Origin of the sequence: Novosphingopyxis baekryungensis DSM 16222 (genome assembly GCF_000420305.1) — a bacterium.
GTDB lineage: Bacteria > Pseudomonadota > Alphaproteobacteria > Sphingomonadales > Sphingomonadaceae > Novosphingopyxis > Novosphingopyxis baekryungensis.
The window spans coordinates 1-104,516 of sequence record NZ_ATUR01000009.1; the positions used below are offsets into that span (position 1 = coordinate 1).

Here is a 104,516-nt window from a genome sequence, read left to right on the forward strand (position 1 = left end):
AAGGCTTCGATGCTCTGGTGGATGATGACCTACCGACGGCTCGCGTGTTCTTGGCTGACCGGGGCTACGACAGCGACCATATCCGAAGCACCATTGCGCTACGTGGCGGAACGCCGGTGATCCCGGCCAAGGCCAACCGCAAAGAGCCAATACCCCACGACACCGTCACCTACGCGTTGCGAAACCGCATCGAACGGTGCTTCGCGAAGCTCAAATGCTCACGCCGTCTCGCAACCCGATACGACAAAACATCAGCAAGCTACCTCGGCTTCATACATATCGCCGCCGCTCGCCTCTGGACCAATCAGTTTGTCAACAGAGCCTAGGCCATCTGATGACCAGCGATCTCTTAGTTTCAAATATAAAAGAACCCGAGCTATGCGTGCTCCCACACGCCGGAGAACTTACAGTTCGCACGGGAGTACCAGTTTTGATCCTGGGGGAACAAAAAAATGAGCGAGAATTCCAGCGCATATTGGTCGCCTGGAAAGATACCGCTCAGGCTCGCCGAGCCCTGCATTTGGCGCTCCCAATACTGGCTTTGGCGGAGGAGATCACCGTAGTTGGTGTCGGTGATGAGGTTTCCTCCGAGAGCCTGTCCAAGGTCGTCAGATATCTCCAGAACCATGGCGTACGTGCTCGCGACAAGCATATGCCACTTCCCTCGCACGATGTTTGTGCGGAATTGCTTACTCTCGCGAGGCACGAAGATGCCGACTTAATCGTTGCCGGCATACGCACGGGCGAAAATTTCGTCGAGCGTTTGTTCGGCGGGACAACTCAGAATATTTTGAAAGACACATCCATGTCGTGGTTTCTATCAAACTGACTTCCGACGTAAAATGATCGACCCTCGTCTTGAGAGGCGCGTCACTCGATGAGCCGCATTTCGGGCTGAGGATTGTGGGCTTACATCTTGCCCGTCCTTTGACAATTACTCACGGCGGTATCTTATTCGGTCTGGGTAAAACCGAGCGTCAATACATCGACAACACGGCATTCCGCGACTGTGCCTTGTTTACAGCTTTCGACCATGCGCGAGAGCTCATCGCGTAGTCCCTTCAGATCGATTAGCTTGGCCTCAACCTCTGCAAGCTGCGCGCTGGCAATAGTGTCGACGGCTTCGCAGGATCGCGAAGGCTCGTCCGTCAGATCGAGCAATTGACGGACTTGCACCATTGAGAAACCGAGCTGCCTAGCGCGCCGTATGAAGCGCAACCTCGCCACATCATCGGGGCTGTAGTCACGATATCCCGATGAGGTCCGTGGCGGAGGCGCCAGGAGCCCTTCATGTTCGTAGTATCGGATAGTCTCCGTTTTCGTGCCGGTCGCGCGTCCGAGCTCGCCAATCTTCACCATACTCTCCCCAAATCTCGATAGTCGGCACATACTGCCTTGACCTTGTAGTAACTACAAGGTGCATAGGCTTGCGTCATGAAACGACTCACATACATTGAACCGGACACGTGCTCGGCCAAATCCAATTCGATTGGAGTGGACACAAACGCCCCGCCACCTCGCCAGGGCCGCGGCAAATGAAGCAGGATAAGGCCTACCGCCTTCGACTCGTGGATGAGGAACGCGCGACGTTTTGTCGGGCGCGTGCATCCGGCAACGCTGAAGCAGCCTGGTTGGCGCTGGAGCGTGAACACATCTTGGCGCAACCCTATTTGTGGCCGCATATCCGCTCGCACACCGCAATGCTTGGCTTCGCGATCATACAGCGCGATCGGAAAGAGGCTGGAGGCCAACTAATCCGCCTCGCTCTCGCCCCGCTCGGCAATATTTCCGGTCGTCTCCCTCACGGAAACACGGGACGCGCCGATGTCAGCGCCTTTGCACCGATGCCGATACTCCCGGACCTTGCCGCAAAGATCGCGCAACGCGGCTCAGACGGCGGGAGTCGCTAACGTGGGAGTACTTACAAAAGACGCCGCAGAGCGCCTGTATGATCGCATCGCAGGGGTCTACGACTGGCTCCTTATGCTCTTCCGTGTCGTCGGTTCTGAGCGCTGGCGCGCAAAGCTAATCGAAAATTTGAAGTTGCAAAAAGGCGACCATGTTGTCGACCTATGCGGTGGAACCGGCATCAACCTTCCTCTCTTGTACCGCGCCGTTGGAGCGTCAGGTAAGATCACGATCGTCGATCTGTCGGAGAATATGCTGGCTAGGGCTCGAGAATACGCTGCCGAAGAAGGGATCAATAATGTCGCGTTCGTTCAAGCCGATGTCGTCGAGTTCATCTTTGCCGAAGGGGCGGATGCCGTCATCAGCACGTTCGGACTGGAGATGGTACCTGAATACGCAACCGTAATCGAAAAGGCGAGCGACGCGCTTTCGGCCAGCGGCAGGATAGGTCTGATGGGTCTGAAACATCCCGAAGACTGGCCTGATTGGCTAATTAGTGTCGGTATCTTCCTCACCAAGCCATTCGCCGTTTCACGCGATTATGAGGATTTTCGGCCATGGATTGCGGCTCGCTCGTTTATGGATGAGCAATGGTTCAAACAGCATCTGGCTGGCGCTGCCTACAGCTTTGTCGGCCAGAAGAAGGCGGTTAAAGCGCGAACGATTCACCAATCGGCTCTTGCCAAAACGCACTCTTCAAGCCAATAGAGCGCCGTTCATGTCACGTTTGCCACTCTTTTTTGTGCTTTTGGCCTCACTGCTCTTCAGTGGGTTGTCGCTTGCGCCTGACGCTCATGCGGGCGAGAATGGCGCCATGACGCACGTTGGCGATCATATTGCGGCGCACGGCATGGAGCACTTCGCCGATACTGGCGACACCGAAGAGAGTCAGGATTCCGACCATCCTCCGGCTCAACATCACAATTGCAGTGTCGATCTTCCGCGCGCCATGAAAGAAAATACGGCGGACCGTACGTTCGGCGCCAATCTGTTCGCCCCTTTGAAAGACGCTTTGCTTCTCTCCGGCGCGCTCAAAGTCCTGATTGAACCTCCGATAGCCTGACGATCGCCGTTTGCGGGTCGTTTCGACCTGCGTCTGCTTTATCGTCAGGAGCTTTTCCATGTCATTTCGACATTTGGCTTTGGTCGCTGCGACCTTTGCCATTCCCGTGCCCGCATTTGGGCAAACTACACTTACACTGGATGAGGCTCTGCGCCTTGCCGATGTCAGCGAACAATCCGAGACTGCCACCGTTGAACAAAATCCGCGCCTGGTAGGTCCTCGCGCGGACGCCGACGCGGCGCGTTCGCTGGTGGGTCAGGCGCGTTTGCGTCCAAACCCAGATATTTCCTTCGAGGTCGAGAACATTGCAGGAAGCGGCGCCTTCTCGGGCTTGCGCGCTACCGAATATACTCTTGCCGTCGGTCAGCGGATCGAAATCGGTGGCAAGCGCAGAGCGAGAGTTGATGCGGCTCAGTCTTTGGCGCAGCTGGCAAACCTGAGGGCAGATCTGGCCGACGCCGAACTCGGCTTCCTTGTCCGTGAGCGCTATGTCGCGGCGGCGGCGGCATCCTCGCGTGTCGAACTTGCGCGGGATGTGGTTGAGCGGAACGAAGAGCTTGCCCGCATAGCTGGCGTGTTGGTCGAGGTTGGCCGGGAACCTCCACTTCGCGCGCTTCGTGCCGAAGCCGCTCTGGCGGAAGCGCAAGCCGAGCTCCAAGCGGCGGAAGCGACAAGTCTTGCAGCCCGCACGGCCCTCGCCTCGCTGTGGGGCGATCAGGGGGCACCCCCGCTTGTTCCGAGCAATTTCCCGGGAATCGAACCACCGGGTGTTGTGATGGCTTCAGGATATGGCTTGCAACTGCAGGTGGCGCGAGCGGAAAGCACGGCGGCGGCCGCCGAGATTGACCGGGAGCGCAGCTTACGCATTCCAGACCCGGTCATTTCGGCCGGTGTTCGGCGGTTCGAGGAAAGCAATGACAATGCCTTCCTGGTGGGCGTCTCGATCCCGCTACCGTTCAGCAATCGCAACCAGGGCAATATCGCTGCTGCCGAGGCAAGGCTGCGCGCCGCCAATGCCCGCGAGGCAGTCGCGCTAGCCGACTTCGAACAGGAAGTGGCCCGCGCGCGGGCGCAATATCTCGCCGCCGAAGCGCGTGTCGAGACCCTTTCAACGACATCTCTCCCCCAGGCCGACGAAGCTCTGCGGCTCGTCCGCATCGGCTATCGCAATGGCCGCTTTCCGCTGATCGAAGTGTTGAGTGCAGCCGAGGCGCGCGACGGCATTCGTGAGGCGCTGATCGCCGCGCAGCAAGACCGGGGACAGGCCGCCGCCGAACTGATCAGGCTGGCCGCACAATGAGGAATATTTCAATGAACCGCAAAAGACTGGCGATCATCGCCGGAATTGTCATTCTCGTTTCGGCCCTGATGCTGATGTTCTGGCCTGACAGCCAGGTCGACACCCGCGCGGACGAAGAGGTCGCAGAGACAGAACTGCCCGAGGGGCTCGTGCTGATCGAGCAAGAGCAGATCCGCACCGCCGAGATCGAGGTCGCAGCCGTGCAGACGGGTGCCGCCGTCGAACTCGTATTTCCTGCAACGGTTGCGGCAAGCCCGACCGCCAGCGCACGCATCGACGCACGGGCTTCCGGTGTCGTGCGCAGCGTTGGCAAGACGCTTGGCGACTATGTCCGCCAGGGCGAGACCGTTGCACGGATCGAAAGCGCCGATGCGGCGGCACTCGCTTCTCAGCTTAGTGCCGCCCGCGCCCGCGTAACCGAGCTTTCAGCGGCCTATGACCGCGAGCGCCGGCTATTCGAGGCCAATGTGACAGCGCGCCAGGATCTCGAAGCGGCCCGTGCCAATCTTGACGTTGCCCGTTCCGAACTGAACCGGTCGCAGGCTGCCGTCGCCGCGGCAGGCGTGAGCGGCGATGGACGCTCGCTCGCTGTCACCAGTCCGCTTTCAGGCCGTGTGACCGCCGCTCCAATCGTGCTCGGCTCGTTCGTCGACGCCGGGGAGGAGCTTTACAGCGTGGTCAATCCCAGCGGCTTGCAGATCGAGGTTGCGCTGCCTTCCGAAGATGCTTCACGCATCCAGCCTGGCGACGAGGCTGCGTTGATCCTCGGCGATGGAAGGGAGATCGGCGCTCGCGTCCGGTCGGTAACGCCTTCGCTCGATGCCGAGAGCCGTAGCGCGACAGCGGTTCTTACCTTGACGCGCGCCGTTCCCGGTCTGCAGCCTGGCTCGTTCCTTCAGGCGCGTATTCGCCCCTCGGGCGAATTGGACCAGAGCCGTATCGCGGTACCCGAAGATGCGGTGCAGGTGCTCGAAGGACGCGATGTTGTCTTCGTGCGGACACGACGCGGATTTCAGGCTCGTGAGGTCGAGACCGGCAGCCGATCTGCCGGGATGGTCACGATCCTCTCCGGGCTCGAGCCCGGTCAGCGGATCGCGACTGCCAATGCCTTCCTGTTGAAGTCCGAGCTCGAAAAGGAGGGCGCAGAACATGGCCATTGATCAAACCACGGCATCTTCTCCCATGTCTTCGGACGAAGGTAGCCACCGTCACGGCCCGATCGGAGTCATCCTCGATGTCGCCGTCCGGTTCCGCTGGGCGATCATCGTCCTGACCGTCTTCGCGGCGATCTACGGAGCGTTCAATCTGGTGCGCCTGCCGATCGACGCGGTTCCCGACATCACCAACACGCAGGTCCAGATCAACACCAGCGCTGCTGCGCTCTCACCTTCGCAGGTCGAGACGCAGGTGACCTTCCCTATCGAAACCGGACTTGCCGGGATCGAAGGCCTGGAGATGACACGATCGATTTCGCGCAACGGCTTCAGCCAGGTCACCGCGATTTTCGAGGAGGGCACCGACCTCTACTTCGCCCGGCAACAGGTGAACGAACGGCTCGCGCCGATTGGTGCTTCATTGCCCGAAGGAGCGGAGCCTACCATGGGGCCGATCTCCACCGGCCTTGGCGAAGTGCTGATGTATACGATCGAGTATGAGCATCCCGGTGGCAAGGGTGCGACCACTGGCGGCCGCACAGGCTGGCAGTCCGATGGCAGCTTCATCACCGAACGCGGCGACCGGCTCGAGAGCGAGGTTGCCAAAGCGGCTTATCTTCGCACCGTGCAGGACTGGGTGGTCGCGCCGCTGATGCGCTCGATCGATGGTGTGGCCGGCGTGGATTCGATCGGCGGGTTCGAAAAGCAGTTTCTGGTTCAGCCCGATCCTGCGCGTTTGACCGGCTACGGCCTGTCGTTCGATTCGTTGATCGACGCGCTTGAGGCAGCCAATCTGGCGGCCGGGGCAAACTTCGTGGACCGCGCCGATGAAGCCCTGCTCGTCCGCGTCGATGCGAGGCTGGGCAGCATTGCCGACATCGAAGAAGCCGTCATTGCGACCCGCGAGGGTGTGCCCATCCGCATCGGCGATGTGGCCGATGTGGAGATCGGCGGCGACCTGCGAACCGGTGCTGCTTCACTGAACGGTGAAGAGGCGGTGGTGGGAACCGTGTTGATGCGCGCTGGCGAGAACAGCCGCACCGTCGCAGCCGGTGCTGCCGAACGGCTCGACGAGGTCCGTGCATCGCTCCCCGACGGCGTTGTGGCCGAGATCGTTTATAACCGGTCCTCGCTGGTCGATGCGACGATCTCCACCGTCGAGAAGAACCTGCTCGAAGGCGCATTGCTGGTGATCGCCGTCCTGTTCCTTTTGCTCGGCAATATCCGCGCCGCCATAATCACCGCACTGGTCATTCCCGTTTCGATGCTGATGGCAGCGGTGGGGATGAACCGGCTTGGTGTCTCGGGTAATCTGATGAGTTTGGGGGCGCTCGACTTTGGCCTGATCGTCGATGGTGCGGTCATCATTGTCGAGAACAGCGTCGCGCGGCTTGCTGCGCGGCAGCACCGCGAGGGCCGCTTGCTCACCTTGGGCGAGCGGCTGACCGAGACGCGTCTGGCAGCACAGGAGATGATCAAACCTACCGTTTACGGTCAGGCCATCGTCTTCCTCGTCTTCGCCCCGCTGCTCACTTTTACCGGGGTCGAGGGCAAGACGTTCTCGCCCATGGCGATCACGATGATGCTCGCGCTGGCTTCGGCCTTCGTTCTTTCATTGACCTTCGTGCCGGCGATGATCGCGGTGCTGCTCAACAAGAAGCTGACCGAAAAGGAGGTGAAGCCCATTCGCTGGACCAAAGAGCGCTACGGTCCCGCCGTGCGCAAGGCCATTGCGCGGCCTTGGCCGATGATTGGTGCCGGGGTTGGTATCTTCACAGCAGCGGTTTTTGTGTTCGGGTTTCTGGGCAGCGAGTTTACGCCGCAGCTCGATGAACGCGACATCGCGGTGCAATCTTTGCGGATCCCCTCGACATCGCTCGAACGCTCGCTGGCGATGCAGCGGCGGGTCGAAGACCGGCTCGAAGAGTTTCCCCAAGTTGATCTTGTGTTCTCACGGACGGGCACGGCCGAAGTCGCCAGCGATCCAATGCCGCCCAATGCTTCGGACGCCTATGTCATTCTGAAGCCTCGTGACGAATGGCCCGATCCGGATTTGTCGAAGGATGAGCTGGTAGAGGAGATGGAAACTGCGCTCGGCGGCCTGATCGGCAATCTCTACGAATTCAGCCAGCCAATCGAGCTACGTTTTAACGAGCTGATCGCCGGTGTGCGCGGCGATGTCGCGGTCAAGCTCTACGGTGACGACCTTACCGCATTGACCGAAACGGCGGGCGAGGTCGCGGGTGTGCTGCGCGGAGTCGAAGGCGCAGCCGATGTGAAGGTGCAGCAGGTGACGGGCTTTCCGACGCTCGACATCGCCTTCGATCGCCCGACTATTGCGCGATATGGTTTGACCGTCGAAGAGGTGGCTCAGTCGGTCGCCATCGCGCTCGGCGGACGGCCTGCGGGTCTGGTGTTCGAGGGCGATCGCCGCTTCGAAGTGGTCGTGCGCCTCGAAGATGCGACGCGTGACGACTTTGACCAGCTCGGTGCTCTCCCCATCGTGCTTGATAACGGTGTCACGGTTCCACTGCGAACATTGGCCGATTTCCAAGTTGTCGATGGCCTTGCCGAGGTTCGGCGAGAGCAGGGCCGAAGGCTTGTGATCGTCTCGGCCAACGTTCGCGAGCGCGATCTCGGCTCCTTTGTCGAGGAAGCGCAGGAAGGTGTCTCGGCCGAGGTCGATCTACCACCAGCATCCTTCATCGAGTGGGGCGGCCAATATCAGAACCTGCAAGCGGCTCAGGCACGCCTCGCAATCGTCGTGCCGGTCTGCTTCGCGCTTGTCCTGCTGTTGCTGTTCATGGCGCTGGGAGGATGGGTTCCAGCCTTGGCGGTGTTCAGCGCCATCCCAATGGCCTTGGCCGGGGGCGTGTTCGCGCTCGCGCTGCGCGGCTTGCCATTCTCGGTGTCTGCAGCGGTCGGTTTTATCGCGCTTTCCGGCGTGGCGGTGCTCAACGGTCTCGTCATGATGACCGCGATCCGGCAGCGCCTCGAGAACGGGATGCCGCTCGACGAGGCGATTGCCGATGGCGCGCTCGCGCGCCTGCGACCGGTACTGATGACCGCGCTGGTGGCCTCGCTCGGCTTCGTGCCCATGGCGATCGCCACTGGAACAGGCGCAGAGGTACAGCGTCCTTTGGCTACGGTGGTCATCGGCGGACTGATCACCGCAACGGCGCTGACTCTGTTCGTTCTGCCCGCGATCGCCCGCCTCGTGCTGCACCGCTCTGATGATGAGCGCAGCTGGCGCGAAAAATGGTGGGACCGCCTGCGCCGCAACGTCACGCGCGATGAGCAGCGCGAGCTGGGCGAAATTACATGAAGGGAAAACCGATGAGGAAGCTTGCGAAATTGCTTGTCCTGCCGCTGATCGCGTTTGGACTGGCTGGGCCTGCCTATGCCCAGCAATCCGATCCGATTGCTGGCGTCTGGAGCCTTGGCGATCAGCCCTCGTGTAATACAGGCCCAGCCAAGGTGTTCTTCGCGGACGGGTTCTATGCGGAAGTTGAGTTGCCCGATGGACAGCCATCCGCAGTCGGCATCTGGCGGAATGAAGGCGAAGCGATTGCCTACACCCATGCGCATATGCCCTTCGAAGGGCATGCCAGTGCGATGTCCGTGCGTCACCTGACTGTCGAGAGACGCACGGCCGGGCGGTTGGATATGAGGAACTACCGCGGTGTGGCTCGAGTCTTTCACCGGTGTCCGGCTGATGCTCTGAAGGCACCTTCCGGGCCAAGCCAACATTGATAAAGTATGCATCAAATCTTCCCGAAAAGAACAGCTGCACTGTTTCAAGGTCGTTGGTCTTGGACCCCGACCGTACGTCCGTCGTTGTTTGACTGAGGAAAGGAGTCGAACTTGCTTAGGATAGAAGAACGGGCCGGCCCGATAACCATCACTGCCGGAGGCACACTTGAATCTGCCGACTATGATCGGTTCGTGCCGATTTTTGAGCGGATCGCGGCGCAGAAAGCCGGAACGGTTCCAATGTTGATTGTCCTTATGTCGGACTTTTCGGGTTGGGATCTCAGCGGTCTCTGGCGCGACCTCAAGTTCGACGTGAAGCACAAGGACAGCTTCGGCAGGATCGCGATCGTGGGCGACCGCAAGTGGGAAGAGTGGGGTACGAAGCTTTTCGATCCGCTCTTTCGCGCCAAGATGAAGTTCTTCACAACCGCTGAGCGCGGTGCTGCCGAAAGCTGGGTACGTGAAGACGGAGATGTATCATGAGCGGCGAAGGAGAACTCAATCTCGATTCGGCCGAAAAGCGCCGCACTCTATGGATCGTTTTCTGGCTCAATGTGGCGATTGCGATAGGGTTTTTCATAACCGGGGTAATCGGCGATTCCAACGCGCTGATTGCCAATGGGCTCGACAATTCGTCGGACGCGATCGTTTATGCATTGAGCCTGCTTGCCCTCACCCGCTCCCGGGTCTGGAAGCGCGGAGCCGCGCGTTTTTCCGGGGTCATGTTGCTTGTGTTCGCAGGCGGTGTGATTCTCGATGCCATCCGGCGCTTCATGGAGGGTTCGGATCCGATCGGCGGCGTCATGATGGTGATGGCGCTGGTTGCCGGTGCGGTGAACCTTTGGTGTCTTTTTCTGCTGAAACGTTTGCAGAACAAAGATGTCAATTTACGTGCGGCCACCACGTTCAGCCTGAATGATTTCGTTTCGAACGGCGGAATTATCATAGCGGGTATCATAGTGTTTTTCACCGGATCGAACTGGCCCGATCTCGTCGTCGGTATCGGTGTGGCCTGCATAGCGATCTACGGCGGCATCGAGATACTTCGCGACGCGCATATGGACTCCCATGACGAAAAGGACACCGTTCACGGTGAAGGGAGCGATTGACATTAATGGATCTCATTACGGCTTCGCAAGGTAGAACTCATGTCCTGTTGCTGGTGATCGGGGTAAACGTAGCGCTGTTTGTTGGCGGCTTGCTTGCGGAGTTCAGGGATGCTGGCTTCCGCCCTCTTCGTTTCGCTCTACTTGCTTCATCGGGCCTGCTGATCGCGGTCGTTGCCACCGAACTCATACCTCGTGCGCGCGAAGGGTTGGACATGTGGTCGTTGACATCCGCGCTTGCTGGAGGAAGTGGGATCTATCTGGTGATCTTTGCGCTGGGCCGATGGAGGAGGCAGCAGCAAGCCGAGCAAATAACCGGTAATCGCGACGATGTGAAAGGTAATCGTTCTAGCCGCTATGTGGCTACCACCTCTGCGGCGGCACGGCAATTGAGCTTCGGTTTCGTCATCGGTTCGGTTGCGCCAGTATCGTGGGCGCTGGCCTCCTTTCTTGCTGTGGTGTTGGCATTTGCAAACCTCCCCGAAGGATACCGGATAACAGCTGAAAGCCGAGAGAATGGCTTGTCCCGCATGAGCCGCATTGCCTATCTTCTGGCGCTCACGCTGCCTGCGATCCTCGGTGCGTTAGTAGCCTATATCTTGCTTCGAAATACTGTAAGCATTTTTGCTCCGGCAATATTGGCAATGAATGCTGGACTGCTGCTTGCCATGGCCGTGCGGACCATAAGTGCTGATTCTCATGACGCAATTAGAAATGGGACTGCAGCCCTGATTGCTGTCATTAGCGGTTTCATTGGTGCGTGCTTCCTTATTGCAGGGTTGGAAGCGGCTTTCGATTCCACCGAAGCTGACATTAGGCTGCGGCAGCATGTCGTAGGCCCAGCCTCAAATGATGCGAAGCGCGCGTCAAGAGGAGAAGAGTAATGGGAGCAGATTCCGAGCATGCGGGCCACAGCCATGGAGGACATAGTCACGGCGAGGAAAATCTAAGCGATCGCCAGCTTATCTTTGCGGTGGCGATTAACGTCCTGCTAACGGTCGCGCAGATCATTGGTGGTATCGTTTCGGGGTCGCTCGCGCTGATTGCTGACGCGCTGCATAATTTCAGCGATGCAGCTGCGCTCGGTCTGGCTTGGTTTGCTCGACGGATCGGTCGTCGGCCCGCCGACAAGCTGATGACCTTTGGGTATGCGCAGGGGGAGGTTGTCGCAGCGCTAATAAATCTCACGACACTGTTGATCATCGGTTTCTACCTGTTGGTCGAAGCAATCAACCGGTTTGCCGAACCCCAACCGATCGAAGGGTGGACCGTGATCTGGGTGGCCGGCATCGCCTTGGTGATCGATCTTGTCACTGCTTTCATTGTTTATCGGGGATCGCATGACAGTATCAACATGAAGGCCGCCTTCCTGCACAATGTCTCCGATGCTTTGGCATCGGTGGGTGTGATCGTCGCTGGCGTTCTGATCCTGTTGTATGATTTCTACATCGCCGACCTCGTAATCACCCTGATCATCGCGGGTTATGTAATCTGGCAGGGAATAACCCTGATGCCCCGAACTGTCCGGCTGCTGATGGGCGCCGTGCCCGACGATGTCGAATTCGACCGGATCGTCAAAGCGCTGGAGGAGCAGGATGGTGTGAGGAGCGTTCATCATCTCCATGTCTGGAATCTGGGCGAACATGCTCGCGCCCTTGAAGCTCACCTTGTTCTCGAGGCGGACACTTTGGCGGCATTCGAGAACCTGAAGAGCCGCGTGAAGGAACAGCTCGCCGCTGATTTCCATATTCAGCACGCAACCTTGGAGCCTTGTCAGGAGACCGAGTGCGAACCGGGTCTGATAGCGGATCATAGGGCAACTCGCGCCCCGCACGCAGGAGCGCGGCATGAGCACTGAGCCGGGTCTGCCCTACAAACCTCACCAGATGTCGATCAAGCGGCACAGCAAAATTCGGACCGGGGCTCGGAACTCGGTTCGGCGGCACAATAGTAACGAAACGCACTCAAGAAAGGACGATCCTTGACCGATAGGTATGATGTCATCGTGATTGGCGCAGGCACAGGCGGCTACCCGGCTGCAATGAGGGCTGCGCAATTGGGAATGAAGGTCGCCTGTATTGAGCGACGGTCCACTCTTGGAGGAACCTGCCTCAACGTGGGTTGCATACCTTCAAAAGCCATGCTGCAATCAACGAATCTGCTGGCCGAAGCCCGTTCGGGCTTTGAAGAGCACGGTATTGAAATCGGCGACGTCTCGCTCAAACTGGACAAGATGCTCGCCCGAAAATCGGACGTTGTCGAAAAGCTGACCAAAGGCGTTCAATATCTGCTCAAGAAAAATGGCGTGGAGCGGATTGAGGGAAGTGCCAAATTCGAGGCAAACGATACCGTCCGCGTTGACCTGGCCGCTGGTGGCACGCAATTGCTGACTGCAAAGCGCGCGATTATCATCGCGACAGGTTCGGAAGTCGCTGGGCTGCCGGGCGTGGACATCGATGAAGAGCGGATCCTTTCTTCTACCGGTGCCCTGGAACTGCAGGAAGTGCCCGAGCATCTTGTCGTCGTGGGAGCCGGATACATCGGCTTGGAGCTTGGCTCGGTGTGGCGGCGGCTTGGAGCCAAGGTCACAGTCATCGAATATGCTGAAGGAATAGTCCCTTCAATGGACCGCGAAATCGCGCGAGAGTTTGAGAAACTCTTGCGCCAGCAAGGGCTGGAATTCCGTTTCGGCACAAAGGTCACGGGCGCCGAGCGCGCGCGTAAGAAGGTCAAGATAAGTTGCGAAACCGTTGACGGCGGTGATGTCGATCAGATCACCGCCGATGCTCTTCTCGTTTCCATTGGACGTCAGGCCTACACAGCTGGCTTGGGTCTTGATGTCGTTGGTGTTGAACTTGACGAGCGGGGAAGGATTCCGGTCGGGCCAAGGTTCGAGACCAATGTCGCAAACATCTTCGCGGTTGGTGATGTCATTCCGGGACCGATGCTGGCGCACAAGTCGACCCTTGATGGTGTGCGATGCGCGGAAGGCCTTGCGGGCCAATATCCGGGAGTGGACTACAATACAGTCCCTTCGGTGATTTACACCTCTCCGGAGGTCGCGAGCGTTGGAAAGACTGAAGAAGAGCTTCAGGCGCAAGGCATCGCTTACAAAAGCGGTACATTTCCATTTTCTGCTAACAGCAGAGCTCGCTGCAATGGCGACACTCGCGGCCTCACAAAAATTCTCGCTGACGCCAACAGCGACCGGCTGCTCGGTATTCATATCGTGGGTCCTGAGGCGGGGAGTATAATTCACGAGGCTGTGGTGGCGATGGAGTTCGGCGGTTCCAGCGAAGATCTGGCGCTCACAGTACATGCGCACCCGACTTTACCGGAATCGATCAAGGAAGCCGCTTTGGTCCTGCTAGGCCAGGGAATGCATATCTAACGACAATCATTGGAAACGAAGTTGAACGACAAAACATCAGGCCCACCGAATGGTGCCGCTCACGAACATGCCCATGGCGGAATCTTCGGGGAACGCACCGAGCTCATATTTGCTTTGCTATCCGGTGCCTTCCTCGCGGTTGGCTTTACCATTGAAAAGCTGGTCGAGAGCGGTCCAGACTGGGCCCCGCTAGCTTGTTACGTAGCTGCCTATTTCTTCGGGGGTTTCTATACCCTCAAGGAAGCGATCGACAACGCGCGGGCACGCAAGTTCAAGATCGACTCCCTGATGCTGGTCGCTGCGACCGGCGCAGCGATCCTAGGGGAATTCGCCGAAGGCGCTCTGCTGCTGTTCTTGTTCAGTATCGGTCATGCGCTCGAAAATTATGCGATGGGCCGCGCCAAGCGTGCCATCGATGCGCTGGCGGAGCTTGCTCCCGACACGGCCACGCTGCTGCGCGCTGGCGAACAAGTTACTGTGTCGGTGGAGGAAATGGTGGTCGGAGATGTGGTGCTTGTGAGGCCTAACGAGCGCCTTGCGGCTGACGGTTTTGTTATCGATGGCCAATCTGCGATCAATCAGGCACCGGTCACCGGTGAAAGTATACCCGTGGACAAGCGACCGGTTTCTGATCGGGCAATAGCTCGACAAAACACCACGGCGATCGCAGCCCAATCGCAAGTGTTCGCAGGCACGATCAATGGTAGCGGCGCGCTTGAGATCGAAGTCACGCGCAAAGCGAGCGAGAGCACGCTCAGCAAGGTTGCCGAGCTGGTGGCGACGGCGGAGACCGAGCGCTCTCCCACACAGCGGATGACCGATAAGTTCGAACGAATATTCGTGCCGCTGGTGCTGGCGCTGGCTGTATTGCTGCTCTTCGCCCCGTTCGTGATTGACGAGCCATTCAGTGAGAGTTTCTATCGCTCCATGGCTGTTCTCGTGGCAGCCAGCCCATGCGCATTGGCCATTGCCACACCGAGCGCGGTCCTTTCCGGCATTGGGCGCGCTGCACGCGGCGGAGTGCTCATAAAGGGCGGTGCAGCGCTCGAGGATCTCGGCACGCTGAAGGCTATGGCTTTCGACAAGACCGGGACGCTTACCGAGGGCGAGCCCCGCATCACGGATGTGATCCCCATCGGCGCGGCATCTGAAGAGCAATTGCTCTCGGTCGCTGTTGCTGTCGAACGCTTGAGCGATCATCCTTTGGCGCAGGCCGTTGTCCGCGACGGCTTGGATCGGCTAAAAGGGCAGGATTTAGCGAAAGCTTCTGATCTGAAAAGCCTTACAGGTCGAGGCGTGATCGCCCAGCTGAACGGCGAAACCGCGTGGATCGGTAAGGCCGAGATGTTCGGAGCTGAGGGGATCGAGCCACTAGACCTTGCGGCGGCAGATGCAATTGCCCGGCTGCGCGAGCAAGGCCGAACAACGATGGCGGTGCGTCTCGGTGATCGCGACCTAGGCGTTATCGGTTTGATGGATACGGCGCGTGAAGGTGCAAGCGAGGCGCTTGCAGAGCTGCGCTCATTGGGGATCGAGCGGATGCTGATGATTTCCGGCGATCACACCAAAGTGGCGGAGGCAATCGGCCGAGAGGTTGGTCTCGACGAAGCCCGCGGCGATCTGATGCCGCAGGACAAGGTCGATACGATCGACGCGCTCAGCCGCGAAGCAAAAGTTGCAATGGTCGGCGATGGTGTAAACGATGCGCCAGCGATGGCTAAGGCTACCGTTGGCATCGCAATGGGGGCGGCAGGATCGGACGTCGCGCTTGAAACAGCCGATGTCGCCCTGATGGCTGACGATCTTCGCCACCTTCCGTTTGCTGTCGGGCTCTCGCGCCAATCGCGAGCGATAATCAGGCAGAACGTTTATGTCAGTTTAGGCATCGTAGCGATCCTCGTTCCGGCGACGATCTTCGGCCTGGGTATCGGCCCGGCAGTCATAGCACATGAGGGATCGACTTTGCTGGTCGTGTTCAATGCTCTGCGATTGCTTGCATACAAGGACGGGTAGACCCGGCCGATGCGCTTGAGATGGTCAAGCGCAGGAGAGCGGCCAATAGCTCCACAAAATCCATTCCGCAGATAGCTGCCTACTTACACTGCAAAACCGCAAATTTACCCGCTACGGAAAACCTCGAAAAGGTCTTTTTGCTCTTGCGAGTCATTTGCAACAAAGGTAGGGATCGGTCTCCAAACCCGGAGAACAGGAAGTCTTTATGTATCGTGCCGCCGTCTCGTCCTTGGCGATCGCCCTATCCACCCCTGCGTTGGCCCAGGAACATACCGGGCCTGAGAGCGAAAAGAGCGGAGCCGAGCAAATTGCGGCCGACCGCGAAGATAATACGAGCGGGTCTATCATCGTGATCGGCGGCCATATTGATCCCTATCGCATCGCGGGCTCGGCCGATCTGATCGACACCGAGGATTTGCGCCGGTTCGATCACGGCGACGTAAACCGCGTCCTGCGGCAGGTTCCCGGCGTTAATACGCAGGAAGAAGATGGGTTCGGCCTGTTCCCGAACATCGGTCTGCGCGGCAGTCCGGTCGAACGCTCAAGCAATATTACTCTGATGGAAGACGGCGTTCTGATTGCGCCTGCTCCCTATGCTGCTCCGGCCGCTTACTATTTCCCGGCCATCGGACGTATGCAAGCGGTCGAGGTTACGAAAGGCGCTGCTGCTATTCGCTATGGCCCCCGTACGATTGGCGGAGCGGTCAACCTCCGGTCGACCGATATTCCGACCGACGAATTGGCAGGCTACGCATCAGGCCAATACGGTTCGCGCGGCTACTATCAGGGGCAGGCCTGGATCGGCGGTGACACCGACTATGTCGGAGCGCTGATCGAAACCTATCAGCAGGGCGGCGACGGCTTCAAAACGATTGATGGGTTTCCAGACGCGGACACTGGCTTCGAGCGACAGGATTACCGTGGGCGTTTTGCTGTTCACACCGCACCGGACGCGCCTGTCGAAGCGCGACTGGAGTTTGTCTATGGTCGATCGGACCTTGAGGCCAGTGAGACCTATCTTGGGCTGGCCGATGCCGACTTCGCGGCAGATCCCTATCGCCGCTACGCCGCTAGCCAGCGCGACGCGTTCACCGGAGAGCATGACCAATATCGCGTCATTGGCAGGCTATCGTTTGCCGACGAAACGAGAATAACCGCCACGCTGTATCGCAATGACTTCAGTCGCACCTGGTCAAAACTTCAGGATATCGACTTCGATGGAGACGGTAGCTTCGATTCGATTCAATCGGTGTTCGATAACCCCGATGACAATGCCGAGGCACTCGGCATTCTGCGCGGAGCCGACACTGCGAGCGGTGCAGTCCGCATCCGCAACAACAATCGCGTCTATCGTAGCGAAGGCGCTCAGATCTCACTGGAACGGCCGTTCGAGACTGGCGCATTACGCCACAACCTTGCGGTGTCGATCCGCTATCACGAGGATGAGGAGGATAGGCTGCAAAACGAGGAATTCTACTCCCAGATCGGTGGCGAGCTGGTCTTTGAGCGTCAGACCGATATCGGCCAGCAGGCCAACCGGGAGGCGAAAGCGACGGCGATCGCCTTCTACGTAGAAGACCGGATCGAGATTGGCGCGCTCACGCTGACACCCGGCTTGAGGTATGAAGGGATCGATTTGACCCGGTTGGACTACGCCGGATCGGACCCGGATCGATCCACCGGTCCTACCCGCGTTCGCCGGACCAATATCGACCAGTGGCTACCTGCTCTGGGCGCTACTTACGAAATGGGCGATGCAATCCTGCTGGCAGGAGTGTCGCGCGGCTTCTCCCCTCCCGGACCGGGCAATCCCGACGCGCGCGCCGAGAAAAGCTGGAATTACGAGGCGGGGGTCCGCTATCGGACCGACGAAATCCAGGTTTCTGCCATCGGCTTCTACAACGACTATTCCAATCTGCTTGGCAACTGCACCCAATCCGTGGGCTGCACCACCGGTGATATCGGCGATCAGTTTAATGGCGGTGCGGTAACGGTTCAGGGCCTGGAATTCTCGATAGCGACCGAGCCACGCGCCTCCGACACAATCTCGTTCCCCATGTCTCTCGCCTATACATTCACGGACGCAAAATTCGACAGCAGCTTCGAAAGCGACTTTTTCGGCAATGTGAACGAAGGCGATGCCCTTCCCTATATCGCTCGGCATCAAGTTTATTTCGAAGCCGGCGTAAGCGTAGGACGCGCCGCAGCCACCCTGGGCGCCAACTATGTTTCGGATCTGCGGGATGATCCCGGAAGCGGTGCTATCGGGGTAGTCGATGTAGTGGATGAGCGGATCATCTTTGATCTTGCGGGGAATTTCGCTCTGACAGACAGGATCGCCCTGTTTGCGCGGGTCGATAACCTATTCGATGACCAATACGCAGTCAGTCGGCGCCCCCTCGGTCTGCGTCCCGGGGTGCCACAGCGGTTCGTCGGTGGTGCGAGGGTCAGCTTTTAGAATGCCGCATAAGGCTTGTCGCGTTGATATTCGCACCCGTCTTCCTTTTGCGTGCTTGCAGGCGTGAACTAAGTTGAAAGCCTATTTTAGCCGTAAATCAAATGCAGCAATGGTTCGGCAGAGAGGGAAGGTCCGCAGCGAGGCTGTTGCGCCCCCCCCTTTGCAGAACTCGATTTCTATCCTTCGGCTGAAACCGTTGCAGCTTAGCTCGTATTGCTCATGCTCGTGATCGGATTTCGGGCAGGCCATCGCTCGCGTGGCCCTGCGTCGAGAGAAGCTGCCCGCTAGCGAGCATTGGCTCAGACCCCTCGTGTTAACTAGGTCCGACGCCGATTCTGCGCGCAAGCCACAAGCTCGCGGAAGGAACAATAATCCACATGATGATGGGGACCAGACCGATGTTGGTTCCAGGGACAAGCGGCATGACAGAGCTGTACGTCCAACCCCAGTCGGCTCCCACGGCGAGTATCTCGACGATTGAGGTGATGGCCAGGCCGATGCCCAGGTAGACCAGAAAGCGGGAGATCGGCCATTCGACGATCCAGGGGGTTCGACCGTTTCCGAGCGACGCGCCCAGATAGGAAGCGACCATGATACCGGAATCACCGAACGATGCGAGACCGCACCGATAGGCCACTTCCGCGGGGCTGAGCTCCCCGGTCCCGTAGAACGGCAGCTGAAGCATCTCCCAGGCAAAGGCAATCAACGCCCCGAAGATCGCGACCCACAGGACGGGATGCGCACCGCGCCAGATGCGCCGGCCCTCTCCATACGAAGTCTGGTGTAAGTTCATTGTCGTTCATTCAGCACTTTGTATCTCATTTGCTTGGTAGCCTCTTTGTCATGCTTGGAAGCGGGGAAGAGTAACGGCCCGCAGTCTCAATGCATTTCCGATTACCGAGACCGATGACAGGCTCATCGCGGCAGCGGCAATCATCGGACTGAGAAGTAGCCCGAACCACGGATAGAGAACCCCAGCTGCGATCGGTATGCCGATCGCATTGTATCCGAAGGCGAAGAACAGATTCTGTCTGATATTGCGCATCGTTGCGCGAGACAAGACAATGGCTTGTACCACGCCCACGAGATCGCCGCGGACAAGAGTTACTCCGGCGCTCTCAATGGCAACGTCGGTGCCTGTTCCCATAGCAATCCCGACATGCGCTGCGGCAAGGGCCGGTGCATCGTTGATACCGTCGCCGGCCATTGCGACGCGTCGACCGGCGTTCTTCAGCTCCTCGACCTTGCTGTGCTTCTCCTCGGGAGAGACATTTGCATGAACCTCATCGATATCGACCTGCTCAGCGACCGCTTGCGCAGTCGCTCGGCTGTCCCCGGTAAGCATGACGACGCGTATTCCTCGGGCGTGGAGCTCTGCAATTGCGGTACGACTAGTCTCCTTGATCGGATCGGCGACCGCAATAAGGCCTGCCGGCTTTCCATCAACCGCAACAAACATGACGGTGTGGCCAAGCTGCCTGCCTTTCTCGGCGGACGAACGCCATTCCTCGTTAAGGGCACCGATGCGCTGCATCAGCTTGTCATTGCCAATGGCAACCTTTCGATCATTGACGAAGCCCTGGATACCTTCTCCGGTCACGGAATCGATCTCGGAGGCGTCCTGAACTGGCGCACCTCGCTTCTTCGCGCCTTCGACAATCGCATGCGCGAGCGGGTGTTCGCTTCCTCTTTCTACTGCGGCGACCAACCCAAGCATCTCGGTTTCGTCGTAACCCGGCTGCACGATGACGCTGACAAGGTCCGGCTTGCCCAGTGTAAGCGTACCGGTCTTGTCCACGACCAGCGTGTCGATCTTCTCCAGAGTTTCGAGGGCCTCGGCGTTCTTGATCAGAATACCGTGCTGCGCCCCCTTGCCGGTGCCCGTCATGATCGACATCGGCGTGGCGAGCCCCAGGGCACACGGACAGGCGATGATCAGGACTGCGATAGCGTTGATCAGTGCATAGGCGAGCGCCGGAGCGGGCCCCCATATAGCCCACACGATGAAGGCAATCACTGCGACCACAACGACGACCGGCACGAACCATGAGGTTACCTGGTCGGCCAGGCGCTGGATCGGCGCCCGGCTGCGCTGTGCCTCTGCAACCATCTGGACAATCTTTGACAGCATGGTGTCCGCGCCAACCCGGGTTGCGCGCATGGTGAAGCTGCCCGTCTGGTTGACGGTACCGCCGATGACCGTGTCACCTGCGCCCTTCCTGACGGGAAGAGGTTCGCCGCTGATCATTGATTCGTCGACCGCGCTGCTACCGTCTTCGATTGTGCCGTCCACGGGGACCTTGTCGCCGGGCCGGACGCGTAGAAGGTCATTCGATGACAACTGATCGAGCGGCACTTCGCGCTCGTCACCCCTTCCGAAGATCTTCATCGCGGTTGGAGGCGCCAGTTCGAGAAGCGCTCGCAGCGCGCTCGAGGTGGAGCCGCGCGCCTTCAATTCGAGCACCTGTCCCAGCAAGACGAGCGTCGTGATCACCGCCGCAGCCTCGAAATATACAGCGACCCGGCCTCCCTCGTCCCGGAAGGCATCGGGAAAGATACCGGGGACCAGCGTAGCCACCACACTGAAGAAATAGGCGATCGCAACACCGAAGCCGATCAGCGTGAACATATTAAGGTTCATCGTCCGCACCGACTGGATCGCTCGCACGAAGAACGGCCAGCCTCCCCAAAGGACGACTGGCGTTGCGAGCAGAAGTTGGATCCATTGTGCCCAGGCAGGCTCGATCAGGCTGTCGAACGGCCTGGAGGGAATGAGATCGCCCATGGCATAGGCAAATAACGGGACGGTAAAGAGCGTGCTCCACCAGAATCGGCGACGCATGTCCACAAGCTCGGGATCGGGCCCTTCATTGAGGGTAACCGTCTCGGGTTCAAGCGCCATTCCGCAGATCGGACAGGAGCCCGGACCCGGCTGGCGGATTTCAGGGTGCATTGGGCAGGTGTAGATTGCGCCTTCCGGAACATCTTCGACCGCATCGAGGTGCGCGTTCGAAAGATAGAGCTCTGGATCGGCCCGAAATTTGTCAAGGCAGCGCGAAGAGCAGAAATAATGCTGTGAGTTTTCGTGCTCGTGGACGAAGCTGGCACCCTCGATTGCTACGCTCATGCCGCAGACCGGATCGACGGCAGTTCCGCTGGGGACCGGCTTGTCAGCCGCGTCGGAAAAAGTCTCGGTCATTTGTTATTCCCTATTAAGAGCGCGTCGTTTGAATACTCTGTCGGAGCACCAGGTCTTCGACAATGGCCGAATAGCTGAGCCCGCCAAAGGTTTGCCCGTAGACACACGAGGTCCGCTCATGACTTGAGATATTTTATGAATGCGAAGATCCCGAGTGTTATTAATCCCAGCAAACCAATCCAGACCACACCCATTGCAAGCATCATCACGGGGTTTTGCATCATTCCATCGCAGTTCATCATCATCTTTCGTATCGATAACTGCCTCATGCTCAAGAAGCTCCGGAGCCTGCGCCGCGCCAACTTCCGGTGCAGCGCAGGCCACCCATTACTGCTTGGAGATCGCGGTCAGTTCGCCGCCGCTTTCTGTGGTTCGAAATTCAAAGGTGACGCGATCGCCGACTGCGACCTTGTCGATGGTGGCCTCGTCTGCGGAGAAGGCCATTGTCATCGCTGGCCAGCCAACCGCAGCGATCGGACCGTGGTCGATCGTAACCTTGCCATCGGCTTCGTCGATTTCCGTAACCGAGCCTTCGCCGCTTCCCGCTTGACCCGCTTCGGCGGGATCCATCATCGCCATGTCATCCCCCATCGGCATGCTGTCGGCATCCGCCATGCCCTCGGACATCATCGTTTCGGACGGCTCGGCTGTTTCGCTGGCATTGTCGCAGGCAGCAAGGGCCAGCGGAGCAGCCAATAGAGTCAGGTAAGTTGTGGTACGCATTCTTCTTCTCCTTGGGGATTGACCGGTTTTTCCGGACGGGGCCGCCGCAACAACAAATATGCGGCGGGAAGTACGAACATGGACAGGAGCGGCGCGGTAATCATACCGCCGATCATCGGTGCCGCGATCCGGCTCATCACCTCCGAGCCAGCTCCGGTTCCGATCAAGATCGGGAACAGACCCGCAAGGATAACCGCTACGGTCATCGCCTTGGGTCGGACACGCAAGAGCGCCCCTTCGCGGATCGCCTGATCCACTTCCTCGGCGCTCATATCGCCACTTCGTCTCTCGAGGGCTGCCTTGAGATAGATCAGCATGATCACGCCGAACTCTGCCGATACACCGGCCAGCGCAATGAACCCGACGGCAGTGGCTACAGACTGGTTGTAGCCCATCAGGTAAAGGAGCCAGTAGCCACCTGACAGGGCGAATGGCAGCGTACCCATAATGAGCATTGCCTCGTCCCATCTTCTGAAGATCAGATAGAGCAGCAGGAAGATAATCACGAGTGTGGCGGGTACGACAATCTGCAACCGCTCGTACGCCCGGGTGAGATATTCGAATTGACCCGCGTAGGACAGACTGACGCCGGCCGGGAGATTGACGCCCGCGGCAACGGCTTCCTGGAGGTCGGCAACCACCGATGTAAGATCGCGGTCGCGCACATCCACATAGATGTAGCTGGTCAAGCGCCCCTGCTCGCTCTTGAGCATGGGGGGGCCATCGCTGACGCCGATCCGTGCGACCGTGCCGAGTGTAATCTGTTGTCCCGACGGGGTCAGCAGGGGCAAGGTTCGCAATTCGTCGACGCTGTCGCGAATTTCACGGGGGTAGCGCACATTGATCGGATAGCGCGCCAGGCCTTCAACCGTTCGGCCAATATTGGCCCCGCCAATGGCGCCCGAGACGATCTGCTGGATGTCGGTGATCTTGAGGCCGTATCTTGCCGCCGCAGAACGATTGATATCAACATCAACGTAGCGTCCGCCCGAAAGCCTCTCGGCTAGTGCCGAACTGACGCCGGGAATTGTTTTGGCAACACCCTCTACCTCGAGCGCTACACGTTCGATCTCGGCAAGATCCTCGCCCGACACCTTGACCCCGATCGGGCTCTTGATCCCGGTCGCAAGCATATCGATGCGGTTACGGATCGGTGGTACCCAGACGTTGGCGAGACCGGGCACCTGTACAATTCTGTCGAGTTCTTCGATCAGCAGGTCCGAGGTCATGCCTTCGCGCCATTCCTCACGCGGCCGGAACCGGATTGTGGTTTCGAACATGGTAAGCGGTGCCGGATCGGTGGCCGTATCCGCGCGACCGGCCTTGCCGAAAACTGTCTCAACCTCCGGCACCGACTTGATAAGCCTGTCGGTACGCTGCAGCAGCGCTGAGGCCTCGCCCGGTGAAAGACCGGGAAGGGCGCTGGGCATGTAAAGCAGATCGCCCTCGTCGAGCGGCGGGAGAAACTCCCCGCCGAGCTGCGAGAAGGGAATCAGCGTGGTGAGGAAGATAGCGCCTGCAATCGCGAGCGTGGCTTTGGGCCAGCGCATGACCCAATTAAGACCCGGTCGGTAAATCTTGGTCAATCCGCGATTGAGGAAGTTGGAATCCTCTGACGGGATTTTACCCCTGATCAGCCAACCCATCATCACCGGAACCAGCGTTATCGAGAGCAGAGCAGCGGCCGCCATGGCATAGGTCTTTGTGAAGGCAAGCGGAGCAAAGAGGCGACCTTCCTGAGCTTGCAGAGTGAACACAGGCAGGAAGGACAAGGTTATGATCAGAAGGCTGAAAAACAGCGCGGGTCCGACCTCCTTCGAAGCATCAGCAATGATGCGCCAGCGCTCCTTGACCGAAAGCACTGTGCCGGGGTTTTCATGCTCCCACCGCTCGAGATGCTTGTGCGCGTTTTCGATCATCACAACGGCGGCATCGACCATGGCGCCGACCGCAATCGCGATCCCGCCCAGCGACATGATATTGGCATTCACCCCCTGGAAACGCATCACGATGAACGCCGCCAGCACGCCCAGGGGAAGGGTTATGATCGCGACCAGCGCCGAGCGCGCGTGCCACAGGAAAAGCGCGCATACGAGCGCGACGACGATGAACTCCTCGATCAGCTTGGTCGTCAAATTCTCCACCGAGGCGTCGATAAGTTGCGAACGGTCGTAGGTCGTGACGATTTCGACACCTTCGGGAAGGCTCGCCTGCAACTCGTCCAGTTTTTCCTCGACAGCCTGAATTGCACTGCGAGCGTCCGCGCCCTGTCTGAGAACGATAATGCCGCCGGCAACCTCTCCTTCCCCATTGAGCTCGGCAATGCCGCGACGCAGTTCTGGTCCGACCTGGATTGTGGCGACATCTCCCACAGTGACAGGCACGCCTCCTGCTGCGGCCCTGAGGGGGATCTGCCGGAAGTCGTCCAGCGTCGTCAGATAGCCTGATGCGCGGACCATGTATTCGGCCTCGCCCATTTCGACGATCGAACCACCGGCTTCTTGATTGGATGACTGGATGGCGTTCACTATTTCGGCATGGGTGACGCCAAACGAAGCCATCCGGTAAGGATCGAGCACGACCTGGTACTGCTTGACCATGCCTCCGACACTCGCCACTTCCGCGATGCCGGGAATGGTCTTGAGCTCGTATCGCAGGAACCAGTCCTGAATGCTTCTCAGGCCCGCCAGATCATGTCCGCCGGTGCGGTCGACAAGGGCATATTCGTAAATCCATCCCACGCCCGTCGCATCCGGACCGAGCGTGCTCGTAACACCCTCGGGCAAGCGATTCTGGACCTGGTTGAGGTATTCGAGCACACGCGACCGCGCCCAGTAAAGGTCGGTACCATCCTCAAAAATGATGTAGACGTAGCTGTCACCGAACATCGAGTAGCCGCGTACGGTCTTTGCTCCGGGCACCGACAGCATGGTCGTCGCCATCGGGTAGGTCACCTGGTCCTCGACTATCCGGGGCGCCTGGCCCGGATAGTTGGATCGGACGACAACCTGGACATCGGACAGATCGGGCAAAGCATCGACCGGAGTTGTGCGGACGGCCCATAACCCGCCAAGTGTCACAGCTATGGCGGCGAGGACGATGAAAAGTCGATTGGCGATCGAGGCATCGATAATGCGCGCGATCATTGCCCGGCACTCCTGATGGTCTCGATACGGGGGCCGGCGTCCTGCTGCGTGAAGGTAAAGCGCACTCTGTCGCCCTTCTCGAATCCGCTGATCTGCGCTGCATTCTTCGTGCGGAAGGTCATCGTCATGGCAGGCCAGTCTAGCCGCGGGACGGGCCCGTGCCGCAGCGTGACGGAGGCATCGGCAATCTTCTCAATCGTGCCTATGGCACTGAATGTCGCTGGCTCGTCTTCACCGTCCTGGTCCTGGCCTGTCTGTTCGATCGTACGAACATCGAGTCCTGCCAGGCTTGCTTCGGAATCGAGCAGGAACTGGCCCGAGGTCACGACTTCTTCGCCTTGCGAAAGGCCGGCCAGTACTTCGGTCCTGCCGCCAGCTTCGCGGCCGATCCGGACTTCGGCAGGCATGAACCCGCCCTCGTCCTGTTTGATCATCACGATGGTCCGGCGTCCGGTCCGGATCACCGCTTCGGAAGGCACCAGCAGAGCGCGCCTGGTGTCAGGGGTCAACGAGACCTGCGCGAACATGCCCGGCTTGAGCCGCCCGGAAGGATTGGGCAATTGTGCGCGGACGGTGATTGTCCGGCTCGCATCCTGTGCACTCGGCAAGATCGCGATGATCGGTCCCGAAAATCTCTCATCGGGAAATGCGGTCAGAGTTGCGCTGACCGGTTGGCCGACCCGGATGTTCGCTGCTTGTGTCTCGGGCACCGATGCCTCGAGCCAGATCGGCGAGAATCCGGTTATTTCCGCCAGGGTCTGGCCGGCCATCACGGTCATGCCGGGACGCACGCCGAGCATGGTGATGGCCCCGCCTGTCGGCGCAGTGACAGTGATCGTCGCCTGGGCGCGACCGGTCCGGCCCACCGAGGAAATCTGCCCATTCGACATGCCGAGCAGCCGCATGCGCTCGCGCATGGCTTGCGCAAGCTGTTCGTCGCCGCTGTTCAGGACAGCCAGATATTCCTGTTGCGCCCCACCCCATTCCGGCACGAGAATATCGGCTAGCGGCGCGCCCCGACTCACCACATCATCTGGAGCGCGGCCATAGGTGCGTTGGACAAAGCCACCAGCCCTTGGCTGGACAATCGCAACGTCCCGCCCATTATAGGCGAGAATACCGGTAACAGACACTTCCGGCTCAAGTACGCCGTATTCGACTTCGGCGGTCCGGATGCCGAAATTCTGGACAAGTCCTGCGTCGATCTGAACCCCGGAGGTGGCCTCCTCGCCGGCGCATTTAGGAACAAGTTCCATATCCATGAACGGCGATTTTCCAGGCTCGTCGAAACGTTGTGCTGGCACCATCGGATCGTACCAGTAAAGCACGTCATCACATTCGGCGCTGGATGATCCCCCGTTGCCATTTGTCTGACTTCCGCTCTCACCAAGCTGCGACACACCGTATCCGGCCGTCACACTAATCAGTGCGACCGTTGCTGCCATCGTCCAGGACTTCTGGCGTTGCGACAGCCCGTCCCACGCGGCTCCCATTTTAGCTCTCATGGCTGGTACTCCGTATAGGTCAGTCTCAAGGTTGTGGCGGTTTCGACTGTCGTTTCCTCGCGTTCGAGGATCTCGATTTGTAGGAGCGCCAAGGCCTTGATCGCTTCGATTACATCGAGCAGTTCGGCGCGGCTTGCGGCGAAGCTGGCCCGTTCGAGATCAGCCCGGCTTTGGGCGAGGGGCAGCAGCTCCTCCGTGGCACGCTGCCACTGGCGGTATGCGCTGCGCCAGGCTGCAAGGTCGGCCTCGAATTGCGCTTGCAGTTCGCGCAAGCGATCAAGCTGGATCGATTGCGCTGCGGTCGCTTCGGCTTCAGCAGCGGCAATCCTTGGATCCTGCCGCCTGCCCGCGAAAATCGGGAGCGTAATCGAGCCCATGACCGAGACGACATCACCGAACATCGGATCGCGCCTGCCATAACTGACATTGATCCCGAAATCTGGCCGCTTTTCCGATCGGGCGAGATCGATCCTCGCCTCGGCTTGGCGCACCTGTGCGACAGCGAGAATAATTTCAGGATTATATTCCAGGCTCGCCCGAAGTTGTTCAACATCGACATCGGGGGCCGGAATGCTTCCAGTCGCCGTTGCGTTTTGCACGGCAATATATCGCGCGAGCATGGCCTGCGCCGCCTCACGGTCAGCGTCGATGCGCGTCCGCATATCCTCGACTTCCAGAACGGCACGGCGAATCTCGAGGCTTTCACCCGGCCTGGCCGACCCCGCGGCAACGGCGCTACGCGCCAGTGGCACCAGCCTTTCGATCTGCGCAAGTGCGTCATCGGCAACATTCAGGGCTTGCTGGGTGTAAGCGAGCGAAATCCATGCTTCCCCCGCGCCAAGACGCGTCATATGGCGCGTATGGGCGAGTTGCGCTGTGGCAATGTCGATATCGGATGCTGCCATTCCGGCTCGTGCACGACGTTTCGCAAGATTTGGGATTTCCTGCTCGACCCCCACCTGAATCTGCGTGGGAAGCTGTCGATCCAGCTCGAATGCGGCCGGGCCGCTGATCGGCAGGTTCTGAACGCCTGCGCGCAGTCTCGGATCGGGAAGCTCGTCGGCAGCATCTGCGACTTGTCGGCGAGCATCGAGTTGTAGTTCTCGCGCTCTCACCTGCGGCTGGTCGGCCACGGCGGCTCTCAACGTTTCTTCATACCCAATCGATTGGGCGTAGCTAACCGGCGCAATAGCCAGCAGAACCGGGAGTGCGGTCCAACGTAGTCTTTTCATGAATCTCATTCCGCTAGAGGGCGCGACCGGTACGCGTTCAAGACAATTCGCCAGCGACTTTAGTGCAAGCAGAATGTCCAGCCAAAACTTGCAGGTTTTCCCCTGCATCGATTTCAGGCCCCAGCTTGCGGAGGCGGCGGTTCCGGTCCGACTCCAGCCTCGCCTGGTGTAGAGCTGCCGAAGTCGGCGAATCGCAGGCGTGTGGCCGGAAGGGCGCGTACCTCTGACACATCGTTGCCCATCGCCAGCGGCGGAATACAGCCCAGCGCAACAAGGCAATCAATACCTAGCTCATCGCAAGGCGATTTATCATTTCGATCTTGAGGCACAGACGTGAGCATTTCATCGCAGTGGCCCTCGACCATTGTAGGCTCTTGCGGAAGTGCCGACGCATGAGCTGCCGATTGGACAAAAAGTCCAAACCCAATCAGAATGAGGCCAAGAGCGCGAAGCATTCCGATCACCCGCCACTAGGGCGGCGCGGCGAGGCTGGGAAGCGCAAGTCAAGACGCCTCAGCCAAGGGAAAATCGTTGTTTTCGGGCTAACTGATAGCATGAAATTAGCTGGCTTTTATGAGCAAAAGGGTCCTGCCCCGCAGGCTAATGCGGGGCAGGTGGGGGGTGTCGAAGCGTTCGACAAAGATTGACAACCGGTTTTAACCTTCTTCGCCCTGCGACATCTGCTCCTGCTTTTTCTTCATCATTTCGTTGCAGTTGCGCATCATTTCCATCATTTCGGCGCGCATTTCGGGATCATTCATCATGGCCATCATGCCCGACATTTCCATTCCGGACATATCACCCTGCATCTGGCCTCGCATCTCGCCGCGCTCCTGTTGTTGCGCGCTTTGCGCTCTGTTGGGCTGATGATCGACCTTGGGCTGCGCTATGGCCGCTGATGCGAGACCAATCGTTGCGAGAGCTCCGAGCGCAGTGATTTTGAAGTTGTTCATGGTGTTTTCCTTTCAGTTATCAGATAGCGCGCTGCACAAACCTCCGGGTCATCGTGCGAGCGGCCATGCAAATCGTATCGACATCACGTCTCGGTCGATGTTCCGTTCTTGCGCATGCACATCGCAAGCATAGCCAGGCACGGCAGCACATAGAGAAACGGAAGAATCGCTGCGAAGCCGAACCACATGGATCCGAGCGCAAGCGCAGCGAGTGCCAAAACAGCGCTCGCTGCGAGCAGCCATTTGCGCCGTTGGCCCAAGCCACCAGAACAAGATCCCCCTGCTTCCTTATGCAAAGGATCGGCGGTGGCGGGGACCGGCACCAGGGCGCGGGACGACGGGATGTTCATTTCTTCTCCTTAATCGAATCAACCGATACGAAGAGGATAGGGCTTCCCATCATTGGAAGGTCAAGGGTTTTCGGCAAGATTTATTGATCGCGAGCCAAATATCTTGCATTCCCACCATTGGAAGGTTAGGTCGTTCTTATGAAACACATACACACGATCGGCGAGGCTGCCGCTGCAAGCGGCGTCTCGGCCAAGATGATCCGCCATTACGAAAAAATCGGATTAATCGCGGCGGCGGAGCGGACAGATTCCGGTTACCGGCTCTACACGCCCGCCGATATTCACACTTTGCGCTTCATTCGCCGCGCGCGGAATCTGGGCTTCTCTGTGGACGATATTTCCGAGCTTCTGGATTTATGGAGGAACGACTCGCGCACGAGCAAGGACGTTCGGCGAGTGGCCGATGGCCACCTCGGCGCTTTGCGCGCAAAGGCAGCAGAAATCCATTCCATGATCGATGCTCTCGAACAACTATTCGATGGTTGCACGAATGACGAACGCCCGGATTGTCCAATTCTTGACGACCTAGCGGACGCCGCCAAACCCGCCCGACCCAAGCAGGTCGGGCACAAGTTTGGTTTCGAGCGCGTCTGCTAGGCTCGCGGATCTCTCTTAGTAGCGCGCGTAGACACTCGTCGCGCCATCCGCAGCGACACCCGTGATCGTCCAGGTGCCTGTCTTTGCGCCGCCCATTCCCGGCGAACCCGCCGGCATCCCGGGCAGCGTAATGCCGGAAATCCGGGGGCGCTCCTGGAGCAGGCGATTGACGCTGTCGACCGGCACATGACCGTCCACGAAATAGCCACCGATGAGCATCGTGTGACACCCTTCGAGGCCGGCGGGCACACCTTGTCGCTCTTTGATCAGCGCGAGATCATGCGTCGCGACCATTTTGACCTCATATCCGCTGGCTTCAAGATAATCGCCGTAGCTCTCGCAGCAGCTACACTGCGGATTCTTGAAGATTGTCGCAAATGGTCTTGCTTCCTGGGCCACCGCAACCGATGGCATCATGGCTAGCGCCGCAAATGACAACGCGACTTTCTGTAAGAAACGCATCAGGTTTTCCTTTCTTTTCAGTTCACTCGAATCGTGGCCATCATTCCCGCAGCTTGGTGCTCGAGAATATGGCAATGAAACATCCAGTCGCCGGGATTGTCCGCGACGAACGCGATTTCGACGCGTTCCTGCGGCGCCATGAGCACGGTATCCTGCCATTCGCGATATCGTGTGGGCCGTCCATTGCGAGACAGCACCCGGAAGCTGTGTCCGTGCAGGTGGATTGGATGCCACCAGGCGGTATCGTTCGACATATCGAGGAGAAGTGTCTCTCCACGCGCGGCGGTAATAATCGGATCGTGCACATGACCGGTCGCCGTAACGCCATTTACCGTCCAGCCCATCAAGGGGTGATGTAATCCTTCCCCTCATGGGAAGGTCAACCCCGCCCGATGGAAATCGGCAATCAAGAGCACGAAAGATCCCGGAACTCGTCTACATGGAGGACGCGCACGCACGTGCAGAACAATTTTCCTTCACGACGAAACTTCGCGCGTATCGTTCACCAAGTTCTGCGCCGCCGATATCGGGCCCGCCGTTATCTGCGGATATGCGGTTCTCTTGATATGCGAATTCAGAGTTGCCGCTCGGTTACCGCCGCCGTCAGGTTCGTGGCTGCTGCGATTTCTTGGCCAGCTCTTTCCAACGGCCGGGGCTTGGCAGCAGCATCGGAACCCTACGCATATAAGCGCGATATTCGTCACCAAATTTACGGATCATTTCGCGTTCTTCCTTGCGCGCGAGAAGATAGTAGGCAAGCACGATGACCGGGAACAGAGCGGCCGAAAAAATTGTCGGCCAATGAATGACACCTTCTCCGAACAGAGCGAGAAACAATCCGGTATACGCGGGTGCCGTACGAAACGGTATAGTCCATCGGTGACAAGCCGGTTGTCGTGGCGTGCCTTATAGACTGCGCGCCATCCGTGAATGAACATTCCTACGCCGATTATCGCTAGCGAGTAGCCCACCAGCATCGAGACAAACATTCCGGTTTCGCCTAGACCCACGAGGGTAGACCACAGATTGGCGCTGACATACTCCCGGTCAATGCCGAAGGTCCTGATGAGGACATAGACTGTCAGCGGAAAGCCGAACATTTCAGCGTAAAGGGCGATGATGAAAGCCTGGACGAGGCCGGCGCCGGTCCATTCGCGCCATCCGCGCGGGGCGAAGTACCGGTAGAAGATCCACGACACGATAACGATCATTACTACCGCGAAACCCCAGCCCATCAATCATTCCCTTCTGCTGCCAGTCGACGACAGGGTTACCTGCCTTACCCTCTGCGGCCCGCAGCCGCACCCGCCCAGCATCGCGGCAAGCCGCCAATACGCTGCGTTCAGTTCCGTAGCGCCAAAGCAAGCAACCTATGAAGATCCGCTCACTGGGCCTTGGCACAATGATGCTGCTTGCCATCATTGGAAGGTCAAGAGATATATTTGCCTCCAGCTCGAATGGATGGCTCGATTGAGACAAACCCTCGCTGAGTCTTTTCAGCCTTGGGGATGGAAACCGACCTTGCGGCAAGGTGTGGGAAGATGGGATTCTCGCAATCCGGCCTTGACCTTCCAACGATGGCAAGCACTAAGTTTGCTGTATCCGACGATTCGATGCGGCGGTCACGTCCCCCCAAGTTCCTTAGGCGGAGATGGCTTCCCATCGAGCGGAACGCCAAACCTATGGAGAGAGAGATGAAAACCAGCGAGATAATGACTAGCGATCCGGCATGCTGCAAGGAAGACCAAAGCCTTCAGGACGCTGCCAGGCTCATGGTCGACAATGATTGTGGGCAAATTCCGGTCGTCGACGATGACGGTGGTCTTGTTGGTGTGATCACCGATCGCGACGTGTGTTGCCGGGCCGTGGCCGAGGGAATGTCGGCGGAGACACGCGTCGGAGACGTGATGACCCGGTCGGTCGTGAGCGTTACCCCCGATACCTCGCTGGAAGACTGTCTGGCGTCCATGGAAAAAAACCAGGTTCGCCGTGTTCCGGTTATCGATGATGACGGGAAATGCTGCGGCATGGTTTCGCAGGCCGATGTCGCCCGCACAGGAAGCGATGCGAATACGGCCGATCTCGTGCAGGAAGTTTCCCAATCACGCGAAGATGGGAAATCCTCTGGCTGTTGTTAGAACGACGAGAACCAGCAGCCGCCTTTTGAAAGGGGCGGCTGCTATTTGCTCCCTATCGAAGTGGATCATTTTCCGGCTACGAACTCGAAGGCACTCCCATGGACAAGCGTATCGTTCTGATTACTGGCGCGAGCGGATATATTGGCCGCGCGCTGACGCAGCGCCTCGGCGGGACTTATCGCGTGATTGGTCTCGACCGGTCTTCCGTCGAGGATAATCCCGATCTCGAGGCCTCATACGCTATTGACCTGGCAGACGAAGCATCGGTTGTCGACGCCTTGGCCAAAGTGCGCGCCGCGCACGGCAAAACGATTGCCGCGTGTATTCACTTAGCTGCCTATTTCGACATTACGGGGGAACCAAATCCGCTTTACAACGACGTCAACGTTGAAGGGTCACGCAGGCTGATCAAGGCGCTTCAGGACTTCGACGTCGAACAGTTCGTCTATGCCAGCTCGATGCTGGTCCACGAACCCAAACCTCTGCCCGACGAACGTATTGATGAATTCACCCCGATCGGCCCGACCTGGCCATACCCCCAGTCGAAAGCCGACGCGGAACAGGTACTGCGCAAGAACCGTGGCGACATCCCTGTTGTGTTCCTGCGGTTTGCCGGGGTCTACGATGACGAGGGGCACTCCGCCTTTCTCGCCGAACAGATTGCCGGCGTCTATGAGCACCGCATGTCGGCACATCTGTATCCCGGCATGTTGTGCGCTGCGCAATCGGCACTGCATCTTGAAGATCTGACCAAGGCGGTCGAGCAGACAATCGCGCATCGGGCTAATCTCGAGGGCGAGACGCCGATACTTATCGGAGAGTCCGAGACGCTGGGTTATGCGGAAATTCAAGACATTGTTCATTGTCAGATCCATGGAGAAGAATGGACGACTGTCCGCATTCCAAAGAGCGTGGCGAAACTGGGCACGTGGATCGAGGAAGAAGTCCTTGGCCATGACGGGTTCGTCAAGCAATGGATGGTCGATGACGCCAACGCTCACTACGTCCTTGATATCTCCCGCGCCCGGAAACTGCTGGGATGGGAGCCAGAGCATTCGCTCCGCGAAACGCTTCCGACCATCATCGACGCGCTGAAAGCCGACCCGCAGGACTGGTACGAGACGAACAAGCTGAACACGTCCCGCGTGGCCTGGCATCCAAAGCGTTCGGACCCAAAGGAGACCGAGCCAGCGACGACTTCGTCGCATGACGCCGATATGTCGCACGACAACGATAAATCGCGTAACGGGCATCAGATGGCCGGCGAAATGCACGATATGGACGGGCCTCAACGCGGAACCCGCTGGACGCATTTTGCCGTCATAGGGCTCGGTCTGTGGCTCGCTGCAAGTCCGGGTGTCTATGACGTTGTATCGGCCGAGACCGCGCGTGCCTCTGTGGTCGCGGTGAGCATCGAGCGGGGATTGCCGTCGATCGAATGGCGGGCCAACGCTCTTGCCCTAAGCGATATGCTGAGCGGGATCGCGTTGATGATTTTCGGCGCCATGTCGCTTTCGAAGCGTACCGCCTGGCTTGGGCAGTGGGCGACAGCCTTTATCGGCATCTGGCTGCTTTTCGCGCCCTTGTTCTTCTGGAGTCCAAGCGCAGCACAATATCTGACCAATCTGCTTGTCGGTACATTGGTGATCGCATTCGCGGTCCTTGTACCGATGATGCCCGGCATGAGCATGGAAGGCATGATGGACAAGAAGTCCATCCCGCCCGGGTGGACCTACAGTCCCTCGACAGATGCCCAGCGATTTCCGATTGTTGCGATGGGCATAATCGGCCTTTTGATTTCGCGCATGCTCACCTCCTACCAGCTTGGCCATATCGATGTGGCGTGGGAGCCGTTTTTCTCCGGATCGCTTGCCGACCCCAAGAACGGTACCGAGGAAATTATCACTTCTGATGTATCCAAGGCCTGGCCGATCCCCGATGCCGGGCTTGGAGCGGTCAGCTATGTGCTTGAAATTCTGATGGCGGTCATGGGAACCCGCGCGCGCTGGCGCACCATGCCGTGGATGGTCACCTTCTTCGGCATTCTGGTGATTCCGCTGGGTGTGATCAGTATCTATTTCGTGATCATTCAGCCGATCGTGATCGGCACGTGGAGTACACCGGCGCTGATCGCTGCCCTCGCGATGCTGATTATGATCCCGTTCTCGCTCGATGAAGTCATCGCCATGGGGCAGTATCTCTACTGGTCGAAAAAGGAAGGCAAACCGCTTGTCCGTACCTTCTTCAAGGGCGGCGCTGCATCACGCGGCGAAATCGACGATACCGACTATATGACCGATGCTGGCTCCATATGGGCCAACACGGTGCGCGGCGTGACCTTCCCGTGGACCTTGATAGCGAGCACAGCTCTGGGTGCTTGGTTGATGCTAAGCAGAATTACGCTTGGCAACGAGGGGGCGATGGCGAACAGCGATCACGTGGTAGGTGCATTGGTGATTACGGTGGCCATTATCGCGACTGCGGAAGTCGCGCGCGCCCTGCGCTTCATCAACGTTGCATTCGGCGCCTGGCTTGTCGCAGCACCATTCATCCTTGCGGGGGCTTCGTCTGCCGGAACGGTGGCATCGGTTGGGGTCGGACTGCTCTTGATCGGACTGAGCCTGCCTCGCGGCAAGCGTAGCGGTGAGCATTATGCTGGCTGGGATCGGTTTGTTGTATGACCGGCTGACCCGAGCAAAGCGGATCTGGCGCTCGTCGTTGACGAACAGGACGAGGACGAGATCTAACCCACATTTTTCTCAGAGCATTGCTAGCAACGTGCCCTGAGTTCCCACAAGATAAATAGGAGTATCTACATGACCCTTTCGATTGGCTCGACAGCCCCCGACTTCATCGCTGAGACCACACAAGGCAGCGTTAACTTCCATGATTGGGTGGGTGACAGCTGGGCAATCCTCTTTTCTCATCCCAAGGCTTTCACTCCGGTTTGCACGACCGAGCTTGGTTACATGGCCGGGCTCGGCGAGGAATTTGCCAAGCGCGACACCAAGATTCTCGGCCTGTCGGTCGACAGCAGTCAGGATAATCGCGATTGGCTCCCCGATATCGAGGAGGTGAGCGGAAATAAGGTTGACTATCCCGTGGTGGGCGACAGCGACCTCAAGGTCGCCAAGCTCTACAATATGTTGCCCGCCGACGAAACGGGCAGTGCCAAGGGCCGAACCGCAGCCGACAATGCCACCGTCCGCGCTGTCTATATCATTGGCCCGGATAAGAAAATTCGTGCCATGCTGCTTTACCCGATGAGCAGCGGGCGAAATTTCGATGAAGTGCTCCGGCTGCTGGATTCGGTGCAGCTCACCGAACGCAAGGGCGTCGCGACGCCGGTCAATTGGCAAAAAGGTGATGACGTGATCATTCCGCCTTCCTTGTCGGACGAGGATGCAAAGGCGAAATATCCTGCTGGCTGGGACGAAAAAAAACCATACTTGCGCGTGGTTCCTGAACCTATCGACTGAATCATCGAGCATGTTTGCGGCGATTGGGTGTCGGCGAGAATACTGTATGCTCATGCTACGTTTTGAGTTCGTCGGCGCATCTCTGAATGAACCAATTCGTTCGATATATCGATCTTCAAGAAACGTGACCGCTCAGGTGCATTGAATAACCAAACCCAATCCCCGGCTGGTTGTCTCTTCATTAATCGAATGGCGGCCCCGTCTCCCCTCGAGCCCTGCGGGTCGCAGGTGTCCCGGGGCCGCTCAGGAACCTCGCGCTTGACCCAACCCTGGGCGCGGGGTTCCGTCTTTCTGGTACAATGGGTCTTGAGCGCAGGTATGTTGGCGAAAGGACAGCGGTGTCGAGCGAGCTTGGGCGCCCCTGTATCTGCAACGAGGTTTGGTCATAACTACGAGAAAGAAAGACAGCGCGCTTTCCAGGTGGGAAGACGAAGGCCGAGCGCTGCCATGCGCCCCCAGCTACCGCTCGACGCCGTTTGCGACGAAGGAAATATTCCTGCACTTTCGGGCTTGAGGTCAGGCCTTCCCGATTTTTACCGATTGTCGCGGTTGTCACGCCTTTTCTTGAGCGTGAAGCTAGTCTGTTCTCACCGTGGCCGCTTAGGTCCTGACCGACGCCGCGCGCAGTTAACCGAGCACCGGGGCTGCGCAATGCAGGTGTGAAGAGCTTCAAGAAAAGCGGGATGCAGTTTTCCATCGACCTTCAATTCGTTGAAGGCTACGCTACAACTGCGGAATACGAAAAACTCTCACTTGGGAAGCCTCTGGTCGAAAGAGTACTATGGCAGATCTATTCAAAGATCACATGTGGTTAAGAGCCGCCCGTGGCGGCTAGTCGTTTCATGGCTAAACAGATTAATGCTGTCGAGCCATTTCCTTTGAATGAAGGCAAGACCACCTTTGTGAGTGTCATAAGCAGCTCGGCTGCTGTTTTGGCAGCTTGCTCTTGCTGCATTCTGCCGTTGGTGCTGGCCGCTGCCGGGTTAAGTGCGGGTTTGAGCAGTATTTTGACGCCTCTGGGCTCGCTTCACTGGCCAATGACCGCGCTTTCGATGATTACGGTGGCGGCTAGTTGGCTCATTGTTCTACGGAAATATCGGCGCAAATGTCATTGCGATCCACAAGTCGCACATAAATGGTTCTTGAACCCTCAGATAATTATGCTCCTGGTTGCAACTGCGTTGAGCTTCATCGCTGCCGCTTGGGGCTTGTTCGAGCCAACTCTTATGAAAGCATTTATGTAGTCTCATGCTCTGAGAGAACGCCACTCGCATGTATGCTCCGTTTGATGCGATGGCTGAAGCCAGCGTAGAGATACGATGGGCCATTGCTCAACGATGGTTCCAGACGCTTTTCGGCCTGCCATGTCATGCAGGCTGATGCTGCCTGGCAAGGTTTGAGGGGAAGCGTTTCTGTTATCGAGCGGATCCAAAGCGATCTTGATTTCGACGGATTTGGAAAAACTCCTCGATCCCGAAGCATACCAGTTCGATTTGCCATCCAGATATGGTTCTGGTGATAGTCCCCTAGTTCGATCAAATGATGGGGGCGTGCGCACAGTTCGTGATAACCGGCGCAGGCTTCCGCATTATCTATGGCAGGACAACCCATCCCTGCGGCGACTTCCCGCCGATCTCATGCATGTGCCCGACAGCTTCTTCGACGCAATCACCGCACTTTAAATTGGCAGGCACGGCAACGCCGATTTTATTAGGATAGGGCAGGTCGAGTTCGGCCATGATCCTCTGAAACTCGGAAAGCGAGATGCCGTCGTTCAATCGAGGATTGCGTGTGCGCTCCTGCAGGATCGTTGATACCTGGCGGCCCGAGTAGTCATGTGCAGGATAGACCAGCGTGTCTTCCGGGAGGGCGAACAGCTTTTCGCGGACTAATTTGTAGAGAGTGGCGGAAACGCCGCTCTGGAAATCGGTGCGACCGCACCCATCGATCAGGAGCGCGTCGCCAGTGAACACCTGCGTATGGCCGCCCTGCTCTATCAGGTAGCAGTGATGTTTGTCGGTATGGCCGGGTGTAAACAGCGCGCGGATGGTCAGCTCGCCTACTGCTAGGGGCTCCTCTTCGCTCACTTCCACATCCGCACATGAGATATTGTCATCGGCAGGGTAAGCGACCTTGCACCCTGTCAGACTGCGCAGTCTGCGTCTGGACATATGACGCCGAATGGCGGCGATCACAACAAATCCGTCGTCACCCATTCACCGGTGACGAACACACCGGCAAGGATCACGACTGCAGAGAAGATGTATGTTAGCGTCCGCTTGCGTGCCGCGAGGCTGTGCGAGGCCCGGGTTCCCAGCCAGCCCCCCATCGCGCCTCCGCCAATGAAGAACCCGGCAATCGGCCAATTGATCAGCCCGTCCAATGCGTAATTGGCGGCCGTGGTGGCGCCGAAAGCCGTTACGGAGACCAGCGATGAGCCGATCGCATTGAGGATCGGCATGGCCGTCGCGGCAACCAGGCCCGGCACCACCAGAAACCCGCCGCCGATACCGAAAAAGCCGGACAGTGCGCCGACAATAAACCCACCGGCCGCCAGCCGCGGGGTCAACCGCAATGCGGTCGCTGCGGTAAGGCGGACATCCGGGTCGGACCCGCCCGATTTTTCGCGTAACATGGACAGGCCGACAATGATCATCACCAAGCCGAACAGGCCCAGCAGGAGATCGCCCTGTGTCATCTTCCCCAAAGTCGATCCCGCCGCTGCACCGATTATACCGAATGCCGCGAAAAGACTTGCGCAACGCCATTTCACACTTCCGCCACGGGCATGTAACAGCAGATTGGCCAAGGCGCTCGCGGCCACGGCGGCAGCGGATGTGGCGATTGCGACATGTGTGTCGTGAACGCCAACAACATAGATCAATAGCGGCACGGCGAGGATCGATCCCCCGCCGCCGATTAAACCCAGCGAGAACCCCACGAGGAGCCCTGAGGCTAGCGACAATGACGCCTGGACAAGACCGATGTCCATCAGGCGGGCGCAGCCGTCATTAACTTGTCTCGCCGGGCCTGCTGCCGGCTTCGCCGTTCGGACTGCAATAGATGGCGTAAAGCGTTTCCAGCACCCGCCGCGTCGCATCGCCGGACAGTGAATAGTGGATCGAGCGGCCGTCTCGCCGCGCCGCGACCAGACCGTCCTTGCGCATCAGCGAAAGATGCTGCGAGACGACGGTTTCACCGATCTCCAGTAAATCGGCCAGCTCGCCCACGCTGCGCTCGCCCTCCACAAGCTGGCAGGCGATCATCAGGCGGTTGTGGCTGCCCAATGCCTTGAGCAGGGCCACCGCCTTTTCGGCTTGCTCGCGAATATCTTCAGCTTTCATACTTGCATATATGCGAAGGTGTGCATATAAAGTCAATCACAATTTGCCGCCGCGCCAATGCGGGCCGGGAGCTTTGAACCAGATCCAGGATGATGCCTTATGACCCACATCAAGACCCTCAACGACAGTTTCGCCGTCTCGACTGCTCCGCCTTCCGAGGGCGACCTGCGCGCGTTGGCGGAGGATGGCTACAAAGCCGTCGTCAACCTGCGCTGCCAGGATGAGGCGGATCAGCCAATCGCGCCGGACCTGGAAGGTGAAGTTGCTGCATCGCTTGGCCTCGAATATCGTCACCTGCCGGTGGCGGGCAGCGCCATGTCGGATGAACTCGTCGATGAATTCAGGGCCAGCGTCGAAGCGCTCCCGAAGCCGGTGCTGATCCATTGCGCCTCGGGCAAGCGCGCAGGGGCCTTCACCATGATGCATCTGGCGGCGCAGCAGGGAATGGGCGGCGACGCGACCCTGCAGCAGGCGGCAGATATGGGCTTCGTGTGCGACGAACCGGGGCTGGAAAATTTTGTCCGTAATTACGTCGACCGGGCGCAGGACTGAGTCACTCCGAGCCGCCTTCAACCAGCATACAAAAAGAGCTTTCGATGAAACCCGACGTAGACGCATTTTTCGACACAAATACCAATACGGTTACCTATGTCGTGTCCGATCCCGCGGCCAAGGTGTGCGCGGTGATCGACCCGGTGCTCGATTTCGATGCCGCAGCGGCACGAACCGCGACAAAGTCCGCCGATAAGGTGCTCGATTTCGTCCGGCAGAAGGGGTTCAAGTGTGAGTGGATACTGGAAACCCATGTTCATGCCGATCACCTGTCCGCCGCACCTTACATTCGCAGCGCGCTCGGCGGTAAACTCGCTATCGGAAGCCAGATCACCGTCACGCAGAATACCTTTGGTCCGATCTTCAATGCCGGGGCGGACCTGCCGCGCGATGGACGCCAGTTCAACCATTTGTTTGCCGATAACGACAGCTTCGACCTGGGCGCCATATCGGCTCGGGCACTGCATACGCCGGGACATACGCCCGCGTGCATGACTTATGTTATCGGCGACGCCGCCTTTGTCGGCGATACGCTGTTCATGCCCGATTACGGCACGGCGCGCGCCGACTTTCCCGGCGGCGATGCACGTACGCTCTATCGCTCTATTCGCCGGATCTTCGAGCTACCAGGCGAGACGCGGCTGTTTATGTGTCACGACTACCTGCCGGAAGGCCGCTCGGAGCATCGGTGGGAAACTACGGTACAAGACCAAAAGCACAGCAACATCCATGTCCACGCCGGGATCGGCGAGGATGCATTTGTGGCCATGCGAGAGGAGCGCGACGAACAGCTGGGTATGCCACGTCTCATCCTGCCATCAATCCAGATCAACATTCGCGGTGGAAATATGCCTGGCGCAGAAGAAAATGGAACGATCTATCTGAAACTGCCGGTCAACGTTTTGGGTGAACCGCAAACACCGCCCGAAGCAACAGGCCCACGCACCCAGTAAGTTTGCTGTCGACGCATCAACCAGAGGGTGGAAGGTACGTTATGATCCGGAATGTCGAAAACAACCTGGCGACATGGGCCGCAAAAGTCCGATTGATCGATCCGGTCTTCCGCCTCTCTATGAGCCTCATATTCATCATAGGCGGATTGGGTCATTTTTTTGCGCATGAATATATGCTCGGGCGGATGGCATCGTCGCCATGGAAAGATCATGTTGCTTTATTTGGTGATGCGTCCATCCTTTTGTGGCTGTCTGGCTTGGTGTTCATCGGTGCAGGCATATCCCTGGCCTTGGGGTGGATGACTCGGCTCTCATGCGCCGCGCTATTTCTCACTCTCGTTCCGATAACTTTCGCGGTCCATATCGCCCCTGGCCACACAGGCCCTCTGCTCAAGAATATCGCTATCCTGGGGGCGCTGGCATTTCTCTTCGTTCGCGGACCAGGAAGTCATTCAATGGATATGGCGCTTGGTCGCGCAGCTAGTTGAACGAAGAGCACGCTGACCTGCCACATACGAGCAAAATCTCGCAGAAGATTCTGGCGTGCTTTGCAAGAGTTTTGCGCTTCAAGCTGGGCGCTTCAGCCGGACGCGTTCTTCCACGCCCCCATGGAACCAAGATAGATGTCGAGGTGCTCGAAACCCTTGCTGGCCAGCCAGCCCGCAGCAACGCTCGCGCGCATTCCGCTGGCGCACATCAGCGTGTAGTGATGATCCTGCTTTAGCTCTTTCCAGCGGGTGTTGAGTTCGCCAACGTAGATATGCTCTGAGCCATCGATACTGGCCTGTTGTCGCTCTTCCAGATCGCGCACGTCGAGCAAAGTCCACCCATTGGTGTCCTGGTCGAGCCTGCGCGCGACTTCGTCCGTCCCGATCATGGGAACGCTGCGCATCGCAGCGCCCTGTGCCGCTGCAGGAACGACGCCCACGTAACCGCCAACGATGTTGTCAAAACCGATGCGCACCAGATGCGCCATCGCCTTGGCAAGCTGGTCTTCTTCAGAGGCGACCAGCGCTATCGTCTCGCCCTCTCCGATGAACCACCCGGCAAAGGCCGGAATCATTCCCACCGGAAGGCACATCGCGCCCGGCAGGTGGCCGCCGGCATAGCCAAGCGGTTCACGAACGTCGATCAGGTGATCAGCGCCGCTCCTCGTAATTTCCTCTAGCCCCATGCGGCGGGGCCGCATGATGCGCGGCGCAGCATCGGCGCCTTCCAGATTGAGCCGCTCCATCAACCGGAAATAGGGCGGCTGGTAATGGTGCTCTGCTATTTTTGCCTGAATGAATTCGTCGCGATCAGAGATACGCAGGCGCGAATTGTTGCGGCGTTCGTGGCCGACCGTGGAGAATTCGCGGTCCGCCATACCCGATCCGCAGACCGAACCCGCGCCATGCGCCGGGTAAATGATTGCCTGGTCTCCGAGGCGGCAAATCTTTTGCAGGGAATCGTACAGCAGTCCGGCAACTTCCTCCTTGCGCTCGGGATAGAAATCGGTTCGCCCGACATCGCCGACAAACAGCGCATCGCCGGTGAAGACGCCAACCGGTCCTTCGGAATATTCGATGTCATGGATAACGAAAGCGAGATGGTCGTCAGTGTGACCGGGCGTTTCAAGCACTTCGATTTTCAGTTGACCCAGTTCAAAGCAATCGCCTTCGCGCGCAGTCTCGGCAAACACGACTTCGCCCGCTGGATTGGGCCCGTGATAGACCCTCGCGCCGGTCATTTCGGAAAGGATCGGCGATCCGCTGATGAGGTCCTCATTGCGGTGGGTCTCGAAGATGTGGGTAATCTCCAGTCCTTCGGCGCGGGCCTTCTCCACATAGATTTCGCAGTCTCGGCGCGGATCTATGACCGCAGCCTGCCCGGCGGCACCGATAATGTAGGAGAGTTGCGAAAGACCCGGGGTTTTGATCGTCTCGAAATACATGTGGCTTCCTTGTGTCTTACTCGTAATTTGTGATGTTCAGGCCGATTGAGCCTCAATCAATGGTATGGGGCTCAATCGATCCCCAGTTCGGCTTTGATGGCGGCAGGGCTCTCTAAGCTCTCGTTTTCGGGCCGGCCGATGGCAGGCTTCGCGTTGATCCAGGTGTCTTCGAGTACGAACTCGAGAAGGCTCGCTGCAAGATCCGCGTGACGGCATCTAAAGCAACCATCTGCCAGACGTTCGTCGGTAATCACCGCTTCGCCGGTATAGGGTTCGTCAAGCAACCAGCCGGGCCGCGCGGCAGTCCATCTGACACCCGGAGCGTCACTCAGCATCGCCTCCATTGCACGCATCTGTTCCAGGATGTTGAACAGTGCAGGCTTGGCCGTCAGCTCAAACCAGGCAGGAACGCTCGACTGGTGTTCGACGAAGGCCGCGGAGATCACGGCAATTCGGTCTATATCGGTTTGCTGCATCGCTTCGAGCAGATTTCGCGTTCCTTCGGTATAAAGCGGTGGCGGATCGATGGCATTGCTCGGACCAAACCCGACACCGAGCGTCGAGATGACGGCGCGGCAACCGTCGAGTTGGCGCGCGAAATCATCCGACAGAACATCGCAGTCGATATATTCGAACTCGCCTATCCGCTCGCTCGGCTCGGGCAGATTGTGTTCAAAGGCGCGGATCGGTACGTCGCGGTCAAAGGCATGCTTCAAAAGCGCGGTGCCTGTTTTACCGCCGGCGCCGAAGACGGCAATCGGCCTGGTATCGGGCATGGGATCGCTCCTTTTCAAAAATAATGTCTGCAAGCAAAACCAGCCAGAGCGGGCGCATGGGCGAGCGATCGCTCGCCCGTGCGTCCTGCTTTCATCAGGCTCCGCCGCCGGAACAGGTGGTATAGCCCCAGAAGCCAAATTCATCCTTGGCTCTTGGCGCAGCCACGATCATCTCCTGCATCTGCAGGCCCGCATCGCCTTCATCATCCAGCATGCGCGTCCTGATGCGAAGCTCGCCGTTCGAATAGCTGTCCGGGCCATCGGCAGTGACCGGAATGAGGGTACCGTTGATCTTGATGACGCCCTTTCCGCTATCGTCATAGACGAAGGACGGGAAGGCAATTTCGGTCAGCCGGAATTGACAGGAATTCTGCGCGCCCAGCGCAGCGATATCTGCGCTATTCATGGTCTCGGGAAGCATCAGGCCGGGGCTGACATTCGCCAGAGCAGTGGCGGCATCCTCAATGGGGGCTGCGGTTGCGGGCGGATCTAGCTGTGCCTCGCGGTCATTGCCCGGGGCGGTGTTGGAATTGCAGGCGGCGAGCGGCAATGCGATGGCCGCTATAAGCGCGAAGTTTTTCATTGCTGCATCTCCCCTGGCAGGCGTTCTTCGGTTCGCGGTCCGTTCTGCTCGATGTCGTCGATCAAATATTTCATCTCGGCGATTTCGCGGCGCTGGGCGACGATGATGGCCTGTGCGAGCTCGCGCACTCTTGGATCCTTCAGGCTTGCGCGTTCGCTGGTCATGATCGCGATCGAGTGATGCGGGATCATCGCGGCCATATATTCGGTATCGTCGACGGTGGTTTGACTGCGCACCAGCCACAGGGCGAGGGCGAACACGACGGCACCGACGCCAAGAATGATAAAGTTCTTGGTCCGGTCCTTGTACATGCCCCACATGAAAAGGAGCATCACGATCATCATCATTCCGCCCATGACGAACATCATCCAGAAGCGGGTTTCGCTCCAGAAGATATCGTCAACGGTGAACGTGTTGGCATACATCAGGAAGAACATGATCACGGTTGAGGTCGAGACCATGGCCATGAACCGCCAGTAGCTCCCTCCCCCTCCTTTGTCCGAGTGGTTCGTCTTTTCGGTCATGCTTTTTCTCCTTCATGCATCATGGTCCAGAATAGCTGCGCCGAGCAGCTGATGAGTGCGAAGCCTGTCAGGGCTTCGACGCCGGCGAGCACCCTCAGGTGGTCGGTCGGATAGATGTCGCCCAGACCAAGCGTGGTCACATTGATGAGCGAGAAATAAAAGTAGTCCATCCAGTCCATCGCCGGGGCCTTGTCGAACCCTCCAAGATCCCATTCCGCACCTAGCCAGAAGCCGACCGCGAACAGGATTGCGACCAGAAAATGCGACCCAAGGACGAGCAGCGAGACGCCAAGTTTGGCCAGCGTGTCTCGCCTGCGACCAAGGAGGCGGTGGCCGACACCAAGGATCGCGAGGTGTGAAGCGACAGCCAGGAGGAACAGAGCGACGGCAAGAATGAGCGCAATGATCATAGGAAGGCCTTTGCGCCCATCCACAGACCCATGCCCATCATGAACAGGTTCTCGGTCAATGAGACGAAGCCAAGCGGAACATTACTGCTACCCCCGACGCAGGCGCATTTGAGCTCGCGCTTATCGATGTAGACCGCCTTGAATACGCTGACGGCGCCAATAGTCCCGATAAACAGCGCCAAGGGAGCCGAGAGCCAGGTCAGCGCGCCAGCGGTCATGAGAATACCCGCGGCGGCTTCGCCGAACGGATATACGAATCCATACGGCACCCAGCGTTTGGCCAGCAGATCGTAGTTCAGGAACATCGTCGAGAAGCTGCGCACGTCTTGCAGCTTCTGGACAGCCAGCAAAGTCATCGACAGGCTCACGAACCATTCTGCCGCGCGCACGGTAAAAAGGTTGTCGAAGAACGCCCAGCTCAGCCCGAGCGCGAGCAGCAGAGCCACCGCGAAAATCGCGATGACGGGCTGATAGCTGGTTTCGCCTTCCTTGGGCTGCGAGCGCCTCTTGCCGAAGAATTCGCGAACGTCGTCGTAACCACCGATGCGCTTGTCTTCGATAAAGGTCTGGGGCGTGGTTTCAACGTCGTGCTTGTCTTTAAACGCGTCGGTTTCTTCCCTGCTTGTCAGGTGATTATCGTCGACCTCAAAGCCTTGCCGCTTGAGGAGATCGATCGTCTTGAGACCATAGGGACAGACATGATCCTCCATCACCATGCGGTAAACCGTCGCTGTTCGGGTCGTCATAAATCGCTCCATTGGGTCTGTCTGGCTGTTCTTTTGGGAAACGCCGAGAATCGGGTGTGGTTTCGAAACGAATTCGCTTCGAGAGCTTCACAATCGAGAAGGAAAAGCCTGTTCATCCCGTTTCTTCCGACTGATCTTTCTCGGGTGATGCAGGAGCATCGGGATTGCGCGAGAGGAAGATCCATTGGCCCAAGAATACGATAGCGATCCCGATGATCGCATAGGCTACAATCGCAGGATCGCTGCGCAATTTGGCTGCGGTGAAGGCTGCGAGGACCACGCCATCTGCCGCCAACGCGGCAAGAAGTACCGTTGCGCTTGCACCAACTTCTTTGCGCAGATGGCGCAAGACGCCCCAGTGCACCAACATGTCCATCACGAGGTAGAAAAACGCGCCCAGCGAAGCGATCCGCGACAAATCGAACAGGGCGGCGAGCGTGCCGGCAATGACCACGGTATAAACCAGCATGTGGCTGCGTATCCCGCCGCTCATGCCGAAATGGCTGTGCGGGATCATCTTCATTTCCGTCAACATGGCCAACATGCGTGAGGCAGCAAAAACACTCGCGATCACACCCGAAATGGTAGCGGTGAGAGCAATAGCGACAGTGAAATAGAAACCCATCTGCCCGAAAGCCGGCCGCGCCGCTGCTGCCAGCGAATAGTCGCGCGCCTGTACGATCTGTGAGATGCTGAGACTGGAGCCGACGGCTAGTGCGACAAGCAGATAAATCACGATGCAAACTGCAATCGAGATCATAATCGTGCGACCGATATTTTTGTGCGGGTCAACCATCTCAGCGCCGCTGTTGGTGATCGTGGTGAAACCCTTGAAGGCCAGGATCGAGAAGGCGACCGAGGCAAGCAAAGCATCGGCATTTGATAGCTCTACCGGCTCTGAAAATGCGCCGCCCCACAGTCCGCTGGCCCAGATCGCGGCAATCGCGAAAATCGCGATCCCGCCGATCTTGATGCTTGACATGATAACCGAAAGGCCGCTGACTGATTTGTTACCCGCCGCATTGACCAGATAGGCAAAGACGATAGCGGCGAGCGCCGCGGCGGACACAAGCCAGCCGGTGCTTTCCAGACCAAAGGGCCGCAGAGCGTAGGTTGCGAAGGTTCGTGCGACAAGGCTTTCGTTGATAATCATCGATAGCGTCATCATCAGCGCGGCTGCTGAGGCAACGACTCCCGGCCCGTATGCCTTTTGCAAGATCATCGCGATACCGCCAGAGGACGGCCATTTGTTCGACATCTTGATGTAACTGTAGGCCGCCAGCGAGGTTACCAGCGCGCCAGCAATAAAGGACAGCGGGAAAAGCGGACCGGCAAGTTCGGCGATCTGCCCGGTAAGCGCGAATATTCCTGCGCCGATCATGACGCCGGTTCCCATCGCAACACCGCCCAACAGTGTTATGGATCCGGCAGTACTGCCCGTTCGATCGCGACTATGTCCTTGCAACACATTCCCCTATGGATGTCCTCTCGTCGGAAAAACATCATTGCCGAAAAGTACGTTTGGCAGGGCTTCACCCCTCAAAAAAGAATCTGTGAGAATCCAGGCGTCTGCGTGCGACCGGGTTAAAGTTATATCGGCCCGGCTTCTCTTCGTTGAAGGTGCGCCTGAGCTTCGCGAACATCCAGCTCCCGGGTACTGTTTCCGGTGCGCAGCATGAGATGAGCGACACCCCCGTCGGTGTAGTAAACTGGATGTACGCTCTTCTCGACGATCACCCTGCAAACGGTCAGCCCGCCAAGGATATGAAAACGACTATGGACCAGGGCACAAGCATGCCCGCCTAGGGCGTCTCTTGTAGTATCCATCAAAAGTCGTTCGAATCCATCTTGGTTAGCGTGCTTGAGCGTTCGCATATCCGCTTCAATGCCCGCAACAGCCCCGTCGTCTTCCACGCCGATCAAGAGCGTGCCACCTTCATGGTTGAGAAAACCCGCTATTGTCTTCACGACAACCTGCTGCAGGCGCCGGTTTACGCGCTCTTCGCGTCTGTCCCAACGCATAGACGACTTGAACTCGACATGCTCTCCTTCGCCCCGGGCAATGAGCAAAGGTAGTTCTTCTTCGAGCTCGCGTTCAAGGAAACGAACTTTCGAGCGTTCATCCAAAAGGCGGCTGTGATAAATACCAAATCCGAGCCCAATCGCAGCGCCCAAGACTGCATAAACAGCGCTCATCGTCATCATTTCGAACGCGAATGCCGAAGACAGGCGGTCAAGCAGAAAAGCGAGCGCGTTGCTATCGGCGGCAGTATTCGAAGCGCCGAATTCATACCAATAGACAAGTGTTGTCGCCGGATGAAGGATCGCGAAACCCATGATCGCGCCTATGACGGTGTGCAGAAGGAGACCATGTCTATCGTCGCTGGATCGATATCGCGAAATTGTTCGTCTCCTGTTGACGGGTCATTCTAATTGGCGCCGCTAGCCTGCTTTTATCGCATCCGACATCTGCGCCGGATCGAGTGCTCGATCCGATCGATAGAGCGCCGTTTCAAGCCAGTCTGATTTCCTCGAGCGTTATCTGAAGTACCGGTACAAAGGCACCACGATCACAGCAATGTACCACCCATATAAGAAGCTGCCGATTGCGCCTGCAAGGAATCCGGACAGCGTCAACCACTCGAAGCCAGGAAGCAGCGGCTCCCAGGCTTCATGCATATGGAACCGTTCGGGCGCGAGCAGGCCGAAAGCTATGCAGATCAAGTAGCTGAGGAGCAGAAACAGGCTGAGTGTCCAGCCCCAGGCGAGGATCGACGATTTGAGCGAGCGGTCTTGCATGAGCGATCTCCTCTTGAATTGCGATTATACGGGTCGGGTGGCGGTTACGGATAGGATGCAAAGACTTTGTGGCCGCTCGGACCAAAAGCGATGACCTCATAGGGCTGCACTCGGTCGCCCATTTCCATGCCGGGGGAGCCTATCGGCATTCCGGGAACGGCGAGGCCGGTTACTCCCTCGGGCCTTTCGCGCAGGAGCCGCGCGATCGCTTCGGCGGGTACGTGACCTTCGATGATGTAGCCATCGACTTCCATTGTGTGGCACGACCACAGATCCTGCGGTACGCCCCTGGCTGCCTTGAGCGCACTCATATCGTCAGTATCGACCGAAGCCACTTCTGCTTCCATGCCGCCCTCGACATGTCCTGCCCAGCTCAGGCAGCAACCACATCCCGGATCCCGGAACATGGTGTAGGTTGCGGCCTGTGCGGCATTCGAGCACGCCGCCAGCGTGAGAAGAACCGATGCCGTCAGCGAACGCCGCAGCGGCTTCGATGGGTTGTCTTTGATCATCTTACATTTCCTTTCTTGGTGCCGCGCCAGAGCGAAATGGTTCCGGTTGCGGTATGGATTTGAGCGAGCAGCTCTGCGTTTGCAAAAATTTCATCCAGCAATTTTTCGACTGCTCCGTCAGCGCTCGGCTGAGTATCCTCGACGCCGTCGAGAAATTGCACGGTTGTCCGGAACAGTGCGCGCATCAGCGGGCGGTCCTGCCGCATATAGTCAGCGATAAGTGCTACACCGTCCGCAGAGAGCAACCTCTCGATCTCGTCAAGAATCGCGCGTTTTTCCGGCAACGGAACCTGGTGCAAAACGAGGCTACTGACTATTATGTTGGGCCGCCAATCATCGGCAAGCACGAGGCTGTCGAGAAAGCCGTTGTGCCACCGTACCAGATCGGCACCCTGTCCGAACTTTTTGCGGGCTATGGCCAGCGCGGCAGGGTCGGGTTCGACGCCGACCAAGCCCGCTTCGGGACAGTCTGCCATCAACGCCCGCAGTAACGTCCCCGTGCCGCACCCGACATCGATGACGCGGTCGCCAGGTTCAAGCCGAGCCTGTCTGACGGTCTCCCGGCGCCATTTCGCCTCACGGGTGAATATACCAATTGCACGATCATAGAACGGTGTAAGCCAGCTCCTGCCAAGCAGGGGAGTGAACTCCCGTTGCGCTTCTGTGAGGCGTGCATTTTTCACCATATGATTCCCGGTCTGTTCAGACAAACTTCGCTATTGTCCGTTGCACGTTCTGATACGCACAGCGGGGCCGCAGCCCTCAAAAAAGAAATTTAAGGGTTCGGGAATTCTATCGCGTATAGGAAGCAGGCAACCGACAGGAGCAATGGATGCGTGACAATCAGACACTCGATGCGATGCTTGGTACGCTGGGCGCACAGGACTCCTTCGAAGTCCCGGACGATTTCATGACCGGCGTGTGGCAACGGGCTGGCCAGCTTGGCGAAATCGTTGAACGACGCCGCAGGATGGCCTTGTTCGCGGGCCTGTTCGTAGTCGGCCTGGGAGCCGGCGCAGGCACCAGCGGGTGGCCTGCACAATTTGCTGGTTCGCAAGCAAGCATAGCAGATAGTATCATTGTAGGAGAGCGGCTCTCGCCCTCCGCGCTGCTGCACGTGGAGCGCTAGACATTGAAGAAATTGCATATTGCCCTCGCTGTGCTGCTCGCGGCACTCGCCGGTAGTCTCGGTGCGCTCGGCGCGGATCGCTGGGCCAATCACGATGCTGATACGGGCCTGCACGCGTTCGTGCATGACGAACTCACGTTAACCAACGAGCAGAAGCAACGCCTTGAAGCACTCGAAGCGCGCTTCGCTGTGGAACGGGCCAGGCTCGACGCCTCTGCGCGCGCTGCCAACGCCCAACTCGCGCAGGCGATGGAAGCCGAGCACAAATACGGACCCGAGGTGGGGGCGGCCATCGATGAGGTTCATGCCCGCATGGGCGATCTACAAAAATCAACGGTCCGTCATGTCTTCGACATGCGTGAAATTCTCGACCCCGATCAGCAAAGACGATTTGACCAGCAAGTGTCCAAGGCTCTTACCGACAGCCCGCGCAGCTGATCCCGCATGCCGGCAAAAAGGGGCAATTCAGAACAAATATTTGTCGCGCAGGTAGTGGCCGGCAGCGGGCAGGCGTTTTCGTCTCTCGTCGAGGCCCACGTCGCCCGGCTGATTGCGCTTGCGACGCGTATGCTGGGGTCCTCCTCGTCCGCTCAGGACGTGGTCCAGGACAGCCTCGCTTCGGTATGGATCACCCGGCATCGCCTCGATGCCGCCAAGCCCATCGGCCCCTATCTGACGACGATTGTACTGAACCGGTGTCGCGACCGACTTCGCCGAAGGAAGGTCGTCGGTTTCTTCGGTTTTCCGAGTTCTGACGAGATACAGGCGGTGGCCGACGACACGCCCGATCCCGAAAACCTTGCAGCGAGCCGTGAGCAACTCAGGTTCGTCGAGGCGGAGATCGGGCGGTTGCCCATACGCCTGCGCGAAGCGCTTGTGCTCGTAAGTGTCGAAGGCCGAAGCCAGGCCGAAGCCGCCGCGTTGCTCGGCACGACCGAGAAGGCGATCGAGACGCGCATATATCGTGCGCGCAACCGGCTGAGAGAACGGGTCAAAAACTTTGAGGGGTACAGCTGACAGGCGCGTAAGGGTGGGTGTATGTCACATCAGGAGCCGCATTCAATGATTTCCGTAAATCGACGCAAATTCCTTGGTACGGGAGCAGGCGGGATGGGCCTGCTTGGCCTTGCCGGAGCAATGCCGGCCTGGGCGCGCGGCGGTGACCTCCTGGCGGGAAATGCCCGTAAGGGACTGGACGAGGTGGCGGGGCCGAATATCGACCTCACCGTAGCCCGGTCCGCCTTCGCAAGCGGCAACAGGCGCGGCGGCGCGATCGCTGTCAATGGCAGTATTCCAGGACCTCTCCTGCGCCTGCAGGAAGGAACGACGGTCCGGCTAAACGTGCATAACCAGCTTGAGGAAGATACGTCCATTCACTGGCACGGGCTTCTCGTACCATTTGAGCTCGATGGCGTTCCGGGAGTGAGCTTCCCCGGGGTCAAGCCGGGTGAGACCTTCACCGCCGAATTTCCCGTGCGGCAATCGGGAACTTACTGGTGGCATTCGCACAGCGGCCTTCAGGAACAGGCGGGCCACTATGGCGCGATCGTGGTCGATCCCGCAGGTCCCGATCCGGTGCAGGCCGACCGCGAATATATCGTGGTGCTGAGCGAATTCAGCGACATGTCGCCCCACACGATCTTCGACAAACTCAAGAAGGGCGAGGGTTACTTCAACTACAACCAGAATACCTGGACCGACGATTACCCGCTCTCGGGTGAAGACCGCCGGATGTGGGCGAAGATGCGCATGATGCCGACTGACATCCTCGACGTATCGAGCGCGGCCTATACCTATCTTCTGAATGGCCATGGCCCGCTGGACAATCTGGAGTATCTGTTCCGACCGGGTGAGCGGGTGCGCCTGCGCTTTGTCAATGCCGGCGCGATGACCTTCTTCAACATCCGCATCCCCGGCCTACCCATGACAGTGGTTCAGGCTGATGGACAGAATGTCGAACCGGTCGAGGTCGATGAGCTGCAGATCGGTGTCGCCGAAACCTACGACGTTGTCGTCACCCCGCGCGAGGAACCGGCCTACACGCTGGTGGCGGAGTCGATGGACCGCTCTGGCATGGGCATCGCGACGCTGGCGAGCAGGCCCGGCGCGCGCGCAGCAATACCTCCGCTGCGCGACCCGCCCCTTCTGACCATGGCAGACATGGGGATGAGCGGAATGGACCACGGTGCAGGCAGTGGTGGTGACATGTCTGGTATGGACCACGGAAACGATGGTGCCATGGCGGGCATGGATCATGGCTCGAGCGGAACGCCGGACGGCGACGCAATGGCGGGGATGGCAGGCATGTCGGGCATGCAGATGCGCGATACGTCGCTTTTGCCTCCGGACGTCGAGGTTGGCCCCGGCCTCGACATGGTGTCGATGAATCCGGTGGATCGCATGGGCGATCCCGGAATCGGTCTTGCCGATGTGCCCCATCGCACGCTCGATTATCGCAAGCTTCGCGCGCTGACGCCCCACCAGGAGGGCAGAACGCCGTCCCGGCGGATGGAAATCCATCTGACCGGCAATATGGAGCGCTACATGTGGTCGTTCGACGGCAAGAAGTTTTCCGCTGTCTCCGACGAACCGATCCGCTTCGCCTACGACGAGCGGGTCCGGGTCAAGCTCATCAACGACACGATGATGGCGCATCCGATCCATCTCCACGGTCATTTCTTCGAACTGGTCAATGGTGCCCCTGCGGATCGCCAGCCTTTGAAGCACACGGTAATCCTGCAGCCAGGCGGCAGCGCCCAATTCGACCTGACAGCCGATGAGCCCGGTGACTGGGCCTTTCACTGTCATCTTCTATACCACATGCATGCCGGAATGTTTCAGATCGTCACGGTCGCCAGTCCGGACGGGAGCGAAGCATGAAGACTTTTGTAGCAAGCCTGCTTGCCTCGCTCGCAGCCGGAACGATGCTGTCGGCACCGGCTTCGGCACAGCATGCCGGGCATGACACCAGTCAACCCCAGCCCGGGGCTGGGCTGGTCACGGGCCAGGATGCTGCGGACAGGTGCGCGCAGGAAGCGCAGCGCCATCGGGACATGGGCCATGCCGTTGCGGACGGCGCCTGCGAGCCGACCGCCAGCGACCAACCGGCGATGGATCACGGAACTATGGATCATTCGCAGATGAACCATGGGGCGATGGCCGAAGGTGAAGAACGTTCGGGCATGGAGATGCCCATGGCGCAGTCCGGTCAGGAATCCATGGAAATGGATCACAGCCAGATGAATCATGGCGATATGCCTCAAGGCCAGGCGAGCCAGGGCGAGATGGACCACAGTCAGATGGGCCAGCTTTCCGCGCCGTCACCAGCCATGCAGGGAATGGATCATTCCGCAATGCAAGGGTCTGCCGACGATATGATCCCGCTCCTCCCGCCTCCGCCCGAAGCTGGCAGCGGCCCCGCGCGCGCCGGTATTGCAATTTGGGGCGAGGAAGCCATGAACGAAGCCCGGCAGGAGCTGGTCCGCGAAACCGATGGCGGCATGCGGCTATGGATACAGGGCGACCGCGTGGAATACAGGGCACGCGAAGGCGCGGACGGCTATCTCTGGGACGTCCAGGGTTATTACGGCGGCGATATCAACAAGTTCTGGTTTAAATCCGAAGGTGAAGGCAGCTTCGGCGAACCGATCGAAGGGGCCGAGGTCCAAGCTCTGTGGAGCCGGGCCATCGCACCCTTTTTCGACTTCCAGGCAGGTGTCCGACAAGACCTGACCGGACCTGAACGCACCCATGCGGTAATCGGTATCCAGGGCATTGCTCCTTACAAGTTTGAAATGGATGCAGCGGCATTTATTTCCAATAAGGGCGACGTGACGGCCCGCATTGAGGGGGAGATCGACCAGCGCATCACCCAGCGCCTGATCCTACAGCCACGTGCCGAACTTGCACTTTCAGCGCAGGACATTCCGGAGCTGGGAGTTGGCGCGGGGATCGATCGGATCGAAGCCGGTTTGCGCCTGCGCTATGAATTCGCGCGCGAATTTGCGCCATATATCGGCATCTCCCAGGAATGGCGGATTGGCGGCAGCGCCGATTATGTCCGCGCTGAGGGCGAAGATCCCAGCGTGACGAACTACGTCGTCGGCGTCCGGTTCTGGTTCTAGAGAAAGGAAAGACTAATGAAAAATTCGATGATTATTCAAGGTTTGATGGCTTCGGCCCTCGCAATTTCCGCAGTACCGGCGATGGCGCAAACCATGGATCATTCGGCGCATCAGGAACAAACTGAGGCGATGGAGATGGACCATTCGGCGCAAGGCATGAACCATGCCGATCACATGGCGGCCATGAACGACGATGTCGCCGGTGCAGAAGCGGCTCTGGTTGCCTACCGTGAGGCATTGGTTGCCCGCGACGCTGACGCAATGGATGCCCTTTTTGCCGACGAATCCTTCGTTTACGAGAATGGAAAAGCCGAAGGCAGCTTCACGCATTACATGGAGCATCACCTGGGACCTGAACTCGATGCGATCACCAGTTTCACCTTCGGCGATCCAACCGTCGCGGTTACTCGTATGGGCCACCTGGCATATGGGCGAGAGACCTACACTTATCGGATCGAACTGGCGGATGGACGCGTGATCGATCGCGAAGGAGTGGCGACGTCGGTTCTCGCTCATGATGCTTCCGGGTGGAAGATCGTGCAATACCATTCCTCGTCTCGCGCGCCGCGGAACCCCTGATCAGTCCGGGAGGGGGCAACCGAGTGGCGAAACGCTCGTTTAAGCTGCGCCTGCATGTGCTGGGCAGCAAGCTGCACAAATGGCTGGCGATTTTCGTCGGCGCTCAGGTGCTTCTGTGGATGGCCACCGGAGCTTTGATGTCCTTTCTCGATCTGGAGGAAGTACGATCCGAGCACGTCATCTCGCGCGCAGCGCAAACACTTCCGCCCGATGCAGCTATCCCGCAATGGCTGTCCGACCGCGATGGCATTGCCGCGATCACGTCGCGGGCTCTTGATGGCATGGCTGTTACCGAAGTGCGGCGAGCCGATGGCATGGTGAGCCTGCATGATCCACAAAGCGGGCGGATGTTATCTCCCATTCCCGCAGCCACCGCACGTTCAATTGCGCGCCGCGCCTGGGTGGGTCCGCAAACATCCATCCGCGCGGCGCGCCTTGTCGACGAAAGCGTCGGCACCGAATTCAGAGGCCCGTTTCCTGCATGGCAAATCACCTACAATGACGAGGCAACCACGCGGGTCTATATCGATGCATCGAGCGGAGCGGTCCTTTCCGCCCGTAGCGACACGTGGCGGTTCTTCGATTTCATCTGGGGGCTGCACATCATGGACTGGACGCAGCGCGACCGCATCAACAGCTGGTGGCTTTTGCTGTTCGGCATCGGCGGGACAATTATCGCGATCTCGGGCTTCGTCTTGTTGGCCAACAGGTTTCCGAGGATCAAGCGCTGGGCGAGCCTTGGCGAAGTCGTTCCCTGAAGCTGTTCGCAGTTCAGTTGCGCTCGGTTTGAGCAAACCGAACCAGAAGGATCGTCAGCAGAGGCACGATCGTCCACATTGCGATCGGGATCAGAGCCATGCCGGTCAATGGATCATGGGGCATGAGATCGCTATAGCGCCAGCTCAGCATGCTGTCTGACGGTAGCGACGTCGCTATAATTTCGACAGCGATTGCAACGACAAGCCCGAAACCAAAGTATATTGCATGAGGTATCTTGGCGCCTCGCCGAAACCAGGCGCGCCCACCCTTCATGGCTGCGAGGGTGTACGCTGCGAGCAGGACAAGTCCATCGCCCAAACTCGCAATGCCGCAGCGAATGGTCTGTTCATAGGGTTCGAGATTGCCGGAAACGAAAAACGGCATCTGGTAAATTTCCCAGACGAACGCGATCAAGCTGCCGCAAATATAGACTAGCCAATAGGTTCTGGTCACGTTGCCAAGATACCGCAGATCTGTGCATCAGGAAGCCGCGCGCGGCCTGCATTTTCGGTCCTCGATTGCGCCTGCATTGCCAGATTACTCAGCCCCTCCATCATCCGCATTGTCGGCAAGCCGAGCAGCGCGGTCAAGAAATTTGCGCATGTCGTTCGCTGCCAGTTCGGTGAGGGGGTGCCTGCTCGCATCGGGACGGGGCTCAATCATGTCCGCGCGCTTTCTGATCTGTTCGATCTGCTCACTGTTCGCTCCGGACAGCAGGCCAAGAACGATGTTTTCGAGCGTTATGAGACGAATGCGCATCTGCACCAGCTCGGCGTGATCCGGTTCCGGGACTTCCCAGCTGCCGTCTTCGTTGACCGCGCTCATTGCAGCATTCCCGGCGTCTTTTCCGATACCATGACGTCACCTCTCTTTTTTCTCCCGGCTTCTGCCGAAAACGTGGCTGAAAATCAGTAATGCTGCAACCGGCTTGGCTGTTGGCCTACCCTTCGCCGCCACCATCTTTTGCGTGATTGTTTGAGGGGGAGCGACGTTCGCTGCGTAAAGGTGATGAATGCACAAGGCATCCACCACATGACCCAAAAGGGAATTTGACAATGAACCGCACAGCCCTAGCTCTCTTGCTGGCCACTGGCCTGACAGCCTCCCCGGCAATGGCACAGCAGCAGCATGACCACGTAAATCAAGCTGCAGCACAGCAGCAGGAACACGCTGGCCACATGATGCAGGATCCCGAGGCCATAACGGCCCATCGTGAAAAGATGGGTGAAATGCGCGCGCTGATGCAGCAAGCCCGCGCCGCGAGCGATCCAGCCGAACGCCAAAGACTGATGGCCGAGCACCGCGAAAAGATGCAGGAGCACATGGCGGGCATGATGCAGGGGGACAACGCCGGCATGATGGCGGCCTGTCACCAGCGCATGACGATGATGGACGATATGATGGAGCAGATGGCTGCGCAGCAGGGCATGGCGCAGAACGATTAGGAACCGGTGGCCCGGGTGGGTGCTAACGCCCCCCCCCCGGGCTCCGCTCGCTGCCATGGATCGCAATTTGGCTAAACGTTCAATTGCCCGAGCACGCGAAATTCGAATGCATCCCGCGCTAGCGTACCCTCAATAAATTGTTCTGAGGGGTGAGAGCTCCAGATGCGTAGCAATCTGCATATTCAGCGGTAAGTCGCCATGAAAGGGTACCCGTCATTATGAAGCCATTCCAACTGTTAGCGCTCGTCTTCGCAAGTCTTCTTTGGGTCAGCCCGGTGCACGCGCATGGCGACGAAGCGCATGGCGGGGCCGCGAATGCAGCTGCGCCTGCGACAGCCAGTCCAGCGAACAATTCCGGTGAAGCCCAGGAGCTATCGAATGGCGCTTCGGGTGACGCTCATGCTTCAGGCGGGCACGACGAGGCATCGGGAGAGACCGCCGATGTCAACGAGGAAGGCATCGTCGGTGTGCTCAAGAAATTGCATCCTGCCACGATACATTTCCCGATTGCCCTGTTTCTGATGGCCGCGCTGACCGAGCTCTTCATCGGTAAGCGTAGAGAAGCCGGGCTGGAGCCCGCCGTACGCGTGCTCATTTACGGCGGTGCGGGCGGCGCCGTCATTGCTGCCATATTCGGGTGGATACACACCGGACTGTGGTTTGGCGGTGATACGGCTATGCAGCTCCATCGCTGGAACGGCATGCTCATTGCCGTTTTGGGTCTTGTGCTCGCCGCGCTAGCCCACCGCCGCCCGGAGAGCCGGACCGCGCTGCGCATTGCGCTTTTTTCGATGGCTGTGCTCATTTTGGCCCAAGGATTTCTCGGCGGCGAACTTGCGCACGGCCCTGACCACCTTGGTATTTCCTGGCTTTGAAGGATAGAATTATGCGTCAATTAAAATGGAAGAAGATCGTTGGGCCCATCTCTATGGGAGTGCTGGCTCTGGGGCTTGCTGCCTGCGATCAGGGATCGCCAACACCTGAAGAAGTAGATGTCTCATCGACGATTGCGGATCCAACCGCCTCCCCGGCGGCTGCGGCACTGCCGGAGGAAAATGGAACCGCAGCCGATGTTCAAGATCAACAAGCGGACGCGTCCCGTGAGAATTTGACTGGAGACCCTGCGGCAGCGCCTGCCAGGCCGCAGCCTTCTCGCCCGTCATCCGAACCCGTCGCATCACCCACGCCGGAAATCACGCGTCCAGAACCAAAAGGGGAGTCGACGCAAGCTCCCGACCCACATGCCGGTCACGATATGCAGTCCATGACTGGTCACGATATGGAAGGAATGTAACGGCAGCAAAGGTGGCTAGGGGATTGTTCGGGCGAAGTTTTAGATAAGGCGCGGCGAGAAGGCTGCGACCCATAGAGCGACAGGACCGGCGTGACGATACTTGGTGATCGAGGGAGGCCGCGGATAAAAATGTCTCGCACGGATTTTCCGCCACTCCTCTCTGCATCAACTGAAAAGCGGCCCCTCCCCCCCAAGCCCTGCGGGTCGCAGGTGCACTGGGGTCGCTCAGGAACCCCGCGCGCCTCCAACCCCTGCGCGGGGTTCCGTTTTTTGGTAGGGGTCTGGATCGCGGTAAAGGTTGGTCCGCAGCCCGAATTTGCGCGGATCAATGGTCCGGATGGCCAGCTTGGAGAGGAGAGCCATCAATGGTCCATAAGAAGAAATATATCGCAGTATCGCGGTGGGAAGATGAAGGTAGAACACTGCCCTGCGGCCCCGAGGAAGCGCGTGCGGCCATCTGCGACGAGTGGGGTATTCCCGCGCTGTCGGATGCGGAACTTATCCAGCTGCGCATCCGGGTCATTGCTCTGGAAAATATCGTCTTAAGTCCTCTCGTTTCGTTTGGGCGTGATTGAGCGCTAATACATCGACACATTCTATCGTGAGCTCAAGCTCCTGACAGTTTATGCCTTTGAATCAACATGGTTATTCTACCCAAACGGACTAGAAATGGAATATGGGGAAAACCGCCAGTCCCACCGCATTCATTGACTGGAAAGGATTTTGGTGCTTAAACAGGAGCAAGGAAAGATATAACCATGCCTCAAGTCAACCGATACAATCCAATGGAGCGCCAGCGCGAAAAACAACGCGCCCGGGTGCAGGATGATCGTGACTTGAACGCTGGCAACATATCACCTGAAGCGCTGAATCGCCAGAACGGCTTTTTCTCGTCACTTGATCTGTCAAACGCATCGGTGCGTCGCCGCCGAGCCTGATCTGGTACCCGAACAGCTAGCTCCCGAGACCGTACTTTCTATCGCTTCTCACATTGTGCTGGAAGATGGGGCGTTTGTTATCGGCGGGCAGGCGCTCAATCTGTGGGCCGAGCTTTATTCTGATCTCGAAGAGCTGAAACTTTATCGGCCTTACACATCCAAGGATATTGACTACTACGGCTTGCAGGACGCAGCCGAGAAGCTGGCAGCAGCCCTCGGCGGAAAAGTTCTGATTCCTGAAATCGACAATCAGACGCCGCAAACCGCCATTGTAGAAGCGCTGGTTGACGGGAAAGAGCTCAAAATCGACTTTCTCGGCCACGTCCTCGGCGTGCGGCCCGACCATCTCAATGATTTTGTCGCCGAAATTATTGTTCCATATACTCAGAACGGTGAGACCAAGCATCTCGCGATTCCAGTCATGCATCCGTTACACTGTCTGCAAAGCCGCATCAGCAATCTTGCCGTTTTGCACAGAGAGGATGACACCGCCAAACGTCAGGCAGAAGCGGCTCCGTTGGTGTTGCGGGAATATATCAATCGCGCCCTCGAGGATGGTGATGTGAAAGAAGCCATCAAAACGCTTCAGCGGCTGTTTGACTTCTTGTCGAAAGACATCACCGGAAAACAATCTCACCGGCACATAAACCGAGATCCGATCGAGGTTATACAAGCGTTTGTCGATGATGAACGCCTCGATGAAAGATTTCGAATAATTACGCTGAAAAACATGATCCAGAAAATCGAGCGACAGCGAAGCGCTCTGGGCCGCATATGGGAAGTTTTGTCCTTGCAGAAATTGCGCAAGGGCGAACGGCTCTATGGCAAAAGCTGATGAATGTACCTTGCAACGCGTCGCTTGTTCAGCAGGTTAGATGATGAGAAGCAAACCGAGCGCGCCGAGCAAAACTGATGAAAATCCAAAAATCGTCTTCGCAACGGACGTCTTGCGCGCTTTGCCACCTTTTTGAACCTGCTTTTTGACCCGGTCGATGCCGGTCTTCAATCCCGCTGTTCCGTCCCAAACGTCGATCAGCCCCCACATAAGCAATGCGCTGGCAACGACTGCCGCGAACTCGCTTGGTGTTAATCCGCCCAGTCCGAACGATATGGTGGCACCGGTCACGATTGGCAGCATAAGAACCTTTGCAATATCCAGCGCACTTAAAATCGCCAGATGATCGCGTTTGAATATCGATGGCATGAGAAAAAGGGGCCGATCACATTGATCGCAAGCCTTGGCAGGATACCGCGAGCGCCATCCTGTCATAAACTGCCTGCAGAACGGGCACTTTGCCTGTCGTTCGTTCATTGTGCCGGCCCCCAATTCCCTATGCATCACGTTGTTTTCGAGCACTGCCCGCTGTCGCAATCGGCACCAACTTCGCAATCGTCGCATTCCATGCAGTCAGTGCAATTGGCAGCAACTTTCACTTGCCTACAATCGCTGCATTTGACAGCGTCGTTCAGTGCCGAATTGCGCGCTGTTTTGCCCGCGGTGGCGGCCATATATGCTTTCATCTTCTTTGCCTGGACGATGCGGTACTCCGCGCTGCGCTCGGCGCCTTTCGAAGGTGTTTTTGCATCGCCCTGATCGGCCGCAATAGCACGCTCAAGGTCAGCTGCGGTGTGCATGTGGGAAGGATCGATCCCTTTGCAGCACTCACTGGCCATTGCGGGACTGGCGATCATGGCACTTGCCAAAGCGGCGGCTGCGATCAGTTTCTTCATCATGTTACATTTCCTTTTCTTGTAGCCGGTATTGACCGGCGGTTGGTGGCCCGCGTTCAAGTCGCGGTTCTTCGACGTGATCGAGGATTATTTGCGAAGGCAGAGCCTCCGAAATTCATTGAAATTGCAGTGAGGTGAGGAGGACTTTTCATCGCCAGAAACCGTCTTTTCGCTGGCCGTGACGGTTGTCGTAATCTTCCTTCTTGTCGTAATTGCTCTTCCGGATGCCGACTTCGACCCGGTCACCGCCGACGCTTCGAATATGCAGATCACGCAAGTCGACCCTGTTTCGATGCGCCCAATTCTTTGCTTCGCGTTCGCTACCGAACGTCCCTGCGTCTTCGTAATCAAATGCCATCTTGGCCTCCTTTCAGGCGTTCGTTCTCGATGTTTGGGATTTTGCCGGGAGAGGCGGCAGCGCTTCTTCAATGTCCAGCGCGTCGCCGATCAGACTGGCGATGCTTTGTTGCGTCGGCCGTCTGCCTGCAGAAATGCGGACTGTCTGAAAGCCAGCGCGCCGCGTCAGCTCGTCCCGGTCGCGGTCGCGGTCGCCTCGCGAATTGTGGGTTCGGTCATCCAGCTCAACGAGAAGGATAACGGCGCCGGTTTCAGGATCTTCGACAACAAAATCGATCCGCTTGGAACTGAACTTGTTGAATGTCGTCCACCATTCCGACTTGGTGAGACCTTTCGCGGGGTTCATGATCGCGCCCATCGATACCTGCGAATGTACTCGCGCTCCTGGCAAAGCACGTTCGATCATGAAGCAGACCCTGCGTTCAGCCTGCGTCATGAGCGGCTTCGGGCGGACCTTGAGCCGGGACAGATAGCCTGGCGCTGCAAAACGAAGAAAGATGACCAGAAGGAATGCGGCGGCCGCAGCCATGAGAAGCAAAGTTTCGGCTTTCATGGCTGACTTCCCGCGATGAGGTCGAATCTTGCCAGATGCGGCGACCGTTCAGATCTTTGTCTTGTCATGTGATAGGTTCCTTCAGGTGACGCCGCGCCTCACCAGGACGCGGAAAAATGGCGTAGATGCGGTGTTTTCCGAGCGGAGCGGCCATTTTGGTAGCGAGGTGGACGAATGCGACAGCAAGGGAGCCGACGATCACTGCAGCGAATATCGCCAGACCCAGCGCGATGAGTTCGGCCGCGAAATGATGTTCCATCACTTCGTTGCGGAGATCTGCACAACCCTGGACCCCGTACAGATCCAAATCGCACACAAAACTTCTCTCCCCCTCCAGCTCCTTTGCTAATCCTTCAAGCCCGGCGGCCTTTGAAAAATTGTGCATGGAGGGGTCTTGAGCCAGTATCTGTGCGAGGCTCTGGTGAGTGGTATCGGCACCGGCTAATGTGTTGGGTTTCGCTTGCATGATGGTTCCTATCTGCTCCGCTCGATGTTCCGTTCTGGAAGGTCGATTTGCGGAACAGCGCGAAGGCTTTCCCGGTCGACATTTGGCAAAGGCGGGAGCTTGTCGCCATTGCCGCGTAGGTGGTCTGGAATCTTGGGATTGAAGTCCGCGTGGACCTTCGTTTCCCGTATTTCCTCGATCTGTTTGATCCCAAGCGTCTCCAGCGCGCTGGTTTTGTCGCCGGGATTGCGGCCGATCTGGCTCAGGAGCCGTTCGCGGTCGTTGGTCACTATGGTGATGTCGTCACGGACGCGGGTCATCATGACGAGTGCAAGGCGCTGGTTGGACAGGTGGCGCGCAGACGAGTGCATCTCGCCAATCGCCATGTCGCGCGTGTCACCCTGAGCCTGGTGCATATTGAGGGCGTAGGCGAGCCCCATGCGCTCCAGCATCTTGTCGTTCTGCTTGAGCTCGACGGTTTCTCCAAGCTTGTTTTCTATGGTGACAACACCGCCTTTAATGCCGAGGACTTTCGCCTCTTCAGACTTCATGAGCCTGCGAGCGTCGTCCTTTTCGGTCCACCTGATCTTGTCGCCTTCATAGATCTTCTCATAATGTTTTTCGGAAAGCCGCAAGGCATCGCGCCGATCAGCGGGATCGATCTTGGACGGGTCCAGCGTAGTCTTCCGGCCATTTTCGTCGGTCAGCCGAACGCGGTCTTTGCTATCGATGCCTTGGACCTGGTAGCGGCCCCTCTGAAGCCCGTCCGGCGCGTTGCGGCGCACCACATCCAGAACCTGCCCTTTCTGATATGTTGCCGTGTAGCGGAGTTCTTCTCGTGTCGCGTGCGCAGGAAGAAGGGTGGTAAGCGGCTTTCCCTCGCCCGTTAGTTTGCCTTCGGCTCGCAGGCCGTCCTGAACCATTCGGTTAAGCGAGGCCCGCGCATCGCGTCCCGACGAATAGATGGCTGTCCGGCCGCGGTCCCCGTCCGGCAGGGCAAGCCAGGTTTTGGCCGCAGTTTCGAGATGATCTTTGCCAGCTTCAATGACGCGCGCGCCCAGCGACTGAAAACTCTCCTTGAAATTGCCGGAGCGCGCCAGACCAGCGGCGACTTTCATATGATCGGTGCGCTGCCGCAGGCTCGTATCGAGCCGCGCCATTGCAGGATTGTCGCTCTGGATCAGCGAGAACGCTTTACCTGCTTCGATGGAGAGGAGCTGCGCCTTGTCGCCAACCATGACGAGCTTTTCGACACCTAGCCGGTTAGCCACCATCAACAGGTCATTCATCGGCTTGTTAGCCACGAGTGACGCTTCGTCCAGCACGAGGATCTTGTCCTTGAGTGCTGCCTTGGACGCTTCGAAGTTTGCTCCCTTTCCCGATATCGCTCCGCGCAGATGCTGATTGAGAAACGACGAAACCGTTTTGGCTTCTATGCCCCCTTGGATGAGCTCGCCGCCCGGCGCACGGATCTCGGTATCGCCCCGAAGATCGTTGACCATCTTGTTGGCGAAGGAGAGGCCGATCACCTCCTTGCCTTCCTGGTGCGCGACGCTGGCGATCGCGGAAATAAGAGTGGTTTTGCCAGCGCCAGCAACGCCTTGAATGACGACTGTGCGATCGTCACTCGACAAGGCCATGGTGCCGGCCGCGATTTGCTCAGCGTTCAGGGCATGATCTCCCGACACCTCGCTCAAGCGTCCTGGCGCATCGCCAGCTGCAACCAAGCCTGGACTGGCATCTTTGCCGCTTGCCAGATTGTCACGGATCGCGTTTTCGATGTCGCGATGTTCCGGGGTCGTGAAGTTCTCGACCGTCTTATCGAGCCGGTCTGTTTTGCCTTCGAGCATCTGGCCGCTGCTGACCAGCTGCCCCATTCGCTGTTCGACACCGCCGGCGGTCACACCTTTGATCCCAAGATCGAGAGCGGTCTTTATCAGCTCTCCTTTGGTCCATGATGTCTCCCGCTCTCCGACGACCCGGATTGCTGACGCGGTAGCAATTTCCGTCCGCAGTTCGGTTGGTGTGAGAAGCGTCCGTGCAAATCCGTTCGTTGCGAGATCATCTGCCGGGCGGGTATAGATCTTGACGGTATCTCGGATGGTCTTGAGCAGGTCCTGAACCTGCGCAGGTGTTCCGAGCTTCTGCTCTTTGTCATCAGTGGTCCTGGCCCTCGCCTGTTCGACCATGGCCTTGGCGTCGAATCCAAGCTTTGCAGCGCGGCCGTGCCACTCTGCGCGAAGCTCAATTTTATTGTCTGGATTGAGTTTGGGATCGCGCGTCCTCTTGGTGATTTCGCGAAGGGATTCTGTTTCGTTGGCGCCCCTCCCCAGCTTCGCGGCAGTCTCCAAGATCTCCTGTCTTCGCTGGCTGAAAGCATCGATGACATCACGGTCGACGCCCTTGATCTCGAATTGCCCGTGCTTGCCGGTAATCTCGGTTTGATAGCCTAGCTTTTCAAATTCCGTCCGGAGAGACGCATTGTAAATCGAGCCCAGGACGGAATTATTTTTCCAGATTTCGCCGTTCCAGAGCGCCTTCCAGTTGCCATCCTTGTCCTGCGTTATTGGCGCAATGACAGCATGTGTATGGTTTTGAGGGTCCAGCTTCCGGCTCGTATCATGCTGGAAGAGGGCATAGACCAGGTTGCCCGTCTTCACGCCCTCGCCGCTCGAAGAGCGCGAATAGTCACGCTTCTCGGCCATGTTTTGCTCGAGATAGCCCATTACCGATTTAACGGCATTTTCCTGCGCTGTGAGAAGGCGCTTGTCGTCGCCTAGCTGGATCATGAGACTGCCGGACTTCGGCATCGAAAAGGTGAGGTCTATGCCAGCGCGGCGGTTTTCGTTGCTATTGACGAGCGTGCCATCGGGAAGCTTGCTATCGAGAATTTTCTCGAAGTCTTCTTTTGAAACTTCGCCGGAAAGCCCAAGGACTTCGGCTCCTTTACCGCCCCACTCGCTCAATTCACCAACATTGGTGCCATCTCCGACATAATAGTCATCTTTGGCAAAATAGGTTGCAGCGCCGCCGGCGGATACGACTGATGCGACTGACAGCATATCAGGCTCCCCTCGCCCGCTGTTTGCTGCTCACTGGTAGCTTTGCCGAACCCATCAGAAGCCAACCGGCATCGATCTGAAAGTCATTGCAGATCTGGGCGAGAAGCCCGCTGGGAGGATCAGTTTGCCCTGTCTCGTAGGAGATGAGGGTCTGGCGGGCGATATCGAGCCTGGCGGCCATCTCAGCCTGCGCAAGGGACACTGCCGTGCGCGCGGCGCGAAGTCGTCGTCCCAGGCTGATTAAGAAAGCTGGTTCACGGCAAGGGATGGAGGCTTTGCTCACCGGCCCATCTCCATGTCGTCGTCAACACTGTGATGGTTGCGGTCTTTCTCGTCGATGACAGCCATGCCGCGCCGTTCTTCGCGCATGATTTCGCTTTCCTGGTCGTCGGGACGCCCCTTGGCGGTTTGATGCCCTCCTCGGTGGTCTTTTGCAGCTATACCGCGCTCTTGACCGCTCCGGATCGTTGACCGGGTCCGTTCAGTGTTCTTCTCGGCATCCCGTTGGTTCGCGCCATAGCCAAGCTTGGCCAACGCATTTGCCTGATCTGCATTGGGGCCCTTCGAGGTTTGCTGAGCGTCACGCTCCAGTGTCCGCTCAGCATTCAAGGCAAGTCCTGCGGTCCTGCCTTCCATTTCCTCGCGCAAACGATCTGCTTCATGTTCTGCCGCTGACTTTTCGACATCACCCAGATCCAGCTGCTCTACCGGCTTGCTCTCAGGTGCCTCCCCTTCCCGCCCGTCGACACCCATTTCCGCGGCTTCTTCATCGCTAGGAACATATTCAGCGGCGCGCATGGTGGTCACGCGCTCGAAACCTTCAGCGCGCTGCGGATAGTCTTGCCATGTCAGCTTGATGCGTGCCGCCGGAAACCCGTCAGGGAATTTGACGTATCCATGCAAGCTGGGAAGATTGGTGATATCGTCCGGCATGACGAGCTCTTCGACCTGCTTGCGCGGCGTGATCGTCGAAGCATCGCGGCTGTTATTATAGCCATAGGAATAGGCTTCATCCATTTGCCGAACCTCGCGGCTGCCGATGAAGTCGGAGCAGCGTTTCGCAGTTTCGATATCTGCGGTCGCAAGGATCAGTTTCGTTCGGGCGAGCGAAGCCAGATTGATCGCCCCGTTCTCTCCGTAGGTTTCTTCCAGTTTGTCGAATGAGTGCATCCCGAGGATGAAGGCGCCGCCAACGGCCCTTGCGGTTTGCAGACCATGTTCAATGGCAGGCAGACGGTGCAGCGCATGAACCTCGTCGAGCAGGAACCATGTGCGCAGATTGCGGGTGCGGCCCATACGAAAGAGCGCGTTGACGGCTAGGTCCATCCAGAGAGTCAGCAAGGGACGGTTGAGAACCAAATCCGGATGTGTGGAGGTGATGAACAGGATCGAGCCGTCCTTGATGTCCTCGGTCATCCATTTGTTGATTGAAAATGGAGGCCGTCCTTCACCGGGTTCGGGAAGAAACCGCAGCACGTTTGCGTGTGTATTGAATGTCGCACGGATCGACTCTGCCATCTTGGCGGCCTGCGGTGCCATGAGCGGACCAGCGAGCGTTCCTTCCAACTGTTTGCTGATCGTCTTGAGATCGGACTGCATCAGGAAATAGGCGAGGCCGCCATTGGAACGCACTTCCATCTTGAGCATCTTCATGCACATTTCCGTGAAGAGCGTCCGCGCTGCTTTCTGCCAGAAATCATCTTCAGCATTATGGCCGCTTGGAACGAGCGCGGTGGCTGCACTCATGAACTCCGCATAGCTTTCGCAATCGTTGAATATCGACCACGCTTCGCAGCGTTTATCCATCGGGTTCAGGACAACGTCCGTGTTCTCATCGTAGAAGCTTTCAACGAAGCTGCCCGTGAGATCGAATATGACGCAGCGGTGGCCCCTCGCCCGCGCTTGCGTGACGATCTTTTTGAGCTCGGTCGTCTTACCTGCGCCGGTCGTACCGATGAACATGGAATGGCTTTGTTCCAGACGCCACGGCACAGGCACGCCGGCAAGCCGGTAAGGTGCATGGAACCCGTCTTTGACGCGGTCCTTCAATCGTGTGTTCAAAATGGCTTTCGGATCGACACTCGGAGTGCGATCGCTGCACTCCTTTGCGTGTTCATCCCAGTTGTGCCGATCAACAGCTTCTCTAAGCATGTCGCGGTCCACAAGCACCGCGCCGCGTTCATGCCTTTCGGTAAGAATGTCAGAGCCGCGCCTGCGTGAAAAGTCGACAAACCAGATTGTCAGCGGCACGCAAATGAATGATGCGCCAAGCACTGATGACACAGTGATCTGAATCATCTTGGCCCAGGCCGCTTCGACCGCCGGATGATACGGGATCATTTGCATCGTACCGGCAACGACATTGCCTGAGGGCAGTGTTAGATTGACTGCCTTCAAGGGGTTGAGGGACATCCATTCCCAAAGCGTCGCCAGACAACGCATGAGGACCAGATGAACCTCATGGTTCTTGAATGTGAAAAACCCGAGACTGGATAGCAAAACAATGAAGGTCGCGAGCCACACATAGAGGGGCAATTTCGCGCCCGCCCAGGTCATCAACACTTCATGATGAAAGAGCTGCGAGCCGCGCGTGAAATTGTTGGCATTGCGCTTCACTTTTCCGCGTGCGGAATCGTGCGTTAGCGTTTGCGCCTTTTTGCTGAAGCGAATGTCTTCAGCCATGATATTCGCGCACGTTGTTCAGCGCCATATTGACGAGCTGCGGGACATCGTCCGGATATTGGCGTTCAACCAGCAGAGACAGCGCAAGCTGGGTATGCTCGAGAATGGTGAGGGCGCGTTCGGCATTGAGTGCAATGCCAAGATTTAGGAGCGGTAGACCGATATCGACCGATATACGGATCGCTTCTGATCGAGAGACGCCGCGAAGCTTCGCGAGCTCGTCGATCTTCTCGATCACCTGGGGGTTAAGCGTGACCCCGACACTTTGTAATCTGTTCACCAAGCAAACCTTTCGGCTCGCGTGGCTCGGATATCGCATGGCCAGTATAGCCAAAAAAATCTCAAGATAAAGGGTTTTGCAGCCTGCAGCCGGCTGCAGCCGTAACATCCTGTAATTACCTGCGAAACGCGAATGTGGCGAAAAGCTGCAGCCGACTGCAGTTCGGTATATGGAGGCCGGCCGCAAGCTAAACATCTGATATAGAGCGGCAATCTTGCTGCAGGAAGCTACGGTGCAGCCGTGTTCGGTGTGCCAGAATTAGGGACTTGGAGGGATATGGACCTGGGAGCTTCTTGGGGAATCGTTTGAGGCATGTGTTTTCCCGAGGGGATCGCCGGCCAAAGGCCGAGATGATCCCTGGAGGAAGCATGGCAGACGGCGTCTTGCCAGCGGTATGAATCCAGTCATTCGCGAAGCCGCGAGACGCGAAGACCGCGTAGCAGTCTTCGACGGATCAGGCGGCTGCGAGAGAAGCCTCCTAGCCAAGCCAGAAGGCGAACAAGCTCAGGCGAAGCGGAACGGACAACAAGAAGCGCAAAAGCAGATTGCATAAAAATAGTCTCGAAATGAGAGACAGAATGGTTCATCATTCTGGCCATCATCGGAGACGAAAGGAAAGCTTGTCATGGTATCGAAAGTCGAACGCGAACGCGCTGCACTAAAAGCTGCCGAAACTGATCTGGCGGAGCGCAAGAAGAAGCTCGCCGCGATGGAAAAGGAAGAGGCAAAAAAGCAACTCGATAAATTGTCAAAGCGCGTCGGCGTTGAACGCACGATAAGACTGCTCGAACTGGCTTTGAAGGTGAAGCCGAAAACGGCAATCGAGGCGCTGGAAAAGATCGAAACGCCAGCGCCTCAAAGCGCTTCTGCAACCTGAATTGTCGAAGCACTTGGGCGCGCCGGAACGCGCCCGTGCTCCTTCAGTATTCGTCGCTCATTTTTCCCTGAGCGGTATAGATGATATCGTCTATCAGATGTGTAGGAAGTTCGCCGTAATCCGCTTCTTCAAAGAGGCTGTAAGAGCCGTCATCCTTTGCAATCACGTGGACATCGAAGAAGCTGTGGAATGAACGCTGCTCGGCTTGCAGGATCTTGTCATCCATGGCCATGGCCTGGGCTGCTTCGGCGGTCGTTACCAGTTGCACCATGGTTGAAATTTCTGTGTCGTGAAACATTTTAGCCTCCTGTGTTGGCGGCTCGTCCGCCATGCCATGAAGAAGCACTTTGGAGCTGCGCGGGTCACCGGAGCGAAGCGGAGGCTTGACCGCTAATTTTTCGAGTGGTGCGGAAGTTGCGCAGCAACTTCACGGTCGGGAAATTAGTGGTTGAACCGTGCATGGCCAAAGTGCTCATGGCGATGGTGGTGGACGTGCCGTTGGCGGGAGGCTTTGAGCGTCACAGCGCCCTCTCGGCATGAGCGATAATGACCGCCGGTTGCCCGAATTCGAAAGCATGAAAAGAGGGTATGCACGGTCGTTGGACTGCGCACACCCTCTGGATTTTCCAGGCAGATCGGAGGCTAATCCTCTGCCCGGAACGGTGATCGAAATCGCTGCCTTGTCGACCTTTCACGCGCTGCAATGATTGCAGGGTAGAGCAGGCCGTGTGGTCATGAAGACCATTCGAGCATCGGCCGCTGGTCGCCGCAATCGGTCAGCGCCAATTTCGAAAAGCTGTCATACACAGGAGTAATGTTTGCCCGCACAAAAGCCTCATGGATCCGATGATCTTGAGGCAGCCCCTGAAGGTCATCCAGCTTCAGTTCGCCGGGTTCATCACTGTCACGGCCAAGGCAATAGAGTGCTTTTGCTGCAAGTTCTGGACCCATTATCATTTCGCGTCCGAGCGCGATATGTTCCGAGACTTTCATTGTGATCGGGGCGCGCATATTGGGATGCTCGATCCGCAATGTTCGTCCAAGGAATTGCGCCTCTTCGACGATCGCGATGATCTCTACGCGATGCCCAAAACATGTTGTAAACTCAGCCATCGATAGCACATTTGCGTTCACTTCGAAGTTGAGCGGCGCCGCTTCTAGCTGGTCGGGATCGACATCGAGGTCGGCCTTGTTGATATGCAGTTTCTGCATCAGGCTGGCGAGTTCTCGGAATGAAATTTCAGCCGGCTTTGAGTGAAGCATTGTGACCGTATCTTTGATCCGGAAGGTGACGAGCATCTTAGCCTCCTATGGTGCTACAACCCTCCCTCCCCCTCCCCTTTATGGGTCCAGACCAATCCTGACCGGGGCGAAGGGGTTCGATGCCCCTGAGCCCCGCAGCATCGCAGAAGAAAAAAGGGAAGCTCCGGCATGAGCCGGAGCCTCCCGAGTGGCACTATGCTGATGCGTATTGCCGGTTCCCGCCACTGGCCGGTCGCTGATCGTCCAGACGGCGGATGTGAAGCGGGACGCCCGCCTGACGGAGCCGCTGTGCAAGGTTGGCCTGAATGCCCGTACCCTCGCCGACGATCGCTTCGACTGGTCCAAGCTTGACCATGCTTTCGTTACGCAAGAACGGAGCCCGCTTGCCGTGACGGCCATCTGGTGCAAACGTGATCGTATTGACCCCGTTCTTTTGCGCCCAGCTGCTCGCCATGGCGTCGAAACCTTTGCGCAACCCGGTCGTTGCCAGAACCATGCTTGGAATGCGGCCCTTGATATCGTCCAGGATATCCCAGATCATCTCGTAGTCGTGCCATCCCGTATGTCCGCCCGACACGACGACCATTGGTCCCTCGGGTTGGAATTGCGCGCGGCGGTCTTTTGCGCGTGCTGCGAGGAAGTCCCGCGACTGGATCTGGCTTGCGGTAACGCCGTTCTTGCTGACCTGCGATCCCCTGCTTGCCTGAAAGACGCGGCCCGTTTCGACGCGGTAGACGTCGGACGCATGGCCGCGCATCGCTTCCAGCGCTTCACGGCATCCCTGCAGCGTCTGGCACTGTATTTGCGTTTCTTCGAGCTCGGTCTGATAAATCTCCGACGGGTCGAAGTGCCGCGAGAGGTCACCCAGCTTCTTGGCAGCGTCGTCTTCGCGATTTTCGACCAGACGTGCGGTCATGTGGAAGGAGTTGACCATCCCCCACGCTAGCTGCTGCGCGAATTCTTCCATCCTCGTATCCTTCAGGACATCGAAGATTGTCCCAATGGCCATCTCGACCGCGCAGCGCGCCATGTCGGGATCGGGCATGTCGGCACTGATCGGTGCATCAACGACGGAGAGCTTCGCCATATCCGTATGTTCGAGGAAGGCCCCATCATAGGATGACGTCGTGTCTTCACGTGCATCCGCTTTCTGAATGCGTGCCTTTGCGAGATCGGCGAAAGTGTTGAAAGTCTGCATTGTAAGCCTCCATTGGTATCGCTCCCACCATGGGAACTGCCCCAAACCCATCGGCCCAGAGGCGTGCAGTCAGGGACGGCAGGACGCGTCAGCGGACGCCGCCGCCATGCGGGCGCGGGGGAACCGATTTTCTAAAGCGACAGCTTGCTGACGCTGTGAAAATTGGGGGGACCGCGATCCTTTACGAAACGCCGGAGGCCGATATGTTTTGGCAGGTGTTCCTGTGTGTGTGAGTGTGAGGTTCCCGCCCCGAAGCAAGAGAGGCGGGAGTGAGCGGAACAGCCCCGCTGATCCGCCCGACCGGCCCGCGAACGGGTTAACAGCGGGAACACCGCCTGACTCTGCCAACTGACTCCGCCAACACAAGAACGGGCTCCCGCAGGAGCCGTGGCCAGACAGGGCGAGCGCGTCACAGGCCGAGACGCCGGCATGTGTCGGCGGCCGTGCTTGTGGCCGGTAGGCCGCGAACGGCGGGACCGAGAGCCTGCGGGGCCAATCACTTATGCGCAAGGCCCGGCCACCGGCCGAGACGATGCCCCTGCCCCGCTCATTCTGCTGCAGCGCGAAAGCGCGACCCGCAGCTATCCGCCAGGCGAAGCGAACGATCGTCACCCGAATGGGCCGAGACGCCATAGGTGGCTCGGTGGAGCTTGCTGACGAAGCGGGCCCGGCAAAGCCAGGGCCGCGAGGAGGCTAGCGCAATAGAGCGCGGTCCTGATCGAAGATCTGGAGGCGGCACCACGATTTCAGAGCAACTATGCCTCTCAAGCAACCAAATATTTTGCGTGTTGCGCGGCGGTACTCAGAAGCTATTGCAGCGAGCATGGACCGGTCGTTAATCGTCGATGTGAAACACAAGACATGGCCCGGCCCGGGCCAGATCCCTGCGTTCCCATCTGCCTTTCACGCGGGACGTGCCACCCACCAGATCAATATGCCGTCTGTCTTGCTGATGATCGGCTATTTGACCACACCGACATCATCGACGGGTGTTTCGCTGAGCGAATTCTGGGCATGGGTGCGCTATTTGGCTGCGGTCGCAGGAGATCCGGACCTCCGCCTGACGAGGAGCTTTGCGGATCTTGATGCGCACCAGAAAACCATTTTGAGCGATGATTTCGGTATGGGTGTGCCAATGGTCTGGCTCAGCCAGCGTCTGCCGCTCAGCCGGATCGTCGATGGCCGCTATTTTATGAACCGGATTGCAGCCTCGGTGGGCGCCTCGCAGCGCCGTACAGCGAAGCGCGGTCCCAACAAATCGCCAGATTTTGTAGCGCAGGACACATCAGGGGTCTGGCATATCGTGGAGTGCAAGGGCACGCAGTCTGGAACGCAATATAGCAAAGACCAGCTGGGTCTGGCGGGACCGCCGCCGACCGGCGGGATTGCCCAGAAACGCTCGATCGAATTCCCGCCAGGTCACACCGGTCAGCGTCTGGTCAGCGGACTTTCAATTGGCGTGGAGGATGGAGATCGCAGCCGCCTGACCATCATCGATCCTGAGCCTGACGACCCGTTTCGTCTGGACGAAGCGCAGATCTACCTGGCGGAAGATGCGGCAGCCAGAGGGGTAGTTTCCAAAGCGCTACGGCTGTCCGGGTTCGAAACGACGGCAGAAGCAACCGCCGCGCCGCTTGGCATGTACCCATGGACCATGCGGTCGCGGATGCGCCGCCAGGAGGAGGCGCGCAGCGATTATGTCGACATGCGCAATGCGCGCGCGCAGGAAGAGCTCGAACGAGCCGAACGGCCCGGCATGTTCTCTGAGAACGGATATCGCGGACGCGAACAGCACATCACCCTGCCCCGGCCCGTGATGCTCGATGATAGCGAAGTCACCCGCGTGGTCCTGCGCCAAGGTATAAACGAGGATATTTTGGCCCAGCTGCGCGAAAATCCCACATCGCCTGATCCGGACTTCGGCAGTTTCGCGGCAAGCGCAGGCACCGAGACCAGGAGCACTGCGAAGGGTGATGCGCGCAGCGCAAGCCTGAGGATCGGCGACCTTTTCCGCTCGGAGATTTTTCTCGACTAGCGCCGCTGGGCGTCAGGATTTCCAAAGAGCGGCACCATTCGCAAAGCCTGTCATCAGACGAGGAGCGCGTGGAGCCAGGTCAAACCTGCGTCGATGACAATGTCGAGCCCGGGCACAATCGATCCCAGGACCAGCCCCCCAAGAACAATGGCCCCTCGTGCTGCGTTCTTGCCCAGTGCCTTGGCGAATTCGTCGGCAGCAAGATCTGCCTTGGGCGCGAGCCATGCCCGCAAGCGCTGCAGGTTCGATGTGGCCGCTACAACGGCCTGGACATCAGGGGTTTCTGCCTCAAACTCAGCCGCAATGGCGACGGCGCTCTTGCGCAGGTCGTCTTCGAACCCGTCCGGGAGCGGATTGCCCGCATCGTCAAGCGCGGGTCCATTATGTCCCATCCCGCCATGGACCGGTTGCCGCGCATCGAGCGCGGCAATGAGCGCTTCGGCGGAGCGTTTGAGCTCGGCGGCCGCCTCGGCGGCAGCAGGCGAACTGAAATCGAGCTTCACCCCGCTCTTTAAGGCCGCCTCGATGTCTGCCAGCGTGGGCTCGCGCAAGCTCTCGTAATAGTCTTCGGCCGCTTGTAACTGATCGGGGTGCTGCGGCGAGGGAGCCCAGTCGGTAATGCCGTCCGCTTCAATCTCTTCGGTGGCAGCAGCAATGATGCCCTCGTCGATGATGCCGGCGAATTTGTCCTCCAGTTCGGACTGCGCATCATAGGGTCCGCCCCAGACATATTGGTAGCCGCCTTCGCGCCCGTTATACGGCGTTTCCTGCGCCGGATCCCAAAATTGCGAGTGGAACCACACGGCGAGGTGCTCCTGCTGCTCTTCGGGCGTGAGGGCAGTCAGCTGCTCTTCAGTCAGTTCAACTGTCTGTTCGGGGCCGGATCCGTCATCCCAGTCATCGTCCTCGCCAAAATCGCTATCGAAGCTGAAATTGCTGACCAGCGTATGGCCGTTCATTGCGCTGTCGGCATCGTTGAACATACCAACCGGATATTCCGAGGCCGTCCATGACAATTCGCCAAGCACAGGGTGCGTGATGTCGCCGCGGTAGTGAACCTCAAGCCCCATATTCCGGTCATCACTGCCGACCTGGTCCCAGTCGATTTCGCGCGCGGCGATAGTATAGACCTGACCATCGTCTTTACTGCGCACCTGCGCCTGCCCGGTAAGTTGTATTGGCATTGTCGTAATCTCGTCTGTCAGTCGATAGCCGGCAAAGCCGAATGAAACCTGCCTGATCTATGGCAACACTTTCGTGTGAAAGGAAGCGGGCGGCGCCGCAGCGCCGCCCGAGGGGCCGGGTCAGATGAACTCCACGTTGTCGGCGATGATCTCGCAGCCGTAGCGGTCGTTGCCTTCGGCATCCTGCCAGCGCGTATAGTGGATCCGCCCGGTGACAGCGAGTTTGTCGCCTTTCGCCTTATGCTCGCGCACGGGAACACCCATGCCGCTGAAGACGGTGACGGTGTGAAACTCAGCGTCGGTCTCGGTATAGCCGGTCTCGGGATTCTTCTGGACCTTGCCATCGCGGATGCGCGGGCGTTCCGTAACCAGAAGCAGCTGAGTGATTTTGGTCTTTGCGGTATCGCGGGCTTCGGGGTCTTTGGCCAGACGGCCGATGAGGGTGACGATATTCATGTTGTATGCCTCCAGATGTTCCGACGGCTTGTCCGCCGGTGCCCTTAACGAGCCCTGCCGGAAGGGATGGGACACCGCGCACCCGTGCGCGGGGAACCCAAAAAACCGAGGTGGTGCGGGCGCGAGCGCAGCGAGCAACACGGCTCGGAATTTTTGGGTTGGCCCTAATCCCGACCAGAAGGGCATGGGCACTGGGCGGCGGACATGCGCGTGGACACGCATGCGACGGCTCACACAGTTATCGGCATCTCGGCTGCGCTAAAGACCGGTCGCACATTGGCAGACCATTTTGTCCCTCATGCTGCGGGGCAGCCCGGCGTCATCATTGGCAGGCAAGCCGCGTGGCTGTGCTTTATGTACCGGGAAAGGCCTGGCTCTCAGCGGTCAGCCGCTGGGAGGCTCGGTCAGCTGTTGAGGGCCCTGTAGGCGACACCAATCCGACCGGGTGCGGTGCTGCGCCGGGCAAGAACAGCACGGACCAGGCGGACTGCGCGCGCTTCATCTGGCACCGATAGACATCTGCGCCGCTCGCGGCACCCTGCTCTGCCCCAGCAAAGTTCGACGATATGATGTCCGAAAAGATCCACGCTGCGCTCGATCCGGTACCGGCGATCGCAATTGCGGTCGGGATCAATTGCTGCAAGCAGGATCGTAGGACATTCAGCGAGATCGGTAAGCGACATGCCACAGAGTATGGCATCCGCTGCTCTTCACGCTAAACGCATTTTCTGAATCACCCACGTGTCAGTGATTCAGTCAGGCGATCAAACGACTTTTAGAGCCTTGTTTGGAAAGTCAACTTCTGGGGCCGGTTGCGGACTGTCTGTTCTTGGGCGGGTCCGCTGCGGAAGCGGTGGCGGCGCGGATCTAATATTAGCTCTCAAATATTTGATGTCTCCTTTTTGGCAGCCCTAAAACGTTTCGCGAGCCTGTAGAATTCTATCCGGCCCGAGAACCGGCATAATGAGGGCAACGATAGCCGAAAAAATCCCTTAGATACAGTATATACAAGCGGCATAAAAACCGGCATAAAAACCGGCATGGATGTTTCGGCGATGGAGCCTATGCTGCCCGAGGAGGCGGTCCGAGATCTGGAGGACGGTGCTGTCGCTCTGGTGGGCGAGGCGAACCGGCTCGCCGGGAGAGTACATCCGATCCTACAGGCTTCCGTTGGCGACCTCGTCCGCTCAATGAATTGCTACTACTCCAATCTAATCGAAGGTCACAACACTCACCCCCGCGATATCGAACGGGCCTTGGCCGACAACTTCTCTGACGAGCCCAAAAAACGCGACCTCCAGCAAGAGGCTGTCGCGCATATCCATGTGCAGCGATTGATCGATGAAGGTCGAGATCCTGATATTTGGCCCGCTACGTCAGCTTATGCCAGATGGCTCCACAAAGAGTTTTGCGAGCGTCTTCCGGAGGACATGCTCTACGTGGATCATCCCGATACAGGCGAGAAAGTAGCAGTCGTCCCAGGTGAACTAAGGCGGCGCGACGTCGTGGTCGGACGTCATATAGCCCCTCCTTTTCAGGAAGTGCCCAAATTCTTGGCGCGGTTTGACAAGGCATATGCCTCTCCGCCGCTCTCAAAGCTTCGGCAGATCCAGTCCGTTGGGGCAGTTCACCATCGCCTGCTCTGGATACACCCGTTCATCGATGGCAACGGTCGAGTGGCAAGGCTCATGAGCCACGCATTGCTCAAGCGGCTCGGGATTGGCACGAGTTTGTGGTCGGTCGCGCGCGGTCTGGCCCGCGAGCAGCAGCGTTATAAAGCACTGCTGATGAACGCAGATGCACCGCGACAAGGCGACCGCGATGGCCGAGGTAATTTGACCCAGACTGGCCTGGTTGTATTCAGTCAGTTCTTTCTTGATCGGGCCCTCGATCAGGTCCGATTCATGGCTGAGTTGCTAGAGCCAGAAGAGCTCCTTAGGCGCATGGAAATCCATCTTGAGGAAGAGATCCGAGCGAAGCGGCTGCCAAAAGGTAGCTTCATGGTACTCCGAGAGGCAGCGCTTGCTGGTGAGGTCGAGCGCAGCAAGGTGCCAATGTTGACGGGGTACGAGGAACGTGCGGCGAGAAAGGTGACATCCGAGCTCGTCAAGAGTGGCATGCTGAAAGCTGCGTCCACGCGAGCTCCTCTGCGCCTGGCTTTTCCGGCCTCGATAGCGGAACGATGGTTCCCGCGCCTCTATCCTCCCGTAGCAGGAGGAGACGAATGACAACCCGCGGACCAGTTCCACTGGTGCGGTATTTCTCACCACTTGCGCATGATGAGAACGCACGAGACGAGGATGAGGTGCTTTCTCTTCTGGATGAGCGGCGCCGGAAGAGTTGGCCTAACATTGATGAGGGGTACCGGACCGTCATCCTTGCCGAAGCGGGCGCGGGGAAAACCTACGAGATGGACGCCCGGGCACGCTACGCGGCCGCAAACGGACGTTTCGCATTCTTCATCCGAATAGAGGATATCAACCAGGACTTCGAAAATTCATTCGAAGTTGGAAGCGCTAACGAGTTTAAGCGGTGGCTGGAATCTGAGCAACCAGCATGGTTTTACCTAGACTCGATCGATGAAGCTCGTTTGGAAAACCCGCGAGCTTTCGAAAAAGCGATCAGACGTTTTGCTGGCCGGATTCAGGACGCCAAAGCGCGGACTCATATCTGCATATCAAGTCGGCCCTATGCTTGGCGGTCCGTTTCAGATCGAGCGCTCATCATGCAGTATCTTCTTCACACCAGAGAAAAAGCAGAACAGAAGGGCGAGGAAACACAACGCGTTGACGAACCGGAATTAGACGCTGGACCCAGTGTTTTTGTCCTACGCCCGCTAGACCGCGATGATATACGCATGTTTGCGGCGCATCGCGCCGTCCCAGATGTTGACCGTCTGATTGAGCAGCTAGACCGGCGCGATCTAAAGGATCTCGCCGGCAGGCCGTTCGACCTTGAAGGAATTCTCGTTGGCTGGAGCGAGGACCAGGAACTGGGTAGTCGCCGGGACCTCCTGCGTCGGAGTATCGACATCAGGCTCGGCGAGTTTGATGCCGACCGCGAGCGTCGCCAACCACTTTCAGCTGAGAAGGCGCGCGAGGGTGCACAGCGGCTTGCGGCGGCGGTGGTCCTTACAGGAGAAATTGGCATTCTAGTGCCCGGGGGCGATCCTCATCGGCAAGGCATTGATGCCTTTCAGTTGCTTGATGGCTGGGGAAGCATCGAGGAGATAAATACACTCCTTGAGCGGGCAATTTTCAATGACGTTCTGTATGGATCTGTGCGATTCCGTCACCGTGAAGTTCGGGAATTGTTGGCTGCAGAATGGTTCGCCCGCCAGCTCAAGGATGGAGATTCGCGAAGTTCAGTCGAAGACCTCATTGTCCGCCGTCAATACGGGCAGGAGATAATCGCACCTCGTCTCCGGCCTATACTCCCGTGGCTCATTTTGGAGGATGCGGGGATCAGGTCGCGCGTGCTTGCTATCAAACCGGAGATTGCCGTTGAGGGAGGCGATCCTGCCGTTCTGCCACTATCCGAACGAAGACAAATTCTCGCAGATATCGTGCACCGCATCGTCACTGATGACGATGATCGCGGTGCGCGTGACAACAGCGCTATCGCTCGCATCGCGCAGCCTGACCTCGAAGACGATGTACTCGAATTGATAAAGCGGTTTGGCGCCGATGATGATGCGATATTCTTCCTAGGTCGCTTGGTTTGGCAGGGAGAAATGTCGCGCTGTGTGGCTCCCCTGCTAAAAATCGCAGCCGACCCGTCGAGGGGAAAGTATGCGAGAATTGCGAGCACACGAGCTGTCATGATCTGCGGATCTGAAGAGCAAAAGATCTCGCTTTGGAGGGCACTCAATGGAGACGCTTGAGCGAGAAAAGATGACTTTGCCGCGCGAACTTTTGGCGGAGGTTTTGCAGTCGGCGCCGGCCGACAATCAGAGTGTGAAACTGTTGCTAGCGTCTATCGATCGATTGCCACCCTACGAGCGGTTCAAGGCTACGGGGCTGACGGCTGCATTGCATAATTTCATCGACCGGATTCCAACACCTCGAAAAGCGGATGCCGAAGATCCGCTGGCCGATCTCATCTCTGGGTTCAACGATGTCCTGGATCGAGAGCCGCATATCGAGCGGCGCGACTGCAAAGTGTCAGAAGAATTCAAGTGGCTTTTAGCGCCCGCGATGCACGCCGTCGAGCGACTGGTTGCGGCCAAGTCCGACATTGCCCTGTCGGAGAGCGCCATTGCTATTCTCTACAAAGTACCGCTGGCGCGGTTTTGGCGAGATAGTGACATCGATGAATACAAGAACCGACTGCAGGAGCTGGTACCGCAATGGTCGGAGTTGAACGACCGTCTTTACTGGTATGCGATCGATCAAGCCCGGACCGCCCGAGCGGACAAAGAGCAGCCTCCAATGCGGGACGATCGGTTTGTCCGTCACATGGGCCACTACTTTTCGTTCGGTGAAGATAGTCTTGAGCGAGTATTGAACTGGGTGTCACATCGGACGGTGGTGGAAGATCGTCTGATTGCCCTCTCCGCGGCCTTTGGGACCTACATCTCCAGCAATCGCAACGAAAGCATCTTGGACGCAATTCGCCAAGCGGTAACAGGATCGGATGAACTTGAGCAGCAGTTGGCGGAGATGCTCAACCCGCCGGTATCAGAGAGCGAAAAGGGCTTTCGCGAGCGGCAAGCTCTCCGGGAGGAAGAGTATAAGCGGCGGGAACGCGAAGAGGCGCAGTCCAGAAGTGAATGGATCGCGCGGCTGAAGGCAAATCCAGATCGAGTTCGCAATCCACCTGGGCTAGAGCCAGGCGAATGCAGCAATGATCAGCTCTGGCTCCTGAGGGAGATCGAAGGTGATGGTATGCGGACTAGCCGAGGAGAAGCAGCTGACTGGCGAATTCTTGAAAAAGAATTTGGCAGTGCAGTAGCCTCAGCGTTCCGCGATGCTGCAATGGGCCATTGGCGAGCCTTCCGACCGGAACTTCGCTCCGAGGGCGGAGATACGGCCTCAATCCCCTACTCGTTGATTTTCGCGATGACGGGACTCGAAATCGAAGCTGCAGAGAGGGAAGACTTCCCCTCAACTTCAAGCGAAGCAGAAATTGAGAACGCCCTTCGCTATATCACGTGGGAGCTCAACGGGTTTCCGACCTGGCTTGAGCGTACGTATCAATCAGCTCCAGCATTAACGATCGCCGCGATCGGGAAGGAACTATTTTGGGAGCTCCGCGCGGCGAAATCTGATGCCCCCATTCACTATATTCTGCACGATTTGGTGTTTTACTCTCCATGGCTTCATGCGGTCCTCACGCCGCTTCTGCTTGAGTGGCTGGAAGACAACACTCTCAGCAACGCGGATGCATTGCGATATGTGGTTCATATTTTGAAAGGTGGGGGGGCTGACGCAACTGTCTTGGCCAATTTGGCTAAGAGCCAAGCATATGACGCTGCACAGATCGCTGATGCCGCTCCTTGGTTTGCGCTCTGGGTAGATGCTGTGCCGGACACGGGCATTCCCGCTCTGGAAGCTTGGCTTTCCGAGCTCGAGGATGACGATGCGAAACCTAGTGCAGAGATGTTTGCGGCTGCATTGCTAGGCCGCCGAGGAGGAGAAGATACTGGGCCTCGTATTGGCAATTTCAGAACTGTCGAGCATCTGCGGGCGCTCTTCTATTTGATGCATCGCTACATTCGTGTCGAGGATGATATCAACCGCGCCGACCAAGGCGTCTATTCGCCCGTACTCAGGGATGAAGCGCAAGAGGCCCGTGATCGTCTCTTCCAACTCCTGTCAGAGTTTCCCGGCAAAGAGGCGTACGAGACCATGCTCAAGCTCTCCAAGGAACACCCGGACGAGCGTGCGCGCCCATGGATGGAGGTGGTTGCTCGTCGAAGGGCTGAGGCAGATGGTGATCTCGAACCATGGTCGGTCGATCAGATTAAAGAATTCTCAGCCAAGCAATCGCGAACGCCTGAGACAAATCGCCAGCTTTTCGATCTCTCGGTTGCAAGGCTTTCGGATCTAAAGAATTGGCTGGAGCGCGGCCATGACAGCCCTGCTCAGACATGGGCTCGCGTAGAGAGCGAGAACGAGATGCGAAATCTCATCGCTGGCTGGCTCAACCAGAATTGGGGTGCAAAGTATACCACCGCTCAAGAACCCGAGATAGCAAATAGTCAGCGGATAGACATCTGGCTGCAAAGCCCGGAAGTGCGTTCGCCGGTACCAATCGAGTTGAAGCTCTTGGACAAGGGCTGGTCGGGTCAAAAGCTATGCGAACGTCTGCGTAATCAACTCGCTGGCGACTACCTGCGCGAGGAGGACGGGGGGCATGGTATCATGCTACTCGTTCACCAAGGAACTAACACAGGTCGGCGTTGGAAGATTGCTGGAAAGCTCGTGACCTTAGACGGCCTCGCTCAAGCGCTTCAAAGCTATTGGCAGTTCATCTCGGAGGACTACCCGAACGTCGCTGCGATTGAAATCGTTGTGATTGACCTATCCGAACGAGCAAGCGTTTCCGAGGTTTGAGATCATGTCATTCTACAAAGTGGTATCCGAACTCACGGATCAAGCGCCAGAAATAATCTTGCGGACGCTCCTGGAACCGAAGCTTAGAGAGGCTGGCGTCAAGGCTTGCCAAGCCAGCGGCCGACATTGTGGCGCAAAGCAAATGGGCTGCTTCTGGGCCGCAAGTGGACTGTCGGTTTCCGGCGAGGAGAAGGTGAAAAGCTGACATTCAGCAAACACCCAAATTGACGACCTTTACCGGGTAAAGGCTCCAAGAAAGCGAATGAACAGCCTAACCTAACGAAAGAAAATGCCCGCGGCACCATGCCGTGAAATATTCGAAAGATCGTTGGCCAGCGATGGACCGCGTGGCATCTAGTGATAGTCTTTGCTGGATTGCTCCTAGGATTGCCTGCCAATCTTTGCGCCCGGCGATGAGCCGTTCGAATATATGCCCTGCGCAGCGGCCTTGTTCGTGAGAGACTAGGGACGAACTCCACAACAATTCCATCGCGCTCAATGCCGCGAGCATATGTGAGGGCACGTCTGCATCGGCACCGCCGAGATATCTGGCGGCGGCCTGAAAGTGGCCGAAGGCCGGCTCGGGCCCCTTTTCTGCGATACCGGCCAAGGTTTGGCCGCTCAGCGAAACGTGACCGTGGCGCCATACAGCGAGCTTTGCTACGATCGAATATTCCTGCGTATCGGTGAGCAGCTCGTTCTCGGTCAGTACTTTGGTTGCTGTCTGCAGCCACGCACTTCGGGACACTCCGAACTCTTGCGCCAGCTGACGAAGATTGAGCTCGTCAGACAGGAGCGTTGCCACCTTCGCGCGGGATAGCAGGACGGGGTCGACTAAAAGAACCGCGTCGCGCGCGACAATGCCAAGTTCAGCGCCGGAGAAGTCTTCATCATCGACCGGGCAAATCTCGCAATGCTCCTGTATCAGCGAGATGCCCTCGTCGATCTTCTGCGCCATTATCCTGCTTTCCGCTGCGCTCTGCTCGGTTCGGACGTATTCACCGTCGATATAGCCGATCGAACCATGATCGTGATTGGTGGACATTGCGCTTTCGCTGCGCATCTGCAGAAATTCGTCAAAGCTCGATTGCGCGAGATAGAGAGTCCCATACCATTGTTGGAGGGCAGGGAGCATGCCGAACTGCATCGCTCGCCATGCCGAAAGTGTATCGAGAACAGCGCCTTTCCCCTCACCTTCCCGCACGATTTTCTCGGCTTGAACGCGCTCGCCGCCAATTCCGTGACAGGTTCTGATCTGTTTTCCACTTCCAGCGATGTGTTCGGCCATTCCCACGACGCTGCGCCTGTACATCGGCGCAAGCACGCAAACCGGGATCGGGTGCTCATCATAGAGGTCGAGCATGCCTCGGGCGTGGTCGGACGTATCCTTCGCCACGTCCAGGATCGGCGAGACGTCATTTCCCTTCATTTTGATCGTGAACATAGAGGTCTCTTCGGGAAACCGGTCGGCGTGGGTCGCCATGATGTCGTGCAGAAGCCAGATCGCTTTATGCTTCAGCTCCGCTACTTCATATTCACGGTCTGGTCCGATTGCCTGCGGAGAGCTGAAGCGGTCGCCAACTCTCTTGCCCATGACCAGCTTGGCCAGAGGATGCTCGAGCGCGAAGCACCTCGCTTCCGGGATATGCTCATCGGTGAGTATGCCCTCGACATCGTCGTCGCCATCGAGACCCCGTAGATGGAACCAGATGTTCTCCCGGGCTACCGGAACCTTGGCGATAGCGTCAGGCAAGTTCTGATCGAAAAAGATGAACCCGGGCCAGGCGACAGCGATTTCGCGAACGTCGCGGTTATGCGCAGCCAGTTCGAAGCCGAGTGCGAGCCCTCGTTCTGCATCGACGTCCTGCCTAAGGATCTGGGCGAGACGCAGGCGCTCCAGAACATGGCCGTCAAGCTGCGAGGGATCGAGATTCGCAACATGTCGTCCCGCAGCGCGCATGTCGTTGCGTCGATGCAAAACCCCGTGAAGCATGAGATGCGATCGCAAATCGGACGGGCGCGCCGCTATTGCCATTCGCGCATAGCGTTCGGCCTCCCGAAGTTCACCGCGGTTATATTGAGCCCCGGCAGCGAGACGCGCATATCCGTTTTGCTCGATGATGGCGTCGGGCAAAGAGCGGAAAAAGGCGCTGGTGCCCTGCGCGCGGTCGGCATTGGCATAGGCCATCGCCAACCAGCTGAGAGGCGGTGTATCGATGTCGGTTGCAATATAGCCGGCAAGCACATCGATGAGTTCGCCCCATTTGTCGGTCAGCTGGCACAAATTGGCGAACATGAGGCGATGCTCGTAGAGAATATCCCCTTGCGCCAGCGACCGGGCGATTCCGAAAACCTCCTCGAAGCGATCTGGCGATCTCAAACTCAGAAAGTCAGCCACCATGATGTGTACGGGAAGCGATGTCGGCCACGCACTGAGAAGCGCATCTGCATCGTCGTCGGTCGCTACCGGATCGTCGGACAAGAACTTTGCCCGAAATACCATCGTGTCGAACTGCTCGAGCAGCTCACCTTCCATGTCGTCGCGCCGCTCGGCGGTCGCGTATTCAAAAATCTTCTGCCATTCGCCGCTAGCCGACCAGATATTGAGCAGGAGAGAGGTTTTTTCCGCACTTTCTGGCAGGCCGAGGGCGTGTTCCTCGGCGTCCTCCATCTGCTCGCGATCAAGCGCCGCATGGGCTGCCACGGTCAGCACCCGGCGATCTGCCGGCGCGATTTGCAGGAGCTGGATCGCTACGTTCCTCGCGTCGGCGGGGCGCTGTAACGCGCGGTAAAGCGTCACCAGATTACATCCGCTAGTCAGGTATGGGTCCTGATGGGCGTTGTCGTAGATGTGGGTTTTATCCCAGAATTCGGTAAGCAGGCGTTCCGCAGTCTCCAAATCCTCGCGGCTTTCGGGATCGCGCAAGGGAGATTCGCGAAACTGCCCATCGCCGACCCGTTTCTCGAGCAACGCGTCTGCAGCTATCCGCCGAGCGTCTTTGTCATCCGGATCGTCTTTCCAAGTTTGCAGTGCTCTTTCGATAAACTCCTGCCGACGGTCTCGGTGACGCAGAAAATGACATTCGTAAACTCGGACCAGAGTCCGCTTCAGCAACCTGGTCGAAATTATCTCGTACGGGTCGACCTCATCGCCAAGAAACATGGCGGCTTGAAAAACAAAGCCTGCTGCATGTTCATCATCCGGGTTTTCCTCGAGGTGCGCCTTTGCAACGTCGAGCGAGTCCTCGAACCGGAGCAACAGCTGCAATCCCAAAATGCGATTGGTCGCGATCCGCTCGTCGTCAGGATAAATAGCATAAGCTTCAAGAAGGCATTCGCCTGCACGCTTGTCGTCACCCAATCTCTGATGGGCCAGACCGATGTTCGCGCGCACGCGCGCACGAACTCGGGGCTCGTCTGACGCCGTCAGCGCGTCCTGCAATTTGGTAAGCAGCTCAAATGCGGTTTTAACGCGGCCGTCATTGAGCATATCGCGATAGGAATCGATCTGCGTGTCCCAATGCGTGAGCAGTTGCTCGCCTTTCGCCGTGTCGCCTGCAAGATCCTGCAGCAGGGCGTGACTCTCATGTTGTATTGAAAGGCTCTGATCCAGCTTCGCATGCGAGCGCTCGGAATGCGCCAACTGCTCGTCGCCAATCTCGGCAAGTCTCTCGGTCATCGGACTGTGACCCGGATCGAACGCATCGAGCGCCTTCTGGTCTTCACCGATGCGATCTTGGAGCGTGTTCCAGCCCCAAATCTGGATATCGATGCAGCGCCCGGCCACCACCTGTTCCTGCGACAGTGTCGCTGCGATTTCGTCGTAGGTGATGTCGTCGTCTGCGGTCGTGACGATGAAAAATTCGGTAAGCGCGGGCGTAAATGCGAGTGCCTTTTTCAGTTCTGCACGCGCCTCGCCGTCCGTCAGCTTGCGATTGGTCGTGCGAAGTTTGCACTGAATGCCGACCGTCTGCTTTGCATCACGATTGCGCCGGCCAACGACATCAATGCCCTTCTGGTTTTTTCCGCTCTTGGCCACCCTCTTGGTGTTCGGATCGCCGAGGATGCCGCGAAAGAGAATGGCGACATTCTGTTCGAAAGTCGCGTCGTTCGCAGGCATTGAAATGACGCTTTGAGTGGTCATTGATCGCGCAGTGCTAGCGCGCGCAGCCAGGCATCGACCTGACCAAAAGCATCCTGTTGCCATTCATCGACGTTGCGGCCATCGAGCACGTCGGTTTCGGCAACGAAATTTCGCACCGATGTCGGACCATAACTTTCTAGGGTCTCGAATTTGGTGTCGATCAGTTTGAAGCCTGCGATGCCGCTCGCCTCATCCAGCAGGGGACGACAAGCCTCCGCAATTGCCGCTGCGCCGCCAGGATAGTTTCTGATTGCGTAGTAAACGTCGTAGGCGTCCTTCTCCTTCTTTCGGCCGTCGAGCGCGTGGCCTTTCATCGCCAAAAATGCGGGAATGGTGCACACTGCGATCCGGACGCGGTTGGTGCCGCCAGTTGGCATTCGCCCAGCGACTTCGACAATTTCGTTATAAGCGATTGCTAGGTCCGCTCCGTCGGCTTTCTGGACCGCGAAGCCCTCGATCAGGTTGGGTCCTTTCTTCGATACCACGGCATCGCGCGGCATCAGGAAGTCGACGATAACTTTGACCGGCTTTTCGCCATCGTCAAGATCGATCTCTCGCTGCAGTTGAAAACGCGCCAGCGCCGGTGATTGCTCGTAACCGTTTTCGAGTAAGGCATTGACGAGTAGGCTGTATTCGCCATCGCCCAATGCTTCGGGATCGAGGTTAAGATCGAGATCCTGCGTGCCGACGTGAGGCATGGCTTCCTGATCAAGCAGAAGCCAAGGCACCGATCCGCCGACAATGGTGAATTTGCCGCGATAACTGCCGAGGACCTGGCCAATCTCGACGATCACGGATCGTACCGCCGCAGTGGATCGGCTGTCGTAGTCGGCAGCGGATTTGGGCTCGCCCGGATTTACCATTGCAATGCTTCGGCGCGCAGATGTTCGGCCGCCTCTCTTCCTCGCTCACCGGCTATCGACAAATCTAGATAGGTTTGCACCGGGTCTGTGCTGACCAACCCATTTTCGAGGAGCATTGCGGTTTGAAAGACCTTTGGATCGTCCGGAATCAGAATATCGATGTTCGCCCCCTTGGAGGCGCTTTGGAGCTCTAGGCGAACTTGGAGCCGCGCAAGGCCACGCTCGTCGGCATAGAAATAGGTGCGACCTGTGCGCGCAAACGGCGCTATCCAGTCCGCGGCAGAGAAGGACGCGTAAAGCAGCTCAACGTCGGTCCTGCCCGTCATGACAGAGCGCACAGCGTCTTGTAGCTCTCTACCGTGAAGATGGGTGTAGAGCTGGACCCGTTCGCCTGACGGCGGCTCATACTCTTCTCTCCACATGTCGAGCAAAGCGTTCGGGTCCGACAGCCACACGCCCTCATCGGACTGCTCAGCCCATTCTCGCTGCCGGAGTTGTTGGCCGACTTGGCTGGCATGACCTGCACTCACGTCCGCCTGCTGCGCCAAATCGCCGATCCGCCATTGGTGCTTGGGATCTTTCAGCATTGTGTGCAGAACTGCTGCTGCCTTAGGCTTGAAGAGCGAGCGCAACACGCGCTGCTCAGTCTTCGGCTTCACATCCGTCCTATGGTCGATTTCGAGGCCGCCGACCGACAGGTAAGCATTGCCCGCGAAATCGATGTAGCCAATACCGCTTTCTCGGCATATTTGTCGCGATGCAGGGGAAATGTAAGGTGCGGCAAGCATCGTATATGCGTCTGCGCCATACGTCTCGGCAGCCGAGTGAAGCTGCCAAATCGCGTTTCGCACGCGAGCCGGTTCGGCGTTTGCCTTTACCTCCACTAGAAGTTTATGCCGGGATTTGCCGCGCCGGAACGATACGACGAGATCGATGCCCATGTCTGCGGACATAACTTCGTGCGCTACATTGATATCGCGGACGGAGTCCATTTGTTGGAGCAATGCTCGCAGTCGGTGCTCGGCCTGCTCCTCGTTCACTGTTTCGCGTGTATTCATCGAACGGTGAATACCACTATTGTAGTGAAATTCAAGGGCCCGCTCTAAAGATTTCGAAAGACCATCGCTAAACTTGGGGTGGAAGCAACGGCATTATGCATGGAGGCGTCTATTTCTGCTTTCGAGGACACCGCCGCCATCGCTGAATGTCTGACATTGGGCGCATAACGGAAGGACCGGATCTGGGCCGTAAGGGGTCAGTCCGCTCCCAGGTGCCGCGACGACCAAGGCCGACGTTCCGCAAACGACCCATAAGCGGCAATGATATCCGCTTCTGATCTGCCCCCCGAGAGGGGAGGATCGCTCGCAATCCGATAGAATGCCCAAAGGCGACAGTCTTGCCTGCCAGCCCGGTCTAGCACCGCCGCCAGATCGGGGACAGGTCGTGCCCCTAGGGAGTGGAGAGGCAGATGGTGGCGGATCGGCAGAAAATCGCAGCAGGCGCGCAGCAACCCGAAAAGTTCGATGTCATCATCGTCGGCGCGGGCATTTCCGGGATCGGCAGCGCGACCCTGCTGCGCAAGCATTGCCCGGATTTGAGCTTTGCCATTCTCGAAGCGCTTGAGGGTCACGGCGGCACATGGCTGATCCACAAATATCCCGGCACCCGGTCCGATAGCGACCTGTTCACCTTCGGCTACGGGTTCAAGCCTTGGACGGGTCAGCCGATCGCCTCGCGCGACCAGATCCTCGACTATCTCGGTGATGCGATCGCCGATGCTGACCTGGGACCCTTCATCCGCTACGGGCACAGCGTAACTTCCGCCGACTGGTCCAGCGAAACGGCCAGTTGGCGGCTCACGGTTGAACGCAAGGGCGCCGGCGATGTGGTGCAGATGGAAGCGAACTTCCTGTGGATGTGCCAGGGCTACTACCGGCACGAGAAAGGCTACACGCCCCAATGGCCGGGCATGGACAAGTTCAAGGGCCAGATCATCCACCCCCAGCACTGGCCAGAGGGTCTCAATCTGGCGGGTAAGAACGTAACTGTGATTGGTTCGGGTGCGACCGCGGCAACCCTGATCCCGGCGCTGGCCGACCGCTGCGCGCATGTGACCATGCTGCAACGCACGCCGACCTATTTTGCCGCTGGTCGCAATGTTGACGCGCTGGCCGAGGAACTGCGCAGGCTGGATGTGGACCCTGCCTGGGTTCACGAGATCATGCGCCGCAAGGTGGTGCGCGACCGCGCCGATCTGCTCGACCGCGCGCAATCATCCCCTGAAAAGCTCAAGGCGATGCTGATCGGCGGGGTTCAGGCGCTGCTCCCGGAAGGGTTCGATGTCGAACGGCATTTCACCCCCCCCTATCGCCCGATGCAGCAGCGCGTGGCATTTGTGCCGGATGGCGATCTGTTCAAGGCCATTGCTGCAGGCAAGGCTTCGGTCGTGACAGATACGATCAGCATCTTCGACGAGACCGGGATTGTGCTTGATTCGGGCGATCGCATCGATGCCGATGTGGTGATCACCGCAACCGGGTTCGAGATGGCGGTGATGGGCGATATCCCGTTCAGAATCGACGGCGCGCCGGTCAATTTCGCGCAGACCGTGACCTACCGCGGAATCATGTTCACCGGCATTCCCAACATGGCCTGGGTCTATGGCTATGGCCATTACAGCTGGACCTTGCGCGCCGATCTCGTGGCTAGCTTCGTGTGCCGGCTGCTCGATCACATGCACAAAAGCGGCGCTAGCAGCGTGATGCCGGTGCTCAGGCCCGAAAACCAAGGCATGGAACTGAAGCCGTGGGTCGATACCGATTACCTCAACCCCGGCTATCTGCTTCGCAGCCTCGACCGGCTGCCCCGGCGCGGGGACACGCCTGAATGGCAGCACAGTCAGGACTATTTCTACGAGAGCGAGGCGATACCCGCGATTGATCTGAACGATCCGGTGTTCGCCTACAGCTATCGGCCAGTGCAGCGCGAAGCTGCCGGCATGGGACACCATGAAACGATGAGGAAGGCAGGATGATGAACATGAAAGGCGGCGTGGCCGTGGTTACCGGCGGGGCTTCGGGCCTTGGCAAGGCAATGGCCGAGGAGGCTGCGCGGCGCGGCATGAAGGTGGTGATCGCCGATGTCGAGGCTGGAGCGATGGAGCAGGCCGTTGCTGACCTGCGTGCAGGCGGCGCCGAGGCGATCGGCGTGCTGACCGATGTGACCAGCGCGTCGTCGGTCGAGGCACTGGCGGTCGCGACCGAACGGCATTTCGGACCGGCAAACCTGCTGTTCAACAATGCCGGTGTCGCATCGGGCGGGCCGATCTGGGAAAGCACCGAAAAGGACTGGAAGTGGCTGTTCGGCGTAAATGTCGATGGCGTCGCCAATGGGGTGCGCAGCTTTACCCCACGCATGCTTGCGGCAGCAGCTGCCGATGCGGCCTATCAGGGCTGCATCGTCAACACCGCGTCCATGGCCGGGCTGGTGACCGCGCCGGGGATGGGCATCTACAGCGTTTCCAAGCACGCGGTGCTGGCTTTGTCCGAATGCCTCTACCATGACCTCGATCTGGTGGGGCCGCAGGTGCGGGCGGCGGTGCTGTGTCCGTTCTATGTGACCACCAATATCAGCCAGTGCTACCGCAACCGACCCGCCGATCTGGTCAATGACAGCGGGCCGACCCGCTCGCAGCTGGCCACGCAGGCGATCTCCGCCAACGATCTCGCAAGCGGCACGCTGACGCCCGAAGAGGTGGCTGCGATCACTTTCAATGCGATCGAGGAAGATCGGTTCTATATCTATCCCAGCCCCGAGCAGCTGCCGATTGTAAGAAGCCGACTCGATCATCTGGGGAACGGCACCAATCCCGACATCCCTTACGACGACATTCCGATGTTCAAGGCGCGGCGGGACAGTCTCAAAGAAGCGCTAGCGGGGTGAGCGGGTCCGCGCTCTTGCTGTGTGCGCCGCTTGTTGTAACCACATGGCCCTTGCTTCAACGATTTGACGGCGCGGAGGGTGTGCTTGGCCGAACCGGGAAAACTGGACGAGGAGCTCGATGCCCTACTGCGCCGTCATGCGCGGCAGCGCATGCTAGCGCGAGGCGAGGCGCTTTACGGGCGCGGCTCGCCGCCCGATGCGCTGTTCTGCGTCGAGCGCGGAATCATTCGCCTGAGTGTCACCAGCCCTGCCGGGCGTGAAGCCGTGCTGGGTCTGGTGACGCCAGGGCATTGGTTCGGCGAGGCATCGCTGTTTACCTGCGAACCGCGCGGCAATGATGCGGTGGCCGCCGTTGACAGCACCGTGCTGATGGTCCCCGCTGCCACCCTGCACGCCTTGATCGACGACCGCTCCGATTATCTACGGCAGTTCCTCGCCATGATGGGCCAGCGTTACAAGGCGGTGCTGAGCCGGATGGACGACACTGTGCTGCTGCCGTTGCCTGCGCGCTTGGCACGGATCATCGTGCAGATGATCGATGCGGGCGGCAAGGCGGGCAATCCCCTGACCGTTCAATTCTCGCAGGAAGAGGGCGCCCACATGCTCGGGGCGTCGCGGCAAAGCGTCAATCGGGTGCTCAAGGAGTGGGAGGCAGCCGGCATTGTGCGCCTGAGCTATCGCAAGCTTACCCTGGCCGATCTCGAGGCCATACGGCGGCTTTGCCGGGCGTGAGCGGCACGGCGAGAGGTGGCAGATCGAGAGGGGGCAAGCCAGCCAAAGCGGCTCGCAATGAATTTAGGAAAGCCGCCATTCGCCTACCCACCCCATTGCAGCCAACCGCACCTTTCGAGGCGCAACCCGAAAGCGGTCGACCAGGTGAGGTCGACCGCCCGAAGGTGTCAGATTTCCGTGCGCTCCGCCAGTAGTAGTGCGTCTTCGACATCGACCCCAAGATAGCGAACGGTGTTCTCGATCTTGGTGTGACCTAGAAGTATCTGAATTGCGCGGATGTTGCCCGTAGCGCGGTAAATCATCGCGGCCTTCGTCCGTCGAAGCGAGTGCGTTCCGTATTCAGACTTCCGAAGACCAATCGCAGTCACCCATTCATCAACCAAGCGGGCATACTGGCGCGTGCTCATGTGTCCGGCATGATCAACCCTGCTTGGGAAAAGGTAATCGCCCGTCGAACCGCCCCGTCGTTCCAGCCAGGCTAGTAACGTCGCACGCACATCGGCGGTGAGTTCGAACTGCACTGGTCGATTGGTCTTTTGTTGAATGACGATCGCGCGATTGCGGATGTCAGCACCAGCGACCACATCGCCAATCTTGATCTTCACCAGATCGCATCCGCGCAACTTGCTATCGATGGCGAGATCGAAGAGCGCCTTGTCTCTCAGTCGGCCTTCGCGATCGAGGTGAAAGCGGATCGCCCATATCTGTTTTTGCGTTAGCGGGCGCTTGGTTCCGACGTTTTTGCCAGCGTTCCATGCCACGCGTCTCTGCATGGCAGGATCAAATCTTGAGTATCCCATTGTCTTTTCTCCTAGGCCATCATTGGCCAAGGGAAGAGCATCCGAAGAAGGTAAAGATCTGGGCCGATTGCCGAACGGCCGAAATTGAAGCCCGAGAGGCCGAAAGCAGACGTCCAAGCTTATGAAGCCAAACGGGGCGATAATCGCTTGAATACCTGTGATACTCATCGTGCACGACAAGGCGCGTCACGTACGGACTTTCATCCAAAATCCCTTGCCACGAAATTCCTTCCTTCCGTGGGAAAAAACTTTTATGTATGGATTCGACGGTTTTACGTAGGGAGTATGTTGGTGGATCAAGAGTTCAAAGAAGCATGGGCTTGGATCATAAAGGCCGGATGGAAGGGCCTTTGCCCTCGTTGCGGTAAAGGACATATGTTCAGTTCATGGCTAAAGGTAACCGACAAGTGCGAAATATGCGGCCTCGACTATCGCTTCGCATCGCCTGATGACGGACCGGCGTTTTTCTCCCTGTGCGTCGTTGCCTTCGCTCTTCTCTTCGTCATCGTCTGGCTCCAGGTTGCGATAGGCCTGCCGATTGGACTGCTTTTCATCATCGCTATTCCCCTAATGGCAGTCGGTTGCATATTGCCGCTACGGCCCATCAAGGGCTGGCTTGTAGCCTCTCAATTTGTCAACAAGGCCATCGAAGCTGGTACCGAGCAGCTGTGGACCGATATGCATGATCGAGAGGACGAAGCTGGAAATGGCCGCTTGGATCCCTGACCTCGGCGCAGCAGAAGGCCCCAAATATCTCGCGCTCGCGGACGCACTGACAGCTTCTATCAGGGCAGGTGAACTGGAGCCTGGCACACGGCTGCTGCCTCAGCGCGAAATGGCACGCCAACTCAGTATGGATCTGACGACGGTATCACGGGCATTCAAAATTGCCCGTCAGCGCGGGTTGATCGACGGTCGCGGCAAAGCGGGAAGCTTTGTGCGTGATGGTGCTTCATATTCCATAGATGCGGCAGTGCAGGTCGATACGGGATTGAACACACCTCCAGTCCCAGCGGGCGGCTCAATTCAAAATGCAATGAAGAAGGCGTTCGGGCAGGCTCTTGATCAAAGTGCAGGCTCGCTACTCCAATATCAGCCCGCTGTTGGAGATCAGGGTATTTGCCGAGCCGGAGCCGACCTTGCGGTTCGGCTCGGTCTCTCCCCGGGATCACATCAGATCGTTCTGACATCCGGTGGGCAGAACGCATTGCTGGCGGTGTCGCGCACTGTGCTCTCTCCCGGTGACAAAGTCGCATGCGGCGAATTCATTTATCCTGGTTTTCGCGCTATTGCATCCCGTTTGGGGATCAAACTTGTTCCGCTGCCTGAGATGAATGCAGCTGCACTTGATCATGCTTGCACAGAGAACAAGATTACCGCCCTTTACGTGGTCCCAACAAACGATAATCCTACGGCCGCTACTATACCCGTCTATGAAAGAGAGAAAATTGCGGAGGTCGCCCTTCGCCATAACTTGCAGATTATCGAGGACGATGCCTACGGGCTGTTGCCAAAACGTTTCTTGCCAGCGATTTCAAGCCTCATGCCGCAGCGATCTTGGCATATTCTCAGCACCTCGAAAACTATTTCGCCTGCTCTTAGAATTGCTTTTGTCAGCGCACCGAGCGTCGCCGACGCGATAAGGCTGAGGGGGGAAGTACATGATATTGCGGTAATGCCGCCTCCGCTGAATGCAGCTATGGTTGCACTGTGGCTACGCGATGGAACTTTTGACACATTGCTATCTGCTGTTCGGACGGAGGCCGAACGGCGCTCACAACTAGCAGCAAATATCTTAAGTGGTTACTCCATGGGGCGCCATCCCCAAGGTTATCATATCTGGCTGCAACTGCCAGAAGGAGCGTCTGCTTCGTACCTTTCGCAGAAGCTCGCTGCCGCAGGCGTTGGGGCAATTCCTTCAGATCGGTTTGCGGTCAGGAAGACGGACATTCAAGCGCTCAGGGTGTCGCTGGGCGGCGTCACACCGCAAGCGACCGTTACGGCTGCGCTAAAGCAATTGGCTGGCCATCTAGCTTTGAACGCCGTGCAGCAGCCAGACGTTGTCTAAGGTGTTCAAGATTATGATCCTAGGATGGGTTGTGACGTGACCCTCGGGCTTTCCTCAGCCGCTTGAGCTTTGCGTTCTCGCTCTCAAAAGCTCGCAAACGACGAGCCTTGGAGATCCCCAGCCCCACATACTTAGACTTCCCGCTTTAGGTCGTTGCTTCCGACACTACGTGCCGACGAGCCAGATTAGTGGTCTGCGCTACCGCCTCGACCACTTCCAGAACGCCAATAGTTTGCTCTTCCGTAATCTCGCTCTCTTCATCTCGCCCGCCCTTCCGTTAGGGCCGGGCTCCAATGGGGATTGAAGTAAAACTAGGGGGTTACCTCAACTGTCATGAACGACCGCTTTTGATCGATACTTGGTATTGCTTCAACGTCCGAAGTTAGGGCGCAAAGCGGAAAGGCGGAAACTGGGCCGGAAGGAGAATGGCTCGTTCGGGTCATTAAACGCGATTAGCTGCCGTTCCTTCAATGCTAAATTATTAAGCCTGACGTCGTATCAATGCGGTGCAATCCCAATTCGGGTTGTCATTTTTTGTCGACGTTGCGCTAAGGATTGACGACCGATGGAACGACAATTCTATATTTTGTCAATATCGATCAGTTCCAGCAGCGCATCGCCCGCCTTGCTACGGTAGCGCTCCTTATGGCGCAGCCCGTAAAAGAGACGCGGATCGAGCTTGAACGGCAGACGGTGCAGTTTTCCGGAGGCCAGCAACGGCCCAGCGACGAGCGTCGAGATGACGGTATAGCCTGCACCCGCCGCAGTCGCCGAGCGCACCGCCTCATTAGACGGTAAAGTCAGCGCCACATTGAGATCGGCGATCGTCATACCGCGCGCCTTCAACGAAGCTTCGAACGTCGATCTTGTTCCCGAACCCTCTTCCCGCAGCACCCACGTCGCCGCGCTTAGCCATTTTGCGTTGATAGGCTCGTCCGTGGGCGCGGCACCGACCAGTGCCAGTTCGTCATGCCCAACCGTCCAGCGTGCCAGCGCAGGATCGTCGATCAAGCCTTCGACGAAGCCCAGTTCGGCGCTGCCCTCGTGGACCTGCTCGGCGGCCTGATCGCTGTTACCGATTGCCATCTGGACAATGATGCCAGGATAACGTTTGTGGAACCGCGCGAGCAAAGGCGGCAGCCAATAGCCCGCGATCGTCTGACTGGCGACCAGCGAGAGGCTGCCGCGTTCCAGCCCGCCATATTCTGCTAGCGTCCGCTCCGCGCTTGCCGCCCGGCCCAGCACCGCGCGCGCCTCGCTCAGGAACAGCCGTCCGGCTTCCGTCAGTTCGATGCGGCGACCGACCCGGTGGAACAGCGCCACGCCATGCCGTTCCTCCAGCGTCTTGATCGCCGCGCTGACCGCGGACTGGGTGATATTCAGTGCCTCGGCCGCGCGGGTCATATGCTCGCGCTCCGCAACGCCGACAAAGATCCGCAACTGATCGAGCGTCATGGGCCAGCGTTCTGTGTAGCGTCGTCTGGGGCAGTCGATTCTATAAGAGACATATTTTCGCCAGCCTTGGTTCTGGCGCTCAGTGCGGTCAGATAAGCCACGATCGCAGGCACGTCGGCTTCGGCGACCGGTGCACCAAAGATGTTCCTCATTTTCTCGACCTCCTTGTGCCATTCGTCCGATGACAATGGCGGCTGGTATAACGCCATCGATGCCGAGTGACAGGCCGTGCAATTGGCGTTCATTGCATCGACATTGGGACCATCCGGGTAGGTCGCCGCATCGTCCGGGAGATCGACGCTGACCGAGGCAAGAATTAGGCCAGGTCCTGAGACCATGCTCGGTTCGTCGGGCGTGCTTTGCGTATCCGCTGGCGCGGGTGGCTTGTGACTGCCTGGCGCTCCGATCGCAATCAGCGAAAAAATCAGAACCGCGAATATGCTGGCGAACATTTGTGAAGGACTGGGGGCTTTCATTTCATTCACTCCCTCAGGCCGCGTTGATTGTAATGGTTTCAGCGCCTGCCCGGCGATAGCCGCCCGGGTTCCAGTTTTGCGCCATCGGTTGAGTTTCGCCAGCGCTGTTAGTGCAGCGCACCGTCAGTGGCACCTTACCGCCATGGGGCAGCTTGGCTGAAATTTGCCACCTACGAAAACTATAACGCCCTTCGTCTGGACTCAACTCTGTAGGATACCAATGGCGTCCGCCATCCGGCGAAATATCGACCTTTGCCACGCCCCTGGTGCCCCCCATCGCTATTCCGCGAATGGGAACGACATCGGCCAGACGCACGCTCGCCCCTTCGGAAAGATTGGTGATCCAGGCCCGCGGCACCATCGTGCTGATCGGGACCGTAGAATAGCCGGTCTGACCCGGCGTCACGTCAGCCCAGCGGTTATCGGGGAGCTTGTAAGCCTTCGCCATCCAGAAATTCTCGTCCGCATGGTCGAGCACTTCGATATCGCTGAGCATCTTCACCCAATAGGTGGAAAACCAGCCAGGAACGATCAGGCGCAAAGGAAAGCCATTGAGCAGCGGCAGTGCCTCGCCGTTCATTGCGAACGCCAACATCACCTCACCGTCGCGCGCATGATCGATCGCCAGCGATTTCTTGAAATCCGGGCCTGTCGGCACAACCGGTTCGTCCATGCCGGAAAAGCGCACTTGCCGGGCGCCTGCCTTTACGCCTGCCTTGTCCAACACGTCGCGCAGTCGCACGCCCATCCATTTGGCGTTGCCCATCGCGCCATGGCCCCACTCGCCGCCCGGAACCGGCGGCTGGAAGAAGCCGCGTGAATTGCCGGAGCACTGGTTCACTGCCGCAATTTCCACGCGAGGCAAATCGTTGAGTAGCGCGGCAAGAGATATGGATAGGGGGCGCTCGACCGCGCCATGAACCTTAAGCCTGAACTGATCGACATCGACGCTCGGTGGGATCACCGCCCAATGCCATCGCACGAAGAAGCGATCATTGGGCGTGAACACGCTGCCGTCGAACACCTCCATGGGCGTTTCGAGCAAGGGCGGACGATTGCGCTGCAGGATCATCGGGCCCTTTTGCGGAAAGGCCGCAGTCATTTCGCGCATCGAAGGGCTGCCCGGCAGGCCCAGATTGGCAAGCGCCTGCGCAAGCGCCGGGGTGGCAAAGGCGGTGATCCCGCCGAGCGCCGACGCCTGCAGGACCCGGCGACGACTGGTGGATGCACTAAGCGGATCATTCATATTAGGTCTCCTCTTGCCGCACAGATTGCGCGCCTGACTTTGATCGGTCCAACCGATTTTGAATACCATTTCAATAAGCAGTGGTGATGAGTTCCAAATCTGTGGTCCTCGCCAGGATAACAAGCAAACCAGATTGGAATGACCATAAACATGCGTTGGAATTGATTGATTGGCATCGCGATAATGGCTGCAGGAACGAGGCCTACTTGTTCCGCAGCCAATGGGAGGCCGTCATGGTAACCGCATTCAAACTCGATGTCGAACGCCCAATTGTAAGGACTCCTTTGGCGCCGCCGCTGCGGATCATGCAGCAAACAGATCCCTACGCGCCGCTCGAACGCCATGAAACCAATGTTGGCGCGACAGGCCTTCATCCCGCTGTGCTGGTCATGACGGCGGGCGGCTATGCCGCCATGCTTGCAAGTTTTTGGGCTATGTTCGCCCGCGATCTGTCCGCCATTTTCGTGCTCTGCGCAATCACCGGCCTCATGCTGGTCTATTTCACCCTGTTGTTCGGCGGCATCCTTCTTGCTGATGCTCCGACACCAGGATCACAGCGTAGCTTTCCAGCCTTTCTGAGGGGTCAAGTCGATACGCTGACCGGTTTGGTCGAAGGACGCGAAGCGCTGCTGATGATTGCCGGGCCGCCTGCAGTGCTGGCGGTAATGGCCGCCGCAATCGGCCTTATCGCCAATCTCTCGCTCGCTTGAACAACTACCTCACTCGCACGACCCGAAAGTTCATCAATATGAGCCATTCCGCCATGACCCAGTCCGTTCTGGACCGCCTTCCCGACAAACCTTCCATGCCAGGCATTCTGCCCGGGCTGCTCCTCTGTATTGCGGTCACCGCAATTGCATTCGCCTTTGCTCAGCTGGAAGAAAGGTTGTTCGGCACTGCGTGGCTGGAGCCGCTGGTGCTGGCGATCATCATCGGCACCGCGATCCGCACCGCCTGGACGCCGTCCGCGCGCTGGTTTCCAGGGATCGATTTCAGCGCCAAGCTGTTGCTCGAGATCGCGGTGGTGCTGCTGGGCGCGTCGGTCAGTGCGGCGACCATATTGGCGGCCGGGCCTGCGCTTCTGGTAGGGATCGCTGGCGTCGTCGTGCTGGCGATCGGCGCGAGCTTCACCATCGGACGATTGCTGGGTCTGTCCAAGCGTATGGCTACCTTGATCGCATGCGGCAATTCGATCTGCGGCAATTCGGCGATCGCGGCGGTGGCACCGGTGATCGGCGCGGACAGCGACGATATCGCCGCATCGATCGCCTTTACCGCGGTGCTCGGTGTGGTGGTGGTGCTTGGGCTACCGCTGATCGGCTTTGGCCTTGCAATGAGCGGGCTGCAATATGGCGCGCTCGCCGGGCTGACCGTCTATGCGGTGCCGCAAGTGATCGCTGCCGCAGCGCCGCTCGGGACGGCGGCGGTCCAATATGGCACGCTGGTCAAGCTGGTGCGGGTGCTGATGCTCGGCCCAGTCTGCCTGATATTGTCGCTGCTGGCCCCGCTTATGCGCGAAGAAACTGACGAGCCTGCTCCGCATGTGACGGCGGGGGACCGGCCCAAGGCAGGCAGGCCGCCGATCCACCACCTTATTCCCTGGTTCATCGTCGGCTTTCTCGGCATGGTAGGCGCTCGCTCGCTGGGCGCAATCCCGGAGACGGCGCTGGCACCGGCCGCGACCGCGGCTACGCTGCTCACGGTAATATCGATGGCGGCGCTCGGCCTTGGCGTGGACGTGCGCACGGTGGCCAAAGCAGGCGGGCGGGTGACCGCGGCAGTCGTTCTGTCGCTACTCGTGCTCGGCTCCATCAGCTTTGCGCTGATCCGGCTGCTGGGTCTCGTGTGAAACCATCTGAGACGGGCACACGCGATTGGAATGGCCGACTCTGAGGAGTTCTCCTCGCACACTGAGTCGCCAACTTGAAGGCGCGAAGTTCCGTCAGCTATCTGAACGAACGGCTGCTTTTAGGATTACATTGCGACCGCTCGAATGACCGAAATTAGGGCGCTTAGCTGCCATCGGTGCCAGTCTGGACGGACGATAGTTTTCGGGGAAAGATTGAACTCACCGGAACGACCGAGGTTGGGGCGCTAGCCCGCTGGTTTCTAAGTCGGTTTAACGTCCAATCATAAGAGGCTGAGGGCTAAAGTGTGGGTAAAGATTTGCAGCGCGGCACAAACAACATTACATTTCAGTGTCTTAGGAAATAGTAGCAGCGGACACCCGCTCCGCCATCTTTCAGTCCGTATTGATCCATATCTATCCGCAGACCCGCGCAGACCTTGACGTTTTCGCGGTTTTCGATTTGATTGTGATCCACCCGGTTCCGCCCCAATCCATGTCGATTGGGGGTAGATCGGAGGTATAGAAACAATCGGTTTGGGGGTGGCGGATGCTGACGGACAGACAAGTGCGGACGGCCAAGCCGCGCGACAAGGCTTACAAACTGGCCGATCGGAACAGCCTGTTCCTGCATGTGAGCGCCGAGGGCGCATAAGAGCTTCCGCTATAAATACCAATTCGACGGCAAGGAGCAGTTGCTGGTCATTGGTGCATTTCCGGACGTAGGACTGGGCGATGCGCGCGAGGCGATGGAAAGTGCGCGCAAGCTACTGAAGGAAGGGCGCAACCCGAAGCACGGCGTCGCCAAGAAGCGGCTGCTGGGTGACATGAGTTCGGACTATAGCTTCGAGACGATCGCGCGCCGCTGGTATGCGCAGCAGGTCGACGTGTGGAAGCCGGTACACGCGCAGGATGTAATGCGGAGCATGGAGCGCGATCTGTTCCCCCATCTGGGACATCTGCCGCTGGAGGACATCGATACGCAACTGCTGCTGGCGGTGCTTTAAAAAGTGCAGGACCGCGGCGCGATCGAGAGCGCGCACCGGCTGAAGCAGCGTGTGCGATCTGTATATAGGTTTGCCAGAGGCATGGGGATCAAATGCGAGAACCCTGCCATCAATGTCGGCGAGGCGATGAAAAAGGTGCCTAAAGCCAAGCGCTATCCGACTCTCACCGATGTGAACGATATTCGCCGTTTCCTCGCAATCATTGACGATGCAGGCGCATCGCCTGTTACTCGCCTGTTACTCGCCTGTTACTCGGCTGGCCTCACGCTTCCTCGCGTTGGTTGCGCAGCGCCCTGGAATGGTTCGCCATGCTGAATGGGTCGACATCCAAGGCATCGATTTCGCAACATTCGATAGCGACAGCAGCGAAGCTACCTGGGTTGTGCCTGCGGAAAAGATGAAGCTCGAAGCAGACCAACGGCAGGACGATGACTATGATCACCTAGTGCCGCTCAGCCAAGCAGCCGTGGAAACACTCCGGGCGGTTCATCGCCTGAGCGGCAACTGCCCTATATCTTTCCAGCGATCACCTCCGGCCTGCAGCCCCTAAGCGAGAACGTGGTTGGCTACCTATACAACCGCGAGGGCTACAAAGGCCGCCACGTCCCGCATGGCTGGCGCTCCAGCTTCTCCACTATCATGAACGAAGCCATCGGCGCGGAGCTTGGTCAGGACATTCGCGTGATCGGTGACCGCCTGATTATCGATCTAATGTTGGCGCATGTGCCTGCGGGCATGTTTGAGAGCGAGTTTCGCTACAACCGGGCCAAATACATGCCGCGGCGCCGGGAGCTGGCAGAGGAATGGGCAAAATTGATTATGGAAGGCGCTATCGAACCCAATGCAATTATCCTGAGCCCACGCCGGAAAAGAAGGACTTAGGGGCGGCTGTCTTTTCTCTGCTCTACCCATTGATCTATCTCGCGTTCCGACCACAGGGCTTTGCCGCCATCGCCTACCCGTTTTGGGAAATGGCCGTCCGACATCATCGCGTAGATTTTGGATCGACCGAATCCGGAAAGCTCTTTGACCTTTTCCAATCCGATCAGACGATCTTGAGGGTTGGACCGGATCAGCTGTACGCCTGAGCCATTTGCTATTGGAGACGGCGCCCCAACGAATTGCTCATTCTGCTTATGTTGCTCACGCTGCGTGAGTGCATAACGAGGATCGAAATTACACCGCAGCTGATAATCGGACAATGTGTCGTCGGTTGGTAAGCTCATCAAAAGCTGCTCGAAATGTTGCTTGTCGACGAAGATATGGTGCGTCGGCTCAGCATCGCTGTCAGCCCAGTGTTCGAGATTCAGTGCTCCTGTTGCGAAGCGCGCCAGGCAGTTGTCTAGCTCCCACATGCATGCCGGCATGGGAACAACTTCTCCGCCGCCAAAGGGACGTGTGAATGATGTCATCACCCCCGACAGAAAATCGTCGATGAAATACCGGCTCTGAAGCGCTACCAGATCTTTCAGACAATCGTTCTCGGCGTCGTCGGACGGCACGGCGAATATCGAGGATAGTTCATACGGCTCGATCTCAAGCCGAAAACGCACCACATTTGCGAACGCTTCAACCAGAGAGATGCGGCCAGTGGAAGCAAGGTCTAGCCTGCCGTCATAAACTGACCAGTAATCAATCGCGGAGGACGTTTCGGTTATCACAGGAGCGGTGATATCTGTACGAGCTTCTCATAGCGTTAACGGCAGCTTCGCGCCCCAGTTTCTGACGTTCCGCCGATAACAGCGCGGTGCTGAAAGCTGCCGTTCGTGCGAGAAAGATCCCGCGGCAAATTTGCGTTTCAACTCAGGTCATTCAGCCAGCAACAGTCCGTAAGTCGCCGCAACGCGGGGGTGTTTACTGCACACGAACCGGCGAATCGCCGAGTTCGCGCGCTGCGACAAGGTGGAGTGTCCTTGTTTCTGCCAGATCGCGCTCGGTAAATCATTCATGCCCGGCAACCCGGATCGACTTGCCCAGCAGCGCTTGCACATAGATACGCTGGACGAGCGCATAGACGATCACCGTCAGCGGTGCCGCCAGCAGCACCCCCAGCAATCCGAACAGCAGCCCGGCCGCGACCACTGCGAACAACAGCACAGCAGGCGGGACATCGACCGCGTGCTTCTGGATCATCGGCTGCAGGAAATTGCCTTGGAGCTGCTGAACCAGCAGGAACAGCCCGACCGTCCACAGCGCAGTGGCTGGGGATACGGTAAACGCGAGCAGAACCGCCGGCACGCCAGCAATAACGGGTCCAATCATCGGGATCACGTCCAGCAGCCCCGCGATCAGCCCCAGCCCGCCTGACGCAGGCACGTCGAGAATGGCCAGTCCCGCCCAACTCAATGCTGCAACCACCAGCGAAGACACCGCTTGGCCCACCATCCATCCGCGTAATCCCCGCGACGCATCATCCAGCGCCGTCGCTGCAACCTCTTCCGCGCGGTGGGGCATCAGCAACAGCAATCCGCGACGATACACAGAGGGATCGCTCGCGAAGAAGATCGCGCCTACGAAAACAAGAATAAAATTTGCCAGCGCGCTGCCCGCGCTGAGCACATAGCCCCCCAACTGTCCGGCGTAGCGCGACAGGTCCCCGCTGCCCTGGTCAATCAGGCCGCGCACCGAATCGTCCAGCCCTAGACGATCGAGAAATTCCCGCAGCTGTTCGATCGCGGGCGGAATGCTTTCCCTGATCGTATCGAACTCGCCTGCCATTTGTGTTCCAAACAGGCCGAACGCGCCGACAAAAACGGTGAGCAGCAGAAGGACCGCCAAGGTCAAGGACGGCCCACGGTTCAGACCGGTAGCCTTCATGATCGCGCGTGTAATTGCATCGAAGACGGCCGCCAGCACCAGCGCGGAGAACACGAGCAGCAGGAAATGGCTGAGTTCGATCACCAGCCATGCGACGCCCACAATGGCAACAATCGCGACCGTAATGGCCGCAATATGTCCAATGCTGTAGCGACGATCCATGTGCGGTTTGGTGGGTTGGGTCATGGTGTCCGCGGGTCCTGCTTAACGGATGAAATTGAGCCTATCCTCCCCGCGTTTAACGTTTGCTTCGCCAGATTGCGAGAGCTGTTCAGAACATGCGAAAGCCCGCTGTTTTTTCGATCTCACTGCAGCTGATAGGGGGCTTTTCCTTGGGTTCAACTGGGCAGCATTTGCGACATATTTTTGGCTCTCGTCGGTTCGAGGCAATGGAGTCGTTCACGCGGTGGCCTCATGAACGAACGGTCATTTTTGGCGAAGTGTGAGGTTGCCTAACCGCAAGAGCTTAGTTTTGCAGATATTGGCAAAGCCAAACCAGTGCCTCCATTTGAGAGCGGCCACCTAACCTGCCACTCCGCGACCGGACCAGTTTCTGCCTGTCCCTAAAGCGCCCTAATGTCAGTCATAGATGGGCGCCGAAACAACTCCCGATAGCAGACAGTCGGCTCTTTGGCGCCAGACGGCGATCGGGTGGACGCGGATACCATCAACTGGGACATTCACTCCAGCATCTCATGAGTGACCCCGAGCAGGATTTCATTGACCGGAGCTCGCGACCGACAATTATGTGAAGCGGACTCAACCGGTAAGTGTGCAGGAAGGCGACTGTCCCCCGTCAGCGCCAATGGCACAGATTTGAGGTTGTGATTTAAGGAGGATTTGGGCTTCGTCGTAGTGACGAAGGAGCGAAGATGAAGCCCAAATCCTCGAAGTCCAAATTGCCTGCCGAGCAGGTGGTGAAAGACATCCGCCGCAAGACCCGTCGGCATTTTTCCGCTGAAGACAAGATCAGGATTGTGCTCGACGGCCTGCGCGGTGATGACTCCATTGCCGAACTGTGCCGTCGCGAAGGCATCGCCCAGAGCCTGTATTACACCTGGTCCAAGGAGTTCATGGAGGCTGGCAAACGCCGCCTGGCTGGTGACACTG

General features: G+C 58.2%; 105 protein-coding genes and 2 pseudogenes. 53 read left to right on the forward strand and 54 right to left on the reverse strand.

The genetic code is table 11. The features are described 5' to 3' along the window. Window positions 1-326, forward strand: a 326-nt coding sequence (locus G410_RS0113905) for an IS5/IS1182 family transposase (RefSeq protein ID WP_022674276.1), incomplete at its 5' end; no start/stop codon positions are given. 8 nt (window positions 327-334) lie between these two features. Then, window positions 335-829 (forward strand): universal stress protein, encoded by a 495-nt coding sequence (locus G410_RS18070; RefSeq protein ID WP_162604102.1) that lies wholly within the window; start codon window positions 335-337, stop codon window positions 827-829. A gap of 122 nt (window positions 830-951) precedes the next feature. Here G410_RS18070 and G410_RS0113915 read toward each other — a convergent pair whose 3' ends face one another. Continuing rightward, window positions 952-1,356 (reverse strand): MerR family transcriptional regulator, encoded by a 405-nt coding sequence (locus G410_RS0113915; RefSeq protein WP_084489268.1) that lies wholly within the window; start codon window positions 1,354-1,356, stop codon window positions 952-954. Between the two features lie 179 nt (window positions 1,357-1,535). Here G410_RS0113915 and G410_RS0113920 point away from each other — a divergent pair, with 179 nt between their 5' ends. Both G410_RS0113920 and G410_RS16935 read left to right on the forward strand, forming a co-directional pair. Continuing rightward, a complete protein-coding gene (locus G410_RS0113920; RefSeq protein ID WP_022674279.1) occupies window positions 1,536-1,910 on the forward strand; it encodes a DUF3703 domain-containing protein in 375 nt (124 codons plus the stop codon). Between the two features lies 1 nt (window position 1,911). Continuing rightward, window positions 1,912-2,616 carry a class I SAM-dependent methyltransferase gene (locus tag G410_RS16935; RefSeq protein WP_022674280.1) on the forward strand — a complete coding sequence of 235 codons (705 nt, stop codon included), beginning with the start codon at window positions 1,912-1,914 and terminating at the stop codon, window positions 2,614-2,616. Window positions 2,617-2,662: 46 nt separating this feature from the next. Here the strand turns inward: G410_RS16935 and G410_RS18150 are convergent, their stop codons facing one another. Then, window positions 2,663-3,031 (reverse strand): hypothetical protein, encoded by a 369-nt coding sequence (locus tag G410_RS18150; protein ID WP_022674281.1) that lies wholly within the window; start codon window positions 3,029-3,031, stop codon window positions 2,663-2,665. Between G410_RS18150 and G410_RS18335 the strand changes: the two are divergent. From G410_RS18335 to G410_RS0113985, 12 genes and pseudogenes are all read left to right on the forward strand, one after another. Then, a pseudogene (locus tag G410_RS18335) lies at window positions 3,030-3,623 on the forward strand (TolC family protein); the annotation flags it as partial. The gene G410_RS18150 and the pseudogene G410_RS18335 overlap by 2 nt on opposite strands. A gap of 141 nt (window positions 3,624-3,764) precedes the next feature. Next, complete coding sequence (locus G410_RS18340; protein ID WP_245559377.1) at window positions 3,765-4,271, forward strand: TolC family protein; 507 nt, start codon at window positions 3,765-3,767, stop codon at window positions 4,269-4,271. Window positions 4,272-4,282: 11 nt separating this feature from the next. Beyond that, window positions 4,283-5,431, forward strand: coding sequence for an efflux RND transporter periplasmic adaptor subunit (locus G410_RS0113940; RefSeq protein WP_022674283.1), 1,149 nt, complete (start codon window positions 4,283-4,285; stop codon window positions 5,429-5,431). A 22-nt stretch (window positions 5,432-5,453) separates the two neighbouring features. Beyond that, a complete protein-coding gene (locus G410_RS0113945; RefSeq protein WP_022674284.1) occupies window positions 5,454-8,750 on the forward strand; it encodes an efflux RND transporter permease subunit in 3,297 nt (1,098 codons plus the stop codon). Between the two features lie 11 nt (window positions 8,751-8,761). After that, window positions 8,762-9,178 carry a hypothetical protein gene (locus G410_RS0113950; protein ID WP_245559371.1) on the forward strand — a complete coding sequence of 139 codons (417 nt, stop codon included), beginning with the start codon at window positions 8,762-8,764 and terminating at the stop codon, window positions 9,176-9,178. A 111-nt stretch (window positions 9,179-9,289) separates the two neighbouring features. After that, window positions 9,290-9,661 carry a SpoIIAA family protein gene (locus G410_RS0113955; RefSeq protein WP_022674286.1) on the forward strand — a complete coding sequence of 124 codons (372 nt, stop codon included), beginning with the start codon at window positions 9,290-9,292 and terminating at the stop codon, window positions 9,659-9,661. Further along, window positions 9,658-10,287, forward strand: coding sequence for a cation diffusion facilitator family transporter (locus tag G410_RS0113960; RefSeq protein ID WP_022674287.1), 630 nt, complete (start codon window positions 9,658-9,660; stop codon window positions 10,285-10,287). Before G410_RS0113955 ends, G410_RS0113960 begins: the two co-directional genes overlap by 4 nt. A gap of 5 nt (window positions 10,288-10,292) precedes the next feature. Next, window positions 10,293-11,168, forward strand: a complete 876-nt coding sequence (locus G410_RS17510; RefSeq protein WP_022674288.1) for a ZIP family metal transporter — start codon at window positions 10,293-10,295, stop codon at window positions 11,166-11,168. Beyond that, the gene (locus G410_RS0113970; RefSeq protein ID WP_022674289.1) at window positions 11,168-12,142 is read left to right on the forward strand and encodes a cation diffusion facilitator family transporter; all 975 of its coding nucleotides are present in this window, start codon (window positions 11,168-11,170) and stop codon (window positions 12,140-12,142) included. The genes G410_RS17510 and G410_RS0113970 overlap by 1 nt, the downstream gene beginning before the upstream one ends. A gap of 183 nt (window positions 12,143-12,325) precedes the next feature. Beyond that, the gene (gene lpdA / locus G410_RS0113975; protein WP_022674290.1) at window positions 12,326-13,675 is read left to right on the forward strand and encodes a dihydrolipoyl dehydrogenase; all 1,350 of its coding nucleotides are present in this window, start codon (window positions 12,326-12,328) and stop codon (window positions 13,673-13,675) included. A gap of 21 nt (window positions 13,676-13,696) precedes the next feature. Continuing rightward, window positions 13,697-15,688 (forward strand): heavy metal translocating P-type ATPase, encoded by a 1,992-nt coding sequence (locus G410_RS16945; RefSeq protein WP_245559372.1) that lies wholly within the window; start codon window positions 13,697-13,699, stop codon window positions 15,686-15,688. A gap of 205 nt (window positions 15,689-15,893) precedes the next feature. Further along, a complete protein-coding gene (locus tag G410_RS0113985) occupies window positions 15,894-18,146 on the forward strand; it encodes a TonB-dependent receptor family protein (RefSeq protein WP_022674292.1) in 2,253 nt (750 codons plus the stop codon). A 313-nt stretch (window positions 18,147-18,459) separates the two neighbouring features. Here the strand turns inward: G410_RS0113985 and G410_RS16950 are convergent, their stop codons facing one another. The 8 genes from G410_RS16950 to G410_RS0114040 all read right to left on the reverse strand — a co-directional run bounded on the left by G410_RS16950 (window position 18,460) and on the right by G410_RS0114040 (window position 29,254). Then, window positions 18,460-18,939 carry a hypothetical protein gene (locus tag G410_RS16950; RefSeq protein ID WP_022674293.1) on the reverse strand — a complete coding sequence of 160 codons (480 nt, stop codon included), beginning with the start codon at window positions 18,937-18,939 and terminating at the stop codon, window positions 18,460-18,462. A gap of 48 nt (window positions 18,940-18,987) precedes the next feature. Next, window positions 18,988-21,345 carry a heavy metal translocating P-type ATPase gene (locus tag G410_RS0113995; protein ID WP_022674294.1) on the reverse strand — a complete coding sequence of 786 codons (2,358 nt, stop codon included), beginning with the start codon at window positions 21,343-21,345 and terminating at the stop codon, window positions 18,988-18,990. Between the two features lie 327 nt (window positions 21,346-21,672). Next, entirely contained in the window at window positions 21,673-22,068 is a 396-nt protein-coding gene (locus tag G410_RS0114005; protein ID WP_245559373.1) for a copper-binding protein, read from the reverse strand. Beyond that, window positions 22,047-25,214 (reverse strand): efflux RND transporter permease subunit, encoded by a 3,168-nt coding sequence (locus G410_RS0114010; RefSeq protein WP_022674296.1) that lies wholly within the window; start codon window positions 25,212-25,214, stop codon window positions 22,047-22,049. The genes G410_RS0114005 and G410_RS0114010 overlap by 22 nt, the downstream gene beginning before the upstream one ends. Continuing rightward, window positions 25,211-26,707, reverse strand: coding sequence for an efflux RND transporter periplasmic adaptor subunit (locus G410_RS0114015; protein WP_022674297.1), 1,497 nt, complete (start codon window positions 26,705-26,707; stop codon window positions 25,211-25,213). Before G410_RS0114015 ends, G410_RS0114010 begins: the two co-directional genes overlap by 4 nt. Window positions 26,708-26,715: 8 nt before the next feature. Beyond that, window positions 26,716-27,951 carry a TolC family protein gene (locus G410_RS0114020; protein ID WP_022674298.1) on the reverse strand — a complete coding sequence of 412 codons (1,236 nt, stop codon included), beginning with the start codon at window positions 27,949-27,951 and terminating at the stop codon, window positions 26,716-26,718. Window positions 27,952-28,607: 656 nt separating this feature from the next. Next, window positions 28,608-28,904: a hypothetical protein gene (locus G410_RS0114035; RefSeq protein ID WP_022674301.1), complete on the reverse strand. Its 297-nt coding sequence runs from the start codon at window positions 28,902-28,904 to the stop codon at window positions 28,608-28,610. 83 nt (window positions 28,905-28,987) lie between these two features. Then, a complete protein-coding gene (locus tag G410_RS0114040) occupies window positions 28,988-29,254 on the reverse strand; it encodes a hypothetical protein (protein ID WP_022674302.1) in 267 nt (88 codons plus the stop codon). A 138-nt stretch (window positions 29,255-29,392) separates the two neighbouring features. Between G410_RS0114040 and G410_RS0114045 the strand changes: the two genes are divergently transcribed. Beyond that, window positions 29,393-29,851, forward strand: coding sequence for a Cu(I)-responsive transcriptional regulator (locus G410_RS0114045; protein WP_022674303.1), 459 nt, complete (start codon window positions 29,393-29,395; stop codon window positions 29,849-29,851). Between the two features lie 15 nt (window positions 29,852-29,866). Here G410_RS0114045 and G410_RS0114050 read toward each other — a convergent pair whose 3' ends face one another. From G410_RS0114050 to G410_RS17190, 3 genes are all read right to left on the reverse strand, one after another. Beyond that, entirely contained in the window at window positions 29,867-30,313 is a 447-nt protein-coding gene (locus G410_RS0114050) for a DUF411 domain-containing protein (protein WP_022674304.1), read from the reverse strand. A 17-nt stretch (window positions 30,314-30,330) separates the two neighbouring features. Continuing rightward, window positions 30,331-30,657 (reverse strand): multicopper oxidase domain-containing protein, encoded by a 327-nt coding sequence (locus G410_RS0114055; RefSeq protein WP_022674305.1) that lies wholly within the window; start codon window positions 30,655-30,657, stop codon window positions 30,331-30,333. Between the two features lie 372 nt (window positions 30,658-31,029). After that, window positions 31,030-31,548 carry a hypothetical protein gene (locus G410_RS17190; protein WP_211215029.1) on the reverse strand — a complete coding sequence of 173 codons (519 nt, stop codon included), beginning with the start codon at window positions 31,546-31,548 and terminating at the stop codon, window positions 31,030-31,032. Between the two features lie 459 nt (window positions 31,549-32,007). Here G410_RS17190 and G410_RS0114065 point away from each other — a divergent pair, with 459 nt between their 5' ends. The 4 genes from G410_RS0114065 to G410_RS0114080 all read left to right on the forward strand — a co-directional run bounded on the left by G410_RS0114065 (window position 32,008) and on the right by G410_RS0114080 (window position 37,174). After that, window positions 32,008-32,451, forward strand: coding sequence for a CBS domain-containing protein (locus G410_RS0114065; protein ID WP_028971507.1), 444 nt, complete (start codon window positions 32,008-32,010; stop codon window positions 32,449-32,451). A 98-nt stretch (window positions 32,452-32,549) separates the two neighbouring features. Then, entirely contained in the window at window positions 32,550-35,132 is a 2,583-nt protein-coding gene (locus G410_RS0114070; RefSeq protein WP_022674307.1) for an NAD-dependent epimerase/dehydratase family protein, read from the forward strand. Between the two features lie 135 nt (window positions 35,133-35,267). Next, window positions 35,268-35,930: a peroxiredoxin gene (locus G410_RS0114075; protein ID WP_022674308.1), complete on the forward strand. Its 663-nt coding sequence runs from the start codon at window positions 35,268-35,270 to the stop codon at window positions 35,928-35,930. 842 nt (window positions 35,931-36,772) lie between these two features. Then, a complete protein-coding gene (locus G410_RS0114080; RefSeq protein ID WP_022674309.1) occupies window positions 36,773-37,174 on the forward strand; it encodes a hypothetical protein in 402 nt (133 codons plus the stop codon). Between the two features lie 348 nt (window positions 37,175-37,522). Here the strand turns inward: G410_RS0114080 and G410_RS16960 are convergent, their stop codons facing one another. Genes G410_RS16960 through G410_RS0114095 form a run of 3 tightly spaced genes read right to left on the reverse strand, consistent with a single transcriptional unit; the run spans window position 37,523 to window position 39,235 of the window. Continuing rightward, complete coding sequence (locus tag G410_RS16960) at window positions 37,523-38,146, reverse strand: MBL fold metallo-hydrolase (RefSeq protein ID WP_084489260.1); 624 nt, start codon at window positions 38,144-38,146, stop codon at window positions 37,523-37,525. Then, window positions 38,122-38,922, reverse strand: a complete 801-nt coding sequence (locus G410_RS0114090) for a sulfite exporter TauE/SafE family protein (RefSeq protein WP_022674311.1) — start codon at window positions 38,920-38,922, stop codon at window positions 38,122-38,124. Before G410_RS0114090 ends, G410_RS16960 begins: the two co-directional genes overlap by 25 nt. 19 nt (window positions 38,923-38,941) lie before the next feature. Beyond that, window positions 38,942-39,235, reverse strand: a complete 294-nt coding sequence (locus tag G410_RS0114095; RefSeq protein ID WP_245559374.1) for an ArsR/SmtB family transcription factor — start codon at window positions 39,233-39,235, stop codon at window positions 38,942-38,944. Between the two features lie 138 nt (window positions 39,236-39,373). Here G410_RS0114095 and G410_RS0114100 point away from each other — a divergent pair, with 138 nt between their 5' ends. The 3 genes from G410_RS0114100 to G410_RS0114115 are packed head-to-tail and all read left to right on the forward strand — an operon-like array spanning window position 39,374 to window position 41,267. Next, window positions 39,374-39,826 (forward strand): protein tyrosine phosphatase family protein, encoded by a 453-nt coding sequence (locus G410_RS0114100; protein WP_022674313.1) that lies wholly within the window; start codon window positions 39,374-39,376, stop codon window positions 39,824-39,826. A gap of 44 nt (window positions 39,827-39,870) precedes the next feature. Beyond that, window positions 39,871-40,779 (forward strand): MBL fold metallo-hydrolase, encoded by a 909-nt coding sequence (locus G410_RS16965; protein ID WP_022674314.1) that lies wholly within the window; start codon window positions 39,871-39,873, stop codon window positions 40,777-40,779. Between the two features lie 41 nt (window positions 40,780-40,820). Then, a complete protein-coding gene (locus G410_RS0114115; RefSeq protein WP_022674315.1) occupies window positions 40,821-41,267 on the forward strand; it encodes a DoxX family protein in 447 nt (148 codons plus the stop codon). A 92-nt stretch (window positions 41,268-41,359) separates the two neighbouring features. On the opposite strand, the gene G410_RS0114120 is transcribed toward G410_RS0114115, so the two are convergent. From G410_RS0114120 to G410_RS0114170, 11 genes are all read right to left on the reverse strand, one after another. Beyond that, window positions 41,360-42,712 (reverse strand): MBL fold metallo-hydrolase, encoded by a 1,353-nt coding sequence (locus G410_RS0114120; protein WP_022674316.1) that lies wholly within the window; start codon window positions 42,710-42,712, stop codon window positions 41,360-41,362. Between the two features lie 71 nt (window positions 42,713-42,783). Further along, window positions 42,784-43,488, reverse strand: coding sequence for an NAD(P)-dependent oxidoreductase (locus tag G410_RS0114125; RefSeq protein WP_022674317.1), 705 nt, complete (start codon window positions 43,486-43,488; stop codon window positions 42,784-42,786). A 94-nt stretch (window positions 43,489-43,582) separates the two neighbouring features. Further along, window positions 43,583-44,071: a DUF6692 family protein gene (locus tag G410_RS0114130; protein ID WP_022674318.1), complete on the reverse strand. Its 489-nt coding sequence runs from the start codon at window positions 44,069-44,071 to the stop codon at window positions 43,583-43,585. Continuing rightward, complete coding sequence (locus G410_RS0114135) at window positions 44,068-44,595, reverse strand: DUF305 domain-containing protein (protein ID WP_022674319.1); 528 nt, start codon at window positions 44,593-44,595, stop codon at window positions 44,068-44,070. Before G410_RS0114135 ends, G410_RS0114130 begins: the two co-directional genes overlap by 4 nt. Next, window positions 44,592-45,005, reverse strand: coding sequence for a potassium channel family protein (locus tag G410_RS0114140; protein WP_022674320.1), 414 nt, complete (start codon window positions 45,003-45,005; stop codon window positions 44,592-44,594). The genes G410_RS0114135 and G410_RS0114140 overlap by 4 nt, the downstream gene beginning before the upstream one ends. Continuing rightward, window positions 45,002-45,751: a glutaredoxin family protein gene (locus G410_RS0114145; RefSeq protein WP_022674321.1), complete on the reverse strand. Its 750-nt coding sequence runs from the start codon at window positions 45,749-45,751 to the stop codon at window positions 45,002-45,004. Before G410_RS0114145 ends, G410_RS0114140 begins: the two co-directional genes overlap by 4 nt. A gap of 112 nt (window positions 45,752-45,863) precedes the next feature. After that, complete coding sequence (locus G410_RS0114150; protein WP_281163340.1) at window positions 45,864-47,171, reverse strand: APC family permease; 1,308 nt, start codon at window positions 47,169-47,171, stop codon at window positions 45,864-45,866. 170 nt (window positions 47,172-47,341) lie between these two features. Next, entirely contained in the window at window positions 47,342-48,088 is a 747-nt protein-coding gene (locus G410_RS16970) for an AlbA family DNA-binding domain-containing protein (RefSeq protein WP_022674323.1), read from the reverse strand. Between the two features lie 201 nt (window positions 48,089-48,289). Further along, a complete protein-coding gene (locus G410_RS0114160) occupies window positions 48,290-48,550 on the reverse strand; it encodes a DUF5676 family membrane protein (protein ID WP_022674324.1) in 261 nt (86 codons plus the stop codon). A gap of 44 nt (window positions 48,551-48,594) precedes the next feature. Then, entirely contained in the window at window positions 48,595-49,062 is a 468-nt protein-coding gene (locus G410_RS0114165) for a DUF411 domain-containing protein (RefSeq protein ID WP_022674325.1), read from the reverse strand. Beyond that, window positions 49,059-49,772 (reverse strand): class I SAM-dependent methyltransferase, encoded by a 714-nt coding sequence (locus G410_RS0114170; protein WP_245559375.1) that lies wholly within the window; start codon window positions 49,770-49,772, stop codon window positions 49,059-49,061. The genes G410_RS0114165 and G410_RS0114170 overlap by 4 nt, the downstream gene beginning before the upstream one ends. Before the next feature lie 122 nt (window positions 49,773-49,894). On the opposite strand from G410_RS0114170, the gene G410_RS0114175 reads away from it, so the two are divergent. The 7 genes from G410_RS0114175 to G410_RS0114205 are packed head-to-tail and all read left to right on the forward strand — an operon-like array spanning window position 49,895 to window position 55,652. After that, a complete protein-coding gene (locus G410_RS0114175) occupies window positions 49,895-50,191 on the forward strand; it encodes a hypothetical protein (RefSeq protein ID WP_022674327.1) in 297 nt (98 codons plus the stop codon). A gap of 3 nt (window positions 50,192-50,194) precedes the next feature. Beyond that, entirely contained in the window at window positions 50,195-50,629 is a 435-nt protein-coding gene (locus G410_RS0114180; RefSeq protein WP_022674328.1) for a periplasmic heavy metal sensor, read from the forward strand. 6 nt (window positions 50,630-50,635) lie between these two features. Further along, window positions 50,636-51,208 (forward strand): RNA polymerase sigma factor, encoded by a 573-nt coding sequence (locus G410_RS0114185; protein ID WP_022674329.1) that lies wholly within the window; start codon window positions 50,636-50,638, stop codon window positions 51,206-51,208. Between the two features lie 45 nt (window positions 51,209-51,253). Then, complete coding sequence (locus G410_RS0114190) at window positions 51,254-53,071, forward strand: copper resistance system multicopper oxidase (RefSeq protein WP_033317711.1); 1,818 nt, start codon at window positions 51,254-51,256, stop codon at window positions 53,069-53,071. After that, on the forward strand, window positions 53,068-54,315 hold the full coding sequence (locus G410_RS0114195; protein ID WP_022674331.1) for a copper resistance protein B: 1,248 nt from the start codon (window positions 53,068-53,070) through the stop codon (window positions 54,313-54,315). The genes G410_RS0114190 and G410_RS0114195 overlap by 4 nt, the downstream gene beginning before the upstream one ends. 15 nt (window positions 54,316-54,330) lie before the next feature. Then, the gene (locus tag G410_RS0114200) at window positions 54,331-54,894 is read left to right on the forward strand and encodes a YybH family protein (RefSeq protein WP_022674332.1); all 564 of its coding nucleotides are present in this window, start codon (window positions 54,331-54,333) and stop codon (window positions 54,892-54,894) included. Window positions 54,895-54,950: 56 nt separating this feature from the next. After that, window positions 54,951-55,652 carry a PepSY domain-containing protein gene (locus G410_RS0114205; protein WP_033317720.1) on the forward strand — a complete coding sequence of 234 codons (702 nt, stop codon included), beginning with the start codon at window positions 54,951-54,953 and terminating at the stop codon, window positions 55,650-55,652. A 13-nt stretch (window positions 55,653-55,665) separates the two neighbouring features. On the opposite strand, the gene G410_RS0114210 is transcribed toward G410_RS0114205, so the two are convergent. Together G410_RS0114210 and G410_RS0114215 are read right to left on the reverse strand one after the other, a co-directional pair. Then, the gene (locus tag G410_RS0114210) at window positions 55,666-56,106 is read right to left on the reverse strand and encodes a hypothetical protein (RefSeq protein ID WP_028971516.1); all 441 of its coding nucleotides are present in this window, start codon (window positions 56,104-56,106) and stop codon (window positions 55,666-55,668) included. A gap of 84 nt (window positions 56,107-56,190) precedes the next feature. Beyond that, complete coding sequence (locus G410_RS0114215) at window positions 56,191-56,478, reverse strand: hypothetical protein (RefSeq protein WP_022674335.1); 288 nt, start codon at window positions 56,476-56,478, stop codon at window positions 56,191-56,193. A gap of 230 nt (window positions 56,479-56,708) precedes the next feature. Between G410_RS0114215 and G410_RS16975 the strand changes: the two genes are divergently transcribed. From G410_RS16975 to G410_RS0114235, 6 genes are all read left to right on the forward strand, one after another. Further along, window positions 56,709-57,098 (forward strand): hypothetical protein, encoded by a 390-nt coding sequence (locus tag G410_RS16975; RefSeq protein ID WP_033317712.1) that lies wholly within the window; start codon window positions 56,709-56,711, stop codon window positions 57,096-57,098. 218 nt (window positions 57,099-57,316) lie between these two features. After that, on the forward strand, window positions 57,317-57,973 hold the full coding sequence (locus tag G410_RS0114225; RefSeq protein WP_022674336.1) for a DUF2231 domain-containing protein: 657 nt from the start codon (window positions 57,317-57,319) through the stop codon (window positions 57,971-57,973). A gap of 11 nt (window positions 57,974-57,984) precedes the next feature. Beyond that, window positions 57,985-58,392 carry a hypothetical protein gene (locus tag G410_RS18080; protein WP_156851972.1) on the forward strand — a complete coding sequence of 136 codons (408 nt, stop codon included), beginning with the start codon at window positions 57,985-57,987 and terminating at the stop codon, window positions 58,390-58,392. A 365-nt stretch (window positions 58,393-58,757) separates the two neighbouring features. Continuing rightward, window positions 58,758-58,967 (forward strand): hypothetical protein, encoded by a 210-nt coding sequence (locus G410_RS16980; RefSeq protein ID WP_022674337.1) that lies wholly within the window; start codon window positions 58,758-58,760, stop codon window positions 58,965-58,967. Window positions 58,968-59,150: 183 nt separating this feature from the next. Continuing rightward, entirely contained in the window at window positions 59,151-59,330 is a 180-nt protein-coding gene (locus tag G410_RS18085; protein ID WP_156851973.1) for a hypothetical protein, read from the forward strand. Continuing rightward, entirely contained in the window at window positions 59,290-60,165 is an 876-nt protein-coding gene (locus tag G410_RS0114235) for a hypothetical protein (protein ID WP_022674338.1), read from the forward strand. Before G410_RS18085 ends, G410_RS0114235 begins: the two co-directional genes overlap by 41 nt. A 36-nt stretch (window positions 60,166-60,201) precedes the next feature. Here G410_RS0114235 and G410_RS0114240 read toward each other — a convergent pair whose 3' ends face one another. From G410_RS0114240 to G410_RS18155, 9 genes are all read right to left on the reverse strand, one after another. Beyond that, window positions 60,202-60,642, reverse strand: a complete 441-nt coding sequence (locus G410_RS0114240) for a hypothetical protein (RefSeq protein WP_156851974.1) — start codon at window positions 60,640-60,642, stop codon at window positions 60,202-60,204. A 26-nt stretch (window positions 60,643-60,668) separates the two neighbouring features. After that, on the reverse strand, window positions 60,669-61,064 hold the full coding sequence (locus tag G410_RS0114245; protein WP_022674340.1) for a hypothetical protein: 396 nt from the start codon (window positions 61,062-61,064) through the stop codon (window positions 60,669-60,671). A 145-nt stretch (window positions 61,065-61,209) separates the two neighbouring features. Next, the gene (locus tag G410_RS0114250; RefSeq protein ID WP_022674341.1) at window positions 61,210-61,419 is read right to left on the reverse strand and encodes a hypothetical protein; all 210 of its coding nucleotides are present in this window, start codon (window positions 61,417-61,419) and stop codon (window positions 61,210-61,212) included. A 12-nt stretch (window positions 61,420-61,431) separates the two neighbouring features. Further along, the gene (locus tag G410_RS16985) at window positions 61,432-61,971 is read right to left on the reverse strand and encodes a DUF2726 domain-containing protein (protein WP_022674342.1); all 540 of its coding nucleotides are present in this window, start codon (window positions 61,969-61,971) and stop codon (window positions 61,432-61,434) included. Window positions 61,972-62,035: 64 nt separating this feature from the next. Further along, window positions 62,036-62,437, reverse strand: coding sequence for a hypothetical protein (locus G410_RS0114260; protein ID WP_022674343.1), 402 nt, complete (start codon window positions 62,435-62,437; stop codon window positions 62,036-62,038). A gap of 8 nt (window positions 62,438-62,445) precedes the next feature. Continuing rightward, the gene (mobF, locus tag G410_RS0114265) at window positions 62,446-65,478 is read right to left on the reverse strand and encodes a MobF family relaxase (RefSeq protein WP_022674344.1); all 3,033 of its coding nucleotides are present in this window, start codon (window positions 65,476-65,478) and stop codon (window positions 62,446-62,448) included. A gap of 1 nt (window position 65,479) precedes the next feature. Next, the gene (locus G410_RS18415; RefSeq protein ID WP_022674345.1) at window positions 65,480-65,761 is read right to left on the reverse strand and encodes a helix-turn-helix domain-containing protein; all 282 of its coding nucleotides are present in this window, start codon (window positions 65,759-65,761) and stop codon (window positions 65,480-65,482) included. Further along, window positions 65,758-68,160 (reverse strand): type IV secretion system DNA-binding domain-containing protein, encoded by a 2,403-nt coding sequence (locus tag G410_RS0114275; protein WP_022674346.1) that lies wholly within the window; start codon window positions 68,158-68,160, stop codon window positions 65,758-65,760. Before G410_RS0114275 ends, G410_RS18415 begins: the two co-directional genes overlap by 4 nt. Beyond that, window positions 68,153-68,440 carry a ribbon-helix-helix domain-containing protein gene (locus G410_RS18155; RefSeq protein WP_162604103.1) on the reverse strand — a complete coding sequence of 96 codons (288 nt, stop codon included), beginning with the start codon at window positions 68,438-68,440 and terminating at the stop codon, window positions 68,153-68,155. The genes G410_RS0114275 and G410_RS18155 overlap by 8 nt, the downstream gene beginning before the upstream one ends. 625 nt (window positions 68,441-69,065) lie before the next feature. Here G410_RS18155 and G410_RS0114285 point away from each other — a divergent pair. Continuing rightward, the gene (locus G410_RS0114285) at window positions 69,066-69,317 is read left to right on the forward strand and encodes a hypothetical protein (RefSeq protein WP_022674348.1); all 252 of its coding nucleotides are present in this window, start codon (window positions 69,066-69,068) and stop codon (window positions 69,315-69,317) included. 43 nt (window positions 69,318-69,360) lie between these two features. On the opposite strand, the gene G410_RS0114290 is transcribed toward G410_RS0114285, so the two are convergent. The 3 genes from G410_RS0114290 to G410_RS0114305 form a co-directional block, all read right to left on the reverse strand. After that, complete coding sequence (locus tag G410_RS0114290; protein ID WP_156851976.1) at window positions 69,361-69,615, reverse strand: hypothetical protein; 255 nt, start codon at window positions 69,613-69,615, stop codon at window positions 69,361-69,363. Between the two features lie 434 nt (window positions 69,616-70,049). Further along, window positions 70,050-70,616, reverse strand: coding sequence for a hypothetical protein (locus G410_RS0114300; RefSeq protein WP_022674350.1), 567 nt, complete (start codon window positions 70,614-70,616; stop codon window positions 70,050-70,052). A gap of 157 nt (window positions 70,617-70,773) precedes the next feature. Then, window positions 70,774-71,778, reverse strand: a complete 1,005-nt coding sequence (locus tag G410_RS0114305) for a DUF2493 domain-containing protein (RefSeq protein ID WP_022674351.1) — start codon at window positions 71,776-71,778, stop codon at window positions 70,774-70,776. 934 nt (window positions 71,779-72,712) lie between these two features. Between G410_RS0114305 and G410_RS0114310 the strand changes: the two genes are divergently transcribed. Then, complete coding sequence (locus tag G410_RS0114310) at window positions 72,713-73,813, forward strand: hypothetical protein (protein ID WP_033317723.1); 1,101 nt, start codon at window positions 72,713-72,715, stop codon at window positions 73,811-73,813. A gap of 53 nt (window positions 73,814-73,866) precedes the next feature. Here the strand turns inward: G410_RS0114310 and G410_RS17515 are convergent, their stop codons facing one another. The 3 genes from G410_RS17515 to G410_RS17830 all read right to left on the reverse strand — a co-directional run bounded on the left by G410_RS17515 (window position 73,867) and on the right by G410_RS17830 (window position 76,136). After that, a complete protein-coding gene (locus tag G410_RS17515) occupies window positions 73,867-74,967 on the reverse strand; it encodes a hypothetical protein (RefSeq protein WP_156851977.1) in 1,101 nt (366 codons plus the stop codon). A 150-nt stretch (window positions 74,968-75,117) separates the two neighbouring features. Beyond that, on the reverse strand, window positions 75,118-75,453 hold the full coding sequence (locus G410_RS0114320) for a single-stranded DNA-binding protein (RefSeq protein ID WP_022674354.1): 336 nt from the start codon (window positions 75,451-75,453) through the stop codon (window positions 75,118-75,120). A 404-nt stretch (window positions 75,454-75,857) separates the two neighbouring features. Beyond that, the gene (locus G410_RS17830; protein WP_211215031.1) at window positions 75,858-76,136 is read right to left on the reverse strand and encodes a WGR domain-containing protein; all 279 of its coding nucleotides are present in this window, start codon (window positions 76,134-76,136) and stop codon (window positions 75,858-75,860) included. Between the two features lie 372 nt (window positions 76,137-76,508). Here G410_RS17830 and G410_RS0114330 point away from each other — a divergent pair, with 372 nt between their 5' ends. From G410_RS0114330 to G410_RS17525, 3 genes are read left to right on the forward strand one after another with little or no spacing between them, the layout of a single operon-like run. Next, window positions 76,509-77,681: a Fic family protein gene (locus G410_RS0114330; RefSeq protein ID WP_028971520.1), complete on the forward strand. Its 1,173-nt coding sequence runs from the start codon at window positions 76,509-76,511 to the stop codon at window positions 77,679-77,681. 23 nt (window positions 77,682-77,704) lie between these two features. Beyond that, window positions 77,705-79,336: an NACHT domain-containing protein gene (locus tag G410_RS17520; protein WP_211215032.1), complete on the forward strand. Its 1,632-nt coding sequence runs from the start codon at window positions 77,705-77,707 to the stop codon at window positions 79,334-79,336. Beyond that, complete coding sequence (locus tag G410_RS17525) at window positions 79,323-82,010, forward strand: hypothetical protein (protein ID WP_051137318.1); 2,688 nt, start codon at window positions 79,323-79,325, stop codon at window positions 82,008-82,010. Before G410_RS17520 ends, G410_RS17525 begins: the two co-directional genes overlap by 14 nt. A 271-nt stretch (window positions 82,011-82,281) precedes the next feature. Here the strand turns inward: G410_RS17525 and G410_RS0114340 are convergent, their stop codons facing one another. The 3 genes from G410_RS0114340 to G410_RS0114350 are packed head-to-tail and all read right to left on the reverse strand — an operon-like array spanning window position 82,282 to window position 88,075. Further along, entirely contained in the window at window positions 82,282-86,154 is a 3,873-nt protein-coding gene (locus G410_RS0114340; protein WP_022674357.1) for a PIN domain-containing protein, read from the reverse strand. Beyond that, window positions 86,151-87,017 carry a hypothetical protein gene (locus tag G410_RS0114345; protein ID WP_022674358.1) on the reverse strand — a complete coding sequence of 289 codons (867 nt, stop codon included), beginning with the start codon at window positions 87,015-87,017 and terminating at the stop codon, window positions 86,151-86,153. The genes G410_RS0114340 and G410_RS0114345 overlap by 4 nt, the downstream gene beginning before the upstream one ends. Further along, complete coding sequence (locus tag G410_RS0114350; protein WP_022674359.1) at window positions 87,011-88,075, reverse strand: type IV toxin-antitoxin system AbiEi family antitoxin; 1,065 nt, start codon at window positions 88,073-88,075, stop codon at window positions 87,011-87,013. The genes G410_RS0114345 and G410_RS0114350 overlap by 7 nt, the downstream gene beginning before the upstream one ends. Window positions 88,076-88,485: 410 nt before the next feature. Here G410_RS0114350 and G410_RS0114355 point away from each other — a divergent pair, with 410 nt between their 5' ends. From G410_RS0114355 to G410_RS0114365, 3 genes are all read left to right on the forward strand, one after another. Next, complete coding sequence (locus tag G410_RS0114355) at window positions 88,486-90,051, forward strand: flavin-containing monooxygenase (RefSeq protein WP_022674360.1); 1,566 nt, start codon at window positions 88,486-88,488, stop codon at window positions 90,049-90,051. Then, window positions 90,048-90,959, forward strand: a complete 912-nt coding sequence (locus tag G410_RS0114360; protein ID WP_022674361.1) for an SDR family oxidoreductase — start codon at window positions 90,048-90,050, stop codon at window positions 90,957-90,959. Before G410_RS0114355 ends, G410_RS0114360 begins: the two co-directional genes overlap by 4 nt. Window positions 90,960-91,037: 78 nt before the next feature. Beyond that, window positions 91,038-91,691 (forward strand): Crp/Fnr family transcriptional regulator, encoded by a 654-nt coding sequence (locus G410_RS0114365; RefSeq protein ID WP_022674362.1) that lies wholly within the window; start codon window positions 91,038-91,040, stop codon window positions 91,689-91,691. A 167-nt stretch (window positions 91,692-91,858) separates the two neighbouring features. Here G410_RS0114365 and G410_RS0114370 read toward each other — a convergent pair whose 3' ends face one another. Continuing rightward, on the reverse strand, window positions 91,859-92,491 hold the full coding sequence (locus G410_RS0114370) for a tyrosine-type recombinase/integrase (protein WP_028971522.1): 633 nt from the start codon (window positions 92,489-92,491) through the stop codon (window positions 91,859-91,861). 291 nt (window positions 92,492-92,782) lie between these two features. Here G410_RS0114370 and G410_RS0114375 point away from each other — a divergent pair, with 291 nt between their 5' ends. After that, window positions 92,783-93,217: a DUF983 domain-containing protein gene (locus G410_RS0114375; RefSeq protein ID WP_245559376.1), complete on the forward strand. Its 435-nt coding sequence runs from the start codon at window positions 92,783-92,785 to the stop codon at window positions 93,215-93,217. After that, on the forward strand, window positions 93,174-94,559 hold the full coding sequence (locus tag G410_RS0114380) for an aminotransferase-like domain-containing protein (protein ID WP_028971524.1): 1,386 nt from the start codon (window positions 93,174-93,176) through the stop codon (window positions 94,557-94,559). Before G410_RS0114375 ends, G410_RS0114380 begins: the two co-directional genes overlap by 44 nt. 55 nt (window positions 94,560-94,614) lie before the next feature. On the opposite strand, the pseudogene G410_RS18345 reads toward G410_RS0114380, so the two are convergent. From G410_RS18345 to G410_RS0114395, 4 genes and pseudogenes are all read right to left on the reverse strand, one after another. Beyond that, window positions 94,615-94,806, reverse strand: a pseudogene (locus G410_RS18345) (transposase); the annotation flags it as partial. A 332-nt stretch (window positions 94,807-95,138) separates the two neighbouring features. After that, complete coding sequence (locus G410_RS0114385; RefSeq protein ID WP_022674366.1) at window positions 95,139-96,014, reverse strand: LysR substrate-binding domain-containing protein; 876 nt, start codon at window positions 96,012-96,014, stop codon at window positions 95,139-95,141. Then, window positions 96,011-96,490, reverse strand: a complete 480-nt coding sequence (locus G410_RS17005; RefSeq protein WP_022674367.1) for a hypothetical protein — start codon at window positions 96,488-96,490, stop codon at window positions 96,011-96,013. Before G410_RS17005 ends, G410_RS0114385 begins: the two co-directional genes overlap by 4 nt. 13 nt (window positions 96,491-96,503) lie before the next feature. Further along, complete coding sequence (locus G410_RS0114395; RefSeq protein ID WP_022674368.1) at window positions 96,504-97,736, reverse strand: molybdopterin-dependent oxidoreductase; 1,233 nt, start codon at window positions 97,734-97,736, stop codon at window positions 96,504-96,506. An 86-nt stretch (window positions 97,737-97,822) separates the two neighbouring features. Here G410_RS0114395 and G410_RS0114400 point away from each other — a divergent pair, with 86 nt between their 5' ends. From G410_RS0114400 to G410_RS17540, 5 genes are all read left to right on the forward strand, one after another. Next, window positions 97,823-98,446, forward strand: coding sequence for a hypothetical protein (locus G410_RS0114400; RefSeq protein WP_156851978.1), 624 nt, complete (start codon window positions 97,823-97,825; stop codon window positions 98,444-98,446). Window positions 98,447-98,484: 38 nt separating this feature from the next. Then, window positions 98,485-99,585, forward strand: a complete 1,101-nt coding sequence (locus tag G410_RS0114405; protein ID WP_084489266.1) for a YeiH family protein — start codon at window positions 98,485-98,487, stop codon at window positions 99,583-99,585. Window positions 99,586-100,277: 692 nt separating this feature from the next. Further along, a complete protein-coding gene (locus tag G410_RS17530; protein WP_028971526.1) occupies window positions 100,278-100,589 on the forward strand; it encodes a phage integrase central domain-containing protein in 312 nt (103 codons plus the stop codon). A gap of 81 nt (window positions 100,590-100,670) precedes the next feature. Then, window positions 100,671-100,904 (forward strand): hypothetical protein, encoded by a 234-nt coding sequence (locus G410_RS18160; RefSeq protein WP_162604104.1) that lies wholly within the window; start codon window positions 100,671-100,673, stop codon window positions 100,902-100,904. 324 nt (window positions 100,905-101,228) lie between these two features. Beyond that, complete coding sequence (locus G410_RS17540) at window positions 101,229-101,471, forward strand: site-specific integrase (protein ID WP_028971528.1); 243 nt, start codon at window positions 101,229-101,231, stop codon at window positions 101,469-101,471. Here the strand turns inward: G410_RS17540 and G410_RS18350 are convergent. Both G410_RS18350 and G410_RS0114435 read right to left on the reverse strand, forming a co-directional pair. Continuing rightward, window positions 101,468-102,250, reverse strand: a complete 783-nt coding sequence (locus G410_RS18350; protein WP_051137322.1) for a helix-turn-helix transcriptional regulator — start codon at window positions 102,248-102,250, stop codon at window positions 101,468-101,470. The genes G410_RS17540 and G410_RS18350 overlap by 4 nt on opposite strands. 280 nt (window positions 102,251-102,530) lie before the next feature. Further along, window positions 102,531-103,592: an AI-2E family transporter gene (locus G410_RS0114435; RefSeq protein ID WP_022674372.1), complete on the reverse strand. Its 1,062-nt coding sequence runs from the start codon at window positions 103,590-103,592 to the stop codon at window positions 102,531-102,533. Window positions 103,593-104,278: 686 nt separating this feature from the next. Between G410_RS0114435 and G410_RS0114440 the strand changes: the two genes are divergently transcribed. Beyond that, window positions 104,279-104,516, forward strand: a 238-nt coding sequence (locus G410_RS0114440) for a transposase (RefSeq protein WP_022674373.1), incomplete at its 3' end; no start/stop codon positions are given.

Bases quoted from the DNA above. Each gene is read 5' to 3' on its own strand.
- mobF (WP_022674344.1), bottom strand. From the start codon at position 65,478: ATGCTGTCAGTCGCATCAGTCGTATCCGCCGGCGGCGCTGCAACCTAT.
- G410_RS0114345 (WP_022674358.1), bottom strand. From the start codon at position 87,017: ATGGTAAATCCGGGCGAGCCCAAATCCGCTGCCGACTACGACAGCCGA.
- G410_RS0114260 (WP_022674343.1), bottom strand. From the start codon at position 62,437: ATGCAAGCGAAACCCAACACATTAGCCGGTGCCGATACCACTCACCAG.
- G410_RS17525 (WP_051137318.1), top strand. From the start codon at position 79,323: ATGGAGACGCTTGAGCGAGAAAAGATGACTTTGCCGCGCGAACTTTTG.
- G410_RS0114010 (WP_022674296.1), bottom strand. From the start codon at position 25,214: ATGATCGCGCGCATTATCGATGCCTCGATCGCCAATCGACTTTTCATC.
- G410_RS16960 (WP_084489260.1), bottom strand. From the start codon at position 38,146: ATGGGTGACGACGGATTTGTTGTGATCGCCGCCATTCGGCGTCATATG.
- G410_RS0114370 (WP_028971522.1), bottom strand. From the start codon at position 92,491: ATGGGATACTCAAGATTTGATCCTGCCATGCAGAGACGCGTGGCATGG.
- G410_RS0114360 (WP_022674361.1), top strand. From the start codon at position 90,048: ATGATGAACATGAAAGGCGGCGTGGCCGTGGTTACCGGCGGGGCTTCG.
- G410_RS0114160 (WP_022674324.1), bottom strand. From the start codon at position 48,550: ATGCAAGACCGCTCGCTCAAATCGTCGATCCTCGCCTGGGGCTGGACA.
- G410_RS18085 (WP_156851973.1), top strand. From the start codon at position 59,151: ATGCCTCAAGTCAACCGATACAATCCAATGGAGCGCCAGCGCGAAAAA.
- G410_RS17510 (WP_022674288.1), top strand. From the start codon at position 10,293: ATGGATCTCATTACGGCTTCGCAAGGTAGAACTCATGTCCTGTTGCTG.
- G410_RS0114225 (WP_022674336.1), top strand. From the start codon at position 57,317: ATGAAGCCATTCCAACTGTTAGCGCTCGTCTTCGCAAGTCTTCTTTGG.
- G410_RS17190 (WP_211215029.1), bottom strand. From the start codon at position 31,548: ATGGGCTGGGGTTTCGCGGTAGTAATGATCGTTATCGTGTCGTGGATC.
- G410_RS0114200 (WP_022674332.1), top strand. From the start codon at position 54,331: ATGAAAAATTCGATGATTATTCAAGGTTTGATGGCTTCGGCCCTCGCA.
- G410_RS17830 (WP_211215031.1), bottom strand. From the start codon at position 76,136: ATGTCGCTTACCGATCTCGCTGAATGTCCTACGATCCTGCTTGCAGCA.
- G410_RS0114405 (WP_084489266.1), top strand. From the start codon at position 98,485: ATGAGCCATTCCGCCATGACCCAGTCCGTTCTGGACCGCCTTCCCGAC.
- G410_RS0114015 (WP_022674297.1), bottom strand. From the start codon at position 26,707: ATGGGAGCCGCGTGGGACGGGCTGTCGCAACGCCAGAAGTCCTGGACG.
- G410_RS0114395 (WP_022674368.1), bottom strand. From the start codon at position 97,736: ATGAATGATCCGCTTAGTGCATCCACCAGTCGTCGCCGGGTCCTGCAG.
- G410_RS0114310 (WP_033317723.1), top strand. From the start codon at position 72,713: ATGCCGTCTGTCTTGCTGATGATCGGCTATTTGACCACACCGACATCA.
- G410_RS16970 (WP_022674323.1), bottom strand. From the start codon at position 48,088: ATGGGTTTCGCGATCCTTCATCCGGCGACAACACTTGTCTATTGGTAT.
- G410_RS0114320 (WP_022674354.1), bottom strand. From the start codon at position 75,453: ATGAATATCGTCACCCTCATCGGCCGTCTGGCCAAAGACCCCGAAGCC.
- G410_RS17540 (WP_028971528.1), top strand. From the start codon at position 101,229: ATGAACGAAGCCATCGGCGCGGAGCTTGGTCAGGACATTCGCGTGATC.
- G410_RS0113970 (WP_022674289.1), top strand. From the start codon at position 11,168: ATGGGAGCAGATTCCGAGCATGCGGGCCACAGCCATGGAGGACATAGT.
- G410_RS0113945 (WP_022674284.1), top strand. From the start codon at position 5,454: ATGTCTTCGGACGAAGGTAGCCACCGTCACGGCCCGATCGGAGTCATC.
- G410_RS0113985 (WP_022674292.1), top strand. From the start codon at position 15,894: ATGTATCGTGCCGCCGTCTCGTCCTTGGCGATCGCCCTATCCACCCCT.
- G410_RS0114300 (WP_022674350.1), bottom strand. From the start codon at position 70,616: ATGCTCGTCACCTTCCGGATCAAAGATACGGTCACAATGCTTCACTCA.
- G410_RS0113950 (WP_245559371.1), top strand. From the start codon at position 8,762: ATGAGGAAGCTTGCGAAATTGCTTGTCCTGCCGCTGATCGCGTTTGGA.
- G410_RS18150 (WP_022674281.1), bottom strand. From the start codon at position 3,031: ATGGAAAAGCTCCTGACGATAAAGCAGACGCAGGTCGAAACGACCCGC.
- G410_RS0114125 (WP_022674317.1), bottom strand. From the start codon at position 43,488: ATGCCCGATACCAGGCCGATTGCCGTCTTCGGCGCCGGCGGTAAAACA.
- G410_RS0114275 (WP_022674346.1), bottom strand. From the start codon at position 68,160: ATGGCTGAAGACATTCGCTTCAGCAAAAAGGCGCAAACGCTAACGCAC.
- G410_RS0113920 (WP_022674279.1), top strand. From the start codon at position 1,536: ATGAAGCAGGATAAGGCCTACCGCCTTCGACTCGTGGATGAGGAACGC.
- G410_RS0113995 (WP_022674294.1), bottom strand. From the start codon at position 21,345: ATGACCGAGACTTTTTCCGACGCGGCTGACAAGCCGGTCCCCAGCGGA.
- lpdA (WP_022674290.1), top strand. From the start codon at position 12,326: ATGAGGGCTGCGCAATTGGGAATGAAGGTCGCCTGTATTGAGCGACGG.
- G410_RS17005 (WP_022674367.1), bottom strand. From the start codon at position 96,490: ATGAAAGCCCCCAGTCCTTCACAAATGTTCGCCAGCATATTCGCGGTT.
- G410_RS0114145 (WP_022674321.1), bottom strand. From the start codon at position 45,751: ATGACGACCCGAACAGCGACGGTTTACCGCATGGTGATGGAGGATCAT.
- G410_RS0114290 (WP_156851976.1), bottom strand. From the start codon at position 69,615: ATGTTTCACGACACAGAAATTTCAACCATGGTGCAACTGGTAACGACC.
- G410_RS0114100 (WP_022674313.1), top strand. From the start codon at position 39,374: ATGACCCACATCAAGACCCTCAACGACAGTTTCGCCGTCTCGACTGCT.
- G410_RS16950 (WP_022674293.1), bottom strand. From the start codon at position 18,939: ATGAACTTACACCAGACTTCGTATGGAGAGGGCCGGCGCATCTGGCGC.
- G410_RS18070 (WP_162604102.1), top strand. From the start codon at position 335: ATGACCAGCGATCTCTTAGTTTCAAATATAAAAGAACCCGAGCTATGC.
- G410_RS0114385 (WP_022674366.1), bottom strand. From the start codon at position 96,014: ATGACGCTCGATCAGTTGCGGATCTTTGTCGGCGTTGCGGAGCGCGAG.
- G410_RS0114215 (WP_022674335.1), bottom strand. From the start codon at position 56,478: ATGAGCGCGGTCAACGAAGACGGCAGCTGGGAAGTCCCGGAACCGGAT.
- G410_RS0114130 (WP_022674318.1), bottom strand. From the start codon at position 44,071: ATGAAAAACTTCGCGCTTATAGCGGCCATCGCATTGCCGCTCGCCGCC.
- G410_RS0113960 (WP_022674287.1), top strand. From the start codon at position 9,658: ATGAGCGGCGAAGGAGAACTCAATCTCGATTCGGCCGAAAAGCGCCGC.
- G410_RS0114185 (WP_022674329.1), top strand. From the start codon at position 50,636: ATGCCGGCAAAAAGGGGCAATTCAGAACAAATATTTGTCGCGCAGGTA.
- G410_RS0114035 (WP_022674301.1), bottom strand. From the start codon at position 28,904: ATGAACAACTTCAAAATCACTGCGCTCGGAGCTCTCGCAACGATTGGT.
- G410_RS0114165 (WP_022674325.1), bottom strand. From the start codon at position 49,062: ATGATCAAAGACAACCCATCGAAGCCGCTGCGGCGTTCGCTGACGGCA.
- G410_RS0114240 (WP_156851974.1), bottom strand. From the start codon at position 60,642: ATGAACGAACGACAGGCAAAGTGCCCGTTCTGCAGGCAGTTTATGACA.
- G410_RS16985 (WP_022674342.1), bottom strand. From the start codon at position 61,971: ATGAAAGCCGAAACTTTGCTTCTCATGGCTGCGGCCGCCGCATTCCTT.
- G410_RS0114285 (WP_022674348.1), top strand. From the start codon at position 69,066: ATGGTATCGAAAGTCGAACGCGAACGCGCTGCACTAAAAGCTGCCGAA.
- G410_RS0114055 (WP_022674305.1), bottom strand. From the start codon at position 30,657: ATGGGCTGGACGGTAAATGGCGTTACGGCGACCGGTCATGTGCACGAT.
- G410_RS0113940 (WP_022674283.1), top strand. From the start codon at position 4,283: ATGAACCGCAAAAGACTGGCGATCATCGCCGGAATTGTCATTCTCGTT.
- G410_RS16965 (WP_022674314.1), top strand. From the start codon at position 39,871: ATGAAACCCGACGTAGACGCATTTTTCGACACAAATACCAATACGGTT.
- G410_RS0114020 (WP_022674298.1), bottom strand. From the start codon at position 27,951: ATGAAAAGACTACGTTGGACCGCACTCCCGGTTCTGCTGGCTATTGCG.
- G410_RS16975 (WP_033317712.1), top strand. From the start codon at position 56,709: ATGAACCGCACAGCCCTAGCTCTCTTGCTGGCCACTGGCCTGACAGCC.
- G410_RS0114120 (WP_022674316.1), bottom strand. From the start codon at position 42,712: ATGTATTTCGAGACGATCAAAACCCCGGGTCTTTCGCAACTCTCCTAC.
- G410_RS0114090 (WP_022674311.1), bottom strand. From the start codon at position 38,922: ATGGACATCGGTCTTGTCCAGGCGTCATTGTCGCTAGCCTCAGGGCTC.
- G410_RS0114400 (WP_156851978.1), top strand. From the start codon at position 97,823: ATGAGTTCCAAATCTGTGGTCCTCGCCAGGATAACAAGCAAACCAGAT.
- G410_RS0114050 (WP_022674304.1), bottom strand. From the start codon at position 30,313: ATGCGTTTCTTACAGAAAGTCGCGTTGTCATTTGCGGCGCTAGCCATG.
- G410_RS0114135 (WP_022674319.1), bottom strand. From the start codon at position 44,595: ATGACCGAAAAGACGAACCACTCGGACAAAGGAGGGGGAGGGAGCTAC.
- G410_RS0114065 (WP_028971507.1), top strand. From the start codon at position 32,008: ATGAAAACCAGCGAGATAATGACTAGCGATCCGGCATGCTGCAAGGAA.
- G410_RS18080 (WP_156851972.1), top strand. From the start codon at position 57,985: ATGCGTCAATTAAAATGGAAGAAGATCGTTGGGCCCATCTCTATGGGA.
- G410_RS0114045 (WP_022674303.1), top strand. From the start codon at position 29,393: ATGAAACACATACACACGATCGGCGAGGCTGCCGCTGCAAGCGGCGTC.
- G410_RS18160 (WP_162604104.1), top strand. From the start codon at position 100,671: ATGGGGATCAAATGCGAGAACCCTGCCATCAATGTCGGCGAGGCGATG.
- G410_RS0114140 (WP_022674320.1), bottom strand. From the start codon at position 45,005: ATGATCATTGCGCTCATTCTTGCCGTCGCTCTGTTCCTCCTGGCTGTC.
- G410_RS0114190 (WP_033317711.1), top strand. From the start codon at position 51,254: ATGATTTCCGTAAATCGACGCAAATTCCTTGGTACGGGAGCAGGCGGG.
- G410_RS0114305 (WP_022674351.1), bottom strand. From the start codon at position 71,778: ATGCAGACTTTCAACACTTTCGCCGATCTCGCAAAGGCACGCATTCAG.
- G410_RS0114245 (WP_022674340.1), bottom strand. From the start codon at position 61,064: ATGATGAAGAAACTGATCGCAGCCGCCGCTTTGGCAAGTGCCATGATC.
- G410_RS0114175 (WP_022674327.1), top strand. From the start codon at position 49,895: ATGCGTGACAATCAGACACTCGATGCGATGCTTGGTACGCTGGGCGCA.
- G410_RS0114380 (WP_028971524.1), top strand. From the start codon at position 93,174: ATGATCGAGAGGACGAAGCTGGAAATGGCCGCTTGGATCCCTGACCTC.
- G410_RS0114115 (WP_022674315.1), top strand. From the start codon at position 40,821: ATGATCCGGAATGTCGAAAACAACCTGGCGACATGGGCCGCAAAAGTC.
- G410_RS0114005 (WP_245559373.1), bottom strand. From the start codon at position 22,068: ATGCGTACCACAACTTACCTGACTCTATTGGCTGCTCCGCTGGCCCTT.
- G410_RS0114340 (WP_022674357.1), bottom strand. From the start codon at position 86,154: ATGACCACTCAAAGCGTCATTTCAATGCCTGCGAACGACGCGACTTTC.
- G410_RS0114195 (WP_022674331.1), top strand. From the start codon at position 53,068: ATGAAGACTTTTGTAGCAAGCCTGCTTGCCTCGCTCGCAGCCGGAACG.
- G410_RS0114330 (WP_028971520.1), top strand. From the start codon at position 76,509: ATGGAGCCTATGCTGCCCGAGGAGGCGGTCCGAGATCTGGAGGACGGT.
- G410_RS0114070 (WP_022674307.1), top strand. From the start codon at position 32,550: ATGGACAAGCGTATCGTTCTGATTACTGGCGCGAGCGGATATATTGGC.
- G410_RS0114080 (WP_022674309.1), top strand. From the start codon at position 36,773: ATGGCTAAACAGATTAATGCTGTCGAGCCATTTCCTTTGAATGAAGGC.
- G410_RS0114350 (WP_022674359.1), bottom strand. From the start codon at position 88,075: ATGAATACACGCGAAACAGTGAACGAGGAGCAGGCCGAGCACCGACTG.
- G410_RS16980 (WP_022674337.1), top strand. From the start codon at position 58,758: ATGGTCCATAAGAAGAAATATATCGCAGTATCGCGGTGGGAAGATGAA.
- G410_RS0114250 (WP_022674341.1), bottom strand. From the start codon at position 61,419: ATGGCATTTGATTACGAAGACGCAGGGACGTTCGGTAGCGAACGCGAA.
- G410_RS0114040 (WP_022674302.1), bottom strand. From the start codon at position 29,254: ATGAACATCCCGTCGTCCCGCGCCCTGGTGCCGGTCCCCGCCACCGCC.
- G410_RS0114355 (WP_022674360.1), top strand. From the start codon at position 88,486: ATGGTGGCGGATCGGCAGAAAATCGCAGCAGGCGCGCAGCAACCCGAA.
- G410_RS0114075 (WP_022674308.1), top strand. From the start codon at position 35,268: ATGACCCTTTCGATTGGCTCGACAGCCCCCGACTTCATCGCTGAGACC.
- G410_RS0114435 (WP_022674372.1), bottom strand. From the start codon at position 103,592: ATGACCCAACCCACCAAACCGCACATGGATCGTCGCTACAGCATTGGA.